This window comes from Aeribacillus sp. FSL k6-2211 (assembly GCF_037966125.1).
GTDB classification, from domain to species: domain Bacteria; phylum Bacillota; class Bacilli; order Bacillales; family Aeribacillaceae; genus Aeribacillus; species Aeribacillus composti.
Window position 1 is genome coordinate 3,937,057 of the sequence record NZ_CP150190.1, and the last position, 115,343, is coordinate 4,052,399.

Sequence of the window (115,343 nt, forward strand, 5' to 3'; positions counted from 1 at the left end):
TGTATTATGCTATTCGCTTTTTGTTCAGTTTTCCTAAAGGCTATTTAATTATTTCGGAAACAAACTTCGGTAAAGCGAATGCAGCTTTATGAATTTCTTTCGTATAATATTTAGAATCCAAGTCAAAGAAACGATCGTCACTTACCTCAATTGGATCATATTTCTTCGATCCGATCGTGAATGTCCACAGCCCGCTAGGATATGTCGGGATGTTTGCAGTATATAGCCTTGTAATCGGGAAAATCTCTTTCACATCATGATAGACATTTTTTATCAAATCTGCCTTAAACCAAGGATTATCCGTTTGCGCGACAAAAACGCCGTCCTCCTTCAAAGCTTTGGATATTCCTGCATAAAACCCTTTTGTAAAGAGGTTGACCGCAGGACCGACAGGCTCGGTTGAATCAACCATAATGCAGTCATATTGATTTTCGCTTTGTGCAATGTGCATAAAGCCGTCGCCAACTTTCACTTCAACGCGTGGATCATCTAGTTTTCCGGCAATTTCCGGCAAGTATTTTTTTGAATACTCGATCACTTTGCCGTCAATTTCTGCAAGTGTTACTTTTTTTACACTTGGATGCTTCAGCACTTCACGGATAACGCCTCCGTCTCCTCCTCCGACAACTAGCACATATTCTGGCTTCGGATGAGTAAACAACGGTACATGGGCCATCATTTCATGGTAGACAAATTCGTCTTTTTGCGATGTCATTACCATTCCATCCAAGAAAAGCATGTTGCCGAATTCTTCTGTCTCCACTACCTCCAATTTTTGGAATTCGGTCTGTTCTGTATGTAAAGTGCGTTTAATTTTCATCGTAATCCCGAAATGTTCTGTCTGTTTTTCTGTATACCAAAGTCCTCCCAAGATTTAATCTTCCTTTCATATGTTTTTCCAATATCTTTCCCTAATTTGAACAGACAACACGTAAACCTCAAAAAAAGTATAGTGGAATCTATCAAAATTGCAAAGAATAAATTTCATTTTTCATAGGTGGAAGTTTAAAAACTTGCGAATCACCTCATACTGAATAACAAAACGAACGGGCTTAAGAGGTGATGGAAATGGAAGCGATGACGCCAAAAGGCATTCGTCTTACCATCAAAACAATCCGGGCATTATTTTTTATTCATTTTTTTGTTTTTGCTGCGGCAGCTATTTGTATTGCGGTTGTTTTGATTGCGGCTAAAGTACAAGGCGCTCCTTCCATTGTTGTGCCGCAATCAACTGTATTGTACGCAAGCAACGGAACGAAAATCGGTGAGGAGCATCACGGCGGCCGCCGTTTTTGGGTGGAGCTTGATGAAATTTCACCCTATTTAATCAATGCGACAATCGCTATTGAGGACAAAAATTTTTATGATCATCACGGTTTTGATTTTAAACGAATAGCAGGTGCTGCCGTTGCCGATCTCAAAGCGATGGCAAAGGTGCAGGGAGCCAGCACAATCACCCAGCAATACGCAAGAAATTTATATCTTGGATTTGAAAAAACGTGGGCTCGGAAAATGACAGAAGCTTTTTATACCATTCGACTCGAGATGAACTACTCGAAAGAAAAAATTTTAGAAGGCTATTTAAATACAATATATTATGGACACGGAGCCTACGGGGTCGAGGCGGCCTCCCGTTATTACTTCGGCAAAAAGGCAAAGGACTTGACGCTAGCCGAAGCCGCTCTACTTGCCGGCATTCCGAAAGGACCGTACTCCTATTCACCGATGGTGAACTATGATTTATCAAAAAAAAGACAAGAGATGATTTTGCAGACAATGGTCAAACAAGGGTTAATTACAAAAAAAGAAAGTGAACTGGCTGCAAAGGAAAAATTAACGTTCAAAACGAACGAAAACACCAAAACAGAAAAGTTCGCCCCCTATTTTCAAGATGAGGTTATGAAAGAAGTAAAAGAAATATTGCAGGACCACCAATTAATTGAAACAGCCGGTCTGAAAATTTTTACTACTCTTGATCCAAATCTGCAAAAAATTGCTGAATCGACCGTAGAAAAAGTCATGAGGAAAGACTCGGATATCCAAGTTGCCTTCTCGGCAATCGATCCGAAAACAGGCGAGGTAAAAGCTCTAATCGGCGGACGGAATTATAAAGAGAGCCCTTTTAACCGCATGACTCAGGCAAAACGTCAGCCTGGTTCAACGATTAAGCCGTTTCTATATTATGCAGCCTTGGAAAATGGATTTACGCCGTCCACAACGCTGAAAAGCGAGCCGACAACGTTCCATTTTCAAAATGGAACAAACACGTATTCCCCGGGCAACTACAATGGCTACTACGCAAATGATGAAATTACATTAATAGAAGCCCTTGCTTTGTCCGACAATATTTATGCTGTTAAAACCCATATGTTTATCGGTATGGATCAATTAATAAAAATGGGAAAGCTTTTTGGAATCGGAGAAAATTTTAAAATGGTTCCGTCGCTAGCTTTAGGAACTTCTCCCGTAAGGCCGCTCGATCTCATGAACGCTTACGGCATTTTAGCGAACGGCGGTCAAAAAATAAAACCGATATTTGTCCGTAAAATCATTGATAAAAATGGAAAAGTCTTATATGAGGCAAATGTTGAAAAGGAGCAAATTCTAAATGAACAAACAGCCTTTATCACCGCACATTTAATGACCGGCATGTTTGATCGAAAGCTAAACAGTTATACAACTGTTACAGGGGAAAACATTATCGATCAACTATCAAGGCCTTTTGCTGGGAAATCCGGGACGACAAAGACTGACAGCTGGATGATCGGATTTGCCCCGCAGCTCGTAGCAGGTGTATGGACAGGTTATGACAAAGGAAAGACGATTGACATGGTCGAGGAACGAGCCTATTCGAAAAAAATTTGGGCCGGCTTTATGGAAGAAGCGTTGAAACATGAACCTGTAAAACAATTTAAGCCGCCTGAAGGAGTTGTCGGTGTTTATGTCAATCCGGAAAACGGGCTTTTAGCGACGAAAGAATGTCCCGTCTCCCGCCTTGCGTATTATGTGAAAGGCACGGAACCAACAAAATATTGCATGGAGCACCTCGACAATATGGAAGAGCCGAAAAACAGCGGGCGGAAAAAAAAGGATGAACCATTATGGAGAAGGCTTATGCCGTGGTTTTAGACATATAGGCAAAATAAGGGTTTGCGCATAGTCTTGACGCAAGCCCTTATTTATTTTTCAAAGAAGATGCAGCTCCTATGATATACTATAAAAAAGGACGATATATATTCAGATGTCATAACAAGAGGCCAGTCTTTGTAGAAATCGACCGATTACATGTATGCTACAGCTCTTATATTTTTCGAAAGCTTCAGCGAAGAATCTGAGGAAAAATAAACGAAATAGCCGATTTCTACTATCCTTTTCATGCTTAAAAACACACGACTGAAAGGATTATCACAGCAATGAACGAATTATTAAAACAGCCGGAATGGAGAATCATCGATCATTCAAGCTTAGGACTCTTTTTTGATGCCAAGCAATCATTCGCTTACGATGATACGTTGTGCACGACAGTCGGGAGCGGCATGTCCCCCGCGACAGTCCGCACTTGGGTGCATCATGATACGATTGTTCTCGGCATTCAAGATACAAGAGCCCCGTTTTTAAAAGATGGAGTAGATTTTTTAAAAAAACAAGGATATAAAGTCATCGTTCGAAATTCCGGCGGGTTGGCTGTTGTTTTGGATGAAGGGATTTTAAACGTATCGATCATTTTACCGGAAAAGGAAAAAGGAATTGACATTAACCGTGGTTATGATGCAATGAAGGATTTAATCTGTTTCATCTTGAAACCGTATGGTGCAGAAGTCGAAGCAGGAGAAATTGTCGGTTCATATTGTCCCGGGAGCTACGACCTCAGCATTCACGGCAAAAAATTTGCCGGCATTTCTCAGCGCCGTCTTAAGAGAGGCGTAGCGGTTCAAATTTATTTATGCATCACAGGAAGCGGAGCAGCGCGCGCAAACGTGATTAAACAGTTTTATGACAAGGCAACAAAAGGAGAAGCCGAACATTTCAAGTACCCAAACGTAAATCCGAGCACGATGGCGTCTTTACATGAATTATTAAAGGTGAAGTTAACCGTCCAGGATGTGGTGCACGACCTTTTTGCAGCCTTACAACATTTGAGCGGCCGCATTTATTCCTCCAATTTAACCGACTTTGAACTGGAATTGTATGAAGCAAACTTCATAAGAATGATAGAGCGGAATGAAAAATTTTTGCCTAATATGTAAATCGGGAAGGGAGAAAGTTATGTTTAAAAAAGTAGCTTCTGATGTTTTAGGATTAAGTGATATCGGCACGGTGATCAAGCCGGAGGATTATGATAAAGTGGACGCGGATGATTATGTCATGCATGAGGATGGGGAAAAAATCTACTTCCTCATTAAGTCGAAAACCGACGAGTATTGTTTCACAAACAAAGCGTTAATCCACGTTGACGGCACAAGCGCTGTCAGCAAAAAACGCACTTTAAAGCGGTATGACTACTATGCCCACCGCGTTTCAAACGTTGTGCTTGAAACGGCAGGGACTATTGATTTAGATGTAGAAATCAAATTCCAAATTGGAAACACGCCTTTTTCCATTGATGTTCATAAAAAACATTTAGAAGAGCTAAAAGATTTGTATAAAGCGTTGATTAAAATAGAAGAAATTTCAAACGATCATGACAATTATATGGAGTATGCAAAACAAAGCCTGCAAATGGCCGCCTCTGTATTCACCAACAACCGCATAAATGAAAGCAATATTTCCGAGCAATTTAAAGAAATTAACGATATTGCGTTCAATTGGCTGATGAATGCGAAAAAGCAATACAATTTAAAAGATTACGGGTTTGTGTTTGACCTTTTTATCCAGCAATAAACACTAAATAAATGCTAAAAAATAAATCAAGCAGAGAAAAACAAACCGTTTCTCTACTTGATTTCGTATGTTTGTTTGAAGTAGCTGGCGAATGCCTGCTACTTTCGGACGTTGCGGCTAATGCCGCAATCCCTTTTTATTTTTTGTATGGCTATTATTCAAAATATTGAATAAGATCAGGCTGCCGCTCTTTGTCCTTTAAAAGACGCAGGCGGAGCGTCTTCCGCTATTCCGCCATTTTTTCCAGATTGCCGTTTCGATCCATTTTAAACGTTGTTGTCGGACGTTCTTCTTCCTCAAAGAGAACTAGCTTTCGAGCGCGGTTCATAATCTTCATAAGTGTTTCATAGTCTTCTTGAACTGTTTTCGATTCTTCCTCAAGCTTGGCAACCTTCTTCTCCAACTCTTCGTTTTTCTTAATCAGTTCTTCATTTTCTTTTTTCAAACGCTCGTTTTCTTGCTGCAAAGCCTCGATATGTTCGCTGTTCCCTTGGTAAGTTCTTAAAAATTCAATTACACTATCCATTGTCAGCTCCACTTTTGAATTGGCTGCGAGCTCTGGATGATTATAATTCTTTGAATTTTGCACCGCATTTACTTCAGTAAAATCACCAGGCGACGCTTCAGGCGGCGTATAAAGCAATCGCTTCTTTGCAGTCTGGCCTTTCCCAAGCGCTCTCATTTTCTGCTTTCTCTGTTTTTTTGCAAGCTGCAAAGCTTTTTCATACTTATGGCGCACAACGGCGTTCCAGCGGAAGCCACAGGCGGCCGACGTGCGGTTCAGCTTATCACCAACTTCTTCAAAAGCGTTTAATTGCGTGCTTCCTTCACGGACATGCCGCAAAACGGTTTCTGCTAATAGCAGATCGTTTTCTTCTGTCCAAGCATCCTGTCTTGTTTTCATTCACTCTCAACTCCCTTATTCTTGAATAATACTATTTGTTCTAGCATCATTTTTCCCAAAAGATTAAAAATATATACAAGGATAGTAGATTTTTACAGAAAAGCGCTGTACTTGATTTCAAAAAAAAGACAAGGTATACTACCCGATAGTGCTTATTCATGAAGAAAGGATTGTTCAAAAGGATGGCAAATGAGTTCCGTGTATGCGACGATTGTAAAGCGCCAAATTTAAAATCGCTTATTCCGAAATTAAAGAATTTGGATCCCGATTGCAAAATTGAAATCGGCTGCCAATCGTACTGCGGGCCCGGAAGAAAGAAAACGTTTGTATTTGTGAACAACCGTCCGGTCGCTGCGTTAACGGAAGAAGAGTTAATAGAAAAAGTGAAAGCAAAGCTTAAAAAATAAGAAACCGCCTTTTAAGGAATGAATGCTTCCTGAGGCGGTTTTTTATTTAAGGTTGTTGAACGACATGGACCCGATTTTCCTTTGTGTCTGTTTAGAATCGCACTTTAAAAAACGAGGTGTTCACCTGAATTTAAACAAGTTATAATATAATCATGTCAAAACGGAAGAGGGAAGAAAATGACCTATGCAAGTGAAAAGCTGCCAGAAGAAAAAGTTTTTAAAGACCCGGTTCACCGTTACATCCACGTTCGCGATAAAATCATTTGGGATTTGATCGGGACAAAAGAGTTTCAACGGCTGCGCCGCATCCGCCAGCTCGGGACAACTTTTTTAACTTTTCACGGTGCGGAGCATAGCCGATTCAACCACTCATTAGGCGTTTATGAGATCGTCCGCCGAATTGTTGATGACGTATTTCGCGGGAGACCGGAATGGAACGAAGATGAGAGGCTGCTAAGTTTATGCGCTGCCCTTTTGCACGATGTCGGACACGGTCCCTTTTCTCATTCGTTTGAAAAGGTCTTCCATCTGGATCACGAAGATTTTACCCAAGCCATTATTTTAGGAAATACAGAAATAAACCGTGTTCTCTCAAATGCAGGGGCGGAATTCCCGAAAAAAGTGGCAGAGGTCATTGCGAAAACATACAAAAATAAGCAGGTTATCAGCTTAATTTCCAGCCAAATTGACGCCGACCGAATGGATTATTTGCAACGAGATGCTTTTTACACAGGCGTTCAGTACGGCCATTTTGACATGGAACGCATTTTGCGTGTGATGAGGCCGAGAGAGGATCAAGTCGTCATTAAATACAGCGGCATGCATGCTGTCGAAGATTATATTATGAGCCGATATCAAATGTACTGGCAAGTATATTTTCATCCAGTAACGAGAAGCGCTGAAGTCATTTTGTCCAAAATTCTCCATCGAGCAAAAGCTCTGTATGAAAATAATTATTCATTCCAAGCAGATCCAGTCCATTTTTATTCGATTTTCAAAGGAGATGTTACAGTCGAAGATTATTTAAAATTAGACGAATCCATCATCCTTTATTATTTCCAAGAATGGCAAGAGGAAAAGGATCCGATTTTAAGCGATCTGTGCAACAGATTTATAAACAGGCGCCTGTTTAAATATGTGGAGTTTCAACCGTCCAATGAACAATTGATGAAGCTGATTGAACTAACGAATTTGTTCAAAAAAGCAGGCATTGATCCGGAATATTATCTTGTTGTCGACTCGTCTTCAGATCTTCCGTACGATTTTTACCGACCGGGCGAGGAAGAAGAACGGCTGCCGATCCATTTGCTCATGCCAAACGGGGAAATACGGGAGCTTTCAAGAGAGTCGGAAATTGTGGACGCCATTACCGGAAAGCGGAGAACGGATCATAAATTATATTTTCCTCTTGATTTTTTAAAAGATTTCTCGGAGAAACGAAACTTGAAAAAACAAATTTTAGAAATTTTGCAGCTAACTGACAAAGATGGATTTATTCTGTAGGTGAGGAGATGAAGGGTGTGTTAACCGAACACGCAAAATTAATGAAAGTGCTGTCCGCTTCGAAAGAGATCATCGGACGAAAAAAACTGCAAAAAATTATATTTATAGCAAAAAAACTTAATTATCCCTTTTATGAAAAATACGAATTCCATTTTTACGGGCCGTATTCAGAAGAGTTGACGCTTCGCATTGAAGAGCTTTGCAACATGGGCTTTATCAATGAAGTAAAAGAAAAAAAAGGCGGCTATTATCAATACAAATATTCCCTTACAAAGTCGGGGCAGGAATTTTTAAGCCATTACGATTTGGACATGCCCGAACTGCAGAATTGCATAAATGAATTAAACGCCCAATCAGCACGTTTTTTAGAACTTGTATCAACCATTTTATATTTTGATCATTTGGACAAGGAAGAAGTGAAGGAAAAAGTATTCACGCTCAAAAAAAAGCAGCGTTATACGGATGAGGAAGTGGAGGAAGCTTATCAATTTATTCAACGATTGCAAGATCACAAATTCAGTGCAAAAATCAGCTGAATTTTCCCCTAAAAAAAAAATGAAGAAAATCCTTTTTATGTATTTCAACCTTTTTATAGTATACTGTAAGCAAAGGAAATTGTTAGAATAGGAGGGCGCATTTTTGCCGTTTTTATATTACGATTTAGAAGTTATACCGTTTGTCATTATTGCTTTGATCGTCGGCTTCACTATCCATGAATTTTCACATGCATTTGTTGCCTATAAGTTCGGAGATCCGACAGCGAAAAATCAAGGGAGGCTGACCCTTAATCCGATCTCCCATTTAGATCCGATCGGTACTCTTTTAATATTTTTGGCAGGGTTTGGTTGGGCAAAACCCGTTCCGGTGAATCGTTTCTATTTTAAAAATCCCCGCTTATCCGGGGTATTAGTATCTGTTGCTGGTCCATTGAGCAATTTATTCATTGCCTTTCTCGCTTTTTTGCTGCTGAACTTTTTCTTTTCGTTTGGATTATTTGCCAGCTTATCTTATGATGGAGCCAGAATGGTTGAACAATTTTTTAATATTCTTATATCATTAAATATTATGTTGTTTATCTTTAATTTATTGCCGTTTCCGCCGCTTGACGGTTATCGCATCATTGAAGATTTAGCCCCGCCGGACATCCGCGCCAAGCTTACTCAATATGAAAATTACGGAGTGCTTATTTTTTTAATTATTGTTATCACCCCTTTGGATCAATATATTATTCATCCGATATTTAATTGGGGAAGCCGAGCCGTTATCACTCTTTTTCATTTCGTTTTACAACCGTTCTTTTAAAGGAGGGATGTTTACATGACAGAAAAAAAGAAAAAGGTCGAGTTCCAAATTATTAAAAACGATCCAACTGACGGCCATCGCGGCTTTGGAGCAGGCACCCTTAGCCTGGAAAATGTTTCCCCTGTCTTCATTGACATCGAGGAAAAAACGGCATTTGTAGATATCGGCGCAATGCATGCAAGAAGCCAGGTAGAACGCGGCATTAAATTTACTCATGTGAAAGAAGACGTTCCGAACGGAAAACCGTATTGGCTTGTATGGGTAACAATTGACAGAAAAGAAGATGGGCCATATTATGCCGGGGTTGCTGCCTGTTATATGACTGTTGATCGCGAGGCAAGACGAGGTTATAAATCATTGCCTGAACACGTAAACCGCATGGATAAATCGCTAAAACGGAACATTATTGTCGACCACATGGATGAAAGCTCGAAAAAAGTTCTTTCCGATTTTCTTCGAAACCATGATGAAGGCATGTGGGAGCGCTCAAGCGATGAATTAAAGCAAAGCCTTTCTGTTTAGAAGCGGAAGGTGTTGTTGATTCAGCAAAAAATGTGAAAAGCAGGGAATTTTTGATGGAAAATTCCCTGCTTTTTGTTTATGCAAGCGCCTGAAGGGCTGTGATTATCGCTAATTTATATACATCTTCAGCGTTGCAGCCGCGAGATAGATCGTTCACTGGAGCATTCAATCCTTGGAGAATCGGTCCGATCGCTTCAAAGTTTCCAAGTCTCTGTGCAATTTTATAGCCGATGTTTCCAGCTTCAAGGCTCGGGAATATAAATACATTGGCATCGCCTTTAATTACAGATCCCGGCGCTTTCTTTTCCGCAACAGACGGCACGAAAGCTGCATCAAATTGAAACTCTCCGTCCAATATTAAGTCCGGAGCCATTTCTTTTGCCAATTCAACTGCTTTTGCCACTTTTTCTGTTTCCTGGGATGTTGCTGAACCTTTTGTCGAGAAGCTGAGCATAGCAACGCGAGGGTCGATATCAAACATTTTTGCCGTTTTCGCGCTTTCAATAGCGATCTCTGCTAACTCCTGACTGGTTGGAGCGATGTTGATCGCGCAATCAGCAAATATATATTTTTCCTCACCACGAACCATGACGAATACGCCTGATGTTTTTTTCACGTTTTGTTTCGTTTTAATGATTTGAAGAGCCGGCCGCACTGTATCTGCGGTTGAATGTGCCGCACCGCTCACAAGCCCGTCCGCTTCCCCTTTATAAACAAGCATCGTGCCAAAATAATTTTCATCCAAAAGAAGCTTCCGTGCTTCTTCTTCTGTCACCTTTCCATTACGGCGTTCAACAAAGCTTTGAACAAGCTCTTCTATTCCACTGTAATTGGCAGGATTATATATTTTTGCACCTGCAACAGAAATATTTAAACTCTTTGCTTTTTCTTCAATTTCTGTTTCATCCCCAATTAAAATGGGCTGTAACAAATTTTCCTCTGTTAATCGGGAAACTGCTGTTAAAATTCGCTCATCCAATCCTTCAGGAAAAACAATTTTAATATTTTTTCCCGATATTTTATTTTTCAATGCTGCAAAAATGTCTGCCAAAACAAAGTCAGCCTCCTTAATCTTAAAACATTCTTTTAACATGAATTGTTCCATTCACTTTTAGCATACCCCACCTGCTCTTAAATTTAAAATGAAAAATTTCATCATAGCGCTTTCAACAGCACTTTTTTCTGTCACATAATTGTCATACTGTTTTACCCGGATATTCTCCCCTAAACTGTGGTATAGTAAACTTGTACATAGCCAATATGAGAGGTGACGAAAATGAGTGAAGAAGTTCGTTCAAATGAAGCCGTTGAAACGCTCGATGGTTGGTATTGTTTGCACGATTTCCGCTCGATCGATTGGAGCGCTTGGAAAACTTTATCTAGCGATGAACGCCAGGAAGCTATTCATGAATTTCTGAATTTGTTAGAAAAATGGAGTGCAGTGGAAAAAGACCAACAAGGCAGCCACGCTTTATATACGATCGTTGGACAAAAAGCAGATTTGATGATCATGATTCTCCGGCCAACGATGGAAGAATTGAATGAAATTGAAACGGAATTTAATAAAACAAAACTGGCTGAATATACAAGCCCTGCCTATTCATATGTTTCCGTTGTGGAATTGAGCAGCTACGTAGGCGGCGGAAATGATGAAGATCCGTATCAAAATCCATATATCCGATCTAGACTATATCCTATTTTGCCGAAATCAAAATATGTTTGCTTCTATCCGATGGATAAACGCCGTCAAGGCAATGACAATTGGTATATGCTGCCGATGGAAGAGCGCCGGAGCCTCATGAGAAGCCACGGACTTATCGGCCGCAAGTACGGAGATAAAGTAAAACAAATTATTACCGGTTCTGTCGGATTTGATGACTGGGAATGGGGCGTCACGCTCTTCTCTGATGATGTTTTGCAGTTTAAAAAGCTCGTATATGAAATGCGTTTTGATGAAGTAAGCGCCAGATACGGCGAATTTGGCTCTTTCTTTGTCGGCAACATTTTGCATCCTGAAAAAATTGCAGCATTTTTACATGTATAAACCAGTACTGCTTTCAGTACTGGTTTTTTCTGCTGAAGGGCGCCCATAGTGAGTAAGAAATCCTAGCTGACATGCTTAATGTGTACGGAAAAAGGTCATGTTGTGCAGGAAGTGTAACAAATCACGATTTATCTCTTTCTTACGTGCAACAAAATAAAAGTACGGGGAGATTTGAAGAAAAATTTCAATGGAAAGAATGGGCGAGAGGGTGACTTTTCCCAACACCATGCACCATGCCAAGCGCCATGGATGAATACATATATGCCACTTCTCAAAATATGGGGCTGTCCAGTCAAAATCCACTGAAAATAAAACATCATAAGCATTGATATATCAGTGTTTCTAAAACATTAAAGGGGCGTCTATAAGCCGGAAAATCGACTTATTAGACAGCCCCTCATACTTTATAAGCTTCTTTTTTTCTTTTATACAGAACAAAGATGTCGGAATGGGAATTTTTCCGAATGTCATAAAAAAGGTTTCATCGTCATACATTGGAATGAAAGATTACTATTTAGGCAATGTCTTTTTAAAGAAAAAGGCAGGTGAAAAAATGGCTGTAATTCCCACATACTGAAGAAGATGTAAAGCTATTGGCCAGATTGATGAGAGCTGAAGCAGAAGGAGACGGAGATTTAGGCATGCTTCTTGTAGGCAATGTCGGTGTCAACCGTGTCCTTGCAGATTGTTTAGACTTTAAGGATATACGCACCGTTCGCAGTATGGTGTTTCAAAGCCCCGGAGGCTTCGAAGCCACACAGAAAGGATATTTTTATCAGGCTGCAAGGCAAAATGAAATAGACTTAGCAAGAAAAGTTTTGAAAGGAAACCGCTACAGTCCTGCAGAAACTGCTTTGTGGTTTTTTAAGCCATATGGCGATTGCCCTGCTACATGGTATAACCAATATAACTCAGGACGATATAAATCCCATTGTTTTTATTTTCCTGCACAATCTGCTTGCCCAAGCGTATACAGATTTTAGGAGGTTGAACATGAGCAACAAAAAACAGAACCAACGGCAGCAGCAGGGGTATCCAGTTCCTGCAGTTACTCCTGTACAGCCAACCTATCCGTACGGATTTTACGCGCCCAGCGGGTCTGTTATCGGCGCCCCTCCCTCAGCTCAACCAAGCGGCACCAGCGGTCAAGCTGTACCCGGAATGCTTCCGCTTGAAGAATCCTATGTCGAAAACATTTTGCGCTTAAATAAAGGGAAATTGGCCACCGTATACATGACCTTTGAAAACAATCCTGAATGGCCGGCGAAAGTATTTCGCGGCGTCATTGAAGCTGCCGGAAGAGATCATCTCATTTTAAGCGACCCGCAAACAGGAAGGCGATATTTATTGCTGATGGTTTTTTTGAATTACGTCACTTTCGATGAGGAAATCGTATATACATCCCCTCAAAGTCTCGCTTCTTATCCACCAAGATAAGAAAAACGCTAGACAGAGAGAGGCCGGTAGGAATGCTGCAAGACGCTTACAATTTCTTGATCAATACCCTGCCCTCTTGTCTAGTTCTTGTCAAATAGACAAAAGTCTAAGCATCCTTGCTTCTTTAATGAAGCAAGGTTGTTCAGCTTTTCTATGAGCTTTTATTTTCATTTTGATCTTAACTAGAAAACTTTCAAAAACGACCAATTAAGCTTTTTTATTTTCCCTTCGACTTAAAACGTATAATCGAGATTCTGAAAAAAGCTCCGATTACCTCCCCCATTTCATCTAGGGCATTTTCCGCATCCATAGCAATAATCGAGTAGGAGGGAGCGATTAACTCCCGTCCTCTCACACCACCGTACATACGGTTCCGTATACGGCGGTTCAATTAAGATAATTGACGCAAGTTTTCATAACTTCCGTGAATAGCTGTTCTCTTTATGCCAGTGGTCACTCCACCCTCCAAGAGGTCTCCCACGGGATTCACCGCTTCCTCCCTCAAGTGAGGTACTACGTTTTCTGTGTTCATCATGACTCACTGAATGCCAAGGGCTATTCTCTCTTAATTGTTCGGTCCTTCTTAGTTGTTCTAGACCAACTAATACTATGACCTCTGCTGACTTCTGACGGTTCAGCTACTTATCACTAAGTAGGTTATGAAGCGTACTTCACATATCCACCAGACCTCCCCGGGTAAGTACATGCACTTTCACACCATCTATCCGCCTCATTTACTCGATATGACCTTCGACAGAAAGAGCTTTGTTTTGTTTTGCAAACTCACTCAATCATACCTAGCCTTATATGAGGTTCGTGTTCCTCGGACCGGTGTTTTGCCTCCAGCTTCCTTCAGATTCCGCGTCACCACGGACACCCTTGCGTTAGGCTAACCACTACTTCTGCCTTCGTGGCTCGGGACTTTCACCCTAGAGATTACACCCATGCCGGGCGCACATAAAAAAAACCGGGCGTGAAAATTCAACGCCCAGTTTCTTCTACCAGAATTTAAATCCCGGTGAACTTGGTGCATTTTCAATGATATCGATGACCGGTACTGTATAAGCGATTACAATTAGCACAACAGACAGACCGATCCAAATTTTCCAATTTTCTAGAAGCAATGGTGTTTTTTCCGCATCTTCATGAACTTCACCAACTGGAAATTCTTCCGTTCCTTTTGGAGCAGCCACTGCCAAATTTATAACAATATAAAGAATCATCAAAATGGCAACGAATAAGATGGCTCCGCCAACCGCCATGATAGTTTGATAAGACATCCATTCCAACGCCTGCGGATGGTCTCCATATGTTGTATAAGCGGTCCGCCGAGGAGCTCCAAACAAACCAACTGTATGCATGGCTCCTGACATTAGGAACATACCGATGCACCAGAAAACGGTTTGAATGATCCCTAATTTATTTAATCGCGGTGTTAACGTTCTGCCTGTTAAATGAGGAACCAACCAATAGGAAATACCAAAAAACGTCAACGCTACAGTGGTGGCCACTGTTAAATGGAAATGTCCTGTTACCCATAAAGTGTTATGAACGACTTGGTTCATTTGGTTACTTGCATTAATGATTCCGCCTGCTCCGCCAGGAATAAAAACGAGCATTCCCATAAACGGTGCAAAAAAGCGAACATCTGTCCACGGAAGTTTTTTCACCCAGCCAAACAGTCCGCTGGCCCCTTTTTCTCTTCCGCTTATTTCAAATGTTGCAAACAAAGCGAAAGCTGTCATTAAAGATGGAACAATGACCATAAACGTCAACACAATTTGCAAAAACTTCCAAAACGGAGTGATCCCAGACTCTAGTATTTGATGATGGAAGCCGACTGGGATGGAAAAAAGAACAAACAGTACAAACGCCAGTCTTGCAAGCGAATCGCTGAAAATTTTCCCGCCTATTATTTTTGGAATGATGACGTACCAGCACATATAGGCAGGCAATAACCAGAAATACACTAATGGATGGCCAAAATACCAAAAAAGTGTTCTGCTTAACAGCACATTGATTTTATCGACTAACCCGAAGGACCAAGGAATAAACTGGAATAATACCGTTACTGCTACGCCCAATGTTGCTATGATCCATAAAATCATTGTGGCAACTGCCATAAAGCTTAATAGAGGAGACGGTTTTCCTTCATTTTTCTTTTTCCAGACAGCGTATTGGCTAAACATGCCAGCTCCGCTTACCCAGCTGCCGACTACAACAAGCGTCAGACCGATATAAAACCATGGCGATGCTTTAAGTGGTGCATAAAAAGTGTATAGAACGGTCGCTTTATTTAATAAGATCATAACCGTTGTAATCGCTGTTCCAATCGTCATAAGCCAAAAGCCGATCCAACCCGCCTTTTTGGCAAACGGAGTTAAATCACCTGTCGTCCGACTCATGGAAGCATATAAAAAACCAATGATAAAAAATGTTGTAAAAACAAGTGCCAACAAAACGCCATGAGCAGTCAAAAGCTGATAATACCCGATCCCTGCCGGAAGCTCAAGCGTTCCGCTTCTAACAAAAGCCTGCAATAACCCGGCAATCGCTCCTAAAAACAATGCAATATAACCAACTGCAATATGGGCGAGCGCCAGCTTTCCATCGTTTGGGTGAAGCGCTGTATTTTTCATGCTTTTGTCACCTCAATTTTCGTGCTCATCATTTGGTGCCCAGTACCGCAATATTCGTTGCAAATTATTAAATAGCTGCCGGGTTTATGGAATGTATGTGTAAGCGAATTCACATGTCCCGGGGTCACCATCATGTTGACATTTGTGCCAACGATTTCAAGGCCATGAACAACATCTTTGCTTGTCACGATAATATGAACTTTTGCTCCCTCCGGTATTTTTATGTCATTCGGCATAAAGGCAAAAGCTTGAGAAACTATAACAAGTTCGTATTCGTTGTCTCCAATTTTCTTTAAGCCTGGTTGATTAAACGGCTCTGTCGTATCGACTTTTTGCGGATCCAATGTGGTCAGATCACTCGGCGGATGATGACCTTGTGCAAATGCACTGATGCCCACGATTGTTAAAAACATCACAAGCGTACCTATACCTATTAATAGCCAAACCTTTTCAAGTTTGTGCAAATGCAAGATGATCCCCCTCCTTTATAATCGTTGAATAAATAAGTAGTAAACTCCAAACCAAGAAAGTATTAAAAAAAGAGCCAGCATAAGAACAGATAAAAAAGTGCCAAATAACGAATATTCTTTCTTTTGAGCAATTTCCTGCTCTTTTTTATCGGAGATGAATTCTTTTGCCACCCATAACACCACCTTTTCTTCTTTTAAAAAAATTGTAGTTTAGCTTACGTTAGTCAATCTGTGAAAAAAATCACATTTTCCATAGTACTTTTTGACAGTATGTTGAACAAAAAACATTGCATTCACACTGAATCTTCTATCATTAGGAAGCTAGGAGCCAAAATGAACGGGACACATTTTTGGATGAAGCTCTGGCTATGACCTTTGAATCGGTTAAGAAGGTCACCCTTTCATTTCTTTGCACAAAAAAACGCCTGTCCCGATATAGTAGACAGACGTTTATATTTACATATATTTAACTGCAGCAACAGCAAGAAGAACCCATGCAATTAAAAATGAAATGCCTCCAAGCGGCGTAATTGCACCTAACACTTTGATCTGCGTCACACTTAATATATACAGGCTTCCGGAAAACAGGAGAATACCGATGAGCATCAGCCACCCGGCCCAATTTGCATAGCCTGCCTGCGGATGCTGCTGCAAAAACAGAGCCGTGACAAAAAGGCCTATCGAATGGAACATTTGATATTGTACACCTGTTTGCCATGTCTCCAAATATTTTTGCGGAATTTTCCCTTCCAAACCATGGGCGCCGAATGCTCCTAAAGCTACAGACAAAAAAGCACCGACGGCTCCAAGAATGAAAAATATTTTCATCATCTTCACCCCTTTTTCCCTTCATCTTACCTTATCGTCCGTTTTTTTTAAATGAAGATTTTACAGATGACAAGATTTTGTTAGAAATCAAAAATAGATTCTCCATTTGCATCGTCTTCGACCAACAAACGTTCTTTCATTGTCAGCGTTTTGCTGTTTGCATTTCCGATCATTTTTTCCAGCTCTAATGGAGTTATTTCACTTTCGCTTTTTGGCTCTTGACTAGCTGAAAAATCATAATTTTCCTCTTGTTGATCCAAAATAACATCACATAAAGAACGGATGACAAGAAGCCGGGCTTTTAGATCATGAGGTGTTCCTGCTGCCTTTGCCTTTTTCAGTTCCTCCTCCATTTTTCCTATTATGCTTGAGACCGGTATATTCAACTCCTATCGCTCCTTATTGAAAGATAATGATCTTGCTTTTTTTATCATATTTGATTTTTTCCTTATTGACAAACTTGTCTGCTTCATTCACTTTTCATAACAAACTTGTTACAATAAGTAAGGAATTTTTGAGCACAAGGAGGGCCTGCAGATGGACAATCAATATTTGCAAACAATAAACGGCGATTTATGGTTAACAGAAGATGAAAGAGAAAATTTAAAAATCAGCTATAGAATCAAAGAAGTGCTTTTTTCAAAGCAATCCCCTTTTCAACATGTTATGGTATTGGATTCATATGATTTTGGCCGCATGCTAGTGCTAGATGGAGTTGTGCAAACCACTTCTATTGATGGGCATATATATAATGAAATGATTTCCCATGTCCCGCTCAATCTCCACCCAAATCCGGAAAAAGTGCTGATCATCGGCGGCGGAGACTGCGGTGTTGCCAGAGAAGTGTGCAAATATGATTCAGTGAAGGAAATCGATATGGTGGAAATTGACGAGCTTGTCGTTTCCGCATGCAAGGAGCATCTGCCTGAAGTGTCAGGAAACTTAAGCGATCCGCGCGTAAATTTCTTATTTATTGACGGCGTGAAATATGTAGAAAACAAACAAAATGAATACGATGTGATCATTGTTGACTCTTCTGACCCGATTGGACCGGCAGAACAGCTGTTTTCAAAAGATTTTTATACCAACCTATATAAAGCGTTAAAAGACGATGGCCTCATGGTATGCCAAAGTCAATCGCCTGTTTTCCACTTGGATGTTTTAAAACGGTCTTATAGCCATATTCAATCTTTATTCCCGATTACAAAACTATACACAGCTGTTGTTCCTACATATCCGGGAGGACTATGGAGCTTTACAATCGGATCGAAAAAATATGAAGATGTAAAGTCGGACAATTTTTCGAAAGATACAAAATATGTAAATCAAGCTATTCTCGAAGGGTGCTTTAAGCTTCCTGAGTTTTTGCAGCAAGCATTGAAATAATGGAGCTGGCCCAAAAGTCATTGAAAGTTGGCTTTTTGGGCCTCTATTTGTTTTGACAAAAAAACATACTTTCTAGTAAAAATGCAAGCGTCAAACGAACAATTAAGAAAGAACTGTGTGCTGCAAAATAAAGTACATAATATTGCAATCAGACAAAGACGAGAATTTGCTTAAAGAAACGCAAAAAGTGAGAGGCGATGGTAAAGCACCTCTCATTTAGATAAAATCTCTTTTGCAACTGGGAATTCGCCTATTTGCTCATATTTTTGAAGCAGTTGTTTTGAGATTTGAATTGGATATTCTGCTTTTTCATTTTGGGTAACGCCTAATACCTCAATCAATCTGGAATGAAATTCTTCTAGACTAGGCACTTTACCTTCTTGCATATACTCTTTTTGAATTTTGAGAAGGAAAAATGCGATCTCTGCCCGCTCCTCACCATTTAAATCTTTTTTCAGAGCAACGTAATCAATATTAATAATAAGTCAGGAGATATCTTTTGATTACCAATAATCTTTATTAATAGATTTTTAAAAGCTCTACCTAATAATTTAAGTTATAAATTTCTTTATCTAACCTTTCTACCTGATTCTAAAAAATTTCAATCATTCCGAGCTATTTCTATCATCCATACTCGATCTCCTCCTGTTCTTTTCTTTCAACTGGACGAAAGATCAGAATCACTTCTACAATGGCTTTAGCTCCAATTCTTATAGCTGTGGCTCCAAGCGGCTTCTTCATAGCATCGTATCCGAAAAAAGAGCCTTTTGTCCGACGAGGGTGCACAAATCTATTCTTGAAGAAAAACCGAGGCAGAAAGTGCGCCCCGTCATATTAAAGGCAATCGGTCGTTCCGCAGATTTTCTTTTCAGGGGCTCGACAAGGTACATGTTGAGTTTGGGGTTATAGCTTTATCTCCAACATGTTAAAAATTGCTGGTATTCGCCAGCTACTTTCAAAAATACAAAAGCCAATGAAGAAAAACGAGCTGTTTTCTCCACTTACTTCATTTAGCGACTTTATCAGAAAGTCTAAAATATGATATGTTGCTTATTTTTCAAACAGTTTACAAATAAATGGGATGCCAATCATCAAATGGTATTTTGATAACTTGATGAAACTATTTGTGAAATATACTCACCTACTAAAACAACTAATCCCGCAAAAACTGCGGAAAAAACGGCTTGTTTCATAATAATCATTTCTCCCCCAATTGGGGCAAGATTATAGAATATTTACTATATTTATACTTTCTATACTGGGACGCCAGTTACATATTCAGATAAAATAGCCCCCTACGATAGCTCCTGCAACTGCTCCACCAATTCCACCAAACAAAGAACATAAGTATGTCGCTCCATTTGAAATTCACCTTTAATTATTGCTCGGAAATCAGTTTTAGTTAACCAGAATTCGACTCGGACGAGTGTGCTCTTTTATTATTTTGTTGAAAGAATCTTTTTGCATACTGGAAAAAGGTTATCTTCATCTTTTGCAAATTTTTTTAATAGGTTTTCAGTAACTTCAATTGGAAAACTTTGTTTGTCTTCATCAGTGAGAGAAAGTGTTTCAATGACATACTGATGAAACTCCTGAAGATTTGGAAATTCACCAGTTTTTCTATACATTCTTTCTGTTTTACTGACTAATAAGGTTAATTTATGATACTTAGTTGCATCAATATTTAATTTTAAAAGAACATAGTCTATATCATTTTTATCAATATGTTTGTTTGTTTCAACAAGTTCAACCAATAGTTTCATTACTTTACCCAGTTTTTGTGTTAATTGATATGTTTCTTTATCAAGTCTGTTAATTTGTTCAATTTCTTCTTCAATATGTTTAATTCTATCCTCTAATTCTTTCATTCATACTTCCCCTCCCTACCTATGTGTCTTACACTGGAGCCAAAAATTCAATAGCTTCTCTAATTACGGAGGCTACAATTCTAGCTGTGGTTTTTCCTAGAGGTTTTTTTAATGCTTGATAAACAGCATCTTCTATCTTACCATAGGTTAAATTTTCCACACTTTCTAATTTTCTTAAAGCAGGTTTAACGTAAGTATGCATTAAATTTCCTACTTTAACAGTTGCGTCTTTCCCTAAAGTTTTACCTACAAAATTAGTTATGGTAGTAGTGTTACTAATCGCCCATTTTAAAGCTTTTTTAACTGCATAGCTAGGAACAGAGTTTGTTTGAACGCCGCTAAGTCTAACTGGGTCAGTTACTGTAATAGAACCTGGTCTATCTAATTGATAATTTTTAGCAAAACTATTATAGTCGAGAACTAACTCTTTTTTCTCATTATTTAAAGCATCATAATCATTTTCAGTTGGTAATACAGTAGTTGATTCATTTGTCGCAGCACTTGTTTTATTACCTTCAAATCCTACGAATGTTGTTAATAGTATTGCTGTTTAAGATTAAGATACCTTTTTTTAACATATTTTTCCTCCTTGTAATAAATAAAATTGTTAGGAATGATCGTACTTTGTCAAATCCTCTACTCCGCAAAGAACAAAGCGATGCTTTTGTAGTCTTGAGATATTGGTCATTTGCTTCGAACCTCCTTTCTATTTGAAAGACGTTTTACAAGTCTATATTGCTTCAATATTTCCTAAAAAATCCTTTCATGCGCAAATATGACAGATTCCAATGCAATGACGAGGGTGCACAAATCTATTCTTGAAGAAAAACCGAGGCAGAAAGTGCGCCCCGTCATATTAAGGCAATCGGTCGTTCCGCAGATTTTCTTTTCGAGGGCTTTCGAAAGTCCAAACGGAGTTGGAATTGTGGCCATGGAACACAATCTATTGAAAGCGTCCGGAAAATCATTCACTTTCAACAGAATCTCCAAAAAAAAAGACGGATGAAGAAAAACTTTATGATGTTTCTTCATCCGTTTTATTTTTGGATAGTCCCTTTTTCATGTTTCCACTTATCACGCAAACGGCAGGCAGCAATTAAATGTCATTATCGCTGATGCACCAGTCAATTTCTTCTGATCCGATGGACTTTAAAAATTGATTTGCTTTAGAAAAAGGCCTGCTGCCAAAAAAGCCTCTGTTTGCCGAAAATGGCGATGGATGCGGCGACTCAATGACAAAATGCTTATTCATGTTAATCATTTCTTTTTTCGCCTGTGCATGCCTTCCCCATAAAATAAAGACGACTGGACGCTCTCGCTCGTTTAAACAGCTAATCACTCGATCGGTAAATTGTTCCCATCCTTTTCCTTTATGAGAATTGGCTAGTCCCTGCCTTACCGTCAGCACAGTGTTCAATAATAGAACACCTTGCTTCGCCCATTTGACAAGATGACCGTGGTTTGGAGGCTTGCAGCCGAGATCGTTCTCAAGCTCGATGAAAATATTTTTCAGAGACGGCGGCTGAGCAATCCCCGGCTTTACGGAAAAGCTTAATCCATGTGCTTGATTTGGTCCATGATACGGATCTTGGCCTAAAATGACAACCTTTACTTCTTCATAAGGCGTGTAATGCAAAGCATTAAAAATGTCGTACATATCCGGATAAATCGTATGATGGGCATATTCCTGCTTCAAAAATTCCCGCAGCTCTTTGTAGTATGGCTTTTCAAACTCTTCTTTCAACAGTCCCCACCAATCATTTTTTAAAATCTGCTTCAACGTTTGCCACCCTCTTAGCTTCTACTGATCTATCACTATTTTTAATGTTATGATGATTCGGCTTTTTTTGTCAAAGGGTGACAGCTGTCGCTAATATTTTGCAAAATGTTCCACATGAAACATTAAGGCTTTCGACAGAAGCAAGAGGGCAAAAATCGCAGTAAAGACTGAAATATCAACTTTTTTGCCGTTCCCATTATAAAGTGAGAAGCTTGGTGCCCTAAATGTACGAAAAACATTTGATGCATTTTTATCACGTTTAAACAAGCCGTAATGCTCCAAGATAACGCAAATGTTCTGACGATTCTATTGATTTTCGTCTGTTAGAAACTCGCAGGTAAACGGAATATCCATTCATTTTTAACTATTACCGAATAGCCAAATGAGACAAAGCTCGTCATTGAAAAAATGCTGAAACAGACGGACAAGGCCTACGACATCAAATATGCTGCCCCTCTCGATGCTTTAATGTGGCAGACGCCCATAAGGAAGGCATTTTAGGCGAGGGTCATGATCCTGAGGCACACCTCATCCCAATCATTTGCTAGAAGAGGTTTCTAGCTTGATGTCGATACACACGACGGAAATAATTTTTTTGCTTACTCCTTTATTCAAGTTCACAAAAAAATTATTTATGTTTCTTTTTGATTACAAATTTTTTCGTAATTGCAGCTTTTTTTGAATAGTTCTTTGCATAAGCACATAATTTTATAAAGAGAATGAACAGAAAGGACAGGTTTAAAAACATATGAGCATAAAGAAAATCTATATAGGTATCGCATTTATTTCTTGTTTCTTTTTTATTCTTTCATCACCAGTTGCAGCTGAACAAAAGATTGATGGTCAGCTGATCATAATAAACAAGAGCGTAAATAAACTGGCATTTTTTGAAGACGGAATTCTTCAAAGAGTATTTCATGTCGCAACAGGAAAATATGCTCAGCTAACTCCAGAAGGCATTTTCCCCATTGTCACAAAAATTAAAAACCGCCCTTATTTTAAAGAAAAGATTCCAGGAGGAGACCCGAGAAATCCATTGGGTGATCGCTGGCTTGGTCTTGATGCTTTAGGATATTATGGAAACAATTTTGCCATTCACGGCAATAATAATCCAAGATCGATTGGAACGTATGCAAGCAGCGGATGTGTCCGCATGCATAACGCCGAAATTCGCTGGCTCTTTGAAAAAGTTGAGCTGCATACGCCAGTCATTATTCTAAAATCCAATAAAAGCTTTGACGTTATTGCAAAAGAGCATGGATATTATACTGAACAAGGGGTTCCTGTCACTATTCGGAATGGAAGAGTGCTGTTTGCAAGGGAACAGTTAACGAAATCACCCGAAAATATGTATTCACCGCAGGGAGCTTTTGCTAAACAATAAACCATGGGGCGGAGACGGAGCAAGCAGCTGAATTACTCCGTTCCACTCAAAAGGTTTGCTGAATTAGACGAAATCGGGAAAGTATTGAGCATTTAGTCTCTCCGTTCCATGCGAAGCCAGTTGCAACATCGGGAGTGATCACGCTTCTTCTTGATGTTTCATAAAATCAACAGTTGCGATGATGCCTTGTTCGTAAGGAGTTTTTGGCAGCGGCCCGATTCTTTTTTCAAATTTTTCACCCGATAATACGACAGGCTCTTCGACTAAGTACATCATTTCAACCATTTCCTTCATCATCGGGCTGAATAACCCTAAAAAATAAATCATCGATTTCGTGACAACACTTACTTTCTTTTCATATTGAAGCTTTTCCCTCAAGATTTGAATAATTTCCCGTCCGGAAATAACTCCCGCCCCCGGTATATTCCAGTGCTCATGATAGGTATCGTCCCTTAATGCAAGCTCAACTAAAGCTTTGGCACCGTCCGGCAAAAAAATATATTCCCTCGGTATATTTAAATCCCCGATAAATTGAGATCGTTTATTTTGGACAACTTTTTTTAACGTATGATGCAACAATGTTTTTTCCCCACATGGACCGTAAAAATCGGGGAAGTGAGCGATCAAGTAGTCTACTCCGCTCTTTTCCACCATTTCAGCAAGCCGCAATCGTATTTTTCCTTTTTTAGTATGAGGATTTTTCGGATCAGTCTCGGACATTGTTTTTCCATTTGACCGTCCATATGCATAAATATTATCAACGACAACAAGCTTAGCTTTTTCTTTTTTTGCTGCCGCCAGCACATTTTCCATGATGATCAGTAGATCTCTCTCCCACTGCGGATACGGTATGTTAATGGCATGGAAAATCCATTCCGCACCTTCGCATGCTTGCAAGATGCTGGATCGATGGAGGGCATCTCCAGCGACAATGCTGATGCGACTGTTCAAACGGTGAAACATTTTTTTCATTTTTTCTGTATTGCGGGCTACGGCGACAACCTCAATATTCTCTCTATTCAGCAATTCATGAACTAAATTGTAGCCCATTCCGCCTGATGCACCTAAAATAACCGCTTTTTTCATCCTTTTTACCTCCGATCTTAAAATTAACCATTGGTCAATAATATGCAAAAAAGTAAATAAGCTTAAGTGCTTATTACTTTTTTTAATTTAAAAATCCTTTGATTAAAAAAGCAACATATTGTTCAGCAAGTCCTTCCATATCTTTATACTCAGCATCGGTCTGTACATATTTCGTTACAAAACCGCTTACTGCAAGAAACAAACACCAAATGACTGTTGGATTTGCTTTATCTGGAGCAAACTGAAAAATAGCCTGCGCAAAACGTTCATATGACTTATTCGGCTCTTGCTCCATCAGCATATCAAGCTCGAGATTTTGTGTTAAAAACATCAGCTTATAATGACTTTTATATGTCAGCCCGAATTCAATAAACTTTAACAAGATCGTTTTTACAGCTTCTTCTTTAGAAGAATACGAGGCTTGCAGCACTTTTTCTAACAGCCCGTCTAAAAATTGAAAATCCGTCTGCACAATTTTATAAAAAAGCTCTGCTTTATTTTGAAAATGATAATAAAGCGCTCCATGTGTGCAGTGCAATTCTTTGGCGATTTCTCGCATGGAAACATGTTCATATCCTTTTATGACAAAAAGCTCTCTAGCAGCATTCATAATTGCCTCTTTTGTTAATTCAGTGTCTTTTTTTCTAGGAGCCAATTGTTCCATTCCTTTCTTAACAACAACAAGCGTGCCTCTGATTTTGGCGTGTTGGCATTTAGCTGCATTCTTATTTATTAACCGATGGTTAATTATATTTTAATCCTTTTTTTGTTTTTAAGCAAATGTTTTTCTCTTCTTATGGTACAAACTGCTATAATGTTGTTATAAAATCTTTACAGCTGGATGGAGGTAACAAAATGACAATGAAAAAAGCCTTGACGATCGCAGGTTCCGATTCCAGCGGTGGAGCAGGTTTACAAGCGGACTTAAAAACGTTCCAAGAATACGGAGTTTATGGAATGACTGCGGTCACTACAATTGTAGCAATGGATCCTCATAACGGATGGCAGCATCAAGTATTCCCTATTGAAATCGATACCATAAAGGCCCAGCTCGCAACGATTATAGAGGGAGTCGGTGTAGATGCCATGAAAACCGGAATGCTCCCGACAGCAGAAATTGTCGAGCTGGCAGCAGATACAATTAAAAAATATAATTTAAAAAACACGGTCATCGATCCTGTCATGGTATGCAAAGGGGCAGATGAAGTGCTTTATCCCGACCATGCGGAAGCGATTCGCAATTCTCTGACAAAAGTCGCGACGGTTATTACTCCAAATCTCTTTGAAGCAGGGCAATTGAGCGGGTTAGGTACTATTCAAACGGTCGATCAAATGAAAGAAGCAGCTGCCATTATTCATGATCTTGGTGCAAAATATGTTTTGGTGAAAGGCGGCGGAAAGCTTGAACATAAATATGCTGTTGATGTTTTATATGACGGAAAGGATTTTGAAATCCTAGAAGGCGAACGAATCGACACAACCTATACACATGGTGCTGGGTGCACATATTCAAGCGCGATTACAGCTGAACTAGCAAATGGCAAAACGGTTAAAGAAGCCGTTTATTCCGCCAAAAAGTTTATTACAGCAGCCATCCGCCATTCCTTTCCTTTAAATCAATATGTCGGCCCAACTTGTCATGCCGCATTAAGATTATACGAATAAATAATAGAGCCGAATCGATTAGCTCACGACCATTGTGGCTGTTCGTTCGGCTCTTTTCATGTTAATAATCCATATTTTTAACTTTTTGCTTTACTTCCTCAATATTTCTCATTTTATTTTCCCAGCACAATTCGCTCAGATCAACAGGGTATTCGGCAGGATTTAAAATGCGTTTATATTCATCCCATAACAGCTCCAAATTTTCTTTTACATATGACCGGATTTCTTCCAATGAAGGACATTCATACGTAAGCTCGCCATCAACAAAAATATCGTGATGCAAATCCTTTGCCGTAAAATCGGTTACATATTTTTTGATAAATGTATGGACAGGATGGAACATTTTCAGCCGCTTTTCTTTTTGCGGCTGTTCAAAATGTAATGTAATATAATCTCCTTCAGCCCTCTTATCCTTGTTGTTGATAATTCGATATACATTTTTCAAGCCTGGTGTTGTCACTTTTTCCGGATTTGATGAAATTTTTATTGTATCGACTAATTTGCCGTCGTCCCCTTCAATGGCAACCAATTTGTACACAGCTCCCAATGCAGGCTGGTCGTAGGCGGTAATCAGCTTCGTTCCAATTCCCCACACATCGATTTTCGCTCCTTCAGCTTTTAAATTTACAATCGTATGTTCATCAAGATCGCTCGAAGCTATAATTTTTGCGTTATGGAAACCAGCATCATCAAGCATTTTTCTCGCTTTTTTGGATAGATAAGCCAAATCCCCGCTGTCAAGGCGAATACCGATAAAATTAATTTTATCGCCAAATTCTTTTGCAACCCGAATGGCATTCGGAACACCGGAGCGAAGCGTATCATATGTATCCACCAAAAAAACGCAGTCTTTATGAGTACTTGCATATTTACAAAATGCAACATATTCATCACGATACGTTTGAACAAATGCATGTGCGTGGGTTCCGGAAACAGGAATTCCGAAAATCTTCCCTGCTCGGACATTGCTTGTCCCATCAAAGCCGGCAATATAAGCTGCACGGGTTCCCCAAATAGCTGCATCCATCTCATGGGCTCTTCTTGTTCCAAATTCAAGCGCTGATTCATTTCCAATAATTTGTTTAATTCTTGAAGCCTTTGTTGCGATAAGCGTTTGATAGTTCACAATATTTAAAAGAGCTGTTTCAATAAGCTGCGCTTCCCCTAGAGGGGCTTCCACACGCAAAATCGGTTCATTTCCAAATACAAGCTCTCCTTCTTTCATGGACCGAATCGTGCCGGTAAAACGAAGGTTCTCCAAGTAACGGATAAAATCTTCTTTGTAATTCAGCTCTTCCCTTAAATAAGCAAGGTCCTCTTCTGTGAAGCGGAAATTTTGTATATAATCAATAATTCGTTCCAGGCCGGCAAAAACAGCGTAACCGCTCCCAAAAGGAAGTCTTCTAAAAAACAACTCAAAAACTGCCTTTTTTTGGTGGATGTCATCCCTCCAATACGATTCGACCATGTTGATTTGGTATAAATCGGTATGGAGCATCAAACTATCATCATTATACATTTTCATCATCATGAAACCCCCATAATATTTAATCGCTGTCTGTTCCATACGGAATGTTGAAATGTCCAAGAGGCCCATTTGTGTCTAGCGGCGATGATAGATGGATGAAGCCTGTTCAGCAAAAATTTGAAACCTTTCAGAGCAGGCATCCCCTTCAAGCTTCCTTGCAATCTATCAGATCTTTCTAACGGGCTTAATCGTTGAAACAAATCTCAAGGACGAATCTCCATTATATTATGAAAGCACTAACCGTATTGTACTCCTTTCTATACCGTCATTCAATATTTGCCAAAATTAGTGTCCATTTTAAAAGCCGAAATTACCTAATCCTGCTTCTTTTACTATGAGAGGGTGATTTTGGCAAATTTGTCAAATAATCGGGATAATCCGTAATAATTCCATCGACATTCATGGCCATCAAATGTTGAATATCGTGTATATCTCTAGCTGTATAAGGCATAATTTTCATGCCGCTCTGATGAATCATATAAACTAATTTAGGGGTTACAAGCGCTTTATTCGGATTGATATATGTCGCAAATGCTGCATATTGCTGTAAATGCTCCTCCGTAATAGCGCCATGTCTATATCCGATGAGCACTCCAAGAGAAATCGACGGCAAGACACTGTGGAATTCCTGTAAAAAAGCGGTATCAAAGGATTGAACGACCACATTCAGTTGCTGATCCCCTTTTTCGATCAGTTCTTTTGCCAACCTCTCTACAATGCCGAACTGCTTTTTCGGTTCTTTAACTTCTATTAAAAAATTGATCTTCCCCCTGTATTTCTTAAGGACATCGCATAAAAGGGGTATTTTTTCTCCGGAAAATTTTCGATGAAACCAGGCTCCAGCATCAAATTGTTTTAGTTCTTCATATGTGAAATTTTTAACTAAACCTGACCCGTTTGTTGTACGATCAATCGTTTCATCATGAATAACGGCGAGCAACCCGTCTTTCGTCATCCGTACATCCAATTCTAAATAATCCGCCTTCATGTCAATAGCGAGATCAAAGGCTGCAAATGTGTTTTCCGGAGCATATCCAGATGCTCCCCGGTGTGCGACGGCAATTGTTTTGTTGGGCTCTTTTTGAAAATGAAATATTTTATAAAAAAAGCGGTGAACATAATAACGAACATAATCAAGCATGCATAACCATCCCCGTTTTTTTAGATTTATACTAAATAATAATCACTTACATTAATTTATAACATTTTTTTTACAATTTTATTTTTCTTTTGCAGGATATTTCGTTTTGGAATAGAATAGTATTTAGAATATAAAAAAATTTTTAATTAACGCATCTTACAACACACCATTGTTTCCAGCCTGCACCTCATGATGAGAAGTTTTGGCCAAATCTCCTCTTCATAACACCCATTTCGCTTTTGTCCCGGATTATGCCCTATGCAAAAAATCTTAAGTTCAAGGAGAGTGATGGGATGATTAGAAAAGACGTGATGACAAAAACATGGGGAAATAAAGAAATTGTGACAAGTCCGTTTTATGGTGTCATAAAAAAAATTATGACCGAAGCAAAAAACCGGATTTATGAATGGGAACCGTTGTTTACCATTCAAACGGATGAGGGTACTCTTGTCCAAATCAGCGTCGGTATTGGAGGAATCATTGACAAGCTGTTCGTCAAAGAGGGAGATCGGGTTATTCCTGGAGCAGTCTTAGCATATATTGATGAAGATTTAATAGTCACTGGCAGCGATTAAGAATTAGGACCCCTAAGAAGAAAAAAGGGGTCCAGTAATAGCTACTTGTATTGAGCAACAATTTTTCTCAACCGGTTATTTAACGATTTAAGCATCCAATCCCGAAAGATCTCCTGTTTTTCTTCCAATGTTAAATAATACTCGGCGCCAGCTCTCCCCTTTGCAAGATCCGTTATATGTTTAATTGACAAGGCAGCAGCAACGGAAATGTTTAAGCTTTGCACAAATCCTTTCATAGGAATTACAAACGTTCTGTCAGCCATGTCAACCGCCTCTTTTGAAACACCGCTATGTTCATTTCCAAAAACAAGGACAGTCGGTCTGCTTACATCAAGCTTTTCAAGAGGAACAGCCTGTTCACTCAAATGGCTAACATATATTTGATATCCTTTCTTTTTTAATTGACTGATGGCTGCACTAATATCTGATTGATAATCAATTGTCAGCCATTTGTCTGCACTTTTCGTCACCAATTCATTAGGGGCAAAAGGCGCTCTTCCGGTGACAACCGTTACATTCTGCACGCCAAAAGCTTCGGCAGAACGAAGAACAGCCGCTTGATTATGGCCGTCATCCACCGCTTCCAACAATATGGATACGTAACGAGTCCGTTCCTTCAATACCTCATATAAACGATTCAGCCTTTCCGGCACAATCATATCAAGAATTTGGCGATCCTCATCATTTACAATCTTCTCTTTCAGCAATAATTCCACAATATTATTTTCTTTATTAACATTCACATCCCTTTACCTCCTTGAAAGCACGTGCGGGCAAGAAGATCGAACGTTCTCATTTATTATACGTCTTCTCCAAAAAAAATCTACCTCCTATAGCTGGAAACGTTATAGATCAGGTTAAATATAAACAGTTTATCCACATTATCTTTGTACTGTTTCGTTCGTACTCATTGGGCAAAAACAACAAAGTATCAAAATTTGTTTTTTTAAAAGAAGAGAATTTCCGCAAAGCTTCTTTGTATATATCAACGGATATTCACAGGAAATCCCCCTAATATAAACAGCTTTTACACATATTTTATCCACATATCCACATTAGCTATCCACATTTCGTATTGGCACATTTGTTCCCTACTACATATATGATTAAATAATTCACATTTGTTGATAAACTTATCCACTTATGCACAGCTTACAAACGGAAAACACTCAATTGCTTGTTTTGAACAAAAAAATCCCGAAAAGAGGTTTCGTAACCTTTTTTCGGGACGCTTATGTTAATAGTGATGTTGATGGCCTAAGGACATAACCCATATAGACCCTGCAACAATGACAATTGCGATATAGATCCCGTAATAAATCATTGTTGCCTGCCAAGAACCGCTCTCTCCTTCTTTCATATGCATGAACAGCAAAAGCTGAATAAACGCTTGGCAAAATGCTAAAACGACAATTAATGTAATAATCGTATTTGTCGGCAGATCGGTTGAAAATGTAATCCACACCGCCAATAACGTCAATATTATGGACAACAAAAACCCGAAGACATGCTTCCAAGGAAATCCTTTTTCGTTTTGTGCCAAGTTAACTCACCATCCCTGTCAAATAGACGAGTGTGAAGAGGAAAATCCAAACGACATCAAGGAAATGCCAATATAGACTTGAAATAAACACTTTTCTTGCCGTATCCGCGTTAAGGCCTCTTTTCAGCACCTGCAAAATGATAATCAAAATCCAAAATATCCCGATCGTAACATGAAGCCCGTGCGTTCCAACAAGAGCGAAGAAGGATGAAAGGAACGCGCTTGTTTGCATTGTTGCACCTTCATGAACAGCATACAAAATGAACTCTTCTATTTCAAAGTACAAAAAACCGATTCCCAACAATATCGTAACAATCAGCCAGCCGATCATACCGGCTTGCTTGCCTCTTCGCATTTCATAAACGGCAAGACCGCAAGTGAAGCTGCTTGTAAGCAGAAGAAAAGTTTCAATCAAAACTGTTTTCAATTCATACAATTCCTCGGGACCTGGTCCGCCCGCTGTTCTGGAGACGAGCACAAGATACGTAGCAAAGAGGGTGGCAAACAGGGCAAGCTCTGCCCCGAGAAAAATCCAAAAACCTAAAATATTTAATTGATTTTGTTTCGTTGAATACTCAAGTGGAAGATTCGATTGTTTTGGAGCAATTTCCGACATGTTACTCCCTCCCTGCTTCCGTCTGTTTAATTTCTTCGACCGGCACATAGTATCCATCATCATATTCAAAAGAGCGCAAAATCATGCAGATGATAACGCCGATCAATCCGATGATCGCAACCGGCATCCATTCGAAAACTAAACCGAAGCCGGCTATAAAGAAGAAGATCGACATGATGAAAGGCCGCCCCGAATTTGATGGCATATGGATTGGTTTATATTCCGGCTCCTCTTCTTCTTTTCCTTCTTTCCGTTCCTTCTTCATCATCCACCAAGCGTCAAGACCTTTTACCTGCGGTGTTACGGCAAAGTTGTAATGCGGTGCAGGCGACGGAATAGACCATTCCAGCGTCCGGCCATCCCAAGGATCTCCCGTGAGGTCACGCTCGCCTTTAAAGTACGTGTACACAACATTAATACACAGGAAGATAAAGCCGATTCCCATCATAACTGCGCCAATAGTCGAAATGACGTTTAATTCCGTCCAGCCGGCATCTGCCGGATATGTGTAAATTCTTCTTGGCATGCCCATAAATCCTAAAACATATTGCGGCAAGAAACATACATTAAAGCCAAGGACGAAAAACCAGAACGTAATTTTGCCGAGCTTTTCATTTAAAATGACGCCAAACATTTTCGGATACCAATAATGAAGCGCTGCAAAGACAGCAAAGACCGTACCGCAAATTAACGTATTATGGAAATGGGCTACAAGGAAATACGTATTATGATATTGGTAATCGGCCGCAGCCATCGAAAGCATCACACCTGTAACCCCGCCGATGACGAAAGTTGGAATAAACGCCAAAGACCATAGCATCGCAGATGTGAATTTGATTCGACCTTTATATAAAGTGAAGAGCCAGTTAAAGATTTTTACCCCTGTCGGTATGGCTATCGCCATCGTCGATACAGAGAAAAATGCATTAACCGGGGCTCCTGAACCCATTGTGAAAAAGTGGTGCACCCAAACGAGCATACTTAATACAGAAATCGCCACCATGGACCAAACCATGGCTGTATAACCGAAAAGACGTTTTCTTGCAAACGTTGAGACAACTTCCGAAAAAACCCCAAACGCTGGCAAAATGGCAATATACACTTCCGGGTGCCCCCAAATCCAGAACAGGTTCGCCCAATGCATTGGCACTCCATCGCCTGAAAGCGTAAAAAAGTGAGTGCCAAATATTCTGTCCAACGTCATTAATGCTAAAGCAACCGTCAATACCGGAAAAGCGAAAACAACCAATATAGACGTAATAAGTGTTGCCCATGTAAACATCGGCATGCGCATTAAAGTCATTCCAGGAGCTCTCATTTTTAGAATCGTTACAATGAAATTAATACCGGAGATTAATGAACCGATCCCTGAAATTTGCAATCCTAATAAATAATAATTTTGGCCCGGCCCCGGGCTGAGTTCATTTCCAGCAAGAGGCATGTATGCCGTCCACCCTGCATCCGGTGAGCCGCCGATCACAAATGAAATGTTGAACAGCAAGGCGCCAAAGAAAAACGTCCAGAAGCTGAGTGCATTCAAATACGGGAACGCCACATCTCTAGCTCCAATTTGGAGAGGAACTGCAATGTTCATGATCCCGAATATGAACGGCATTGCCATAAATAAAATCATAATGGTTCCATGTGTAGTGAAAATTTCATTATAATGCTGTGAATCTAAAAACGTATTATTTGGCACTGTCAATTGGGCGCGCATTAAAAGTGCGTCTACGCCCCCTCGGAATAGCATTAATACGGCGGAAATAATATACATAATCCCTATTTTTTTATGGTCAACAGTCGTTAGCCACTCTTTCCACAGCCATTTCCATTTTTTAAAATAGGTTAATACAAAAACGATACCAATAATTGTTAATACAATGGCTGCATCCGCCATATATATAAGGGGTTCGCCGGTAACGAAAAATTCATCCCATTTCACAGCACGTTCCTCCTTCCTTCCGATTAATGTCCTTCGTGCTGATGGCTTTCATGTTCACGATTATCATGATGATCAGATTCAACTTCCTCCAATTTTATGGTACCGTGCTTTTCTTTTGCAGGGATATTGTCTAAATGCTCACCTGGTTTCGCAAAATCAACCCACGCCAAGTGTGTTCCAGAAAAAGTCAATTTATCTTTTAAAACTCCGACTTGGATGATTTCGTTAAATTGTTTTTTCGTCAGCAATGGAGCTGATGCTTGTGTTTCTTTCACCCATTTATAAAAATCTTCTTTTTCCATTGCGTTCACATCAAATGTTTGATGGGCAAATCCTTCTCCTGTAAAATTTGAATTCCGCCCTTTAAACGTACCGACATGATCAGCCTGCAAATAAAGAGTCATTCCCATTCCAGCCATATTATATTTTTGTCCGCCCAACTCTGGAATCCATAAAGCGCTCATCCCGCCGACAGCTGTCAATTTAAATTCAACTGGAACATCTTTTGGAATGTTGACATAATTGACTGTTTCAATATTTTCCTCCGGATAGCTGAAAATCCATTTCCAATCGGCTGCTGTCGCATGAATGACAATTGGTTCAACTCCTCTAGATTCCTTCGGCGGTTTTTCAAGCTCAAAAGTCGCCTTAACCGTTGGTATCGCCAAAGCAATGACAATCAACACAGGAATCGCCGTCCAAACAATTTCAAGCACTGTATTCCCATGCTGTTCGGGCGGTTCATAATCCATATTGTCAGGTCTTTCCCTGTATTTCCACAAAATAATCGCAAACAATGAAAAAATGACGACAATAATCAAAAGCATAAATCCAACAGACCAAAGGATTAAATCTTTTTGAACAGCCGCTACCGGCCCCTTTGGATTTAATAAGACAAACCGTTCGCTGCATCCTGATAGCAGGAGCAAAACGGATAATGGCAAAACTTTCATAACCAACTTCAGCCAACTTGGTTTGGCCGGCATTGTGATCCCCCCTAGGATTTTCAAAAATGTGCCAAAAAACGTCAACCATTCACTTTGAAACAAAAATCATCTGTTGTAAGTGAACTTTATCACAAATTTATGTAAAAAAACTTGAATTCAATAAACAGTCAATAAAAGATTAAAATTTTGTAAAAAAATCGCCATCAATCCGACACAAAACAGGAAATCATGTGAATCGAAAGGAATGATTGCCTCTATTGCTAATAGACGCATAAGAAAAACCGGGCGAAAAACATCAACGCCCGGTTTTTCTATTCGCACACATCGGTCTTTTTGTTTTCTACATACTATACGATCGGAAAATCAGCTAATTTCTAAATCTATCCATTTTTAACAAAAGCGGATAATCTCATTGTTTCCATGTTCCCAAAATTGATTTCCATTTATTTCATCAAACAATTTGTCCATACCGCAACAGAGACAACTTGGCAAGAAACTGTTCATATTATTTTAAGTTATAGCCTTTTCTTTCCACAAATTGTTTCATATACATTCTCACCGGATTTGAAAGAGCGCGAGCCATTTGCCCTGTCCAAGTATCTTTGCGGACACCATTTGTACGTTTTTCATAATATTTGGATACTATTTGATTATATTCAAGAAGCCCCTGTTTATATATTTCTTCGTTTTGCTCATATTCTTCCTCATGATAAACATGATGTAAAGGCAATCGGGGTTTTTTTCCGGTATCAACGGCCGGATAGCCGACCGTTATGGCAAAAAGCGGGATGACCCGATCAGGAACTTTTAGCAGCGCCGAAACATCCTCTAAATTGTTGCGAATTCCGCCAATATAACAAATGCCAAGCCCCATGGACTCAGCGGCTAATGCAGCATTTTGCGCGGCCAATGCCGCATCAATAAGCGCAACCATAAATTTTTCTGTGCTTTCCAAGGATACCGTCACGTCTTTATCTTCCATTTCGCCTATTAGTTCGTGCCGGTGCAGATCTGCGCAAAAAACAAATAAATGGCCGCTTTTTTCCACATAGTCTTGGTTCCCCGCCAGTTCCGCAAGTTTTTTTTTCGTTTCCGGATTTTTCACCCCAATGATTGAGTAAGCTTGTATGTAACTTGAAGTCGAGGCCGATTGGGCACATTCCACAATTAAGCGTATTTGTTCATCCGTAAGCGGCCGATCTTCAAATTTTCGAACGGATCGATGGTTTAAAATGGTTTCGATCACTTTATTCATCATCATCATCCTTTCTTTTATATTCTTTTCTCAAAGTTTAACTTTTTTAGACGCCCATTTCATCGATTTTGTTTTTCGGCCAAGCAAAATGTGAAACGTAAGGATTTGGCCGTAATCGAGAGCATTTATAAGGATTTCTTATAAAAAATAAAATAAATTGAATAAAAAAGCTTATTACGACAAATTAATCTGAAAAATTAAACTTTCTATCAATTTTGTTTAAAGATATAATAAAATGTAATCTTTTTTAAAGGGGGATTTGATGAAGAATCGAAACATTATGGATTGGCCGACCTTTATCGGGGCGCTGCTTTTGCTGTTAATTGTAGCCGCTCCATTAGCAGTATTCCCTGAACAAGGCGAAGCCATTGTATTAGCTGCCAGCAGCTTTTTAACACAAAAATTTGGAATATTGTATTTAATCATGGGTGCAGCAGTATTGATTTTTATTCTTTATGTTTCTTTTAGCCGATACGGAAAAATCAAACTGGGGGATCCTTTAGAAAAGGCTGAGTTTCCGACATTATCTTGGGCAGCTATGCTTTTTTGCGCTGGAATTGGATCAAGTGTTCTTTATTGGGGAACGATTGAATGGGCTTACTACTATACGGGACCTCCATTTGGCATCGAACCTAGATCAAAAGAAGCCGTTGAATGGGCGGCCGCATATGGAATTTTTCATTGGGGACCGACGGCATGGGCCATCTATTGCCTCCCTGCCCTGCCAATCAGCTATTTCTATTATGTAAAGAAAAAACCGGTGTTAAAAGTAAGCGAAGCGTGCCGGCCTCTCATTGGCAAAAAAGCAGATGGACCAATAGGCAAAATCATTGATGTCTTGTTTATGTTTGGTTTGCTGGGCGGAGCTGGAACGACACTCGCTTTAGGGACGCCGCTCATTACAGAAGGAATTCATGAACTTTCCGGCATCGAACCTTCGATGACACTCCAAACAGTGGTTTTGCTTATTTGTACATTGATCTTCGCAGCAAGCGCTTACTCCGGTTTGCGGAAAGGCATTAAAATTTTGAGCGACATCAACCTATGGCTTGCCGTATTATTGTTGGTGTTTGTCTTCCTTGCCGGCCCGACCGTCTTTCTGGCGGAAACGGCCGTCAACAGCATCGGCATCATGCTTGATCATTACATGCGGATGTCTTTATGGACTGAACCTTTTAACAGTTTAGGACCGTTTGAACGAACAGGCTTTCCGGAATCATGGACGGTATTTTATTGGGCTTGGTGGCTCGTGTACGCTCCATTTGTCGGCTTGTTCGTCGCTAAAATTTCAAAAGGACGCACTGTCCGCGAAATGACGCTCGGAACAGTAGTATATGGAACGCTCGGCTGCATTCTCTTTTTTGGGATTTTAGGAAACTTTGGATTATTTTTAGAACTGACAGGCCAATACCATGTAACAGCTACATTAGATGAACATGGCGGATCAGCAGCCATTATCGGAATATTGAAACAATTGCCGTTAAGCAACATTGTGATTGCCGTATTTACTGTGCTTGCCGTGATCTTTTTAGCAACAACGTTTGATTCAAGCTCTTATATTTTAGCATCTGTTGTCCAAAAAGAAGTTGCCGATGAACCTTTGCGATGGAACCGTTTATTTTGGGCTTTTGCTCTTTCCGTTTTGCCGCTTATTTTAATGTACCTCGGCGGATTGTCCACATTGCAGACTGTTAGCATTATTGGCGGTTTCCCTTTGTTGTTTATTTTTGTCCTTTTAGCCGGTTCTTTTATCAAAGCGGCAAACCAAGATTTTTATTCCAGTAAATCTCAATTATTTAAAATGTATCCTAAAAAGAAAGGCGTGAAAAGAAACCTTCTCTCGAAATAACTGTTTTCCGGAAAAATCCCAACCGCTGTAAAGACCCGCAGAAAACCTTTATGTTCTGGCGGGTTTTTGTCATGTAAAGCGGAAGAAATCGCAAGCCATCTACTTTCCTAAAAAATTTTTCTTTTTAATTGCAAATGTGGTGTTGAAAAATAAAAAAAAATCCTCTATTCTGATAATTATAGTTTCATATGTGTACCAGCAACAGGTGCGTCATATTGCAGCCGCAATATGCGCTTAAAAGGGAAGTTTGGTGAAATTCCAACACGGTCGCGCCACTGTGATGGGGAGCTTTTGATCATCAGCCACTGTTTCTGCCAGAGAAATGGGAAGGAGATCAAAAGCGTTGAACCTAAGTCAGGAGACCTGCCTGTTGTATGCACTACGACCTACGCGTCATAGGGAGGAGTGAGAAGCCATGTTCATGTTGAAACCATTTGGGTGCCTCAACACGAGCTAGGATATCCAGTCCCTCTTTTATTAGCGTAAAGAGGGCTTTTTTATTGTGTTGAGCAAAAATCAAATGGGAGGTTTTCGTAATGGCAGCCATTAGTTCAAATCTTGGCTATCCGCGAATTGGCGAACGCCGGGAATGGAAAAAAGCTTTGGAATTATTTTGGAATGGAGACATTTCTGAAAGCAGCTTACTGGAAACGTTGAAAAAGATCCGTCTTTCCAACTTAAAGAAACAGCATGAAAGCGGAATTGAGCTGATTCCCATAGGAGATTTTTCGTTTTATGACCACGTTCTCGATACTGCTTTCATGTTTGGATATATTCCTTCGAGGTTCCAGCATATGGATCCCCGTTCCATCAAAACATATTTCGCAATGGCAAGGGGATCCGAAGAAGCCGAGGCTTTAGAAATGACAAAATGGTTTGATACAAATTATCATTATATCGTTCCGGAACTGGAAAATAAGCCGCCTGCTTTTTTGGAAAACCGTCTGCTCAAGCTTTACAATGAAGCAAAAGACGAACTAAATATTGAGACAAAACCTGTTGTTTTAGGGCCGATTACTTTTTTAATGCTGGCGAAAAAATATGAAAAACGAGATTTTTATAAGCATTTATCTGCTTTCATCCCAGTTTATATTCAATTGTTGACAGAGTTGCATCAAGCAGGCGCAAAGTGGGTGCAAATCGATGAGCCTGTTCTCGTTCAGGAAATTGATGAGTCATTGATTCCGTTGTTTAAAGAAGTGTATGAAGCTTTTCACGAAGCGAATCCATCTTTGAACATACTGTTGCAAACTTATTTTGAAAGTCTTTCTCACTATCAACATATCGTTTCATTGCCTGTTGCTGCTATCGGTCTTGATTTTGTACATGATGGGGGAGCCAACAGTGCAAACATCCAAAAATTCGGGTTTCCAAAAGACAAAATATTGGCTGCCGGTTTAATCAGCGGCCGCAACATATGGAGGGCATCATTAGAAGAAAAAGCAAGCAAAATTGATTTTCTCGCTCAGCATGTTGATGTTGATCGATTGATCATTCAACCTTCCTGCAGCTTGCTCCATGTGCCGGTTACCGTAAAAAATGAACACGAATTGCCGGAAATTTTAAAAAATGCTCTCTCCTTTGCAGACGAAAAATTAAGTGAAGTCCATCAGCTGACACAATATGCAAAAGGTGAATTAAGTATAAGCGATTTACGATACGATGACCGTTATTACACGCAATTTATGAATTCTGATTTTCGGACAAACCGAAACGTGCAAGAGGCAGCCGCCAAGATTGAATCCTACCCGACGAACCGTGTGGACTTTTCTGTTCGGCGCAAGCTGCATAAAAATAGATGGAACTTGCCAATTCTACCGACAACAACGATCGGCAGCTTTCCGCAAACGAAAGAAATCCGCCAAACCCGTTTAAAATGGCGGAAAGGCGAATACACAAACGAGCAATATGAGTCTATTATCAAAGATGAAATCAAAAAATGGATTGATATTCAGGAACAGCTTGAACTTGATGTATTGGTCCACGGGGAATTTGAACGAACGGACATGGTGGAATATTTCGGAGAAAAACTAAAAGGAATTGCTGTTACCAAAAACGGCTGGGTGCAATCTTACGGTTCACGCTGCGTCAGACCGCCGATCATTTATGGCGACGTTGCCTTTGATCAGCCGATGACCGTCAAAGAAAGCGTCTATGCCCAATCATTGACGGACAAACCTGTAAAAGGAATGCTGACTGGACCTGTCACCATCTTAAACTGGTCTTTTGTCCGTGATGACATTAGCTATGCGGACGTTCTTCGCCAGATTGCCCTTGCCATCCGCGAAGAAGTATTAGCTCTGGAGAAAAACGGCATAGGAATGATTCAAGTTGATGAACCTGCTATCCGTGAAGGGCTGCCGTTAAAAAGATCGAAGCAAAATCAATACATCGAAAACGCCGTCGAAGCTTTCAAACTTGCCACCAGCTCCGTCAAACCGGAAACACAAATTCATACTCATATGTGCTATTCCCAGTTTGAAGATATGATGGAAGCGATCGATAAGCTTGATGCAGACGTTATCTCGATTGAATCGTCCCGCAGCCACGGAGAACTTGTTCATGCTTTTGAAAAGTACCAATATAAACGGGAAATCGGTTTGGGCGTTTATGACATCCACAGCCCGCGTATACCTTCCGTCCAAGAAATAACCGAAAATATCGACCGTGCATTAAAAGTACTCGATGTACATCAGTTCTGGGTGAATCCTGATTGTGGTTTAAAAACAAGAGCGGTCACCGAAACTGTCAATGCACTCAAAATCATGGTGGAAGCGACAAAAGCGTATCGGCAAGCCATCGCCGCAAAACAAATTTGATCCTATTAAGCAAAAGGTACATTTGCTGACACCGTTTCAGATGTTCCTTAGAAAGGATAAAGACCGCACAATTCAACGATGACTTTCGCTGTATGAAAAATAGCGCAACCATCATTGAACACAGTTTTCTCCAAACATAAACAAAAGGCGCCCGGATTAAGGCGCCTCTTTTGATTTTGCACGCCATTTGCGAATGATTGTTCCTAAAAAAATGATTCTACAGTCTGTTTCAATTTTGCCGCACTCTTCTTGACATCGTCCGCATAACTTATGGCGGATATGACGGCGACGCCGTCGGCTCCGTTTGCAACGACTTGTCCGGCATTTTCACTGTTGATGCCGCCGATGCCGACGATCGGAATCGCAATGCCTTGGTTGCGCATGCTGGAAATGATTTGCGGACCTTGCGCTTTTTTGGCGTCTTCTTTCGTCTTCGTCGAAAAAATGGGGCCGACGCCGATATAGTCTGCGCCTTGCGCAATGGCTCTTTCCGCTTCCTCAAACGTATGAGCCGACACTCCTAAAATTTTATCGCCAATTTTTTGGCGGACAATTTCGGCTGATTCATCCTCCTGACCGATATGAACGCCATCCGCATCAAGTTTCAAAGCCAGATCAACATCATCGTTTACAATAAAAGGAATTTGATGTTTTTGGCATATTTTTTGCAGTTCTTTTCCGAGCTTTAGCTTGTCCTCGCCCGTTAATGCGCCTGTTCCTTTTTCGCGGTACTGGAAGATGGTAATCCCCCCCGCTATCGCTTCTTCAAGCACATCAAGAGGATTTTTCTTGCAATTTACACTGCCCATAATAAAATACACTTTTAAAAGCTTTCGCAGTTCATCTGCTGTCACTTTCGGCATAATCCATCACCTGCGTATTGAGATTTTCCAAAAAAATTGCTGAAAACATTGGCCCCTTATTTTCGGCAAAATGAACCCCTTTTCTTCAAGTCGTCGCTTGTCACTTTTTCCAATTGATTCAAAAACTCGATTTGAAAGCTTCCCGGTCCCCTGCCTTCTGTCACACTGTATGCTATTTCCGCCGCCACACCATAAGAGACAAGGCTTGCCACTGAGGCAACGAGCAAATCTTGTTCAACTGCGGAAAAAGCGCCGATAATGGATGATAACAGACAGCCTGTGCCCGTTACTTTTGTTAAAATCGGATGTCCGTTCTGGACTTGATATGTCGTTTGGCCATCTGTCGCCACGTCTTCTTTCCCGGTTATGACGACAACAGCGTTTAACTGCTTTGCCGCTTTCTCAGCCAATAAAACTGGATCGGCAGCTGAACCAACGGCATCCACTCCTTTCATTTGGAGCTTTTCGCCGATAACATTGGCAATTTCAGGCGCATTTCCGCGAACGATGGAAACACGAACCTCTTTTAATATTTGTTGGGCAGCTTCTGTCCGGTAAGGTGTGGCGCCAGCGCCAACAGGGTCTAAAATGACCGGTACGCCGTTTTCGTTTGCCGATTTTCCCGCAAGTATCATCGCTTCCACGACATCACTTGTTAACGTCCCGATATTTAAGACGAGTGCGCCGGCTATTTTCGCCATATCCGCCACTTCTTCCTTTGCATATGCCATTACCGGTGAAGCCCCAATCGCCAACAAACCATTTGCTGTAAAATTGGTGACAACGACATTTGTAATATTATGAACAAGAGGATTTTGGCTGCGCACCTTCTCCAGTGCGGAACCTAACATTTCAATATTCATCATCTCACTCCTTCCAACATCGGAAAAAAAACGCTTATTTGCAGCATTTTTCCCGAAAGCAAAACGCTGTTAAGGACATTATATCAGATGCAAAACTTTTATCGGCACGCTGCAGTTTCGGTGGTTAAATTATGTTATAATACTATATTATCAAAATGGATTGTAAATCATTTCATATAAAAAATGTGTATGAATCATTATCCAAATTGTTGAAAGAATATACATGTTCATTTATAATGTTTCAGAATAAAGTTGAAAGGATCTTCAAAAATTTGTTTTCTATATTTTTTTTAGGAGGTACAACATGAATCAATATTTGAGAAAAATAATAGCCTTTGCGGCTATGGCAACTTTGCTGTTTATGCTTTCCGCTTGCGGATCGAACAATTCCGGCAAAAACGATGCAGCCGGCAATGATGAGAAAAAAACATTGAAAGTAGTGACAAACGCGGCATACGCACCGTTTGAATATATGGACAAAGGTGAAGTTGTCGGCTTTGATATCGATTTTATCAACGCAGTGGCGAAAGAGGCCGGATATGATGTAGACATCAAGCATACCGGATGGGATCCAATGTTTGCAGAAGTTCAAGGCAAACAAGCCGACTTGGCAGCTTCTTCTGTGTCCATTACAGAAGACCGCAAACAAACATACGATTTTTCGGTTCCATATTTTGAATCTACACTTATGATTTTAATTCCCGAAGACAGCGATATTCAAAATGCGCTTGATCTGAAAGGAAAAACGGTTGCCGTCCAAAATGGCACAACCGGCCAGACCGCTGCCGAAAAAATACTTGGCGGCGATGGAACGGTTAAAAAATTTGAAGACAACGTCCTCGCGATCATGGAACTTCTGAACGGAGGCGCAGACGCAGTTGTGGCCGATAACGCGGTTGTCAACGAATATATTAAAAACAATCCTGACAAAAAATTAAAAGCCATTAAAGATCCGGAAAACTTTGATTCGGAATATTACGGTTTGATGTTCCCGAAAGGAAGCAAATTGAAAGCAGAGCTTGACAAAGCGATCAATTCAATATTGGAAAACGGAACGTACAGTGAAATTTACCAAAAATGGTTTGGTGTAGAACCAGATATCGATATATTAAAAAATCAGCAATAATTTTTAGCATTTCGCCGGCATTTTGCTTGTCCGGCAATGCATGCGGGGAGATATATGTATGAATTTTCGTTTTGATCTGATAGCTGAATATGCGCCCTTTTTCTTCCAGGGAATGCTCGTCACAATTGGGCTTTCTCTTGCGGCGATCGCCATCGGCACTGTTTTAGGTCTTTTCATCGGCATCGGGAAAATTGCTCAAAATAAATTTATTCGCCTGCCCTTTTCATGGTACGTTACATTTTTCCGAGGGACGCCTCTTTTTGTGCAAATGCTGCTTGTCCACTTTGGCCTCGTACCGCTGATAATCGGCGATACAAATGGAGTTATTGCTGCCATTGTTGCACTTTCCTTAAATTCCGCCGCCTATATAGCGGAAATTTTTCGGGCAGGCATTCAATCGATTGACAAAGGTCAGATGGAAGCGGCAAGATCGCTTGGCATGAGCCATAAACAGGCGATGCGCTACGTTATTTTGCCGCAGGCGACAAAACGGATGATTCCGCCGCTTGGCAACGAATTTGTCGTCCTTATTAAAGAATCGTCGATTGCAGCGATTATTGCCACTCCAGAACTGATGTATTGGGGACGGGCAATGCAAGGGCAATATTATATTGTATGGGAGCCATACCTCACCGTTGCGCTCATCTATCTTGTTCTGACATTGTCCTTAAGCAAATTATTAAGCTTTGTTGAAAGGAGAACAAAATCCGGATGATTCAGGTGAAGCATTTAAAAAAGAACTTTGGAAAAATAGAAGTATTGAAAGATATCAGCGTCGACATTAAAGAAAAAGAAGTTGTCTGCGTTATCGGCCCTTCCGGTTCAGGGAAGAGTACGTTTCTCCGCTGTTTAAACAAGCTCGAGGACATTACTTCAGGACAAGTTATCATCGACGGACAAGATATTACCGATCCACACGTGGACATGAATAAAGTGCGCCAAGAGGTTGGCATGGTATTCCAGCAGTTTAACTTATTTCCCCACAAAACAGTAATTGAGAATATTATATTGGCACCTGTCAAAGTAAAGGGAGTTTCTGAAAAGGAAGCAATTGAAAGAGGGATTTCACTGCTAAAAAAAGTCGGGCTCAGTGAAAAAGCCGACAGCTACCCTGACGAATTATCAGGCGGGCAAAAACAGAGGGTGGCCATCGCCAGAGCGTTGGCGATGAATCCAAAAGTCATGCTTTTTGACGAACCAACTTCCGCCCTTGATCCGGAAATGGTCGGTGAAGTGCTGAATGTCATGAAAGAATTGGCAAACGAAGGAATGACAATGATTGTCGTAACACACGAAATCGGATTTGCCAAAGAAGTTAGCGATCGAGTGATTTTCATGGACGGCGGATATATTGTAGAGGAAAACACACCTAGCGAGCTTTTTAACAATCCTAAACACGAACGAACAAAAGCTTTTTTAAGCAAAGTGCTGTGAATAAGGCAAGTATCCGGCATGCGGGTTGACTTAAACTCCTTTTCAATCAAATCTCATACGAATTCATTTCGGACAAGCCGAAAAGCTTGTCCTTTATCTTTTTCTCAATGGAGCTTCTCCCCTCTTACGCACTACGCACTCGTTCTTCATATATTATTTGCCATCAGCATCCAAAAGTGTTTGGACGGTAAGCCTTTCGTATATTTCCCAGCCTGAAGTTCCTGCTTGGAAGTACTATTTGAATTGTCGTAGCATCGCGGCTTGTACCAAAGTTGTTCAGCTTTTGAAGACTGACATTTCTCATCTTGGATTAGAAAGCAGAAGGCACAGATGCCGATAACACATCCAATTTTTTTAGGTCAGTAACTTTTTTTCTAAAAAAAAACAGGGTCTAAGACCCTGTAAGCAAAAAAACTTTAAATTTCATATTTATACTCGCGGTATGCATCGATCAAGAGGAAAATTGCCGTTATGATATGCATCACCATTCCAACAATCGGAATCCATGCAATGCAGGAAGTAATAATTCCTAAAATGCTGCCATGCTTGTTTTTATTTGTTATAATGGCAAAAATCAACGTCACAAGGTGCAGTACAAACATAAACGCCAAAGGCGTCCATAGGAAAGATAATATAATCGTTCCACCTATAACTGGAATTCCGAAAAATGCTTCAAGACCCCCGCTTACCCATTTTAAAATGTTGACTACTGACATATAAATCCACCTCTGTATCCGTTTTTTCAATATACGAATTGGCGAATTGAAATGTTTCAAATATTCTTCAGCCCGGCACAAAAACTATTTTTGCAAGACAATTCATCTTGTTAGAGTTTTCACAATTTTTATTTTATGATAAAATCTTACAACAAAATAATTTTTAACGGGAGTTTATGGAGATGACATATAAACTTTTATTTTTGGACATAGACGGAACAATTTTGACACCGGATGATCAAATTCAAGAATCTACGAAAAGAGCTGTAGCTGCAGTTCAGAAACAAGGTGTAGAGGTCTTTCTGGCAACAGGGAGACCTTTGCATGAAATTTCGCATATCGGCAAAGAGCTGAACGTTCAATCGTTTATTGGCTATAACGGCGCATTTACGGTTTATAGGGGCCGCGAGATTTTAAAAGAGCCGATGAATCCAGATATTGTTCAAAACTTTGTGCATACCGCCAAACACCATGGACATGAGCTCGTCATGTATACAAGAGAAAAAAATGTCCTTAGCTCGTTTGATTCCCCTGCCATAAAAGATTTCATTCAAAAATTTCATTTACAAAAAAATGAGTTGTTTTCGTATGATATCATCGATCAAGTTTTAGGAATGACGATATTAAATTTAGCTGATCGCGATGTTTCTCTTTATGAAAAAGACGATCTTATATACTTATCCCAAGTGAATATCGAAGGCCTGGCCCAATGCTACGATGTCATTAGGGAAAAGGTCAATAAGGGCAAAGCTGTCAAAGCAATATTAAATTATCTTGGCGTGCCAAAAGAAAGCGCCATTGCCTTTGGCGATGCCATGAATGATAAAGAGATGCTCTCAATAGTCGGCGAAGGTTTTGCAATGGGGAACGCAGATCCAAACCTTTTGCCATATGCGAAGCACCAAACAACAGACGTAACAAATTCCGGTGTCTATCACGGTTTGAAAAAGCTTGGTCTCGTTGAATAAGTAAGTAGACTGTGTAATAGTCTTTTCCCTGCCAAATAGACAGTTGTAAAAAAAGATTATGCAAAACTGTGTTTCGGTATTCAGCTGGAGCACAATGCAAAAATTGTTCATGATGTTGTTTTACAGTAAGAAAAATACAACATTTCTATTTTCAGGTAAAAAAGAACTCGATGCAACGTGATCCAGGCAGCTGTCTTTGCCAAAACGGCTGCCATGTGACCGAGTCCTTCTATTCTGCTTAGACGAATACCAGAAAATAGAAAACTGGTCTTCCTTCATCTTCAAAACGAAGTGAGTCATCTTTGTTCACATTGGAAAGAAAAAACGGGCGATGAAGGTTTTGCGGCAGGGAGAGGACCGAATTAATTTATTTGACGAAATAAACTGAAAGGTCAGGAAATGTGCTCCTAATTATGAGCGTGAACCGATACAATATATATTCCTTTATCCGCATAAAAAGAAACTATTAGACTATTATTGAAATCATGAGCAATCGATTGGTGTTCAGAATTACTGGAACATACTGAGTTAACTTTATTGCATATAGTTTATGAAGGTGTATTTATTTTATCCTCATGAGTGGAAAGGAGAAAAAGCTTTGATAAAAGCAATTATTTTTGATTTCGACGGTTTAATTATAGACACAGAGACTCCCTGGTTTGAGGCTTATAAAGAAACTTTAGGTTATTATAATGTTGATTTGCCCCTTGAACATTATGTAAAAAGCGTTGGGTCAGATAATACAGTACTTTACGAGTTTTTCAAACAACAATTGGGAGAAAGCTGTAATATTGAGGAAATTGATACCAAAGCAGAAAGCATTTATAAAGAAAAGATGAAAACACCTCAGGCACGTGAAGGTGTAAAGGATTATTTGCAAGAAGCAAACGATTTAGGATATAAAATTGCTATTGCTTCAAGCTCCACAAGGGAGTGGGTAACTCATTATTTAGATGAACTTGGGGTGTTAAACTATTTTAATACTATTATCACACAGGATGATGTTGAGAAGGTAAAACCGGCACCTGATTTGTATTTAAAAGCAGTTGATGCCTTAAATATCAGCTCAAATGAAGCATTAGCATTTGAAGATTCTTTAAATGGGCTCCAAGCAGCTCTAGCTGCTGGACTGAAATGCGTAATTGTGCCAAATCCAGTAACGAAGTCTTTACCTTTCGAAAATTATGATTTACGACTTCAATCCATGGCAGAAAAAAGTTTAAGTGATGTCATAAAACTTATTGAACAATAAAGAATTAAAATCTCGTATTAATGCTAAAGCTCTATCAAATAATATTTGATAATCCCGCTAGATAAAGAACCCCCAAGGAGGTCCTTTATCTAGCTGCTTCCTCAATGAACACCACCTGCAAATGTTTTCGTGAAATCATTTACGTGTGCACTCATTTCTTTATAACGAGTCCAATGAAGATAATGATTTCCTTCTAAAGTAACTATTTTACTTGAAAAACTGCGGCTTAATTGCGTTTGATAAAACGTTACCATTGGATTTCCCATCTTCGTTCACTCGATCTTCTTTCGAAGTAAAAATCAAGACAAAGGATACAACAAGAAGCAAATGAAATAAAAAATATATTGAGCAAACAGTCAATTTAACTTTCCCGCCTGATATGCCTAGAAATGGCTTTGGTCATTGTTAAATTCTCTTCGGAATAAGTACCTTTTTCAGCTACTAGGAAGGAAATCATCAGGAATGATATATAATGCCAATCGTGCAATTCCAGTTGGTGAAAACATACTTCATATATTCGGACATTGTTGGAGCTGACTCGCCGAAATACTCTAAAACCTGCGGCAAGGTGAAATCAATCCCTATAACTGCTTTCACTTCATCTGGATATGCATTAGCATAATACATGCTGTATATGCCAGAAATAGAGTGCGGCATCAATATGTATGGACCTTCTATATTTGATTTTTTTAGAGTGGTTCTAATTTCCTCCACTATATTTTCCACTGTTCGTTCCTTATTCGTTACGTTGCTCCATCCATATCCAAAGCTCTCTACTACGACCACTTTATGATTCTTTGCCAATTCATTTACTAAGGGTTCGAAATCTAACACGGGAGCTGCTGTGCCTAAACCGCTTAATAACACAATCGTGTTTTCTCCATCACCTTTTGTATAAACGTGCATATTCTTTCCATCTACTTCAACTAATTGTCCTAATGGTGGATATTTTGCTTATACACTGTCATGATGTGATGGAAAACGCCTCAATCAGAGCCGCTGTAATCATAAACAAAAAAATATTTTTTGGAATTATCCAAAATCAAGATTTCTTTTTACTGTTCATTCTTTCACTTCTCTCTATAAAACATTCTATTGATCGGCTATGCCAACGCCATTCGAACCATCTCTCCCGCCCTGATTCCTTTGCAATAGGCCAATTGCTTGCAGAGGTTAAACAAAAATAAAAAACGCGAATTTTCTAAAGGGTGCTTTTCGTCAATAAGGAAGCAGAGCCTTTTTCTTAATAATGACGAAATATTTGCTCTTTTCGTTTCAAAAAAATCCCCTCTAAGTATATGGGCCTTGTCCACTGTCTTCTTAAAGAATATCTTATCAAAATTGGTTCTTTTTTCTTTTACCTTGTCAAAAAATATTTATATAAAAATATTTGAATTCGAGATATTTTTCGGTTATGATAATATCAAAACAAAAGGAGGAAAATAAAAAATGGCAAATTTTCAATTAGATAAGGTGCACAGCTCTATTTCTTTCCAAGTAAAACACTTAATGGTTTCCAAAGCAAAGGGAGAATTCACACAATTTGATGTAGAAGTTGACGGCGATGTCGATCAGCTCGAATCTGCAAAAGTAAAAGTAACAATTCAAGCTTCTTCTATTGACACAAAAAATGAAGACAGAGACAACCATCTTCGTTCCGGGGATTTTTTTGATGTCGAAAACTATCCGGTCATCACGTTTGTCAGCGAATCTATTAAAAAGGTTTCCGACGATGACTATGAAGTAACAGGAAAATTGACAATTAGAAATGTTACTAGAACCGAAACGTTCAAAGTAGAATTCAACGGTCAATCGAAAAACCCGTTGGACGGAAGCATTGTCGCAGGATTTGATGTAGAAGGAAAAATCAATCGCGAAGACTATGGTTTAACATGGAACGCTGCTCTTGAAACAGGAGGATTCCTCATCGGCAAAGATGTAAAATTATTCGGCAGCTTCGAATTTGTCATTAGCTAATCTTTCGCAGGCAAGTGATTTGCCCTTGGCCGCACATGGCGGCTGAGGGCTTTTATTTTATGAAAATTTATCAAAAAATGTCATTCATACCTCTCTAATGAAAAATCCCCCTGCTTATAAAGTTTACTTTTCTTTCATTTTTTGTTATTATTCATAATATTTCAACCGGAGAAGGAGGAAAACAGCATATGTCCCATCAATCATTGCAACGCCACTTGCCGCCTTACCGAGCAGATCATGTAGGCAGTCTGTTGAGAACAGACCGAATTAAACAAGCCCGATTGAAAAAAGCAAATGGGGAAATAACAGCTGAGCAATTAAGAGAGGTGGAAAACGAAGAAATCACACGCATCGTCGAAAAACAAAAGGAAATTGGCCTCAAAGCGGTGACAGACGGCGAATTCCGAAGAGCTTGGTGGCACTTTGACTTCCTTGAAAATTTAGTAGGTGTTGAAGGATACGACACAGAGACCGGAATCCAATTCCATAAAAAACAAACAAAATCTCATTCTATTAAAGTTGTTGACAAACTAGATTTCAATGGCCATCCGATGCTTGAAGATTTCAAGTTTCTAAACAGCATCGCTTCCGGCCATACAGCCAAAATGACTATCCCGAGCCCGAGCATGCTTCATTTCAGAGGGACGATTGAAAAAAGCGCTTATGAAGATCAAGACGAGTTTTTCCACGATTTAGCCCAAACGTATAAAAAAGCAATTCAAGCATTTTACGATGCTGGATGCCGTTATTTGCAGCTGGATGATACATCATGGGCATATCTTTGTTCAGAAGAGCAAAAGGAGCAAATGCGGGCCCGCGGCTTAAATCCGGATACGTTAGGACAATTGTATGCGAAAACAATTAATGAAGCTGTTGCCAATCGTCCTGATGATATGAGAATTACGATGCACATATGCCGAGGCAATTTCCGTTCCACTTGGATTTCATCCGGCGGCTATGAGCCAGTGGCGGAAATATTGTTTGAAGGCGTAAATGTGGACGGCTTCTTTTTGGAATACGACAGCGAAAGAGCCGGCGGCTTTGAACCCCTTCGCTTCGTAAACCGGTCAAATTTATCCATCGTTCTCGGCTTGATCACGTCAAAATTTGGAGAATTAGAAAATAAGGATGAAATTAAACGGCGCATTGATGAAGCATCCCGATTTGTTGATCTCAATCAGCTTTGCTTAAGCCCTCAGTGCGGTTTTGCATCAACTGAGGAAGGAAACTTGCTCACAGAAGACGAGCAATGGGCAAAACTGCGCCATGTCGTAGAAATTGCCGAAGAGGTTTGGAAATAATCGTTTACTAAAGAAATACTTACATAAGTGTGTAATGTTAAGAGCCTGTCGAACGTGAATTTCGTGCAATGAACTATCGATTAAGCGAGGCTTGCGGACAGAATGTGGCGGAATTTCGATAAAGGGCAGCAGCTTGCTTTACCTATATTGATTGGTTTCATCGTTCATTCCGAAGCAATTGCAGCATGTAAGAGTTCCAAATTGAACCTTTTTCTGCTTTGCGAAAGCTCTATTCGGGTTATGCATCAAGAATCAATATTTCTAGAAATGATACCCGTAAATTGCAGCAGCTCTGTTTTTCTTTTGGAAAATTTGATTGCAAATCGCCGACAATTTATTTTTGCAAAATAAGGTGCTGCCCGCTCATCAGTTTATTTAGGAAAATCACCGTAATGACCTGTTTCTTCCGTTCTATTATTCTGGAAAATATGTAAAAAAGGGGGGCTAATAAGTCGATTTTACGGCTTATTAGCCCCCATTAATTTTAGAAACGTTGTTATATCGGTGTTTATGATTTTTTGTTTTCAATGGCGATTTGACTTTCTAAGAGCCCCTTTTTCTTTTTGACAGCATCATCATCAGATGTTTCTGAACAATTTACGAACTTAACAGCAAATATTTATGCTTTACAGCAGAGCTTAATTCGTCGGGAGAGCCTTCAAACACGATCGAGCCTTTGTTTAAAATATATATGCGGTCTGCAAGCTCAAGCGCCATCGATAAATTTTGTTCAACTAAAAGCATTGTAAGACCTTGCTTCTTTAATTCACGAATAATCCGTTTCACTTCCTGAACCATCAATGGGGACAATCCTTCTGACGGCTCGTCAAGCAGCAGTAATTTAGGATTCGTTAACAAAGCGCGTCCAATTGAGAGCATTTGCTGCTCTCCCCCGCTCAAAGCCCCTCCCATCGATGCTTCTCTTTCTTTCAGCCTTGGAAACGTGTCATAAATTTGTTCTAATGTCCAGCCATTTTCGGCAGGCCTATAAGTGGTCATTAAATTCTCCTTTACAGTCAAATTCGGAAATATTCTTCTCCCTTGCGGAACAAGAGCAACGCCTAATTTCGAAACCTGGAAGCTCGTCTTTGATTGAATTTCCTGTTCTTCAAACACAATTTTTCCTTTTTTTGATTGAATGATTCCCATGATAGAATGAATCGTTGTTGTTTTCCCCATTCCGTTTCTTCCCAGCAGGACGGTTACCTTGCCTTGTTCAACCGTTAACGAAACATTATGGAGGACGTGGCTGTCGCCGTAAAATGTATTTAAATCTGAAACTTTAAGCATGTGCTGCCGCTTCCTCCTTTCCAATATATATTTCGTTCACCCTCCTGTCGTTTCTCACTTCATTTGGATCGCCGTCAATGAGAATTCCTCCGTCATATAAAACGACCATTCTATCCGCCAGTCCAAATACGACCTCCAAATCATGCTCAATAATTAAAACGGTCAAGTCCTTCGGCAAATTGTGCAGCAAATCGACAATATAATCCGTTTCCGCCTGCGACATGCCGGCAGTCGGCTCATCTAATAATAAAACTTGCGGATTGATCGCAATGCCAAGCAAAATTTCGATTTGCCGCTGTTCGCCGTATGACAGCTTTTTCACTATTTCATTTGCGCGCTTTTCCAATCCCCAAGTTTTGATCAATTGGTTTGCTTCCTCGAAAAGCTTCGGGTATTTTTTTTCGTTTCTCTTTTTAAACCACACGTTTTGCAAATGATGTTTCCGCTGTAAAACTAATAATAAATTGTCAAGCACCGTCAGTTCGTTCAACAAATTGTTTCGTTGAAAGGTGCGGACGATTCCGGCGTTTGTCCGTTTAAAGTTGGCAACATTCGTTATATTTTCTCCTTTATAATAAATAGACCCGCTGCTCGGCTTCAGGTCGCCGGTTAAAATGTTGAAAAAGGTCGTTTTCCCGGCTCCATTCGGACCGATAATGCCTATCCGCTCACCTTTTTTCACTTCCAATGAAACATCCTTAAGAATTTCAAGACCGCCAAAATGCATGCCGACGCGATCAATCTTCAAGATTACAGGATTCTCCATGCCCCATCCCTCAATTCTTCACATCATTGTTATACAACGCATTGGATTTTTTTCCGGAAATAGCTGACAGCTTGTTGGATTTTGAAAATGACTGAAAGAGCAATTTTCCAAGCCCGACAATTCCTTTTGGGAAAAATACGACAAACAAGATAAAGATAATCCCGATAATCATCATCCACATGGTCGTATAAGAGCTGACAATCGTTTCTAAAATGACGATAAATGCTGCTCCCAAAACGGGCCCGATCATTGTTCCGGAACCGCCGATAAGAACCATAATTAAAACAGAGCCAGACATCGTCCAATATACATCGCTAGGCGAAATGAAGCTGTTAAAGCTTGTATATAACGATCCTGCTACTCCGCCGAGCCCGCCGGCTAAAACAAATGCGGCAAGCTTATATAGTGTTGTATGATAGCCCATCGATTTCAATCTTGTTTCGTTTTCGCGAATCCCTATTAATACTTGCCCAAAAGGGGAGTGTACGATGAGGCTTAAACCGCCATAGATCAATATAAACAAAAGCAATATCAAATAATAAAAGTAAACCGGGTTTGAAAAATCAAGTGATCCAATTAAAGGGCTTGGAATGCCTGATAATCCGTTTGAACCGCCCGTGATAGTCGTTGACTGGTGGACAAATGAATAAATCATTTGCGAAAAAGCCAATGTTAACATAAGAAAATAAAAGCCGCTCACCTTTACGCAAAAAATTCCGATGATGGCGGATGCAATGATTGCAGCCGCAAGCGAGGCGAAAAGAGTAAGGAAAAAGTTTGGAGATATCTCCCTTGCAAGAATGGCGGACATATAAGCCCCGACTCCAAAAAACGCCGCGTGGCCAAGCGAAACCAGCCCGGTATATCCGACCAAAATATTTAAACTAAGAGCGAAAATAGCTAAAATTAAAATTTCAGTTACCAAATTTAAATAAAACAAAGAAAAGATAAAGGGGGAAAAGATGAGCAACATAACTGCGGCAATAAGAACGAAACCTTTTTTGTTCAATGCTTAACCACCTGCCTTCCGAGCAATCCGTTCGGTTTGACGATTAAGACGACCGCCATTAATCCGAAAACAACGAACAAGCTTAACTCAGGAACTAAAAATCGGCAAAAAGTCTCAACAATCCCAATCGTTAAGCTGGCCACAAACGTTCCAGCGATCGACCCTAAACCCCCTATAACGAGAACAACTAATGCCAAAATAAGCGTTTGGAATTCCATGCTTGGATAAAGCCCGAGGATCGGCGCAGCAATGACTCCGCCAAAACCTGCTAAATATCCCCCTATGAAAAACACGACGGTAAAAACTAGTTGAATATTTACACCTAAAGCACATATCATCTCTTTATCGCTCAGTCCAGCGCGAATGATCGCCCCCCAGCGCGTTTTTTCTTGAATGAACCACAACAGCCCCGCTAAAATTAAACCTATTGCAATTACAGCTAAACGATAGACAGGAAAGGCTTGATTAAATAAGGTTACCGTACCTGATAAACTTTGAGGCAAAGGGATCGATAAAACATCCGATCCCCATATCGCCGCTGTCATATCATGAATGACATACGCAAGCCCAAATGTTAACAATACTTGTGACAGGTGCCCTAGCTGATAAGTCGGCCGCAATAAGATCATTTCAATAATGAGAGAGCAAACAGCTACTGCTAAAGGTGCAATGATTAAGGCAAGCCAAAAATTTTGTCCAGAATGGACGGTAATCGAATATGAGACATAAGCTCCTATCATATACAACGATCCATGCGCCAAGTTCAATACTCCTAAAATGCCAAAGACGAGCGACAATCCGCATGTAATGACGAAGAGCAAAAGCCCGTATGAAATGCTGTTTACTAGCTGCGCCCCGATAATATCCATGATTATCACCTCTTTTTTTATCTATTTTCCTGGATCTCTCACCTCTTCAATAATTTCGATCACTTCGTTTTCCGTCTGTCCATTCACAAGCTTGGTTTCAATGATATACATGTTTTGAATAACGTGGTGGGTCTCCTTGTCAAACTTAATCGGGCCTCTCGGGCTTATGAATTCAACATTAGAAATCGCTTCTACCACTTTATCTGGATCTGAGGCGTCGCCGTCAAGCGTTGTCAGCGCTTCTGCAATAATTTTGGCAGCATCATAGCCTTCCAATGCTTCAATGGTCGGGCGTTCATTATATTTCTTTTCAAAAGCCTCTTTAAACTGTCTATTTTCTTCTGTTTTTATACTATAATCCCAGAAAATAGAGGAAATTGTTCCAACTCCTGCGTTTCCTTGTGATTTCCGCACGTCCTCTGAAACAAGCCAGCCGGAACCAATTAATTTCTTATCTTCTTTTAACCCGAATTGATCGTATTGCTGAACAAATCTCACCGCATCACTTCCTGCGAAAAATGCATATACTGCTTCAGCCTTTGCATTTTTAATCGTGGTCAAATAAGAGGAATAATCATTGTTTCCGAGAGGCGGGTAAACTTCACCGACAATTTTTCCTCCTGCGGCAGTATAAGCTTCTTTAAACGCTTCAGATACTTCCCGTCCAAACGCATAATCTGCTGCTGCAATGTACATTGTCTTTCCTACGTTATGAAACGCCCATTCTCCTAATGAATTGCCAATCTGCCACGAGGAAAAAGAAGAACGCCAAATATAGTCACTTCGTTTGCTTCTCGTTAAATCATTTCCTCCCGCATGCGAAACAAGGAACGGAATTTTTTTCTTATCCACTTCATCGCGAATGGCATAGGCTACCGCCGTGCTTACCGTTCCTGTTAAAATGTCCACTTTATCTTGATCAATCAATTTTCTCGCTTTCCTTAATGCTACTTGCGGATCAGCTTCACTGTCTTCTTTAATAATTTCGATTTTTTTGGATCCAATTTTCCAATCAATGCTGTCAAAATACAGCTCCATACCTTTGTGCAAATGCTTTCCAAGTGAAGCATAAACCCCCGAATCTGGAAGCAGCACACCAATTTTTATTGTTCCTCCGCTTTTGCTCCCGCCTTCTTCTTTTTTCGATGTTGACTGAATCGCGCTGTTGCCACAAGCCGATAAAACGGCTAAGAAAACAACTAGCATAATCAAAAATAACTTCTTTTTCATCAAAATCCCCCCGTACTTGTCAAGTAAAACGCTTTCAAAATTCGCCTCCCGTTTTTAAAACGCTTTCATTTTCCTGGGTATCTTTTCTCCTCCCTTTTCCTCCGGAACTAATATTTCAAATATTATAATATATCTGAATTTTTAAAATTTCAATATTTTTTATTCATTTCGTCAAAAAAACATATAGTTAATGAAATCTATGATCGTCGCAGAAAACGCTGGAAATTCTTGTTTTTCTCATCATTCAATCTTCATTTTTTCTTTAATAACGAAAATTTTATTATTTATTTTTTTTACACTCGTCATACAAACAAATGGCTTAATGAATAAATTTTATTCGTAATTGTTTAAGAAAGACAGATGATTATCCTAAGCTTTTATTTGCAGAGGACTTTCCGCAAAAAAATAAGCATTAAAAGTGATGCCCATCGTAACCCAAATAAAAAAACCTAGGGACTCTCAAAATTCCCTAGGGATTGCCTTTACAATGTGACTGTTATGCCCACCACATTTCAGCAACTTCTTCTTTAAAAAGAATTTGCTTTAATAAGCTTACTGCCTTTCCTAATCCTTCATCAATGGATGCCAGCATATCCTCATGTTCAATTGAAAGAACATAATCATATCCGGCAGCACGCAAGGCACTTACAATATCCTTCCACACTTTTTCACCTTGGCCATAGCCAACCGACCGAAATGTCCATGATCGGTCCAAAATTTTACTGTAATGCTTTGTATCTAAAACGCCATTCACTTGTATATTTGCTTGATCCAAATAAGTATCTTTAGCGTGTACATGAAATATGGCATTTTCACGTCCTAATTTTTTTATTGCTTCAACAGGATCAATGCCTTGCCAAATAAGATGGCTTGGATCAAAATTCGCTCCAATACTTGGCCCTACATTTTCTCTTAACTTTAATAAAGTTTCAGGATTGTAAACAATAAAACCTGGGTGCATTTCAAAAGCAATTTTATAAAATCCCGTTTGAACGTACAGCTCCCCCGCCGACAACTAGATGATTATAAAGCAATACTTTTTCTACTTTTTTAAAAATTAATTGTTTGTAAAACTTTATTAGCGGTTAAAAGGGAAAAAAAGGTTTTTAGAATAAAAAACAAATTGTTATATATTCCGAGGCGGCATTTTAAATGATTGACAAAGTCAATTCTTCAAACTACGCAACACATTGTATCCGATGGCAAATATTCCAATCACAGAAATAACTGCGCCAATGAGTGCCAATAGAAAAAAAACGGTCTAGTAATGGCTGCAAGCGTTGATATATTTATAACAGGTAATCCAATATTATGCATCCAGACAGTTTAGCAGACGCTTTTTTTTCAGCAAGATGCAGATGTAAAGTGTAAAATATACTGCCAATTGCAAGAGACATCCAGCATACATGCACGTGTACAGAAATGAAATAAAAAACATGAAATATTGACAAACAAAACTCGAACAACTCTCCGATCAAAAAATAGAAATTTTTATTTATGAATGCCCATTGGATCTTATTGTGAAATAATTTGAAATCGACATCGCCTTAATCTGCGATTAAAGCCCCAAATTTATCATTCAATTACCGCTCATTTAACTTCATTTAAATGCTAAATGAACAGTAACGGATAGACGGCTGAATGACTTTATTAAAACAAAAAAGAACCCTTGATGCTTTATAAGCAAGGGCTCGTTTTTCCACTGAATTATGCCGGTACCGCATAAATAATATATCGTTGTGGCGCATTTCCAATATAACCGAACGGATAGCATGTTGTTAACGTTAAAACTTCGTTTGGAGCAGTAGATCGGATCACTGTTCGATCATCGGCATCAACAATCTCTGTTTCTTGAATCAAATATGTGAAACGGCCATACTCCATTTCAACAATGAGTTCATCTCCAATTTTTAAATCGCCAACATTGCGAAAAACTGTATCCCGATGTCCTGATAAAACGATTTGGTCGTTTTGCCCAGAAAAAGCAGTTCCTCTGTAATGACCGACGCCTTTCTCCAATTCGTCTGCATCCGTCCCCTCAACGATCGGCAATTGTGCTTTAAGTTTCGGGATGTGCAAAATGCCAATCACCTCGTCCATTTTCGGTTGAAAGTCGCTTGGTACAACTTCGCTTCTCTCCTTTTTCTTTAGACCTTCTGCACCAACAAGCTGATGGGCTTCCTTCAACGCCTCATTTTGTGCGCTGTGCATTGACCATAACTTCCATCCGCCATATGCGACACAAAACAAACCACAGCCAATAAACAAAATGGGCAGCCATTTTTTCACATGCATCCTCTTCCTTTAATTGAGACTGTTGTTAATTATTTTACCATAAAAAGTCGAGAAGACATCCGCTTCATTTTGCGGAGAAAACCAAAAAATAAAATAATCGGACCCCAGCTACTGTTCTTAGGGAAACCTGTTAAAGCAGCCCATAAAAATGCTGGGCGTCGGTCTGTTTTCAATTGATCTGAAATAAGTAAAAAAGTAAGAACGTCTCAAGGGCAGAATTTAAAATTGTTGTGAAGGACAAAGGGGCTTGTCTATAAGACTTTTTCGGCTTATAGACGTGCCCCTTTAAAAACGTTGATATTTGATGTTTTTTGTTTTCAATGGAGATTTGACTGTCTGAACAGCCCCAATATTGTCTATATTTCTTCAAACCCACATTAATTGACAAAAATGAAATTTGGCTCGTTCAAATATTTTTTTAGCTCGTTCAATGCTTTTTGTGCCAACACTCCGTCCATTATCCGGTGGTCATAACTGAGCGATAACGCCATCATGGATGCAATTTCAATTGAATCATTGACCACAATAGGCTTTTTCTCGATCCGGCCGATGCCAAGAATACACGATTGCGGATGGTTGATAATCGGTGTAAACCATGCGCCATCAGCTGATCCAATATTCGATATCGTACATGTAGAGCCTGTCATTTCATCCGCTTGAATAGAACCATCTCTTGCCTTTAGGGAAAGCTCGTGAATTTCTTTAGCAATTTGAAATAATGTTTTTTGGTCTGCATGCCGTATGACCGGAACGACAAGACCGCGGTCTGTATCAGCCGCAAAACCGATATGGTATTGTTTCTTCAAAATGATTTCTTCACGTTCTTCATGAAAGGAAGCGTTTAATTGTGGATACTTTTTCAAAACGATCGTCAATGCTTTCACAACATAAGCTAAATAGGTGAGTTTGATTGCTTCCTCTTCCGCAAATGATTTTACGCTTTGCCGATGCTGAACAAGCTTTGTAACATTCACTTCATCAAAATGTGTTACATGCGGAATCGTCTTTTTCGAATGAACCATTGAACGTGCAATGAATTTGCGAATGTTTGAAAGCGGAATATATTCATCTTGTATCGAATTGATCTTTGTTTCTTCCTTCGGATTTTTTTGCGGACTTTCCATCTCATGCAGCTGATTTTTGCGCCTATTGATCACGGCCTCAATATCTTCTTTTAATATTTTGCCGTTTGGACCCGATGGAGTTACCTCTTCAAGATTCACTTGATGTTCTCTTGCAAATTTGCGCACGGATGGAGCGGCAACTATGAATGAAGAATTTGTTTGCTTCTCTTTTTCCCTTTTCTTGTGCTCGTTGCGAATATCCTCTTCCGTTACTTTCCCGTTTAAACCAGTCGGCTCCACAAGCCGCCAATCCACCCCTAGCTCTTTCGCTAATTTCTTCACGCGCGGCGTCGCCTTTTTCTCGACTTTTTGCTCCGTCGCTGCTTGTCCTTCCGATCTTTCTTGTTCTTTCAATCTTTCATTCGTTTCTTCTTGTTTGATGTCAGGCTGCCCGTCGCGTTCAGCTGTTTCAATTGTTGCAAGCACTTCGCCGACAGATGCTGTATCTCCTCTTTTTTTACGGATTTCCTTCACGATTCCGCTTGCAGGTGCATGCAGCTCCGATACCGCCTTTTCCGTTTGAACTTCAACAAGTATGTCATTTTGCTCCACCTCATCCCCTTCAGACACATGCCAAAATGCAATTAAGCTCTCATTATATTCTTCCGACAATTGCGGCAATTTAATTTCAATAATCATGTTGGCCTCCTGTGAAAGAAATGGTAGATTTATTCATTAACGAGTTTTATAGCTTCTTGATAAATTTTTTCTGCATTCGGTAAAACAAACTGTTCAAGCGGGCGGCTGAAAGGAATCGGCACATCTGGTACAGCCAATCGTTTGACCGGAGCTTCTAAGTCATACAAGCCTTCCTCTGCAGCTATGGCAGCAATCTCCGCCGTCATGCCGTATGATAAATAATCTTCATCTACTACAAGTAATCGATGAGTCTTTTTAATGGATTTCAGGATTGTTTCACGATCTAACGGGACAAGTGAACGCAAATCGATGACTTCTGCTTCAATTCCTTCTTGCTCCAGCTTTTTGGCAGCCTCAAGCGCATGATGAGTCGTCATTTGAATCCCTACAATTGTTATATCCTTCCCTTCCCTAACAACGTTTGCTTTTCCTAACGGCACCGTGTAGGCTTCTTCCGGAACATGACCGACTGATGCGTCTAATTGATCCATCCATCCTAAGCCTTGCAATGTTTTATGGAACATAAAGACTACTGGATTATCATCCCGAATGGCTGAAATCATCATCCCTTTTAAATCATATGGAGTGGATGGAGCCACCACTTTCATTCCCGGCAAATGCGCAAACGTTGCATACAAAGTTTGAGAGTGCTGAGCAGCATCACTGTACCCTCCGCCAACAGCGGTCATCAGCACGATCGGCAGCTTCACTCGGCCGCCCGACATATAAGGGATTTTTGCCATATGGTTATAAATTTGATCCATGCAAACGCCAAAGAAATCGACAAACATCAATTCAACGATCGGCCGCATTCCTTCGGCTGCTGCGCCAACGGCCGCTCCAATAAATGCAGTTTCAGATATCGGGGTATCAATCACTCGATCTGATCCAAATTGTTGAAATAATCCTTCTGTCGATCCGAAGATTCCCCCGTAAACCCCGACATCCTCCCCCATGACAAACACGTTTGGATCCCGCTCCATCTCCAATTTAATCGCTTCCGCCATGGCTTTATTTCCCGTTAATAAGCGCGTTTTTGTTCCTTGCACAGCTTATAACCCCTTTCCTGTTTATTTACGAAACGTATAAATCTTTTAAAGCATCTTCCGGATTCGGATAATTGCTGCTGCGTGCAAATTGATAAGCAGCGTCTACTTCCTGTTTTGCTTTATTTTCAATGATGTCAAGATCGTTTTCCGCTATGTTTTGTTCAGAGATTAATAGATTTCGAAGGCGGACGATCGGATCTTTATCCCGAAGAAGCGACACTTCATTTTTATCTCTATACAACTCCGGATCCCCTTGGAAATGTCCCAAGTAACGATATGTTTCAATTTCAATAATCGATGGACCTTCGCCTCGTCTGGCGCGTTCCACTGCTTCTTTTGATACTTCGTACATGCTGATCGGATCGTTGTCTTTGACGTAATATCCTTTAATGCCATATGCAGCTGCACGAACATCGTTAGATGCTACAGATGTCGATGCTGTTTTCGGAACAGAAATTCCGTACTGATTATTTTCAATCACCACAATAAGAGGTAAATTCCAAAGTGCTGCCATATTTAATGACTCATGGAAAGCTCCTTGATTGGCAGCTCCCTCTCCAATAAATGAAACCGCAACCCAGTCTTTCCCTTTTTTCTTAGCAGCTAAAGCTGCTCCAAGAGCGTGTGGGATTCCTGCTCCAACAATTCCTCCACAGGAAAACTTGACATCCGGATCAAACAAATGCATATGTCCTCCCTTGCCTTTGCCAAGCCCGGTTTCTTTTCCGAAAATTTCAGCCGTCATTTTATTTAGGTCAACGCCTTTCGCGATGGCATGATGATGAGGCCTGTGCGGCGACGTAACCGTATCTTCTTTTTTCAAATGAACACATATGCCGACGGCTGCCGGTTCTTGCCCTGTTGCCAAATGCATCTCGCCAGGAACAGGACCCGCCCCAATATTGAAAACCGGATTTTTCCCTTCAGTATAAGCTTCTGCCATTTTGTCTTCGTAATAACGGATTTTGTACATGTTTTCATACATCCATAAAAGATCATTTTTAGAAATTGCCAATGTATTCTCTCCCTTCTACCAAAATAGAAAACGGTTTTAAATAGTTAAATGCAAAAATTGTGCCAAACTACATTTTTTATGATTGATATATTTAGTTTCATTGAAAATGAATAAGATTTTTTATGCTACAAAAAAAACGTCCCGTTTTGGGACGCTTTTTAGAGACACAATGATACAATTTGATACGAAATGAAACAAAATGATATTAATAAGGGATTTGAAATCTTTGCATTTGCCGATAAAAAGTGCTTCGTGATATCCCTAAATATTGCGCAGCTTTTGTGATGTTGCCGTTATATAGACGTAAAGCTTGCAAGATCGACTGCTTTTTCATTTCATCTCGATGAATAAACACCGTTTCCGATTTTGGCTTGGAGTCCGTTTTTATAATTTCCTCAGGCAAATCTTTAATAGTTAAAACAGGCTTCGTCAATTTGTTTAAAGTTCTTTCTACTATATTTTGCAATTCTCTAATGTTTCCCGGCCAATGATAATGTATTAACGCTTGAAAAAAATCCGGTTTGATTTCAGGAAAAGGCTTATTTAACTTTTCACAATTTTTTTCAATAAAATGATGAACAAGGAGCGGTATGTCTTCTTTTCTTTCTCGCAATGACGGCAAAGTGATCGGCATGACATTAAGCCGGAAAAACAAATCCTCCCGAAAGCTGCCTTTTTCGACCTCTTCCCGAAGATTTTTGTTCGTCGCTGCGATGATGCGAACATCAACAGGCAAAACTTTATGCCCGCCGATTCGCACCACTTCCTTTTCTTGTATGACTCGTAAAAGCAATACTTGCATTTCCAAAGACATTTCTCCAATCTCATCTAAAAAAAGCGTACCGCCATCGGCAAGCTCAAATTTTCCTGCACTTCCCCCTTTTTTCGCTCCGGTAAAAGCACCGTCCGCATAACCAAACAGTTCGCTTCCTAATAAATCTCGAGGAATTCCGCCGCAATTGATGGCTATAAAAGGCTTATGCTTTCTGTCGCTTTCATTATGGATCGCTTGTGCAAACATTTCTTTTCCCGTACCGCTTTCTCCTAAAATTAATACATTTGAGTCCGTTTTTGCTGCTAGCTTCGCTTCGTTTACTTTTTGGAGAAACTGAGGATGCTTCCCGATCATATCAGAAAAAGTGATTTTCGCCTGATTGCCTGATAAATGATTAATAAATTGTCTTATCTTTTGAATCTCTTTTATAATCATCATTGAACCGATCCATTGGCTGTCTTTATAAATGGGGAGTTTATCAACTAGAACATGAAAAACTTTGTTTGACTGTTTTATTTTTAAGTGCAGTTCATGATTTTGAAGATGTCGAGGGCGATTGGAAATAATCGATTTGTTGCTAAAAACTTCGCTGATCTTTTTCCCTTCCAGGCAAGAATGATTCAATTGAAGCAGCTTTTTTAATTGATCATTCACTTTAATAATGAGCCCTTCCGTATCGAAAATGAGGATGCTCTCTTTCATATTATTGGTAGTCGCTTCAAGAAATCTTTGCATCATAATGTTTTTTTCTGTCTTTTCAATCAGCTCCAGCTGGTACTCAATCGCTTTCACTGCTGATACTACCATTCCTAAAGTATGTGGATGCACTTTTTCATATGGGCCTGAAACATTTAATACGCCGATTATCTTTCCTTTTGAATCGTGAATGGGCGCAGCCGAGCATGTCCATGCCTGGCAAATTTCCGAATAATGCTCCTCAGCATATATTTGTACAGGTTGATTGATCACAATCGAAGTTCCGATTGCATTCGTTCCCATTGCTTGTTCACTCCAATCAGCACCTTCCACAAATTGAATATCAGCTGCCATCTTTAACGTATCAGCGTCGCCAATTGATTTTAACAACTGTCCCTTTTCGTTGCAAAGAATCACTAAAAAACCCGAGCCCTTTACGATTGAATACAATCCTTCCATAAACGGAACCGAACATTCAATTAAAGGCTTGTAATGGTCTATTTTGATTTTTTTCATTTGACCGTATCGTTGAAAAGGATCAACATTCATTTCTTTGGAACGAATCCATGAATCCTTTACAATGGGAGATAATTTTTCGTCGAGCTTATTTTCAAAAATAAAGCGCTTCCAACATTGTTTGACATACTCTCTTTTCTTCATCATAAAACACCTCCTTCAATTGTTGATTAAAGCTTTTCGTCCAATTGCATCACATGCCAGCTTACAATGTTTATCGAATTTTTCTAATATTCTCCTATATTGTAGCATTACAAAAAAGCTGTGAGAACTAGCGATCCACTGAATGAAGCTCCTTTTATTTTTGAAACTTTTTAAACCAAAAATGCTGGAAACCCCTTTTACTTTTTCAATCATGAGAAATTGGGGCGCCCTTCTTTTGATATCCCGAAAATACAGAAATTTACAGTTGTCGATCGTACTGGACGCATCGACAAAATTGGTCATAAAAAAAACCGATTCCAAAAGATTGGAATCAGTCTTTCTTGCTGCTGCACGGAAGGCCAAATCATTCTCTTTTTTCCGTTATGCATGTGTTTGGAAATTTGTATTGCCAGTTATCAACTTGATCGGATGGTGATTTGGCAAAGCTCTGTTTTTTCTAAAAGAAACGGTTTCATGGCATTTAAACAGTAATTCCTAATGTTTAAAATCAGTGATTTTTTAATATGTTTCATAAAAAAAGACGAAACGACTTTCAAACGACTCCCCATTGTGAACAAATATTGATCAGTGTGATGATGTTTTCAAACGGCTTCCTTCATTACATAACAACTGAATTGAACTGATAAAAAAATATATACAATGGTAGGAATTTGGGCAGCTATAAAAGAATAAAGGTTTTGGCAATGGGAAAGAAGTATAATATATTGAAATAATAAAATGCTCTATATTCTGGGAGGATAACATAACGTTATAACGGGGGGAACGTGAATCGTATTAAAACGATCATAAAAATTATTGTAAAAAAAATTATCATCGGAGCTGTCCTATTCATTTATATTATGTTTTCTTTCTCCTTTTCTTTCGTTAATTGTTTTAATTTGTTGGACAGCTCCATAAACCAATTTTCATCTTTTGTTAACAAGGCCAAATCAATTAATGCTTTAATCTGTTCTTCATTTTCTATTGGAGATACGGGCAATTTTTTTACCCAATGATTTAATGTTTCAACTGTTTTACCAACGACGATTTCATTGTCGCAAGCCATAACTTTTACTCTTATAATCTTTTGTGATGAATCTATCGTTTCAACATAACCGTAAATAAATTCGCCGCTTTTTGTTTTTCCTTTTACCCAATCCCCTACTTTCACTGGCAACTGATTGATTCCTTCCATTTTATACACCACCACTTGCAGTATTATAGAGATCTGTTTTGAAATACTAAATATCTATGTTGTTAACAGAAATTATTACATGATAATAAGGGGAACGCAAACAATTTAACCTGGGAAATAATAAAAATTTTAAAATTCCATTAAATATATAACTCAACTTTCGCACACAGAAATATTTAAGCATTGCTTGATATAATTAGGTATAGTGGCCAACCATTTATTCATTTGATTTTTAAAGATGTCCATGTTCAAAGAAACCTCGGCTTCCGCCAAAGTTTGGAAAAGGTCAATAAGTGATTGAAGGGCAGTAATAAAATCTATGTCTTTTACATCTTCGCAAAGGATGTAAAAAAGGTTGCCAATCGTCTTAGGATCCTCCTCTTTTCGCATTTGCCAAGCAATGAGAATATATCGTGTAAAAACAATGGTTGTATGGCTAATTAACATGTCGTAGGAACGTCCCTGGAATTCTTTCTCTAAATTTAAAAGGGATTTATTGCATTTGAAGAAGACTTCAATGTCCCAACGCATGCCGTAAATACGAATGATCTCTTCATTTTCTAATGTTGTATCTGTGCTGAGAATGGCAAGCCATTCGCTCCGTTTATTACGGTTTCGTACAAATAGAATTTTTACTGGAATTCCATTGTCTAAAGTAGCATAAACGGATCCGCGAATGTCTTTTTTACCCATGTGAGGTTTTGCCAATTTGTAAAGTTGATTCAGTGTGAAACGTTCACCATTGTAAACGTATCGCTGCTTTAATTGCTTCACCAAGCCAATGACAAATAACCCTTTGTTCGTAATCTTCTCAATTAAAGGCGCTTGTGTAAACCAGGAATCCATGAGAACATAGTCAGCTATAATCCCTTTTTCAAGCGCATGATCAAGTAAAGCTGAAGCCACGTCCGGTTTTGATTTCAGAGCTTCCTGGCGACGCTTATAGCCAGATGTTCGTTTATCAATATTGGTATTGATTTCTTGCAGGCGATTTTCCTTTTTCGGTGAACTTAGAAGAGCAAAATCAACGGGAATAAAAGTAAAACTATCGGTCCAGCCAAGGGTAAGCATTTGAAACCCTTTCAAGTACTGATGGGTAGAGTGATCAAAAACCTTAGCCAACAGTTCAACCGACTTACTACGGTTTCTTGAAAAGACAGAATCATCAATCACAAAAGCTGTGACACGATCTTTTGAAGTTAATGGTTGAAGCAGACGGATCATTTCACTGCTTAATGAAAGCAGAAACTTTCTCCAATGATAGGTTGGTGTATTTAAAAAGCGATAGACTGTATCCTTTCCGGGCAGATCCTGAGATCGTTTACTCATAAAAGCACGAAACCAGTTCTTATATTGGAAGACTAAAAGAAAAATCAGTTTGAAAACAGTAAGACAAGAATACCCGGAAAGTTTCGTAATATTCGCTTTTCTTAAATGATATCCAATATTTAATTCGGAAAATCCTTGTTTAATTTCTTTTGGTAATTGCGCAAAGTAGTCTTTATTCGTTATCATAGTGGTGACACCTTTCTTTTGGATTTGGTTTCGTCACCAATATTTTACCAAAAGAATAGGTGTCTTTCTTTATGTTTTAAAAAATGTCAAATGATAATTTTGTACTTCCCAAAACCATTTACATCAAGCATTTAAACAAGATTTTGGACTGCGAAAGCTGAGTATATAACTTATATTAAATGTTTTCATATTTATTGCAATAGACAAACGTTCAGCACATTTGTTCCATGTGAAACATAAATCAGACAGTCTGCTCAAATTTTACCTTTTGTGCAGCAAATCGTTATTGAAGGAAGGTGCAACTTTCGGCTGTCCTTTCGTTTAAAGATGAAAAAATTCTACCCTTTGTGATCAGCTGAGCAATAGCGAGAAAAAAAGTTTTTTTAAAATAATTCTTCATGCAAATGAACCATTACATGCTCTTCCTGAAGCATGTACACAATCGACGAAGGAAGCCCGTTAATACATCTTTTCCAAAGCTGGCGCACGATCTATCCACAAGCAATTTCATACTGTATTTTCCATTTTAAAAAACAAAAATTTCTAATTAGCCGCTTCCCACTCTGTGATAAACAAAAACTATTGCATTTCTTCCGTCTTTTCCTTATTAAGGATCGCTATGAATCTACTAAAATGAACATTTAGCATTTATTGATTTAAATAACCTTTTTTGTAGTCGGTGATGTTGGAAAAGGCGGCACAAATTCACTTAATAAATATTCATAAATTGCTTTTTCAACTGATAAGCCACTTTTTGTGATGCCCATATTACCAAAAAGCACATTAAACTCGAGAATATAAAAATGCCCTCCGCTTACCAGCACATCAAAACCAGCATGATTAATGTTCAATTGTTTCGAGACATTCAACACAAGATCACAAGCTTCTTTCGGTATAAATTCAAAACAGAGGCTTCCGCCTTGGGCAACATTGTGGAGAAACTCCCCTTCCGCCCCAACCCGCCAATAGGCGGTGAAAATATCTTTTCCAATGACACAAATGCGTAAATCTTTTCCGTCGTTTTCTAAATATTCTTGTACGTACAAAACATCATTTTGATTGGCATATTGATAAAAATCATACTCATTTTTAATTAAAAAGGTTCCTTTTCCCATTGAATTCCGGACTTCCTTTGCAACAAATGGGAACGGGAACGTTTCTAATACTTTTTCGATATTGCTTGGGGTGCTCGCCAATATTTCCGTATATGGAACATGCTCAGGCGCCACCGTCCAAAGCGCTCTCGTCATTTCTACTTTGCTAAAGCCCAGCTGCAATGATTCAATGCTTGGGAAAATTTTTTTCTTTAATCCGTATACTAGAGCAGGGGCTTGCCACGTCTCAGGAAAAAGAACAATATCCGCTTGTCGAATGGTTTCTAATTCTTTAAACATATTGTCAGGCTTTATATAGTGTACACCTGGAATTCCGATGGTCCGGTATGCATTAAAGGAAACCATTTTCATAAATTCGTGACCACACTCCAAAACATATAACAATTTTCTAAATAAATAATAGAATCTTCATGAATTTTTCGCAAATAAAATTTTCAATAGTTTCCCCTTTCAAATGCCGTGAGAAATTTTTTACTTCATTATGGCATCTTGAAAGGACGTAGAACAGGCGGATGTTTTTTTGCTATTACTTCGACTCTGAAGCGGAAAAAGGGAATCCCCTTGTTTTTATTTATAGTGATCCCGCCAGTGCTGCCTGAGAAAGCGTATCACCATTGCTCCCGGGGCGCAGGCAATATTTTATGATCTGCCATTCCGTCATTACTAAGTATGTGAGAGAGGCGTAATCGCAGCAACGACTTGGGTGTCCTTCTGACAATTATGGACGAATCCAGTCAGTATTCGGAGCGTGATGTATGCGACCAATGTAATCGAACAGACGATCAAGGAGATTCGGAAACGTTTGAAGTCGATGTACAGTTTGAACTCAAAAGCTGAGGAAAACAATTCAGGATTTTAATGAGAAATAGCGGAGAGAAAGCTTCAAGAATTTGCCGAGGCTCATGAAGGGATAACCGTCATCCGCCAGCTGTTTTCTAAGAAAAATTGTAAACATATACAAAAGCCAGTATAGAAAAATGAGCTGTTTTTCTATACTGGCTTCATCTTATTAGGACTTATCGAACCGTCCCTATATTAACTAAATAATGTAAAAAGGGGCATATAAGGAACACCGCTTTTCCACACATAAGAGTAAATATTTAGTCTTATGTTTGGAGACAATCTCCTTCTTTCAGCTGAATAACATTTTAGTGATACCTTATCGAATGGGTAATGTAAACATAATTATTACCCCCGTTGCCGTTGCAAAATACTGTTCTAAAAACCTGATACACACTAACACATTTTCAATTTGTAATGGCTATCTCATAGTTACCTTCTGCGTGAGAACGTTATTGCCCGAACCTAGTCGCAGGCGAATATAGGCTTCATAAGCCGATACATTTGGATTGATGCGCATCATGATCGTTTTCTTTGCTTTTCCATTTTCATCTGCTGTCAGTTTGCCGATATTGAAATAACCGTAAGTGGTTGGTGTGCCATCCTCAAATTGGATTTGCGAAATGCTTTTGCCGCCTGACAAATATATTTGGATTTGTGCATTTGCTACTGTTTGGCCAGGTGTTAAACCATTCATCACCACTTCTACCGGAAATGGTATACCTCCGAGCGGAATGAATTTCGGTGTTAACAATTGATATTTTTCTTCACCGCCAGGCGGCGTCTCAACAATTGACTGACCGATATTGACTGTTTTGGTGAAGACGTTGTTTCCAGCCCCTATTCGAAGGCGAATATATCCTGTTGTTCCGTCTTGTACCGTTGGGTTAAGTCTCATTGTCAGTACTTTTTCCGCCACACCATGCTGATTGGCTTGAATGCTCCCAACACTTTGATAACCGTAAGTGGTAGGCCATGTTCCATTCGGAAGCCGAACTTGCGAAATTGATGTACCACCTTCTAAATATACTTGAATTTCCCCATTTTCAATGACTTGTCCCGGTTTCATATCTGTTAATTTGAGTGTTACTTGAAAAGGTTCTCCGCCAGTTGGCAAATATTCAGGGGTTTCAATGTTATATTTAATATCTTTTGGAGGATCCATTTCCGAGCCAAATGAACCGTCAGCAAATGTCGATTGATCATACCAAAGATAACCTTCATTCGGTGAACGCCAAGGCTCCGGCTTCAGCTCCTCAGAATGTTCTGGGGTCTCCATTTCTAATATTGGTGAAGGCTGATCAAGCGGTATACCAAGTTCAGAGAAGGTCAGATAACTTTCTTTATGAGACAGCCATTCGACAATTTTCAATAGCAATTGGCCATTATCTTTTTCAGTAAATCCGTCGTACGTTCTCTTGACTCCTCCGTGTTCTTCATTTCTATATTTAGGGGTGCTGTCTTCCACCACAGAAGAGTCGCCGATGAAAGCGGCCTTTCCTCTTTCCTTTTTTCCTATCGCTACAAAGGGCCCTTCATGAATTCCGCCGCCAAAATAAACCCCTTCGTCAACTGCATTGCTCCATTTGTTTTCTTCTACAGTAAGCCCATCAGGCAAATAAACAATCCCTTTAGCAATTTCAGGATTCATAATAGCCAGTGTAGAACCAGCATGAATCGAAATTTCATCAATGCCACTCGTTATACCAAAGGATTCATCAGATGGTATAATCACATTTGCTGTTGTGTTATCTATCGAGTTAAAACGAAATCTTACACCAAATTCTTCACTTAGCCAATCGGTGCTTTCAACACCAGCCATTGCAGCTTGTTCACCTTGATCCATTCCTTTTGTTGGATTATCAAAAGCCCCTCTGCGCCAACCATTCATAATTTCATTTGAATCCCAACGGTTAAAATTTCGGTCGGCATTATAGTGGTCGGCAATAAAAAATACGCCTCCCCCTTGTTCTGCAAACTCGGCAATAGCATCTTGTTCAGACTTCTTAAAAGGAATTTGTGCCTCTGGAATAATAAAAACATCATAACCTTCTAAATCCTCCAGAGTAAGTGGATCTAAACTCCGATGCTCCTTCACTGTATATCCCGCTTCAAGCAATGCATTGGCAAAATCGGAAAATGCACCATCAATCACCCAATCGGACTGTCCTGCTGTTTGCCCATGGCTGTTATCAAACAAAACTTTCTTGCCGTTCGGATCGCTAGGAACTAAGATTGGGGCCGGATCATTCGGACCTTCTGCACTTACAGTTACGTTTTCCAAAGCAAAAATAAAAAACGCCAATACTGCCACAAGGCCCTGCAACAGCATCTTTCTCATAATGACTCTACCTCCATAATTTATTAACTCAACGAGGCAAAAGCCTTTTATTGAGTTCAGCCGCTATTGCTGAAGCTTTCGATATACATTGCTGCCTTATGAGCATCTGCTAAACCACCTTCTTGCGCAAATAGCCGGAAATGATATCGACGATCGTAACCATGGCAATGATTCCTAATAAAATAATACCGACACGACTCCAGTCGCGAGACTGCATGGCAAATATAAGCGGTGTACCGATTCCGCCTGCACCGATGATTCCTAAAATGCTTGCGGAACGGAGGTTAATTTCAAAACGATATAAGGTGTAAGAGATAAACCCAGGAATGATTTGTGGAACAACGGCAAACCACAGCGTTTGCAAGCCGCTTGCTCCTGTTGCTTTCAAAGCTTCAATTGGTCCGAAATCAATATTTTCCACTTCTTCTGAAAACAATTTGCCAAGCATCCCGATGGAATGGAGTCCGAGCGCCAACACACCGGCAAAAGAGCCAGGGCCTACTACTTTAATAAATAACAACGCCATCACTAGTTCCGGAAATGTCCGGATAAAGCTTAAAATAAATTTTCCTGTTCCTGCCGCAATCTTCCCCTTCGTCATATTGTTAGCCGCCCAAAAAGCAAACGGTATACATAGAAAAGCTGAAATAAATGTGCCTAATATGGCAATCGCTAATGTATCTAATAGCCCTCGGAGCAGATCTTCGCCTTCGGGCAAGTAAACATATCCCCAATCAGGAGAAAGAATGCCGGATAAAATCGCTTTTGTAATTTGGCCGGCCGTTTCTTTAAATCCTTCTATTGGAATACCGGATAATGCCCATATATAAATAACAGCCAACAACACATATATACTCCAAAGCATGAACCGGTTCTTTTTTGGTTTAACTGGTCTTGCAACACTCTTCATAATAGTTTCTCCCGCAATTTAGTACTAATATGGTCGATCAACAAAACAACCATTAATGTAAAAATAATGATTGTACTCACTTTGTCGTATTCAAGAAAACCTAATGTTTTATCATAATATTCTCCGATTCCTCCTGCTCCCACTAGTCCTAATATAGCTGCAGCCCTTATATTAATTTCAAAGGTGTAAAGAACGAAAGAGACAAAGTAAGGGGACACTTGCGGAACGACAGAGTAGACGATCCATTGAATTTTATTGGCGCCAACTGCCGTCATCGCCTCCAATGGGCCTTTATCAATACTTTCCATCGCTTCATAAGTTAATTTCGCAATAATGCCCATTGAGAAAACAGCTAATGCAAATATTCCTGGTAATGGCCCCAATCCGAAAATCGCAACAAATATAGCGGCTAAAAGAAGTTCAGGAATGGTACGAATTAAATTTAAAATAAATCTGAACGGGTAATAAATCCAATTGCTGGCAGCGATGTTGCTTGCGCATAACAAAGCAAATGGAACCGCAAGCAAAGCTCCCATCGTTGTCCCAATAACCGCCATGCGGAATGTGTCAAGCATTGCCGGAACAATATCATCAAAATATGACCAGCTGGGAGGATACATTTGTACAAGCAAATCAAACATATTTGGAAACCCTTCAACAAAATCGATGAAAGAACTTTCCGTTTGATAGGCGCTCCAGCCGATCAGCAGCACAATCAACGCTGTTGTCAAGTAATGCTTTATTTTAGTAGGTGCTTTAGGAATTTCTTGTTTAGTTAATCGATTCATATTTAAACTCTCTATCCGCTTCATTTGTTCCCACCTCAAAAGGCTTTCCATATATTTCAGAAAACCGTTTATCTGTCGCTTCCCTAGCAGATCCGTCAAACACAATTTGTCCTGCTTTCAGGCCGATGATCCTTGTGGCATATTGTCTAGCTAAATCGACCGAGTGCAGGTTGACAACAAGCGTTATTCCTAACTCTTGATTGATCTTTTTTAAATCATCCATTACTTGTTTTGTTGTCAAAGGATCTAAAGATGCTACAGGCTCATCCGCTAAAATGATTTTAGCTTTTTGCGCCAAAGCTCTAGCAATCGACACTCTTTGCTGCTGTCCTCCTGAAAGTTGATCCGATCTGGTGTACGCTTTTTCAAGAATATTCATTCGTTCCAGAGCATTCATGGCCAAATCCACATCTTCTTTTGGAAACCATCCCAAAACGGTTCGGAGAGTAGAATGGTAGCCAACTCTTCCAGATAAAACATTTCGCAAAACAGTCGACCTTTTCACTAAATTAAAATTTTGGAAGATCATCCCAATGTCGCGACGGATGCGGCGGAGTTCCTTCCCCTTTGCTTTCGTGATGGATTTCCCGTCTATTGTTATTTCTCCGGAACTAATTTCATGCAATCTATTAATAGAACGTAGCAACGTTGATTTGCCAGCGCCAGATAAACCGACAATCACAACAAATTCCCCTTTTTCAATTTTCAAATCAATATTTTCCAATCCTACTACACCATTAGGATAAATTTTTGTAACACGATGAAATTCTATCACTCTGCATACCAACCTTTTTTAAATATTTATCTAAACATCCCGACGTTGCTTTATCTATTCATAGAGGATTAGCCAGTACGAACGATTCGCCTGGCTATATTTTATGAAAATACATTATTCAGTTTTCACTTTTTCAGCATACTCCCTGACGATATCGAAGTTACTGTCTTTCGATTCTATGTAGCCTTCATGCGTGTAAATGTCTTTTATAATCGCATGCCCTTCTTCGTCTTTTCCAATATCAATGAAAGCTTGCTTGATTTTTTCAACCCATTCTGAATTCATGTCGGAACGGACGGAAATCGTATCGTTCGGAATCGGTTCTGTAAACTCAATGACTTTCGTATCTTCGAAAACAGTTGGGTAATCTCCTGCTACGGTATTGCGGGCATCTTGGAAAACAACCGCACAATCGACATCACCGTTCAAAACAGAAATAATTGCTTGGTCGTGCCCTTTTACTGTTATTCCTTGTACATCTTTTAATGGATCAATCCCATTATCCATCAGCGTTGCGGCCGGCCAAACATAACCTGCAGATGAAGTGACATCTTGAAAAGCGATTTTCTTTCCTTTTAAATCTTTCACACTAGTAATACCAGAATCTTTTTTCACTACGAAAATTGATTTGTAATTGTCTACTAGTTCATCTGTTGGCTGCCCGGTCTCATCATCCACTCCGTAACGTTGCGCTTGAAGAATTACTTCAGCAGCTCCTCTTTCTTTCGCCAGCACATAAGCATTTGGCGGCAAAAATCCTACATCTACTTTTTTGGATTCCATTGCTTCAACAATGGTATTATAGTTCGTTGAAACACTTACCTCTACAGGTATACCCAAACGATCTCCCAATAACTTTTCAAGCGGCTTTGCTTTGGCCTCCAATGTATCTGCATTTTGAGAAGGTACAAATTGTACAGAAAGGGTTTCCGGAATATATCCATCTGATTCTTTGCTGCTATTAGTTTGTTGGGAATTGCTGGATTCCCCGCATCCGCTGATGACCACCGCTGTTAAAGCTAGTATTGTTCCAAAAGCTACTAATTTTTTAAACATATTAATTTCCCCCATATCTTTTTGAAAATCTAATTTCCATTTTAGCACCAAATTTTTAATTATTTGTAAATTTTGTTACAAAATATCACGAATATTTTATTAACTTTGTAAATTATTTCTTTTCATTTAATTATCTATTTTATTTTTACAACGATTTGTTATGATGAAAAAAAAGGAGGAGGAAAATAATGGAGAAAGAAACTGCGATTCATCTGCTTGTAACCAGCGATCTTCACGGCTACATTTACCCGACCAATTACAGAGACAAAGAAGAACAAAATTTCGGACTGGCTAAAATAGCCACGATTATAAAAGAAAAAAGAAAAAAAGGCAATGTACTTTTACTTGATAATGGAGACTTGATTCAAGGAAGCCCGTTGACTTATTACCATGCAAAAAACAGGCCCGACAGTGAAAATCCGATGATTCAAGTTATGAATGATCTCCAATATGATGCATGCGTATTGGGAAATCATGAATTTAATTATGGACGAAGTTATTTACAAAAGGCGATTGATCAATCAGCTTTTCCTTGGCTGTCCGCTAATATCTTGAAGCAAACAACAGGAGAGCCCGCTTTTGGAACACCTTATCTCGTCAAGGTATTGGACGGAGTCAAAATTGCTGTACTTGGTATAACCACTCATTTCATCCCTAATTGGGAAGAGCCGCGAAATATTGAGGGACTTGTTTTCAAAGATGCATTGCAAACGGCTAAATTATGGGTGAGCGATATTCGCCAAAAAGAAAAACCAGATGTGATGATCGTCTCATATCATGGGGGATTTGAAAGAGATCTACAAACTGGAGAGCCTATAGAACAGCTGACAGGAGAAAACCAAGCATACCAAATGTGCCAAGAACTAGAGGGTGTTGATATTTTAATCACAGGCCATCAGCACCGCCCACTCGCAGATAAACTAAACGGCATCACAATCATTCAGCCAAGCCATAAGGGGCAATTTTTGGGTGAAGTGACGATGAAAGTTAGACAGAAGGCAAATGGAAACAGCCCCGCAATCGTTAGTCATTTCAACTTAATCAAAATTGATGAAAAAATGGAAGCGAATCAAGATGTTTTGGCATTGATATCCGATATTGAACAAGAAACGCAAAAATGGCTGGATCAGCCGATCGGAACCGTTATTGGTGACATGACCGTATCTGATCCATTGAAGACCCGATTACAAGACAATCCTTTTATAGAATTTATCAATAAGGTGCAAATGGAAACAGCCAAAGTTGATATTTCTGCCACTGCCTTATTCAATAATGACTTGCCTGGATTCAAACAACATGTTACAATGCGCGATATTGTTTCCAATTATATTTATCCGAACACATTAACTGTCATCCGCATCAGCGGCCAAGATATTAAAGATGCTTTAGAGCAAAGCGCCAAGTATTTTACGGTTCAAAACGGAACAATCTCTGTCAATCCCGCTTTCTTATATCCTAAACCGCAGCATTACAATTATGATATGTGGGAAGGAATTGAATACGAATTAAAAATCTCTAATCCAGTTGGCCAACGAGTTGTGAAGCTAAATTATCACGGCAGCCCATTGGAGCTTGACAAAGAATATGATGTCGTCATGAACAGCTACCGCGCAGGTGGAACAGGCAATTTTGATATGTTTAAAGAAAAACCGATCGTTAAAAATATCCCCATCGACATGACCGAACTCATTGCCAACTACATATTAAAGCACAAAACTATCATCGCAGCTTGCAATCATAATTGGAGGGTAGTTTTATAGTAGTAAAAGCATTTTCCGATTTGCCCGCTTTTTATTTAAAACAAATGCCACTAATAGGTATCAAAGAATACTTGTCCAAATATCACAAAGGCTTACAGCAACAAAAAGTCATTAATAACAAATTTGATATCAACGATGATTATATAAAAATGATTTTTTCGTTATGAAAATGTGAAGCGTTTTATTCGCACACATCAAAAAAGAAGATTTAGGATTTTCCTAATCTTCTTTTTGCATGAAAGTATATTTCACCATTCCCCTGAACAGGACATGGATTATTTAAGCAGCTGTCTTAACTCTTCGGTCATTTGTTCAACCAATTCAGGTCTGCCATGAAACTGGGCTGGAGTATTTTGAAAAAGTTGAATACGCCAAATTCCTTCCGTTTTCACTGCAACAAGTGTATGATGAGTGTTCACATCAGGATTTAAATCGGACTGGCCGTGAGGAACCATACCGGCAATCGCTCGTAAAATAGCGATATCAGGAGCTAGAAACCGGACATTTTTCACTTTGCTGACAAATTTAGCTGTCTGGTGGTGTTCAAAGACGGACTGGAGATGTGCGAATATTTCATCGCGTCCAATCGACTGACTGCCATCGAAACCAATGCTTTCGCCATCCTTAGTAAACAGATCCGTCATTCCGCTAGCAGTTCGATTGTTCCACGCATTGATTAGTTGCTGGTACAGCTCTTGAACTTCATTTATTTGAGAATTTTCCATCGTTTATCACTCCGAAATGTAATTCTTTGTTCTATGATAGCCAATCAACTGAAAAATTATTTTTTATAAAATGTTGCCGATTTAATATTTACGTGCAGTTTTTTCTTTTGAAACCTCTGCTTTGAAACGCTGAGACGAATGATCAAAAGCATTTTTTATAGAAGCTTGACAGCGTATAATACTTCAAAATGAAAATTTTCTTCTTTTTTCACTTCAAACGACATTTATTTGATGTGCAATCACTTTAAAAGGGCATTATTTTTCCTTCTGTTATTGTAAGAATATGTTTGTTCTTCAATTAATCTGTTGGAGATGAATGCCTGAGACAGTCTGCAAATACCTTCCGATCCTCTAAAGCCACTACATAATCAGCAAACAATCATTCTTTCAATCATATTGCCATTCATTTACTGGGAGTGTTGCTACTGACGGCTCTTTTTTTCTATTTCCATACTGCTGCATATTTTTTTTGATATTTCGGATCTTCTTCCTTTTCAATTAAATCGAAGGCAAGCTGCTTGATCGCTTCATCCTGCACTTTATCATACAAGTTTCGCAGCCCTTGAATAATATCGAACCGAATAAGTGTCGCATGTTTTTCGTCAACACAGTTGTCAAACCGAGCTGCCAAATGACGGATAACCATCTCTTTTTGCTTTTCCCCAGCTAAACCAATCCTCCAAATAGCCTGCAAACTATGTCTGGCAGTTACAAACTTTTTATCATAGGTTACTTCCCAAACTTGAGGAAAATCCTCCAACATTCGCTGTTCGGGATCGCTGATCGCTAATCGGCTTAAAAACTGAGCAGCACGCGAGCGCTTATGAGGGTCTTTACTTGTCAGCTCTTCCTTCAGCTGATCCCATACTTCATACGCCCAATCGACTTCTTCTTCAGTGATCTTCATAATGCTGCTGTACGCTTCGTACTGCGCATTTTTATCACTTGACTGCAATTCCGCAAAATAATGCCTCGTTCGTTCATCCACTATTTATCGCCCCATTCATGCCTTATTTATGTTTGATTTTACCTTAGGCAAAAGTGAATAGGCAATGGCTGCAATATGTAAATGCCGAACGATCATATCGGAAGTACAGATCCAAAAAGCCGAAGTTTGATATGGAAACTGGCTCATATTCCATGTGAAAGCAAGTTTAAAATATTAGCAGAGAGCGAGCATGAAAAAAAAGCCGCTGTATCACCAATAATTGGCGTTCAAGCAGCTTTTTTCAATTACTTATTTAAACGGATTTTTCCATTCCATTAGAACAGCATAGTTACGGGATTCCTCATCCTCCAAATAATTAGCCACAATTCCAAGAGGCGTCCGTCCGCAACGGAGGAGAAATGAAATAACCGGGTCTTTTAAATCTCCGCTGACGACAGCATCGACATATTGTTCAGCTGACATCTCATCCGCATATTTATAATATCCCGGCATTCTGCCGCCGCCGAGCAAGCGATCCAATCCTTTATGGACAACTACTTCGTACATTGATTGCATAAGCCATTTTCCTAAATCCAGCTTTCTGTGGGACGGACGGATGCAAATATCCACAACATATAAAGTGTTGCCATTCGGATCATGGTTACGGATATAGCCGTTGTCCGTTATCTCTTCCCAAGTATGATCAGGATGGGCGGGATCAAAATTCACGATTAAAGATGTCATCGATCCTGCTAACGTTCCTTCTACCTCAACACATAAAGCGCCTTCCTGAAACAATGTCACGTGATTCGTTAATTGCTCTTTATTCCACCAAAGTTCTGATGGAAAAGGCGGCGGAAAGCTTTCCTTTTGAATTTCAATTAATTCATCAAAATCTGCTTCATTATAATTCCTTATCACCACTTCGACATTGCGGCCTTGATTATTCAGATAAAATCTCTTTCTGTAGCGGCTCATCTCCATTCCCCTTTCGTCCATGAACACTTAAATCAGGATACAAATCAAAGCGGCGGTCTCTCCAAGTGGTGACAGATCCGTTTTCTCTCACTTTGTATAAGAGAGATAAATCAAGATCCGCCGTAATAATCATATCGTGGTTTATTTCCCCCTCCATCAAGATCCCGTTTTTCGGAAATGGGATGTCGTTCGGAGTAATGACCGCTGCCTGGCCGAAATTTGCCCTCATAAAATCAACGGTAGGAAGCGAACCTACTGTCCCTGTTGTCACCACATAGATTTGATTTTCAATCGTTCTGGCGTGGCTTGTATACCGCACTCGTTGAAATCCGTGGCGGTCATCTGTACAAGACGGACAGAACACAACGTCAGCTCCCATTCCTCGTACAATTCGAACGATTTCTGGAAATTCGATATCATAACAAGTCAACATGGCAATTTTTCCTTTTTCGGTCTCAAATATTTGAACCGTTTCTCCGGGAGTCAGATGCCATTCTTTCACTTCCGTCGGCGTCAAGTGAAGCTTCGCTTGTTCAGCTATCCGGCCATCGGGATAAAATAAATGGGCTGTATTATACAATCGTCCCTCTTTTTCGATAATATGAGTGCCTCCAATAATATGCATGCCCGTTTCTTTAGCAAGCGATGTAAATAGTGAATAATATCGGTCCGTATAATGAGGTAAATTTTGAATCGTCTGCTTTTGATTCGGAATGGACAGCAATTGAGTCGTAAAAAATTCAGGAAAAAGAACAAAATCAGCGTCAAACTCTTCTGCGGTTTTCACATAATGCGTTACTTGGTTTGCAAAATCTTCAAAGCTCCCGATGGAATGAAGATGATATTGAACAGCAGATACACGTATTTTCATGTAGCCTCTTTCCCTTCATCATAATCTGTTCCCCGCTTATTACTGAACAAAGTATAACATAAAACCAGTTTATTTTAATTTAATTTGATTTTGTGTAAAGCATTTTGCTGGAACAAAAGAGAATACTTGAACTATTTATTTAGAAGTGAAATAATTCACTCAAAATTAACAGACAAAACGAAAACAAGCCGTTTGACTGCCGGTGATTTGGCGTTCAAGCGGCTTGTTTTATTCCATTTTTAAATGCTTTGCTCGTATTTGGCAATAAGTTCTTCGTTTTTTCCGACTAAACCGAGTTTAAATGCTTTTTGAATAATTTTTGCTACTTCTGCATTGAAAAATGGATCTCCACCATACCTCATCTTATCATCCAAAATTTTATTATGGAAATGAGACGTTTCTCTGGCTAAATCTTCATTTACAATTTTCCCTTCCTTTATTGCGTCCATAAATTCATAAAAATCCATTTTGCTGTTGTATTCTTCTCTTGTCTCGTTGCCATAAGGGCTGCCTGTTTCCAAATGTTTTTTGAACGGAGCTACAAGCGTCAATTGCGTATAAGCAGCAAAATATTGAGTTTCAGTAATATTCATATAAGATCACTCCCTAACAATTGTAAAATTTATGTGATCATAAAGTGTTTTATTTGAAAAATAATCTAACGCTGAAATGCTGATCGATTCTGTAGTCAATAGCCTCATAGGTATTTCATAATATTTGATCCACCCATACACAATTTTGTCAGATCCTGATAAAGGTTCATCCGCTAAAGGTTTACGAGTTTGAGAAGTAATATCCCTTCCACCATTATATATTCTAAGAAAGCCTGGACGCTCAGTACCTTCAACATAAATGGCAATTCTTATGTTTCTCCCTTTTAAAGGAGTGATTGCCGACAATTGATTTGTGAAATGATTTCCCATTCATTATCGTTTCCATCCGACGTAATACCAATTATCTGTAAATCCGTTAATGGTGGTGCGGATGCAGCTGAAGTTTTTGCAGGAAAGAATGCAAATACGAACGAAAATGATAGAACAGCCAGCGTAAAAATAACTCCGACAATTTTTTTCATAATAACCTCCTCCATATTTTATAAAATTTCCATTTTTTATATCGGTATAAACTGGAATATTTTTAATATAAAAACAAAATTTAACAAGAAGTATTCTGACCTCACATCCGCCTTTAATAAACCTTTAAAACTCTTAAACGAGTTGAAAAACGGCTCATCGCAACATTAAACCGTTTCAATTACCTTGTAAAATCAATTATAATAAGGGCAAAGATCATTTTTTTCCCTCGGGAACAGCAATCTTCAGAAAGCCGGAAAATGATTTATACAATCAATTATAGAAAAATCGCAAAAAAACACCGCTATCCGCTCAATCATGCACAATATAGGACAGCGGGAAAGTCTAACAAACATAAGTGAAAAAAGTGTGGTGAAAGCATTGTTTAAAATTTTGCTCATTGAAGATGACACCACCCTGTTTCATGAAATAAAAGAACGGTTATTACAATGGTCTTATGATGTATACGGCATTACTGACTTTGGAAAAGTGATTGAAGAATTTACAGCCATCAAGCCTGATTTGGTCATCATTGATATTCAGCTGCCAAAGTTTGATGGATTTCATTGGTGCCGAATGATCCGCTCCCATTCCAACGTTCCGATTATTTTTTTATCATCGCGGGATCACCCGACCGATATGGTGATGTCAATGCAGCTTGGAGCGGATGATTTTATACAAAAGCCGTTTCATTTCGAGGTGCTTATCGCAAAAATACAAGCAATTCTCCGCCGAGTATACAACTATAATACAGAACAAATGAAGCTGAAGGCATGGTGCGGGGCGACGGTCGATTATGAGAACAATACGGTCACAAATGATAAAGGAACAATTGAACTAACTAAAAATGAACTATTGATATTAAAGCATTTGCTTGAGAAGAAAAACAAAATCGTCAGCCGGACAGAATTAATCAAAAGCCTGTGGGAGGATGAGCGCTTTGTCAGCGATAATACATTAACGGTCAATGTCAATCGTTTGCGAAAAAAATTGGATGAGCTCGGGTTGGGACGCTTTATTGAAACGAAAGTCGGCCAAGGCTACATGGCAAAGGAAGAGGCAGCCGTATATGATTAAAAAATATATTATTGAAAGAAAGAGCTGGATCCTTCTCTTTTTATTCATGCAGCTGTTTATCCTTTTTATTTCTTATCTTGATTCAACCATTTCATTAAAGTCCGTTCTCTATATTGTCTTTTTATTGATGATTATTTTTTTCATTTTTGTCATCATCCGCTACAATAAAGAAACAAAGTTTTATAAAAGCTTGGAAGGATGGGAAAACAGCCTTGATTTAACAAGTATAGCGAATGCTGAAAGCCCTTTTGAAAAAATGATTGAACAGCGGATAATAAACCAAACGAAGCTTTTGAAACAAGAGGCTTCGCAAAATCGAATTGCGCTCGAGCAGGAAAAAGATGAATTGCTGTCATGGATTCATGAAGTTAAAACACCGCTGACAGCGATGCATTTAATCATTGAACGATTAGATGATGAAGTTATCAAAGCACAATTGACATATGAATGGCTGCGCATTCATCTGCTGCTTGACCAGCAGCTTCATCAAAAACGGATTCCTTTCATGGAAAATGATTTATATATTGAAAATGTTGCACTGGAACCACTCATTTTCAAAGAGATAAAAGCTTTGCAATCATGGTGTATGCAAAAAGGAATTGGGTTTGAGGTCGAGCTAGAGGCTGCCGAAGTGCTAAGCGATGCGAAATGGCTCGCCTTTATCATGAGACAGCTGTTAACAAATGCGGTAAAATACAGCGATTCATCCGATATCATCATTCAAAGCTATCGGCAAAATGATCAAACAATGATCAAAGTGAAGGATTTTGGCCGTGGCATTGACCCGAAGGATCTGCCGCGCATTTTTGACAAAGGCTTCACATCCACGACCGCACATCAGGACAATGCCTCAACAGGCATGGGATTATACTTGGCGAAAAAAGCCGCCGAAACATTGCTGATAGATATTAAAGTAGAGTCAAAGCTTGGAGAAGGAACGACTGTTACCTTAACCTTTCCAAAGAAAAATGAATTTGTCCGCATTACAAGCATGTGACAATTTTGTCACATGCTTTTTCATTTTGTTCGCTGAATCGAAGGAAAAATACAAGAAGGACGATTATGATAAAAATATCAAGGAGGGACGCGATATGTATATTTTAGAGGCAACAAAAATTTACAAAAGCTATGGAAACAAATTTAATAAACAAGAAGTGTTAAAGGGATTGGACATTCGTGTAGAAAAGGGAGAATTCGTCAGCATCATGGGGCCATCCGGCTCAGGGAAAACGACATTGCTCAATGTTCTATCCTCAATTGATCAAGTCAGCCAAGGAACGATCAAAATAGAAGGAACAGACATTGTCGGCATGAAAGAAAAACAGCTGGCGGAATTCCGCAAAAGACATTTAGGATTCATCTTTCAAGAATACAATTTGCTCGATACACTGACAGTGAAGGAAAACGTCCTGCTGCCTTTATCCATTACAAAAACAGCAAAAAAAGAAGCGGAACAAAAATTCAATGAACTGGCAACAGAACTGGGCATTTATGAAATAAAGGATAAATATCCAAACGAAATTTCCGGCGGCCAAAAACAGCGCACCTCAGCAGCAAGGGCATTTATTCACGAGCCGAGCATTATCTTTGCCGACGAGCCAACAGGCGCCCTTGATTCAAAATCGGCATCTGATCTGTTAAACAAGCTGCAAGAATTAAATCAAAAACGAAAAGCCACCATTGTCATGGTCACCCACGATCCGGTCGCAGCCAGTTTCTCAAGCAGGGTCATTTTCATAAAAGACGGGCAAATTTATACCCAATTAAATAGAGGGGAAGAAACAAGACAAACGTTCTTCCAACATATTATGAAAACCCAAGGGGTATTAGGCGGGGTGCAACATGAACGTTAAGCAGCTGATATTCCGTAATTTGAAAAAAAATCTGAAAAACTACTATTTATATGTATTTGCCTTAATGTTTACAGTAGCCCTTTATTTCGCGTTTGTCACATTGCAATATGATCCGTCAATGGATGCAACAAAAGGGTCGATTAAAGGGGCTGCTGCCATTCGAACAGCATCCGTATTATTGATTGTCATTGTGACTGTCTTTCTCTTGTATGCCAATAACATCTTCATTAAACGGCGCAGTAAAGAAATTGGCTTGCTTCAATTAATCGGCATGACAAAAGGGAAAATATTCCGCATTCTTACGGCTGAGAATTTTATCATTTATTTCAGCTCATTATTCATTGGAGTCTTTATTGGATTTGCCAGCTCCAAATTATTCATTATGATTTTGTTTAAAATTACCGGCGTCAATGCCATTGCAACGCTTACTTTTTCACCTAATGCTTTGATCCAAACAGTGATCGTTTTTAGTGCGATTTATCTTTGTATCATGTTGTTGAATTACGTATTTATTAAAAAGCAGAACATTTTATCTTTATTTAAAGTTGCTTCCACTACAGAAGTAAAAAAAGTATCCCTGTTGGAAATGATTATCGGGATTCTCGGCATATTCTTCATCATTATAGGCTACTATATTTCGTCTAAGTTATTTGGCGGCGATTTTACTACGATGAATGAGCTATTCCTTGCGATGATCTTTATACTAGGATCTGTCATTATCGGAACCTATTTATTTTATAAAGGGTCTGTCAGCTTTATTTTTTATCTCATTAGAAAAAAGAAGGATGGTTATTTAAATATTCATGAGGTACTATCTCTTTCATCGATTATGTTCCGAATGAAGTCAAATGCTTTATTATTAACGATCATTACAACCGTCTCTGCTCTTGCCATCGGATTGTTATCTTTAAGTTATATTTCCTACTATTCATCGGAAAAATCCGCTGAAAATTATGTCGCCGCCGATTTTGCTCTGACGAATGCGGAAGATGCAAAGCATTTTAAAGAAGCATTACATGCGCATCACATTCCATACAGTGAAAAAATGATTGATGTGATCCACGCAAACATCAATATGGAGAAAATATTAGATACAAAGCTGAAGGAATTGAAAGTTGACCCGGCATCCATGCCTCTCCCAATCATTAGTGACGACGATGTAGAAAAGATCAATCTGTCTCCAGATGAAACTCTTTTTGCAGGGTATAACGATATGATGCAGAAGTTTATGCCGCTGAAAAGTTCCGGTCAAATCGAATTAAAAGGCCGGCACGAAGTCATACCGCAAAAATATTTAGGTTTACAAAAGGAATACTACATTTCCTATTTTTTCACAGGCGGCGGCCTGCCTGTTGCCATTGTCGACGAAACGATATTTGACCGTTTACAAAAGGACATGGACATGAAACCGTCTGTTCATATAGGAATTGATATTCAAGATGAAGCTAAAATACAGGAAGCTAATGAAATCTTTCAAAAAACGACGTTTAGCGGCAATCATGATTCACGGCTCGCCATGAGCAGTAATCAAAAACGATCTATGGGGCTCAGCATGTTTATTGTCGGCTTTTTAGGTTTAACTTTTCTGATTACATCCGGCTGCATTCTTTATTTCAAACAAATGGATGAGAGCGAAGATGAAAAGCTAAATTATACCATTTTAAGAAAACTCGGCTTCACACAAGGCGACTTGCTCAAAGGAGTTCAAGCCAAACAAGCTTTTAATTTTGGGATTCCTTTGATCATCGGGCTTTTCCACAGCTACTTTGCCGTTCAATCAGGATGGTTTTTATTCGGCACAGAGCTCTGGACGCCAATGATTCTCGTCATGCTGCTATATACAGCTTTGTATTCGATTTTCGGCTTTCTCTCCGTACTTTATTATAAAAAAGTAATAAAAGCGGCTCTTTAATATTAAGGAACTGTCCAAAAAGTCAGTATAAGTTGACTTTTGGGAACCCCCTCTTTATTTTTAAAAAAACCGCCCGTGTGAAAAACGGGTAGTTTGTTCAACTTTATAGAAAAATATAAGCCTCAGCTCCCCACAGGGTGTCTGAGGCTTATATTTCATTATATGAATAACCCCCGAAATCCTCCCAAATCTCAAGCCGTAAAAAAATAAGAAAATCTGCACCGCTCGGCAATCAAGCTTTTATTTGGATACGACGGAAAAACGTTTATTAATGTGCTTACGGTTTTCAATTTCATCTACAAGTGCTATCGCATAGTCTCTATAACTGATGTAGCTTTGGCCTTCAGAGTTGACAGCAAGCACATCGCCTGAAACTTTATATTCACCTGTGCGCGGACCTTGCGGATCAAAAAATGCAGCTGGGCTAATATAAGTCCATTGAATCCCTTCAGAGTTTTCAAGATCTTGCAAATTTTGAGCTGAGCTTTTCGCTACCGGCAAATATTCTTTCGGAAAATCCGGTGTGTCAAAGAGGCGGGTTGTTTTCGCTTCATCGACAAACAGGCTGCCCGCTCCGCCTACAACAATAAGCCGCGTATTAGGCGCTCCTTTCAAGGCATTGATTAATACTTTTCCTGCCTCCACATGTTTATGCTCTTCACCAGGTGCAGTGCCAAATGCATTTACAACAACATCAAAATCTTTTATATCCTCTGATGTAATATCGAAAATATCCTTTTCAACAGCTGGTACATCAGTCACTTTAGAAGCATTGCGGACAATAGCCGTAACATCATGTCCTCGTTCCTTTGCTTCCTTTACTATTAAACTTCCTGCTTTTCCCGTTGCACCAATAACGGCAATTTTCATTAACAATTTTCCTCCCTTTATGTAACTAATTCAGTTACAAATTATATGTAACTATTATAGTTACAAATATAAATCCCTGTCAACTTATTGATTGAAGCTGTCATCCGGAAATCATTGCCTGCCAACCTGTTTGACAAAATTTCAAATTTGTCACTAAAATAGTGACAAATGGTGGTGGAAACTTATGATTAACAGCCGTTTAGCAGTGGCGATTCATATTATGATCTTAATAGCATCAAATCCCCTTGAGCATGTGTCTTCAGAATTTATTGCCAAAAGCGTCAACACGAATCCTGTGGTGATCCGGCGAATTACAAGCATGCTCAAGAAAGCGGGACTATTAACTTCCCATGCCGGCAGAACCGGAGCAAAATTAACAAAAAACCCTGAAGACATAACACTTTTGGATATTTTTAAAGCGGTCGAACCGAAAGACGAATTATTCGCCATTCACGAAAATCCGAACCCCAATTGTCCCGTTGGAAAAAACATTCAATCCGCCCTGGACAGCACATTTACGCGCGTTCAAAAAGCGATGGAAGACGAGCTGGCCAGCCAATCCCTAAAAGACGTAATGGGCCATTTCTTACAATAAGAATGGCCCATAAAAAATGAAGTGGTAGTTATTTCCTCTTTTTCGGCACTTATGACCGTTTCGCTGTTTTGAATAAGGTGAATGATTCATTTTTACTTTCATAAGTTTGCACGCATGCAGGGAATCTTTGAAATCGATTTTATTCCTCCATCAAGTGCTTGATTTCAAAATAAAAAGCATGGATAAATTTTTTCGTATTGATTCGTATAGACGATGCAGCTGCAGGCCGATCGGCTTTTAATTCCTCCATTTTTTGACGAACAGCAGTGAAATCAAAAAATTTGGATGAGTAATTTTCAAACTTTGGATGGATGAAGTCTGTGAGCCCAAGTGACGCTAAGTTGTTCAAGGAATGATAGATCGCCCTCCGCACACGTTGTTCAGACGCTTTAATTTCCCTTTTCAGCTCCTCTTCACTGGCTGCTTCTCCAAGCTTCTTCAACGCAATATTTCTAAATATCTCCTTTAATGAAGGAAATCCGCCGGCAAATGTTTTCTCTTGTTCGTAATCATATAAAAACTGCATGATTTCAATGAGATCTTTACTGCCGCTTTCTCCGGCAATGCCTAGTTCTGAAAGGAGGAATCGTGCACTGGCAGAAAGAGAATTTTCTTTATAAGGATTTACATTTTGCTTTAGAAGATGATCAACGTTCATAACACTATATAAAGAGTGATGGATATCCTGAATGGTTTTTTCCAAACGTATATGACCCATCACCTTCTTTAAGATTGACAATACTTCAATTTTATTAATCGGCTTCGTTATATAGTTTTCGATTCCGTATTCATAAGCTTGGCCGATCATATCCTTTGATTCCACCTGCGATATCATAACAATTTTTCCTTTAAAAATCGGCTTGATTTTCTTAATCGTTTCAATGCCGTCCTGAACGGGCATTAACAGGTCAACTAATAAAATATCGACTTTCTTCAAATTTAAAAATTCACCGCTAACATCAGCACCGTCTGCTGCTTCGCCGACGATCTCACCAAGTTCCTCGTCTTCAATGATATGCCATAGCATAGTACGAATTGACTCATCGTCATCTATTATAAAAAACCTCATAAAATCACCTTTTTTGGGTTAAATTTCCAATTGGCAGACGAACGATAAATGTTGCCCCTTTGCTATCTTCCTGATGCTCAATCATTACTTCCCCGTTAAGCTTTTCTGCCAATTCTTTCACATATGAAAGCCCAATACCTGTTGATGAATTGCCCGTGCTGTCGAATTTCAAGGTGAATCCTGGTTTAAAAATAATATCTTTATATTGATCGGGAATTCCGGGACCATCATCATGAACGCGTATTTGGAGCCAATCATTTTCCCGCTCCACTGCAATCTCAATGCTGCCAGTTCCTTTGATGGCCTCCACTGCGTTAGCGACAAGGTTATTCACAATGGAAATAAACGTATACACATGATACTCAGGATGTGACCCATTATATGCAATACTGAATTCAATGTTTTTCCCCAACAGCTCAGCATACTTCTCATGTGTTCGAACAATGATTGATAAAAGTGATCGGACATCTAAATAATCAAGGGAGCTTTCTTCTGAAATTACTTTTGAAAGTCCAGACAAAATGCGTTGATTATCTTTTTTGATCTCATGAACCTCGCCGGCAATCCTCAAGGCATGCCGTGAAAGCTCCTCCAGCGACAGCCTTTTCTTCCCTTTCCTGATCTCCTGCAATTTTTGATACAGGTTGTAAGATTGCCTCGTAATTTCCTCAGCATCTTGAACGGATTTTTTTAATAGCACCGACTCTTCGTAAAGGTTCGATACAAGCATGATCATATGTTCATTGCGTTTTTGAATTTCCGCTTCCCTTAGCTTAGATTCATGCAATTTTATCATACTAAATAAACCGATCACAAAAAAACTTCGGAATATGGCAATAATCATAATTTTATTAAAGGCATCTAAAGTCATAACCGTTCCAATCATAATATTTTCAGCGAGTAGCTCGACAATCCCGGCTGCCAATTCTATCACAATCCCCAAAAGGCCGATCACCCATGGTCGATTGTAAAATCGGTGAATTCTTAAAACAGAAAAAACAAGCGCATACGTGAAGTAATAGAAAAAATAAGGGGAATTTGTATGAATGGAAGCCATCCAATCAACAGATGTAAGGGATATCAAATCGAGAAGAACCCGAAATGTCACAATTGATAAGCCTGCAAGAACACCACATATAACAGCTGGTACCTTTCTCAGCCACAATAAAAAAATAAACAATGTTGGAGGTCCAAAACTCACCCGATAAACTTCATTAAATGGATAAAATTTAATTTCGCCAGCGAGCGGAACCAAAATGATCATTGCAACCAATAATTGAAGTTCTTTTTTTTCAAGAGAGTGCAAGTTCAATATTACCACAACCTTGTTATAATGGTTCCTCTTAAAAAATTGAATAAAAGTTAGAATTTTAAAAACGAAGTAAATAATCAATTTGTAGAATTTTGTAGATTTATCGTCTGATCTTGTAGTTTCAATTTTAAATTAGATGAGATAACTCGTAAGCGCTCTCGCAAACAACTCTACTAATTATTATAGCTTATTATTTCGACGAGTAATCATTTAAAAGATAATGATAATCAATTTTGTCATCCATTCGTTTTGGAGGCAATTATAAAAGAAAAGAGGTGCTATGATGAAAAGAATAAGCTTGGCTTGGCAAATTTTAATAGGTCTTGTACTAGGTATTGTTGTTGGTACTATTTTTTATGGTAACCCAGATGTTGCGAAATTTTTGCAGCCAATTGGGGATATATTTTTACGATTAATTAAAATGATCGTCATTCCAATTGTTATTTCCAGCTTAATTGTCGGTATTGCAAGTGTAGGTGATACAAAAAAGCTCGGAAAGCTTGGCGGAAAAACAATTTTGTATTTTGAAATTATTACAACTGTCGCCATTATTGTCGGACTTTTAGCAGCTAACATTTTTCAGCCTGGTTCCGGCGTCGATATGAGCTCATTAGAGAAAACAGATATTCATAGTTATGTCGATACGGCAGAAGCAGTTGAAAGCCACGGAATAGCTGATACATTTGTCAACATTGTTCCACCAAACATTTTCCAGGCATTTGTTGAAGGAAATATGCTGGCGATCATTTTCTTCTCTGTATTTTTCGGACTTGGAGTCACAGCCATCGGAGAGCGTGGAAAACCGATCATTGCCTTTTTCCAAGGTACAGCTGAAACGATGTTCTGGGTGACGAACCAAGTGATGAAATTTGCACCATTTGGTGTGTTTGCCCTTATCGGTGTGACTGTGTCTAAATTCGGTATCGAATCATTGGTGCCGTTGGGTAAATTAGTAATTGTCGGCTATGGAACAATGTTATTCTTCGTTGTCGTCGTTCTTGGATTTGTTGCAAAATTAGTCGGTCTAAACATTTTTCACATCATCCGTTTACTTAAAGAAGAGCTTATCCTTGCCTATTCAACCTCAAGCTCAGAAACAGTTATGCCAAGAATAATGGAGAAAATGGAGAAATTTGGATGCCCAAAATCCATTACAGCATTTGTCATTCCAACAGGTTATTCCTTTAACTTAGATGGTTCAACCCTATACCAAGCATTAGCAGCACTGTTTATAGCACAAATGTATGGCATTGATTTGTCCATCGCTGATCAAATTTCATTGGTGCTAGTATTAATGTTGACCTCAAAAGGAATTGCAGGCGTTCCAGGCGTTTCATTTGTTGTATTGTTGGCTACGCTGGGAGCAGTAGGCATCCCGCCTGAAGGTCTTGCATTTATCGCAGGTATTGACCGTATTCTCGATATGGCTAGAACAGTGGTCAATGTCATTGGAAATTCATTAGCCGCTGTCGTTATGTCTAAATGGGAAGGTCAGTTCGATGTTGAAAAAGCTATTTCATATATCAATTCTTTTAAAAATAATAAGCAATCCGCAGCTTAATATAACCGATATAATTCCAAAAACTTTGCAATCAAAAAGCCGGAGTGGTTATGATACCATTCCGGCTTTTGCTATAGATTGAAGATAATGATTTCAACAGCTTTGTTAGATTCATTCGTAAAAGATGATACTTCTGATCTTGATCGTTTTCTACATAGTTAAACGTTAAGAAAAAACAGAGCGTATTTTCCATCATTTCTGTCATTTCCTATTATTTCTTTATCTTTGTTTGTTCCAAAGTGCAATTCTTTCCCAAAAAGCTTTTCGCATGTAGAATGATTTTTCACAGGAATAAGCAGACAGCTCAAACTCGAAAAAAAGGTGTCACCTATAATGATTATTAAATAAAACTTGAAACTGTTTCCAAATTCAAGTATTATATAGAAAGACTTAGAAATAGGCACGTTTGAAAAAGTGAAAATTAATAATTTTATAGTGGACGGATGTTTATTTTCTTGTTGTCTTCAACACAAAATCACAATAGCCGAATCTGAAATAATTGGTGTATCGCTTAATTTTGCAAAATTACCATAAAACAACTTCTTCGTTTATTAGAGAGATAGAAACTTAAAAAACTTTGAACATATTTTTAAAAAGATAAATCAGGAGTTCCATTGCTTTCAATTCATTTCAGATTAGAAAAACCGTAAATTAAATTTATGGTATCTTAGGCTATTTAACTTATATAAGTTAGGGCCTTTGTTTAATCTAATTTTGAATAGTGGACGTGGTGAGCCGTCCGCGATTGCAAAAGTGAGCATTGCCTTATTTGCGCCATTTGCAAAAACACCACGTCCACAAAAGTTAAATCTCAAGGGAGTACTGTTTTCATATCTCTAATCTCCTAATGATTATTTTTCTTTTTAATACTAATATCTATAAAATTGTTGATAACGTTTGCAAGCAAGGAATCTCCAATTACACAAAACCATTTGTTTACCTTTTCCCTAATTCATCAATTAATTTTAATAAATTAGGATCTTCTATATAATTTTCTATAGTGATAATTCTTTTGTTTTTATGAGATAATCTTGCTCTTTCTAATAAATCTTTATGAACGACGATAATGTCAGTGTCTTCTGGAACATCCTCTATTCTATAATGTTTTACTTCAATACCGTCAATATTTGCTTTTTGCAGTCTTTTTCTAAATGTGGTTGCACCTAATGCACTGCTGCCGGCACCTGCATCGCAAGCAAATGAAATTTTACTTATTTTTGTATTAGACAGTTCATTAGATGGATTTAAAATTTGTTTCCCTTCAGATTTCATTGCTTTTGACTTTTCGATTGAACTTGTAAAATCTTCTTCATCTGTTTTTTTATCAAACTTTAATATTATTGCAGTAACGATGAAGGATACTACCGCAGCTACGATTACACCTGAAATGATTCCTAGGAAATTACCTTTAGGGGTTAAAGCTAAATAAGATATTATGGATCCCGGACTAGGTCCAGCTACAAGACCCGCATCGAAAAGATAAAAAGTTGTAATACCTGACATCCCGCCGGCAATCATTGCTAAAATTGTTAATGGTTTCATTAATACATATGGGAAGTATAACTCATGAATGCCTCCGAAGAAATGAATTATTATAGCACCCGGAGCAGTCCGCTTAGCAGCCTTTTTGCCGAAAAAGCTAAAAGCTAATAATAATCCAAGACCAGGTCCTGGGTTTGACGCAACGGTAAAGTAAATTGATTTTCCTGCTTCAAGCGTTTCTTGCATACCTAAAGGATAATATATTCCTTGATCAATGACGTTATTTAAAAACAATACTTTAGCTGGCTCATTAATAAGAGATAATAATGGTAAGTACCCTGTATCCACTAGAGATTTAATAGCGGATGAAACAACATTATTTGCCGCTTCAATAACCGGTCCTATAAAATAAAAGGAGAAAATCATTAGAAAGAAGCCTAAAATACCAATTGAAAAGTTATTAACAATCATTTCAAATCCTGCAGGTATTTTACCATCTATCAATTTATCAAATTTCTTTATAAGCCAGCCTCCCAAAGGACCAATAATCATCGCGCCTAAAAACATTGGTATATCGGATCCAACTATTAGCCCTATGGCTCCGATGGTACCCATTACAGCGCCCCTTTGGCCGGCAACCATTCTCCCTCCTGTGCTTGCTAAAAGCAAAGGCAATAAATACTTGATTGCCGGATCAACTATACTAGCAAGATTCTCATTTGGAAACCAGCCAGAAGGTATAAACAAAGCTGTTAATAACCCCCATGCAATAAAAGCTCCAATATTCGGCAAAACCATATTGGTCAAGAATCCTCCAACAGCTTGGATGCGTGCACGAAAAGATGGGGTTTTGGCTTTAATTACATTTTCCATGTATAACACCCTTTCTTCATATCAATATTTATAGAAGAAATTTCTATACTTTTTTGAAAAAAAAGATGTTTAAATTTTAAATTTAATCAAAAAAACATTTTTTATTCTACCATTTTAATAACATTCATTATTTCTTCTTCATTGCTTGAATTTCTAAACTTATTTACAACATCTTCATCAATTAGTATAGAAGATAAGTCGGATAGCAAACCTAAATGACTTGAATTGTCTTCAGCCGCTAAGACGATAATAATATTCACTTCTTTTCCCTCTGGGAACTGCACGTTGTTTTGTAATTTCAAAAAAGAAATGCCTGTTTTGATTACTCCTCCTTCGTTTCTTGCATGCGGCATGGCAATTCCCGGAACAATTACTATATATGGACCATTTTTATTGACATTATCAATCATATCTTGAATATATTTAGGAGTAATATTACCTTTTTTTAATAAAGGATCGGAAGCAACTCTTATAGATTCCTCCCATGAAGATACTCTATTCAAGAAATTTATATTACCTTTTAAATATTCACTTAACACACCGTTTCACCTTTCTTCATGATTCTATTTACACTACCATTTCTGTATTTTTAGTTGATAATAAATTTCTTTAATTTTTTCTCTAATTGTTTTATTTTCTAACTCTGTAAAATGTAAAATGGCTTGTTCGATCCCATTTTCACAAATGTAGTTTTGCAAAATTACAGACTCTTCATCATCAGGGTTATCGAATAAAAATGCAGCAGCAACGGCAACTGATAAATATTCTATTGAAAGTCCTAAATCAAAAAGTTCTCTAGTGGGTTTAATTAATCGTTCATTATAGCCCAGTTTGCGAATCGGCGATCTTCCTACTCGCAAAATCGAGTCGCTAATATTTTTGTTTTTAAAGCGCTTTATAATTCTTTCAATAAAATCACTCATATCTTTTGGGTCCATATTAAATTTCCTTAAAATATATTGGGAAGCTTCATTTAGCGTTTCCCGTACAAGATGTTCAATTTTTGCATTTCTCAAAGCGCTCTGTATTGTAGATTCTCCTGCTAAAAACCCAATATAAGCAGTTGCCGCATGACCCATATTCACTAAATATAATTTTCTTTCAATATAAGGCTGTAAATCTTCAACATAGATTGCGTTTTTTATAATAGGCGAATCTGCATTAACGATTTCTGATTTGTTAATGATCCATTCATAGAACGGTTCTACAAGAACACTCTCACCCCCTTCGCTATGTTTTGATAAAGCTAGGCGATCAATAGCTGAATTAGGAAAGCCAACAAAAGTACATATATTTTCCATTTCTTTATTTGAAACATATCTCTTTATCTCACGTTTCAAACTGGAAGAAGCGTTAATTGCATTTTCATTTGCGATAATGTCGATCTTCTTTTTATTTTCTTTTGCTCTTTTCAAAAGGCCTTGAGATAATATATTAGCTATTTTAGGTATGTTATTGATGCCGACAGATGTTGTAATTAAATCTGCATTCACAATAGCATTGATCACTTCTTCTTCTTGTGTTACACTGTTTAATGCTGAAACCGGAGAGATAGTCTCTATCGTATGATTATCATCTAATATCTCAACCTGATAACTATTGTAATTGTTAAATTTATCAACCGTTTTTTGATTTATATCCACGAAACAAACTTCATACCCAGTTTTGTTTAATAAGTAACCAATTAAACCTTTCCCTATATTCCCTGCACCAAAATGCAACGCTAGCATAATATTATCTCCCTTTACAATACTTAAAACTCTTTATCAAAGAATATCCAATCCAGCGAAGCTATTAACTTTTTACTCTAAATTCGCGTGATATTGCCAAAGACTAGACATATCAATATTTTGCTCTCTAATCATCATTAAGGCTAACGCGTCGCCTAATAACAATAAGCTTTGTTCAAATAAGCTTGTCATTGGTTGTACAGATTTCACTTCATTTGGCAGCTGTAGTTTTGTACCTACTGGTATCCTTACGAAACAATCTGAATACTCATTCATTGAGCTATTTGGATTTGCACCTATATGAGCAACTTTTGCTTTAAATTGCTTTGCCTTCTTTGCAATGATTAATGGAAAAGCCGTTTCTCCGCTTCCCGATCCCACTATCAACAAGTCTTTTTCAGTTATTGCAGGCTCAGTGATTTGGCCGACAATATAAGTTTTAATACCAAGATGAGCTAATCGTTTAGCGATAGCTTTCAAAGATAATAGAACTCTTCCAACCCCGACAAAAAATACTTTATCTGCTTTTTTTATCTCGATTAACAATTTATTGACTTCATTCATATCAATTTGGTTTAAAGTAGTGGTGAGTTCGTTTGTAATTTCCTTTACAATATCATAGTAATTAACCATTATTTCCCCTCTTTTCACAATAAACCTTCTATGATGCATTTTTCCATCGCTTTTTTATTCTCAGCTAAACTTTTGTCTCGAATAAATAAGCTTGTACTCCCGGCAACTAGTATGTCGGCCCCAGCTTTTACTAAGCTTGGTATTGTGTCTAAAGATACTCTGCCATCAACCTCAATATTTGTATCCAATTCTTTTTCTTTTATTAATCGCGCCAAATCTTCTACTTTTTTTATTGCATAAGAAACTTGCTTTTCATTTTCATCAGTTGCAAAGCCTGGATTGATTAACATTAACAAAATGGTATCGCACTGCGGCAAAATATAATCCAGGACAGACAGGGGAGTTGCTGGGTTGAGTGCTAAACCTGCTTTAATTCCATTGTTTTTTATTAAGTTAATGTATCGATCAATATGAGTGCTCGTTTCATAGTGAAATGATATTTGTTGTACATCAATTTTGATCATCTCTTGTATAAAAAATTCATTATTATTGGACATAATGTGGACATCAAAATTCATATCAGTTATTTTTCGTAATTGCTTAATAGTATCTATTCCCAATGGCATACTAGGGCTAAAGTGTCCATCTATAATATCAATATGTAAAGTATCCAGTCCTTCTTTCTCAATTTCTTTTACACTTTTTTCTAAATTACATAAGTCAGCACACATTATAGAAGGTGCAATCGTTATTTTTTTATTGTTTTGCATGTTTGTGCCTCCATTTGCATGTGTTTGCATGTTTTCCTTTATTATAAAACGCATATAATGAAAAGTAAAGCATGTTTTTGCGTTTTTGTGCCATTATTTGCTCGAATGCGTTTTGATCAATTGTTGAAATTATGATAAACTATAAGAAAGACTTAAAGGAGTAAAGTCACTATGCTAAAGGAAGAACGTCAACAAAAAATCTTGCAGATTTTAAATGAAGAACATAAAGTTATTGCAAGCGATTTAAGTAAACGCCTGTCAGTTTCGGAGGATACAATTCGAAGAGATTTAAAGGAGCTTGATAACCGCGGACTTATTAAAAGGGTTCATAGCGGAGCTTTGAGGATAGGGCCTCCTGTTGTTGATTTTTCAACAAGGCAGCACATGTTTAATGAAGTTAAAATTAAATTAGCTAAAAAAGCTTTATCCTTTATAAAAGAAGACATGGTTTTATTAATTGATGGAGGAACGACTAATTTACATCTAGTAAACCAATTACCTTTAACATTAAAAGCCACCGTCATTACAAACAGCCCGCCAATCGCTATGGCTCTGACTAATCATCAACATATTGATGTTATTATGATCGGCGGAACTTTATTCAAACAATCAATGGTTAATTTAGGAATAGACACTGTCGAATCTTTAAGTAATATGAGAGCAGATTTATATATCATGGGAATTTACAAAATTGATCCTTATATAGGAATCAGCGTCCCAAGCTTATCAGAAGCATTAGTAAAGCGGAAAATGGCTTCCATCTCTTCTGAAATATTAGGGATGGCAACATCTGATAAATTAAGCACTGTTTCCAATCACATTGTATGTCCTACTAAAGATTTAACATACTTAATAACAGAAAATATTAGTCCCAACATTAAAAAGATATATGGAAGCCAACAAGTAGTGGTGGTTGATTGATAATGCATTAACAAATTTGATAATCAGCAGTTTGATGAGAAAAAAACGAGGGTAAATGAAATCAGATTCAACAAGCCGCTGGTATTGCTAATATATACCATATTGCTAAATTTCGAAGACCGCTTGGTTAATTCCAATTTAATTAAAAGAGGATAGTCTTCCTTCAGGGCAGACTATCCTGCAAAAAATCATGTATCTTTGATGATTGATTAAGCCGTCAAATCCCCTTTAACCCGTTTCGAATAAATTGGACCGTGTATTCCATTTCTTTCTCGTCATCCCATGGATAATCCGGCATGACCAAAAAGCGGGTAATGAAAAACCCAACGATCGCGTTAATCGTTAAACGAATGACAGTCTCGGTGGGAAAATCACCTATTTGCCCATTTTGTTTAAAATGGTTGACAACTTTTATAAACTGAGGCAAAACTTTTTCAGTAAAAACCGCGCTAAATTTTTCTTGAATTTCTGCATGGAACGCCATTTCCTGAAAAAAAATTTTTAACAATGGGACATTGTTTTTGACAAATTGATAGCGGTTGCGGATGATTTTCCTTAACAGATCTTCAAAATCATCAAGTCGTTGATCCTGGAAAACTTCATTGATAAACCTTTCAGCAAATAAGGGGACGGCAAATTCTATAATGATCGGTGAAACGATGGATATCAGCAAATCTTTTTTTGTTTTATAATGGCGAAAAATCGTTCCTTCCGCTACCCCGGCTCTTTTCGCAATTTCGCTCGTGGATGTCGCAGCATACCCTTTTTCGGCGAAAATTTCGACTGCCGCTTGAAGAATTTTTGCCTGCTTTGGCGTTAAATCTTGATTCGCTGCCTTCATGAACTCGTCCATAAAATTTTTCTGGTCCATACACTTTCCTCCTTATTTCTCTCTTTTATTGTTATAACCTGCGATGTTTTTTCAATGCAAATATATTTAAGACATAGAAAAGCAGCACAAAGCCGAACAATATTAGCAAATCCTGCCAAAGATCGACCAAGTCTTTTCCTTTAATCATGATTTCTTGAATGGCGTCCGCTCCGTAAGTAAGCGGCATAAATTTACTCAACACTTGCAACCACTCTGCCAATGTCTCCAAGTTAAAGATTCCCGAAAAAAATGCTTGTGGAATGATGACAATCGGAATAAACTGCATGATTTGCAGCTCATTATTTGCAAAGGCTGATAAAAGGGTAGCAAGCGCCAGCGCAGTGATGGCTAATAAAAATGTAACTACTAACAGCTGCCAAAAATCCCCTGCCATCCAAATATCAAGTACATATACGCAATACGTGACAATAACGAACGATTGAATAATCGTGAATAAGCCAAATCCTAGCAAATAGCCTGTTACAATCTCCCATCTTTTAATCGGCGTCGACAGCAATTTTTCTAATGTTCCTTGTGTTCTTTCCCGCAAAAATGAAATACCGCCTAGCACAAAAACAAAGAAAAAGACAAAAAAACCGATTAGTACTGAACCCGTCTGATCAAAAAGATTGATTTTGTCAGAGCCATAATAATATTCGACATCAGGCTGAATATTTTTTTGGTCTGACAGGGAGCTGAAGGCGGTTTGAATCACCTTCATAACCGCTGAATTGGCTGTCGGGTCGCTTCCTTCCAGCAAAACATACGGAACATGATTTTTTATCGTTATAAATGCATCTAAATCCTCTTTTTGAAAAGCCTCCTTCGCTTCACTTTCGGACATTTGAACAACATCTTTCTCCAATTCATTTTGCAATACTTGCTCAAGCGGCGCCGGTATATTTTCTGCTGCTATTTTCGGTTCGTATGGGTCGCCGTCTAATACAAGCCATACAAGAGTGATAACTAAAAGCGGCGCAAAGATCAATAAAGCAATCGACCGTTTATCCCTTAACAGCTGTCTTATAATTCGGATGACAACAGCTCCTACTCTCATTTCTCATTCCTCCCGTATGCTAAAAATGCTTCTTCAAGTGAATCGACCTTTTGGTTTTCCTTTAGCTTTTCCGGCGTGTCACAAGCAATGATATAACCGTCTCTTAGCATGGCCAGACGATCACACTTTTCCGCTTCATCCATGACATGTGTCGTAACTAAAATGGTCATCCCGTTGTTTTTTAGTTTTCTTAATTCACTCCATATCGATTGGCGAAGCACTGGATCGATTCCAACCGTCGGTTCGTCTAAAATTAATAGATCCGGTTTATGCATGAGCGAAGCAGCTAGAGACAACCGCCTTTTCATCCCACCTGAAAAGTCCTTGACAACTTTATCCATATGATCAGTTAAATCGACAATTTCCAAAACTTCCTGAATCGCTTTCTTCCGTTCTTGGCGTTTTAGCCCGTAAATAGCGGCTATAAATTCCAGGTTTTCTTTCGCGGTCAACTCCTGATAAAGAGCATCCGATTGCGCCATATAACCGATTGATTTCATTAGCTCGAGTGAAGGAACCTTTTGATCTTTGATAAAAATTTCTCCTTGATCTCCCTCTAAAATTCCTGTGATCATTTTGACCAACGTCGTTTTCCCGGAGCCGGATGGACCAAGAAGCCCGAAAATCTCTCCCTCATTTACGTCCAAATCAATATTTTTTAGCACTTTTTCCTTCCCAAATGAAATCGCAGCTTTACGGACAATAATCATTGAGGCCATTTTTTCCCATCCTTTCGTATAAAATGAGTGAGTACTCACATACATTATAGTTGTGCAAACGAATTTTGTGAAGTGAGTAATCACTCATTTTTTTGCGAATGATAGGAAAATTTTTTTAACAGATTCGGCTTTAATAGTTATCGTCTTAAAAAAGCTGACCGCTGCGGATTTATACAAAAAGCAACAATAAGCATTTGAACTAGAAAAAACATCCACACAAATTGACTGAGGAATGAACATCAGAAGATGCGCTTTTTTGCACAAATTATGCCCATTTATTAATAGGCAGGAGAAATCGGGGCAATCGGTTAGCTATTGGCTCATTAGGAGTGTTTTACAGGAACGACTAGATGAAGATAGCTTTGGTATTCGTTCCTTAGAGGAAATTAAACAAGCATTTTTAGTTATTTTACATAATGATTAAAGGAGATTTTAGATACAATACACATTCAATAAAAATGGTTGAAGTGATACTATATGGGCAAGTGGTACTGTAAAACAATAATGATTGATTCAATATAATAATTCTTCTCATGCGGATTTCTGTTTACGGATAAGGCTGACATATGTGACTTTCAAATTCTTACAGTTGAAAGAAGTGAAAAAAGATGAGCTTAGAGGCATTAAACAAACAAGTGAAAACCGATCTTTCCTATCTCGCCTTCGGAGGTCCAAGCTGGGTGCGAACGCTAAAAAAACCTGAAGGGCATGTCTACGATGTCGTGATCGTCGGCGGCGGCCAAAGCGGCTTAGGTGCGGCTTTCGGTCTTCTACGCGAACGGATATCCAACATTCTTGTCATTGATGAAAACCGAGAGGGCTGGGAAGGACCGTGGGAAACCTACGCCCGTATGGTGACCTTGCGAACACCTAAACATTTGACCTCCATCGACCTTGGGATTCCTTCCCTAACCTTCCGCGCTTGGTGGGAAGCACAATTCGGACCGGAAGGCTGGGAAGCGCTAGACAAAATTCCTCGGGGAGATTGGATGAATTATTTGCGCTGGTTTCGGAAAGTTCTCAATCTGCCCGTCATCAATGAAGTAAAGTTGAAGTTGATAGAGCCGACTGATGAAGGGATTCATCGGCTTCATATTGAAGGAACGGGTGCACCATCTGACATATTGCTCGCACGAAAGGTTATTTTAGCCACGGGAATTCAAGGCGGCGGCGAATGGCATGTTCCTCCTTTCATTGCTGAAAAATTGCCGCATCATCTCTATGCCCACTCCTCAGAAGCAATTGATTTTACAGCACTACAAGGGAAAAAGATCGGAATTTTGGGCGGCGGCGCATCTGCCTTTGATAATGCCAATTTTGCCTTATCAGAGGGTGCTGCCGAAGTTCATGTCTTTGTCCGCCGCAAGAAATTGCAGCGTATCAATCCGATCCGCTATATGGAAGTTTCCGGTCTAATTGAACGTTTCCAAGCTCTATCGGACGCTGATAAATATGCAATCATCGCTCATTTCTTTAAATATAATCAGCCGCCGACCAACGATACCTTCGGACGCGCAGCCTCATGGCCCGGTTTTCACCTGCACTTAGGAGCACCATGGCTTGATGTTGAAGCTGCAGATCAAGGTGCAGTAGTGACCACACCTCAGGGCAAGTTCACCTTCGATTTTCTGATCATCTGCACCGGACTCGTCACTGATCCTGCTTTGCGTCCGGAGCTGAGACTTGTCGAAAGCCACATTGCTCGTTGGGGAGACCGCTATCATCCCCCGAAGGAGCTGGCCAATCCAATGCTTGATGCCCATCCTTATCTCAGCCCTGGTTTCGCTTTTATAAGCCGCGATGAAAAGGGCAAAAAGCTTCTGTACGGAATTTTCGCTTTCAACTATTCGGGTTTGATCAGCTGCGGCATTACAGCAGCTGCTCTTTCCGGCTTGAAATACGGGATACGCAGGCTCGTATCTGAAGTAGCGGATCAGCTTTTCTTAGATGATCGTGAAAAGATATTGAAAGACTTCTTTTCCTATAACGAAATCGAATTTGTCGGGGAATGGACTAAAAAGGAGTAAGGCTTTAGAATAACCGTTGGTGGTGTGGGGGCTGTCTCAAGTTGATTTTTCAGCTAAGAGGCGCCCCTTTTTTCAAGCAACATTTTTTCGGACAGCTGTTTGCATGGAATTTATGACCGGAGAAAGCAGCCTTTTAACACTCTTTAAAAATAAATAAGGTGAATCGAATCAAAGTTCGATCCACCCAATTAAATTTTTTCAGTTCCCTTCGAGCAATTAATGGACCACAGCTGGACCAATTAATGCTGCTGGTTTTTCCCCTAAAGCCAGCTTGCTAATGTTTGTATAGCTAATATGTTTATATGATTGCAGCAATTGTTTTAATTCCGGAAATCTTTTATCTTTTTTTAGTTTTTCGATTTCCTGATGATAGATAGACAGCACATAATCATCCTGAAATTTCGGTTGGAATTTACCTGGGTTTTCATCCATTAGTAAAGAACCCATATATTGATATCCATACTGTAATTGACGAGTCAAATGGATGATATTTAAAAATTTCCGATAAATAGATGGTGTTGTCGCCTTTAAGTTTTCGATAGCGGTTTGTGCATTTTTCAACTCATCGTAACTAGAGTCTATTATCACACTATATCATTCCTTTGTTCCGTATTAATCCCACGGTTTATTCAGTGAAAGTCTGGACACGAGTTCTTTATTTTGTTGTCTTTTTAACTTACGAATCTTTTCACGTTCTTTTCCTGTTTCATAAAGATATTTTTCTTCCTCTGTTTCTGGAATAACTGGCGGTACTTCCAACGGCCTTTTATTTTCATCTAGAGGAACAAAAGTGAAAAATGCTGTAGCTGCAATTCTTCGTTTTCCAGTTTCTAGATCTTCTGCAATCACTTTACAGAAAATCTCCATGGATCTTTTACCTGTATAGCTAACAAACGATTCAATACAAACCGAATCACTTACCCGGATCGGTTCAAGGAAATTAACGGAGTCGGTCGACGCTGTAACACATTCCTTTACCCTTGTATGTCTGCGGGCAGAAAGCGTCGCACATGCATCCATCTTCTTCATTAAAACTCCGCCAAATAATGTATGATAATTGTTCAAATCATTAATGAGCACTTGATCGGTTTGAACAACACGTGTTTCTTTCATTTTTTTTGCTTCCATTATGATCACCTTGCAAATAAAAATACTTTTGAAGCGTACGCTTCATCCGCATTTAGAATTTTTACAAAGAGAATTATAATATAGTTGGTTTGCAAAGATACAATGCCAATCCTATATACAATTCATTACAAAATAGTATGGAAGCGCTCTTTAAACTGAACAAAATAAAAAAAGCTTCCCTTTCATAAAAGGAAGCCTTCTTATAGTTGACTCAATCGGATTTAGAATCCTGTCCGGGATTAGCTGTCGACAGCTTTTCTTTTGCAAATCGTACAAATTCCTGCGCAATCTGTGATAAGCTTGCATCCTTTCTCCAAATCATTGCCAGATTCCATTCAATTTCCGGATTAGTGACGGTGATCGTTTTAAAATCATCTGTTAGTTCTATACACGTACTTTCAGGCAGCAAAGTAATACCTATATTGTAGGCAACCAATTCTTGAATAAACTCCAGTTGTGATGTTTCCGAAATAATTTTCGGTTGAAAACCGGCTTCTCTACAAGAATTGATGACAAGATTTCTTAGCACAAAATCCCGGTCGAACATAATAAAGTCCTCTTTTTTTAGCTCCTGCAAAGACACTTCCTGTTTTCCCGCCAGACGATGAGACGAAGAAACAACTAGTTTTAATTTCTCATTCACAAATATAATACTGTCAAGACTTTCATTTTCCTCAGAAAGAACAACGACCCCAAAATCCAATAAATTATTGAGAACCTTCTCTTCAACTGGTTTGGAACCATCCTCTTCTAGTAGGAAAATCACCTCTGGATATTCTTCATGAAACGATGCAATCAATTTTGAGAAGAAAATGGAATTCGTAATCGTAGGTAGCCCGATGCGAATTTGTCGTTTTCTTTGCATAAACATTTTATCAAGTTCTGCATCCAATTGCTGCAGCTGATTTTCAATTTTTAAAGCATGTTTTTTTAAAATACGGCCTGCATCCGTCAATATCAGCTTTTTTCTAGTACGTATGAAAAGCGGTGCTCCAATTTCATCCTCCAATGATTTGATAATTCTGCTGAGAGCAGGCTGCGTAATGAACAGATTCTCAGATGCAGTGGTAAAATTGCCGGTACGTGTAACCTCAAGAAAACACTTCAATTGTTTAATTTCCAATTGAATCAATCACCCTATTACATTTTAATGATAATAAAGTTTACCACACTTTTCACTTTAGCGCTTTAAATTTGTTTCATCAAATAGGCGAAGCATAAAACCTTGATGTTAGACTAAAAAAATGGATACGGAGAACAGAGAGAAATAAACATAATTGGTTAATCGCATTTAAGAAACAAGAGTTTGTATATTTTATTGCAAATTCACTATTACATGGAGAGGCTTGTTCGTCTTGCAAATTCTTATCACTTGCTTTCGCAAAAACTCATACCGTTAGAGGCTCACAGTCAAGCATATAGAAATGAAAAAAAGTGAATGTTCTGATTTGCCACTAGCTGTTCTAGGAGGCGCCATCTTTTCTCCTTAAGCCGAGATATTTTTAAAATCGATTTTCATTTCGTATTTGGACTTTTTTGGCAGGTAATGGTCATTTCTATTATTGCCACATTACTTTGATTTTATTTACTAAAGAAATCCCTCCGTTAAAGCAAAAAAATTTTTTTTCTAACACTCATTTTCGGATATGCATGCAACATTTCTCAATGAAACAATAACCATTTTAACATGTTATAGGTACTCTAATTTGTTACGATTCAAAACAACATCATTACTTTCTCGTATTGCTGTTTTCTAAAGTGCTTTTTTAGGTTTGTTTTGAAATATGCAACTTAAAAGCCCTCTCATACCTGCATTCTAAAAATAAAACGGTAAATATAAAAAAATCTTGTTTACCAGTTCCATAATAGCAATAACAGGTAGCGGCAAAATGGAAAGAACATAAAACCTAAATTATTAAAGCATTTATCCACTATTAATACTACGGCTATCTTTACTAGAAAAACATTCTTCATTTAAAACTTGTCAACATTTTTTTCAGCAATCCGCTTGGAGTTGCTTCACTATTTGAAAGACAGCCTATCTCACCAAAAACTAGAAAACTATCTTTTGCTCTTGAAACCGCCACATTCAACAAACTTTTTTTTGCATCAATAAAATAACATCCATCATCCTTACCATATACAGTGGACATAATAATCACATTTCGTTCTCCGCCTTGGAATGTATGCACAGTTCCAACATCAACCACTTTTTTAAGCTCTTCTGGCAAAATTTTCTTAATCTCTGCAACCTGCATTTTAAAAGGGGTTATAATACCTAGAATATTTTTGGGGTTTAACGTTGGGAACTCAGCTTTGTATGCAGCTTTTATTTGTTCAAAATTCTTCATTATCCAATTTACAATTTCTCTGGCTTCCTTTTCATTATATCTACTACCCGCTCGTTTACTAGATTTCTGACTATCTACTTGATAATGCCCAAAATGAGGAATTGACAGTTTCCTTAATGGACATTTTTCATCATTTCTACCATAGCCCCTTTTTGGTTCTAAATTCCCTTTATAGACTAGATAATTACAGTATTCAATAATATCATTATAGCAACGACGATGCTCGCTTAAAAACAACCCTCTTTCACCAAACTTTTCGTATTGACAGCTTTTGCAAGCAACTTTCATCACACTAGACTCTGAAGTGTTTAAGCCTAAAGTTCTTAATTTTTCAAACTCGTCTTTATTTTGGATCACTTTGGCTGCTATAGCTAATGAAATATCTAATGATTTATTAATATTCCAAACAGGTTCAATTTGATATATATCTCCTACTACAACTGCCCGTTTAGCTAATGAAAACGAACATGCAGCAATTTCAGGAGTCACTTGTCCTGCCTCATCGACTATTAATAAATCAATTTTATTATATAAGTACTGTTCTACTCCATCATACGCAAGAAAAAGCTTTGGTAATTGGTAAAATGTCATCACATAGCAGGGTGTAAGCATACTTAAGTTTTCATAAAACAGCTCTAAAACATTTTTGAAATTTTTTCCCCTTTGTTCAGCACTTAATTTCTTTGCTTTTAACCATTTACATTCATAATAATGGACCGATAGCCAAAAGGAAGTATACCTTAAGCAGGTGTCTAATAATTTATTCAAATCATCTATTTTTGATTTACTTGAGATCTTAAAGTCTTCTCTGTTTATCAATTTTAGGTTTATTAAATTATCAATAACGGACTGTATAGATGATTTTAATGCTTTTACTTTTTTTGAAACTTCTTCCTTCTCCCTGAGATTTGTTCTGACTTCTTTAGCTATCGAACTGTATTTATCAAAAATTTCATCTATGTCCATCGATTCTTTTAAAAAATCTTCCTCTGGACTAATAAAGATACTTAATCTGTTCAAAATTTTCTGTTTGAAAGTTGGTATAAATTTTAGCCATCGATAATAAAATGGAATTCTTCTATATTCATTTTGCCATTCATTTTTCCGATGGTTTATATAATCTAATTTTTCTCTATCAGCTGCTATTTCTTTTTCAATCGCTTGAATAAAAGCATTTATACTTTTCTCACCATTACAAATTTCAAAAAATTCATGGAATAACTGTAAAATATCATCAGTATATTTTTTTATTTCCTTTAACCGTTGCCAAATTATATCTTCACATTCGTTTAAAGTGTTTATTTTTGTATTAAAATAATGAGAGCATTCCCGTAAAAATTTTTCTTTGGAAGCTTGAATGTTTTCGTCGCTTTCCACTCTCTCAAAGAAGTTTTCACCTTTTTGATTCGTATGTTGAAAACCTTTTTTTTCCGCTTCATTCACTTTTCTTGTGGATGGAAAATAGACCGCAAAACTATTAACACCTTCTATCCATCTATTTTCTAAATTACTATGCTTCCACTTTTTTGTAATTTTCCCGAATGATTCTATAATATTTGTAACGGCTTGATTATTTGTAGATGAAGCTACAATTAAAGGAGGTTTTTCTTTTTTTAAAGCTCTCTCGACATATAAATTGGCAACCAAAGATTGCAATAACGTCGTTTTTCCCGTACCAGGAGGTCCATTTACGGCCAAAATATCACCATCCTCCATATTATTGAAATGTATCAAACACTCCCTCTGAGAAGGAGACAGCTTATGAATCCCATTCATTTGACCGATGTGCTTTTTTGACTCCTCTATTGAATTTTTTATTAGCGGCTTTATAGGACTAAATTCTTGTTTTATAAAGTTTAAATATAATTTGGATTTTAAATAATCTCCTTCTTGTAAAAAATCATATAGCTTTAAAATACTTCTTGTCGAAACAATAGAATTATCTTTCAGCAAATAGATTTTATCTTCAAGCTCTATCCCATTCACTGATTGATCTGTTATCTTACTTCCTGTGACGGCTTCATACATTTCTTTGCATAAATTAAAATAAGTTTTCCAATCCGTGCTATTTTTTAGTTCGTTGTGATGGTTAGTCATAAAATCATCAAAAGCTTCTAAATGGCCTACTGCTAATGTAGTATCGACTATAGGATATAGATATTCTCTTGGTATCCACGGAGATTTATTTTCTGAAGGATAAAGTTCCCCATTTTCATCTAATAATGCGGGAATAAAAAATATGCCAGATAACGTATCATTATTGTTATTAACCCCTTCTTGCACTGTAAAAATCCTTTTAATCGTTTTCGCTACAATTATTACTTCAAGTTTATTTCCACTTTTTTCTTTAAATATTTTTTGTAAGTTGTTTTCTGATATCTTACCTAGTTCAACTTCTTCCAAAGATACAATTTCATATTCACTGTTTTTAAAATCAATCGGGAGTTTTGCGGCAATACTATCTCTGAAATACTTCGTCATTCGTAAATTGCTGTCCATAAACTCACTCCATTGAAGTTGTTTATTATATTATAATATATTTCGAAAGATAGTTATTTTCTAAAATTTTTGACCAAATTAAAAAGACATTGATCATTCAATCAGTTCTTTATGTGTCCCTTGTTCTATAATTCCTTCTTTCGTGATAACTAGAATTCGATCGGCATTTTTAATTGTAGCTAAACGATGAGTTCCTTTTATCATAGCTATTTTAAGAACTTTTATAAAACAAAAAACAGCCTAACTAATTTAGTTAGACTGTTTATATGACAAGATCCAAAAACTCATTCACTTATGGTACGTTTTTGCAAACTTTATGAGATGGTAAAACTTTATCTGAGGAAACCAAAACGTTATCTCCTTTATATCTATATCCTTCCGGTTCTCTTACATTCGAATTTTTTTAATTAATGGCCTTACAGTAACTTTTTTCATCATCGCTTACGATTTTAAAAAATCTATTAAATTCTTAAGAGTATTAATTAATGTATCCTTGTTTATAATATCAGCGGTAGTGGTTAATACATTGAAAAAATTGAGAAATTATGATAAATTAGATTAGAAACACATTTTTGTTTAAATTAAAAAATATTTACCCTATTATAATTTTACAACATAAAGTTCCTTCAGTCAACCCCTATTTCTCATTATTTTTAAAGTCCTGCGGTAATATGTCAAGGTGAAAAATCATAGAAATTGGAAATTCCCTTGTCCGATGATCCGAAAAAAGGCAATACTGAAGAAACCCAGTATTGGTACATGTAATAAACTGGGTCTAAAGGTTGATATTGGTATACCAGATCGATCCTCTTATCGATCTTCCCCCTTTCTTGGCGTGTAGATTTGACCGTTGCGTAGCAGCGCATCGATCACACGCACGAGTTTTCTAGCGGTGAGGACGAGGGCTCGTTTATGTTGGTGTTTGGGCACTTCCTCATACTTCTTCCGGTAGTACGCACGAAACGTCGCATCATGCCGTTGTACCGAGTTGGCAGCCTCCACTAGGTAGTAACGGAGATAGCGATTGCCGGAACGAATGAGGGAGGTGTCCTCGGCTTGAAAACGGCCCGATTGGTGCTTGGACCATGTCAAGCCGGCATATTTTGCCAAGGCGGCCTGATTGTGAAACCGCTCGATTTGCCCGATTTCGGCCAGGATGCCTGCGGTATAAACCGGTCCGATGCCTGGGATGGTTTGCAGTGTGTTCGGAATGCCTTCAAGATGGCGGGTAATGGCTTTATCGAGCTCTTTGAGCTGCGATTGCAGGCTGCGGATTGATTGAATCGACAGCCCTAACAGCAAGTCGATGGAATCCTCGACACACTTGGACAACCGATACGACGAACGGGCCGCCTTTTGAATCGACTAAAATGAAATTTTTTCAGATTGTGGTGGGCTGGCCCACCACGATCTGAACTAGCTCCCATGAAGTTATCAAAGAACAAAAATCTAACTGGAAAATACCTCAAAAGAGGATTCTAAAAATACTATACGAGGAGTGCTTAATATGAATACAGAACTTCGGCAGGAGCAAGAACGATTAGACAGCATAATGGCGATCATTGTGGAGCAAATCGGCATGCTGGAAAACGAAACCTCCCAGCGTCGAAAAGAAGTGATTGATTTCCGCAAACATTTTTGGGATGACGTCAAGGTGAATACTGATACGTTCGACGATTATCTTGAGACGATCATCGCCTTGAGACAACAGGCGCAGAACCTGTCCGTGAGCCAAAGCACCCACAGACAAGCCTTCAAGAGGTTGTCCACCCTGCGCCGCATGCAGGAGGTGCCTTATTTCGGTCGAATCGATTTCATTGAGGAAGGGTCTTCAACTGCTGAACGAATCTATATCGGTATCTCCACGCTCACGGATACAAGCGGAGAGAACATCCTGATCTACGACTGGAGGGCGCCGGTCTCGAGTGTCTACTACGATTACGCGCCCGGCCCGGCCGAATATACTACTCCCGGAGGCACAGTCCGCGGCATGCTGGAGAAAAAGTGGCAATATATCATCCGCGGCGGCGTTATCAAGTCGATGTTCGATACGAGTCTCACCATTGGAGACGACATTTTACAGCAGGTGCTTGGCAGAGTGACAGACAAACATATGCACAACATCGTGGCCACCATTCAACGGGAACAAAACCAGATCATCCGTCATGATCGCGGGCGGCTGCTCATCGTGCAAGGACCCGCCGGCAGCGGCAAGACATCGGCCGCCCTGCAGCGGATCGCTTACTTGCTCTACAAGTATCGGGATAAGCTGAGAGCCGATCAAATCATTTTATTTTCACCTAATTCGATGTTTAACAGCTACGTATCCAATGTGCTGCCCGAACTAGGCGAAGAGAATATGCAGCAGGCCACCTTCCAGGAATATTTGGAATATCGGCTGAGCAAAGAATTTCAAATCGAGGGTCCATACGAGCAATTGGAATATGTGTTGACTGAAGCGGATGACTCTTTATACCGGACTAGAACTGCGAGCATCCGATTCAAGGCATCAACCCGTTTCTTCGAGACGATTAAAACATACTGTAAGTCGCTGGAATTATCCGGCATGCTATTCAAAGATATTCTATTTAGAGGAAAACCGATCATCACCGCCAAACAAATCACAGAAAGGTTTTATAGCAGCGACACCTCGCTCCGTTTTCACAGCAGACTTGAAAAGCTGGCAGATTGGCTAAACAAGCAAATCGATGAAGCGGAGAAGCTTGAACGGACTAAGCCATGGGTGCAGGAAGAAATCGAGCTGCTTAGCAACGAGGATTATCATAAAGCTCATACTCTCTTACGGAAAAAACGCGGCTTTAAAGCAGAAACGTTGAACAACTATGAGAACGAGATCGAAGCGCTGGGCCAATTGATCGTTCGCAAGAAGCTGAAACCGTTGCGCAAACGGATCCGAACGCTTCGTTTCATCGACATGAAGGGAGTATACAAGCAGCTTTTCGCCGATCCAACGCGGGTCAAACAGTGGATGGAAGTGGAAACACCCGAGGAGTGGGAGGATATTTGCCGATTGACTGTAAAAACGCTAGACGAAGGCAAACTGTTTTACGAAGATGCAACTCCGTATTTATTTTTGAAAGAGCTGATTCAAGGCTTTCAGACGAACGTCTCGATCAAACACGTGCTTGTAGACGAAGCGCAAGATTATTCTCCGTTTCAATTCGAATTTTTGAAGCGTTTGTTTCCTTCGGCGAGGATGACTGTGCTCGGCGACTTTAACCAAGCGATATTCGCTCATGCCAGTGAAACGGTCGATTTCCACACGCTTACCAGCCTATACGGACCGGATAAAACGGATTCGATCACCTTGACCCGCAGTTACAGATCCACAAGACAGATCATTGAATTTACGCGCGGACTCGTGCCCGATGGCGAACGGATCACTGCTTTTGAACGCGACGGCGATAAGCCTGTGTTGACGAGAGTGTCCGATCAAGCTGAACTGCACCGCTGCATTGCTTCCAAAGTCGTGGACTTGCGGAAACGGGGATATAATACGATCGCGATTATATGTAAATCTGCTGCGGAAAGCACCGCCGCATACGAAGCACTGAAAAGCGTTGAAGATATAAAACTTGTGAAGAGCGGCTCTACCGAATATGAACAAGGTGTTGTCGTTATACCGGCGTATTTGGCGAAGGGCATCGAATTCGACGCCGTCATCATTTATAACGCTTCATCGCACGTATACGGCGTTGAGAGCCTGCGCAGATTGTTCTACACCGCCTGCACCCGGGCTATGCATTACTTGCAGCTTTACAGTGTAGGCGAACCTAGCCCCTTTTTACAGAACGTTGCGCCGGGTAGTTTCCTTCAGATCCCGGGTTAACACGGGACTGGTCTGGTATCTGAAATGTATCACTGTCATTAAACGGCCATATATGATATAAAAAACCACTTGCCAGCATCCCTTCAATACCATACCCCGAGTTGGGCAACTTGTTTAATGGAAGGTAATGAAGGGATGTCAGCAGTGGCTGAAATAAATTATATCAGACATGTGAAATTCTATATGATGTGTTAAAAGTTCTGTAAGCAGCAAGGTTCCGTAATTTTTCGGTAAAAGCTTTTTTACTAGGATATCGCGAACAGATCAATACACAATATCCAATTTATGCCCGGCGCATATATACACGGACGGTGATGGGCGCAAAGATTGCTACGATGGATGCAGCCCCGATGAGAGAGACGGCGAAATCTGAGCCAATAGTTCCATCATTGATCAGATCACGGACGGCAGTAATAATATGCGAGATCGGATTGATCTTCGCAAACCATTGGAGCCAATCGGGCATCGTCTTGACTGGCACAAAAGCATTGGAAAGAAACGTAAGTTGAGCTTTTCATCCTAACAAGCCTCGCAGCAGTTTGTAATCGGGAATTGGTTTTCCCAATCCTTGTTTCCTAAACGTTCCCGGTACAATGGTCACTATAGAGCATGTCGCTTTGCCATCAAGTGGATTAAATGACAGATTTCATCGTATCTTTTAGCACTGAAACGGAATAATTAAATTGTTCTTGTTCCTTTTCGTTCAGTTCAATTTCGATTATTTCGTGCACGCCGTTACGATTAAGCTTGGCTGGTACTCCAATATATACATCATTTTGTCCATATTCACCTTCTAGATAGGAAGATACTGTCAGGATACTATTTTCATTTTTAAGAATTGCTTTTGTAATTCGGACAAGGGACATTCCTATTCCATAGTATGTCGCCCCTTTTCGCTCAATGATATGATAAGCAGCGTCACGGACGTTTACGAAGATCTCCTCTAAACATTCTTTCTTTAAATCTTTCTTTCGCTCTAAAACATCATCAAGATTCTCTATTCCGATCTTGGCATGGCTCCAAACCGGAAGCTCGGTATCTCCATGTTCCCCTATGATAATTGCATGAATATTTCTTGTATCCACATTGAAATACTTCCCTAATTCAAATCTTAGACGTGCAGAATCTAAGACTGTTCCTGAGCCAATGACGCGTTCCTTTGGCAGTCCTGACTCCTTCCAAGTGACATAAGTTAAGATATCTACTGGATTTGTTGCCACTAAAAATATGCCATTAAATCCACTTTTCATAATCTCTTTTATAATTTGTTTAAATATTCGCGTATTTTTCTCAACTAACTGCAATCGGGTTTCACCTGGTTTTTGTGCCAATCCCGCAGTGATAACAACTAAGTCCGCATTGGCGCAATCTTGATAAGAACCGCTCCATACCTTTATTGGCGAAGGTGCAAACGGCACTCCATGATTAAGATCCATCACCTCGCCTTCAGCTTTTGCTTCATTTATATCAATTAAAACTAATTCCTCAACGACCCCCTGATTAATTAGTGAATAGGCATAACTGCAGCCTACAGCACCTGTTCCAACGATTACAACACGATTTACTTTTTCTTTATTCATGGTTATACATCCCCCTTAAAATGTTATATGATTAAAATAGGAACCAGCTAACTAATCCAATTACAGCAAGCAAACATAAGCTATATTTAATTGTCACTTTAAATAAATCACTTTCTTTTCCTGCAAATCCAACTGCCGCAGCTGCAACTGCAATTGATTGAGGTGAAATCATTTTAGCCATTGTACCACCCATTACATTGACAGCAACCATCGTTTCGGGTGCTATTCCAATTTGTGAAGCAGTGACAGCTTGAAGTGGAGCAAATAAGGAACCGCTGTTTACAACAGAGCTGGACTAAATCCAAGCCCCACTAAAATGGCTGCTGTTATGGCAACGGGTGCTCCAAATCCTGCAGCTCCTTCTAAAAATGCCCCAAATGAGAATGCCCCAATAAGAACTTGCAATTCTTTGATCCTCTGTAATAAAAGAAATACTAATGGCAAATTTTCCGGTTTTTACTGATATTTTATAAAGGAAAATAGCAGCAAATACGATTGATGCTACTGGCCATAAACCGACTAAAATTCCATATATCGCAGACATCAAAACTAAGATTGCAGGCATTTTATAAATAAAGACGGCAAAAATGCCTGCAGCAATTATGCTGAAAAGCCCTGCTATATATCCTTTTAATTTAAATACTGTCAGCAGAACAATAAAAACGATGATAGGAACGGCAGCTATAATAGCTGAAAGCCATATATTTTCCAATGGATTATAAACTTGCTCCCATACATGCATCTTGTTCAGCCCCTATACTTTAAAATCGACGAAATGATTTTGTGATATATTTCACAATATGTATTACATCCTCCCCCTAAATTATTTATTTTGCTTACAAAGTTAGTATAACATCTGTTTGTGAAATTTTTCACAATATATATGAAAAAAATATGAACTTTTGAGACATGTTGAGTAAAGTAATGATAAAAAGGAGAAAATCATTTATGAAGGAATAAGAGGGTTAGATAATCTTTAAAATTTAATATAAAAATATAATAATTAACTAGATGAAAAGTGATGAGGACGACTAAACTTACTATTTTATAAAATAAAAATTTTACGTAAATTTTTTTACATGTCTATTTTCTTGACATAATACCAAGACGAATATAGTAAAAAAGGGCTGTTCAGAATGAGGCATCCAAGTTTTTTGATGGAAGATCTACACACTAGGAATAAGTAAACTAAAATTCATTTTACCCATAATAACAAAATGCAACTGTTCGTAAATTCACCGGTCTAATCAACTTAGAACTCCGGAATCTTCTTGATCGTCAGCAATTCACCATGATGTAGAGCGAGTTGTTTAGGATTCGATAATTGATTCAATAAGAGTTTTCTCCGTTCTACAATTTTTAAAGGGTGTCGGTGTGTATTTAAAATGTGAGCAATTTGAATGGTACATGTCTTATAGTAACTGCATACGTCGAGAATATATTTATGAAGCAATGGCAATCCAAAATCATCATATGCTTCTAAAGTTTCAGGATCACACAAACCATAAACGATTTCAATTTGCACGGGATAATCGAATCCATCTACTTTTTCATC

General features: G+C 38.8%; 105 protein-coding genes, 4 pseudogenes and 1 riboswitch (1 of these 110 running past the window's edge). Of the genes and pseudogenes, 35 read left to right on the forward strand and 74 right to left on the reverse strand.

From position 1 onward, the window contains the following. Positions 1 to 40 precede the first annotated feature (40 nt). Positions 41 to 871 (reverse strand): polyamine aminopropyltransferase, encoded by an 831-nt coding sequence (gene speE, locus NSU19_RS18885; protein ID WP_082829608.1) that lies wholly within the window; start codon positions 869 to 871, stop codon positions 41 to 43. A 197-nt stretch (positions 872 to 1,068) separates the two neighbouring features. Between speE (NSU19_RS18885) and NSU19_RS18890 the strand changes: the two genes are divergently transcribed. The 3 genes from NSU19_RS18890 (at position 1,069) to NSU19_RS18900 (ending at position 4,881) form a co-directional block, all read left to right on the forward strand. Further along, positions 1,069 to 3,129 carry a PBP1A family penicillin-binding protein gene (locus NSU19_RS18890; protein ID WP_339198032.1) on the forward strand — a complete coding sequence of 687 codons (2,061 nt, stop codon included), beginning with the start codon at positions 1,069 to 1,071 and terminating at the stop codon, positions 3,127 to 3,129. Positions 3,130 to 3,413: 284 nt separating this feature from the next. Further along, the gene (locus NSU19_RS18895) at positions 3,414 to 4,247 is read left to right on the forward strand and encodes a lipoate--protein ligase family protein (RefSeq protein WP_339198035.1); all 834 of its coding nucleotides are present in this window, start codon (positions 3,414 to 3,416) and stop codon (positions 4,245 to 4,247) included. Between the two features lie 19 nt (positions 4,248 to 4,266). After that, positions 4,267 to 4,881: a PH domain-containing protein gene (locus NSU19_RS18900; protein WP_063389052.1), complete on the forward strand. Its 615-nt coding sequence runs from the start codon at positions 4,267 to 4,269 to the stop codon at positions 4,879 to 4,881. Between the two features lie 226 nt (positions 4,882 to 5,107). Here the strand turns inward: NSU19_RS18900 and NSU19_RS18905 are convergent, their stop codons facing one another. Next, complete coding sequence (locus tag NSU19_RS18905; RefSeq protein WP_066251351.1) at positions 5,108 to 5,785, reverse strand: RsfA family transcriptional regulator; 678 nt, start codon at positions 5,783 to 5,785, stop codon at positions 5,108 to 5,110. A 182-nt stretch (positions 5,786 to 5,967) separates the two neighbouring features. On the opposite strand from NSU19_RS18905, the gene NSU19_RS18910 reads away from it, so the two are divergent. The 5 genes from NSU19_RS18910 to NSU19_RS18930 all read left to right on the forward strand — a co-directional run bounded on the left by NSU19_RS18910 (position 5,968) and on the right by NSU19_RS18930 (position 9,519). After that, positions 5,968 to 6,192 carry a DUF1450 domain-containing protein gene (locus tag NSU19_RS18910; RefSeq protein ID WP_094244732.1) on the forward strand — a complete coding sequence of 75 codons (225 nt, stop codon included), beginning with the start codon at positions 5,968 to 5,970 and terminating at the stop codon, positions 6,190 to 6,192. A gap of 177 nt (positions 6,193 to 6,369) precedes the next feature. Beyond that, a complete protein-coding gene (locus NSU19_RS18915) occupies positions 6,370 to 7,695 on the forward strand; it encodes an HD domain-containing protein (protein ID WP_339198039.1) in 1,326 nt (441 codons plus the stop codon). A 17-nt stretch (positions 7,696 to 7,712) separates the two neighbouring features. Continuing rightward, positions 7,713 to 8,231 (forward strand): YwgA family protein, encoded by a 519-nt coding sequence (locus NSU19_RS18920; protein WP_063389056.1) that lies wholly within the window; start codon positions 7,713 to 7,715, stop codon positions 8,229 to 8,231. 103 nt (positions 8,232 to 8,334) lie between these two features. Beyond that, positions 8,335 to 8,997: a site-2 protease family protein gene (locus tag NSU19_RS18925; RefSeq protein ID WP_339198042.1), complete on the forward strand. Its 663-nt coding sequence runs from the start codon at positions 8,335 to 8,337 to the stop codon at positions 8,995 to 8,997. 15 nt (positions 8,998 to 9,012) lie between these two features. Then, positions 9,013 to 9,519 carry a YwhD family protein gene (locus NSU19_RS18930; RefSeq protein ID WP_063389058.1) on the forward strand — a complete coding sequence of 169 codons (507 nt, stop codon included), beginning with the start codon at positions 9,013 to 9,015 and terminating at the stop codon, positions 9,517 to 9,519. A 76-nt stretch (positions 9,520 to 9,595) separates the two neighbouring features. Here the strand turns inward: NSU19_RS18930 and pta are convergent, their stop codons facing one another. Further along, the gene (gene pta, locus NSU19_RS18935; RefSeq protein ID WP_063389129.1) at positions 9,596 to 10,570 is read right to left on the reverse strand and encodes a phosphate acetyltransferase; all 975 of its coding nucleotides are present in this window, start codon (positions 10,568 to 10,570) and stop codon (positions 9,596 to 9,598) included. A gap of 225 nt (positions 10,571 to 10,795) precedes the next feature. Between pta and hemQ the strand changes: the two genes are divergently transcribed. From hemQ to gerQ, 3 genes are all read left to right on the forward strand, one after another. Continuing rightward, entirely contained in the window at positions 10,796 to 11,563 is a 768-nt protein-coding gene (gene hemQ, locus NSU19_RS18940) for a hydrogen peroxide-dependent heme synthase (protein ID WP_063389059.1), read from the forward strand. 605 nt (positions 11,564 to 12,168) lie between these two features. Then, positions 12,169 to 12,546 (forward strand): cell wall hydrolase, encoded by a 378-nt coding sequence (locus tag NSU19_RS18945; protein WP_144597646.1) that lies wholly within the window; start codon positions 12,169 to 12,171, stop codon positions 12,544 to 12,546. A 10-nt stretch (positions 12,547 to 12,556) separates the two neighbouring features. After that, the gene (gerQ, locus tag NSU19_RS18950) at positions 12,557 to 13,000 is read left to right on the forward strand and encodes a spore coat protein GerQ (protein ID WP_063389060.1); all 444 of its coding nucleotides are present in this window, start codon (positions 12,557 to 12,559) and stop codon (positions 12,998 to 13,000) included. A 998-nt stretch (positions 13,001 to 13,998) separates the two neighbouring features. On the opposite strand, the gene NSU19_RS18955 is transcribed toward gerQ, so the two are convergent. From NSU19_RS18955 to NSU19_RS18975, 5 genes are all read right to left on the reverse strand, one after another. Continuing rightward, entirely contained in the window at positions 13,999 to 15,639 is a 1,641-nt protein-coding gene (locus NSU19_RS18955) for a b(o/a)3-type cytochrome-c oxidase subunit 1 (protein WP_094244736.1), read from the reverse strand. After that, complete coding sequence (locus NSU19_RS18960; protein WP_094244737.1) at positions 15,636 to 16,109, reverse strand: cytochrome c oxidase subunit II; 474 nt, start codon at positions 16,107 to 16,109, stop codon at positions 15,636 to 15,638. The genes NSU19_RS18955 and NSU19_RS18960 overlap by 4 nt, the downstream gene beginning before the upstream one ends. A gap of 15 nt (positions 16,110 to 16,124) precedes the next feature. Next, positions 16,125 to 16,241, reverse strand: a complete 117-nt coding sequence (locus NSU19_RS18965; protein ID WP_232515720.1) for a cytochrome c oxidase subunit 2A — start codon at positions 16,239 to 16,241, stop codon at positions 16,125 to 16,127. A 324-nt stretch (positions 16,242 to 16,565) separates the two neighbouring features. After that, a complete protein-coding gene (locus NSU19_RS18970) occupies positions 16,566 to 16,937 on the reverse strand; it encodes a DUF423 domain-containing protein (protein ID WP_063389063.1) in 372 nt (123 codons plus the stop codon). Between the two features lie 80 nt (positions 16,938 to 17,017). After that, positions 17,018 to 17,323, reverse strand: a complete 306-nt coding sequence (locus NSU19_RS18975) for a YwdI family protein (RefSeq protein ID WP_144597606.1) — start codon at positions 17,321 to 17,323, stop codon at positions 17,018 to 17,020. Between the two features lie 151 nt (positions 17,324 to 17,474). On the opposite strand from NSU19_RS18975, the gene speE (NSU19_RS18980) reads away from it, so the two are divergent. Then, positions 17,475 to 18,323: a polyamine aminopropyltransferase gene (speE, locus tag NSU19_RS18980; protein ID WP_094244739.1), complete on the forward strand. Its 849-nt coding sequence runs from the start codon at positions 17,475 to 17,477 to the stop codon at positions 18,321 to 18,323. A 212-nt stretch (positions 18,324 to 18,535) separates the two neighbouring features. Here speE (NSU19_RS18980) and NSU19_RS18985 read toward each other — a convergent pair whose 3' ends face one another. From NSU19_RS18985 to NSU19_RS19000, 4 genes are all read right to left on the reverse strand, one after another. After that, positions 18,536 to 18,709, reverse strand: coding sequence for a hypothetical protein (locus NSU19_RS18985; protein WP_235600485.1), 174 nt, complete (start codon positions 18,707 to 18,709; stop codon positions 18,536 to 18,538). A 1,053-nt stretch (positions 18,710 to 19,762) separates the two neighbouring features. Continuing rightward, positions 19,763 to 20,191 carry a hypothetical protein gene (locus NSU19_RS18990; protein ID WP_063389066.1) on the reverse strand — a complete coding sequence of 143 codons (429 nt, stop codon included), beginning with the start codon at positions 20,189 to 20,191 and terminating at the stop codon, positions 19,763 to 19,765. A gap of 28 nt (positions 20,192 to 20,219) precedes the next feature. Continuing rightward, positions 20,220 to 20,393: a hypothetical protein gene (locus NSU19_RS18995; RefSeq protein WP_161939832.1), complete on the reverse strand. Its 174-nt coding sequence runs from the start codon at positions 20,391 to 20,393 to the stop codon at positions 20,220 to 20,222. 894 nt (positions 20,394 to 21,287) lie between these two features. Beyond that, positions 21,288 to 21,971, reverse strand: coding sequence for a uracil-DNA glycosylase (locus tag NSU19_RS19000; protein ID WP_063389069.1), 684 nt, complete (start codon positions 21,969 to 21,971; stop codon positions 21,288 to 21,290). A gap of 384 nt (positions 21,972 to 22,355) precedes the next feature. Between NSU19_RS19000 and NSU19_RS19005 the strand changes: the two are divergent. Beyond that, a pseudogene (locus NSU19_RS19005) lies at positions 22,356 to 22,513 on the forward strand (UDP-glucose 4-epimerase GalE); the annotation flags it as partial. A 206-nt stretch (positions 22,514 to 22,719) separates the two neighbouring features. Then, on the forward strand, positions 22,720 to 23,355 hold the full coding sequence (locus NSU19_RS19010) for a L,D-transpeptidase (RefSeq protein WP_339198048.1): 636 nt from the start codon (positions 22,720 to 22,722) through the stop codon (positions 23,353 to 23,355). Between the two features lie 138 nt (positions 23,356 to 23,493). On the opposite strand, the gene NSU19_RS19015 is transcribed toward NSU19_RS19010, so the two are convergent. Both NSU19_RS19015 and NSU19_RS19020 read right to left on the reverse strand, forming a co-directional pair. Continuing rightward, positions 23,494 to 24,441, reverse strand: a complete 948-nt coding sequence (locus NSU19_RS19015; RefSeq protein WP_066251363.1) for an SDR family NAD(P)-dependent oxidoreductase — start codon at positions 24,439 to 24,441, stop codon at positions 23,494 to 23,496. A gap of 82 nt (positions 24,442 to 24,523) precedes the next feature. Continuing rightward, a complete protein-coding gene (locus tag NSU19_RS19020; RefSeq protein ID WP_066251367.1) occupies positions 24,524 to 25,096 on the reverse strand; it encodes a TetR/AcrR family transcriptional regulator in 573 nt (190 codons plus the stop codon). Between the two features lie 200 nt (positions 25,097 to 25,296). Here NSU19_RS19020 and NSU19_RS19025 point away from each other — a divergent pair, with 200 nt between their 5' ends. After that, complete coding sequence (locus NSU19_RS19025; RefSeq protein WP_066251370.1) at positions 25,297 to 26,106, forward strand: bifunctional hydroxymethylpyrimidine kinase/phosphomethylpyrimidine kinase; 810 nt, start codon at positions 25,297 to 25,299, stop codon at positions 26,104 to 26,106. A gap of 61 nt (positions 26,107 to 26,167) precedes the next feature. Here NSU19_RS19025 and NSU19_RS19030 read toward each other — a convergent pair whose 3' ends face one another. Both NSU19_RS19030 and NSU19_RS19035 read right to left on the reverse strand, forming a co-directional pair. Further along, on the reverse strand, positions 26,168 to 27,634 hold the full coding sequence (locus NSU19_RS19030) for a nicotinate phosphoribosyltransferase (protein ID WP_066251373.1): 1,467 nt from the start codon (positions 27,632 to 27,634) through the stop codon (positions 26,168 to 26,170). A gap of 310 nt (positions 27,635 to 27,944) precedes the next feature. Continuing rightward, a complete protein-coding gene (locus tag NSU19_RS19035) occupies positions 27,945 to 28,775 on the reverse strand; it encodes a glycerophosphodiester phosphodiesterase family protein (RefSeq protein ID WP_339198053.1) in 831 nt (276 codons plus the stop codon). 293 nt (positions 28,776 to 29,068) lie between these two features. Between NSU19_RS19035 and NSU19_RS19040 the strand changes: the two genes are divergently transcribed. Continuing rightward, positions 29,069 to 29,350, forward strand: coding sequence for a biotin/lipoyl-binding protein (locus tag NSU19_RS19040; RefSeq protein WP_235600486.1), 282 nt, complete (start codon positions 29,069 to 29,071; stop codon positions 29,348 to 29,350). A gap of 41 nt (positions 29,351 to 29,391) precedes the next feature. Here the strand turns inward: NSU19_RS19040 and NSU19_RS19045 are convergent, their stop codons facing one another. The 6 genes from NSU19_RS19045 to nfsA all read right to left on the reverse strand — a co-directional run bounded on the left by NSU19_RS19045 (position 29,392) and on the right by nfsA (position 35,653). Further along, positions 29,392 to 30,093: an RNA methyltransferase gene (locus tag NSU19_RS19045; RefSeq protein ID WP_327856162.1), complete on the reverse strand. Its 702-nt coding sequence runs from the start codon at positions 30,091 to 30,093 to the stop codon at positions 29,392 to 29,394. A gap of 494 nt (positions 30,094 to 30,587) precedes the next feature. Continuing rightward, on the reverse strand, positions 30,588 to 30,893 hold the full coding sequence (gene qoxD, locus NSU19_RS19050) for a cytochrome aa3 quinol oxidase subunit IV (protein ID WP_063389077.1): 306 nt from the start codon (positions 30,891 to 30,893) through the stop codon (positions 30,588 to 30,590). A gap of 1 nt (position 30,894) precedes the next feature. Beyond that, positions 30,895 to 31,509: a cytochrome aa3 quinol oxidase subunit III gene (qoxC, locus tag NSU19_RS19055; protein ID WP_063389078.1), complete on the reverse strand. Its 615-nt coding sequence runs from the start codon at positions 31,507 to 31,509 to the stop codon at positions 30,895 to 30,897. A gap of 1 nt (position 31,510) precedes the next feature. After that, the gene (gene qoxB / locus NSU19_RS19060) at positions 31,511 to 33,406 is read right to left on the reverse strand and encodes a cytochrome aa3 quinol oxidase subunit I (RefSeq protein WP_232515722.1); all 1,896 of its coding nucleotides are present in this window, start codon (positions 33,404 to 33,406) and stop codon (positions 31,511 to 31,513) included. Between the two features lie 68 nt (positions 33,407 to 33,474). Beyond that, a complete protein-coding gene (gene qoxA / locus NSU19_RS19065) occupies positions 33,475 to 34,437 on the reverse strand; it encodes a cytochrome aa3 quinol oxidase subunit II (RefSeq protein ID WP_339198058.1) in 963 nt (320 codons plus the stop codon). A 466-nt stretch (positions 34,438 to 34,903) separates the two neighbouring features. After that, the gene (gene nfsA, locus NSU19_RS19070) at positions 34,904 to 35,653 is read right to left on the reverse strand and encodes an oxygen-insensitive NADPH nitroreductase (RefSeq protein ID WP_339193629.1); all 750 of its coding nucleotides are present in this window, start codon (positions 35,651 to 35,653) and stop codon (positions 34,904 to 34,906) included. 262 nt (positions 35,654 to 35,915) lie between these two features. On the opposite strand from nfsA, the gene NSU19_RS19075 reads away from it, so the two are divergent. Together NSU19_RS19075 and metE are read left to right on the forward strand one after the other, a co-directional pair. After that, on the forward strand, positions 35,916 to 37,502 hold the full coding sequence (locus NSU19_RS19075) for a BCCT family transporter (RefSeq protein WP_339193631.1): 1,587 nt from the start codon (positions 35,916 to 35,918) through the stop codon (positions 37,500 to 37,502). Positions 37,503 to 37,688: 186 nt separating this feature from the next. Next, a riboswitch (cobalamin riboswitch) is annotated at positions 37,689 to 37,888 on the forward strand. A 150-nt stretch (positions 37,889 to 38,038) separates the two neighbouring features. Then, positions 38,039 to 40,321 (forward strand): 5-methyltetrahydropteroyltriglutamate--homocysteine S-methyltransferase, encoded by a 2,283-nt coding sequence (gene metE / locus NSU19_RS19080; RefSeq protein WP_339198061.1) that lies wholly within the window; start codon positions 38,039 to 38,041, stop codon positions 40,319 to 40,321. Between the two features lie 203 nt (positions 40,322 to 40,524). On the opposite strand, the gene thiE is transcribed toward metE, so the two are convergent. Beyond that, positions 40,525 to 41,184, reverse strand: a complete 660-nt coding sequence (thiE, locus tag NSU19_RS19085) for a thiamine phosphate synthase (RefSeq protein ID WP_339198064.1) — start codon at positions 41,182 to 41,184, stop codon at positions 40,525 to 40,527. 56 nt (positions 41,185 to 41,240) lie between these two features. After that, entirely contained in the window at positions 41,241 to 42,047 is an 807-nt protein-coding gene (gene thiM / locus NSU19_RS19090) for a hydroxyethylthiazole kinase (RefSeq protein WP_339198067.1), read from the reverse strand. Positions 42,048 to 42,351: 304 nt separating this feature from the next. On the opposite strand from thiM, the gene NSU19_RS19095 reads away from it, so the two are divergent. The 3 genes from NSU19_RS19095 to NSU19_RS19105 are packed head-to-tail and all read left to right on the forward strand — an operon-like array spanning position 42,352 to position 44,607. Continuing rightward, a complete protein-coding gene (locus NSU19_RS19095; RefSeq protein ID WP_339198070.1) occupies positions 42,352 to 43,173 on the forward strand; it encodes a basic amino acid ABC transporter substrate-binding protein in 822 nt (273 codons plus the stop codon). Positions 43,174 to 43,231: 58 nt separating this feature from the next. Further along, positions 43,232 to 43,888 (forward strand): amino acid ABC transporter permease, encoded by a 657-nt coding sequence (locus NSU19_RS19100; protein WP_339198073.1) that lies wholly within the window; start codon positions 43,232 to 43,234, stop codon positions 43,886 to 43,888. Beyond that, entirely contained in the window at positions 43,879 to 44,607 is a 729-nt protein-coding gene (locus NSU19_RS19105) for an amino acid ABC transporter ATP-binding protein (protein ID WP_339200059.1), read from the forward strand. The genes NSU19_RS19100 and NSU19_RS19105 overlap by 10 nt, the downstream gene beginning before the upstream one ends. Before the next feature lie 416 nt (positions 44,608 to 45,023). Here the strand turns inward: NSU19_RS19105 and NSU19_RS19110 are convergent, their stop codons facing one another. After that, positions 45,024 to 45,323 (reverse strand): hypothetical protein, encoded by a 300-nt coding sequence (locus NSU19_RS19110; RefSeq protein WP_094244754.1) that lies wholly within the window; start codon positions 45,321 to 45,323, stop codon positions 45,024 to 45,026. 182 nt (positions 45,324 to 45,505) lie between these two features. Here NSU19_RS19110 and NSU19_RS19115 point away from each other — a divergent pair, with 182 nt between their 5' ends. After that, a complete protein-coding gene (locus tag NSU19_RS19115; RefSeq protein ID WP_094244755.1) occupies positions 45,506 to 46,291 on the forward strand; it encodes an HAD family hydrolase in 786 nt (261 codons plus the stop codon). 601 nt (positions 46,292 to 46,892) lie between these two features. After that, positions 46,893 to 47,543, forward strand: a complete 651-nt coding sequence (locus NSU19_RS19120; protein ID WP_339195854.1) for an HAD family hydrolase — start codon at positions 46,893 to 46,895, stop codon at positions 47,541 to 47,543. A 101-nt stretch (positions 47,544 to 47,644) separates the two neighbouring features. On the opposite strand, the gene NSU19_RS19125 is transcribed toward NSU19_RS19120, so the two are convergent. Together NSU19_RS19125 and NSU19_RS19130 are read right to left on the reverse strand one after the other, a co-directional pair. After that, positions 47,645 to 47,809, reverse strand: a complete 165-nt coding sequence (locus NSU19_RS19125; protein ID WP_339198076.1) for a hypothetical protein — start codon at positions 47,807 to 47,809, stop codon at positions 47,645 to 47,647. Between the two features lie 190 nt (positions 47,810 to 47,999). Continuing rightward, a complete protein-coding gene (locus tag NSU19_RS19130; RefSeq protein WP_117016880.1) occupies positions 48,000 to 48,449 on the reverse strand; it encodes an alpha/beta hydrolase in 450 nt (149 codons plus the stop codon). A gap of 543 nt (positions 48,450 to 48,992) precedes the next feature. Here NSU19_RS19130 and NSU19_RS19135 point away from each other — a divergent pair. Further along, positions 48,993 to 49,520 (forward strand): YceI family protein, encoded by a 528-nt coding sequence (locus NSU19_RS19135; protein ID WP_066251402.1) that lies wholly within the window; start codon positions 48,993 to 48,995, stop codon positions 49,518 to 49,520. A gap of 188 nt (positions 49,521 to 49,708) precedes the next feature. Next, the gene (locus NSU19_RS19140) at positions 49,709 to 50,821 is read left to right on the forward strand and encodes a cobalamin-independent methionine synthase II family protein (RefSeq protein WP_339198079.1); all 1,113 of its coding nucleotides are present in this window, start codon (positions 49,709 to 49,711) and stop codon (positions 50,819 to 50,821) included. Positions 50,822 to 51,418: 597 nt separating this feature from the next. Here the strand turns inward: NSU19_RS19140 and NSU19_RS19145 are convergent. The 19 genes and pseudogenes from NSU19_RS19145 to NSU19_RS19235 all read right to left on the reverse strand — a co-directional run bounded on the left by NSU19_RS19145 (position 51,419) and on the right by NSU19_RS19235 (position 74,773). Further along, a complete protein-coding gene (locus NSU19_RS19145; protein WP_066251407.1) occupies positions 51,419 to 52,111 on the reverse strand; it encodes an ABC transporter ATP-binding protein in 693 nt (230 codons plus the stop codon). Continuing rightward, on the reverse strand, positions 52,104 to 52,877 hold the full coding sequence (locus NSU19_RS19150) for an ABC transporter ATP-binding protein (protein ID WP_117016884.1): 774 nt from the start codon (positions 52,875 to 52,877) through the stop codon (positions 52,104 to 52,106). The genes NSU19_RS19145 and NSU19_RS19150 overlap by 8 nt, the downstream gene beginning before the upstream one ends. A 10-nt stretch (positions 52,878 to 52,887) precedes the next feature. Next, positions 52,888 to 53,886 (reverse strand): branched-chain amino acid ABC transporter permease, encoded by a 999-nt coding sequence (locus tag NSU19_RS19155; RefSeq protein ID WP_327856166.1) that lies wholly within the window; start codon positions 53,884 to 53,886, stop codon positions 52,888 to 52,890. Beyond that, complete coding sequence (locus NSU19_RS19160; RefSeq protein ID WP_063389096.1) at positions 53,883 to 54,755, reverse strand: branched-chain amino acid ABC transporter permease; 873 nt, start codon at positions 54,753 to 54,755, stop codon at positions 53,883 to 53,885. Before NSU19_RS19160 ends, NSU19_RS19155 begins: the two co-directional genes overlap by 4 nt. A 21-nt stretch (positions 54,756 to 54,776) precedes the next feature. Next, positions 54,777 to 55,985 (reverse strand): ABC transporter substrate-binding protein, encoded by a 1,209-nt coding sequence (locus NSU19_RS19165; protein ID WP_063389097.1) that lies wholly within the window; start codon positions 55,983 to 55,985, stop codon positions 54,777 to 54,779. Positions 55,986 to 56,481: 496 nt separating this feature from the next. After that, positions 56,482 to 56,961, reverse strand: a pseudogene (locus NSU19_RS19170) (sugar phosphate isomerase/epimerase); the annotation flags it as partial. Between the two features lie 731 nt (positions 56,962 to 57,692). Further along, positions 57,693 to 58,274, reverse strand: coding sequence for a class D sortase (locus tag NSU19_RS19175; protein ID WP_339198083.1), 582 nt, complete (start codon positions 58,272 to 58,274; stop codon positions 57,693 to 57,695). A 383-nt stretch (positions 58,275 to 58,657) separates the two neighbouring features. Continuing rightward, positions 58,658 to 60,043, reverse strand: a complete 1,386-nt coding sequence (locus tag NSU19_RS19180; RefSeq protein WP_339198086.1) for a 2-oxo acid dehydrogenase subunit E2 — start codon at positions 60,041 to 60,043, stop codon at positions 58,658 to 58,660. Between the two features lie 29 nt (positions 60,044 to 60,072). Then, the gene (locus NSU19_RS19185; protein ID WP_063389107.1) at positions 60,073 to 61,092 is read right to left on the reverse strand and encodes an alpha-ketoacid dehydrogenase subunit beta; all 1,020 of its coding nucleotides are present in this window, start codon (positions 61,090 to 61,092) and stop codon (positions 60,073 to 60,075) included. Between the two features lie 25 nt (positions 61,093 to 61,117). Further along, complete coding sequence (locus tag NSU19_RS19190; RefSeq protein WP_066251437.1) at positions 61,118 to 62,107, reverse strand: thiamine pyrophosphate-dependent dehydrogenase E1 component subunit alpha; 990 nt, start codon at positions 62,105 to 62,107, stop codon at positions 61,118 to 61,120. A gap of 205 nt (positions 62,108 to 62,312) precedes the next feature. Then, the gene (locus NSU19_RS19195) at positions 62,313 to 64,241 is read right to left on the reverse strand and encodes a sigma-54-dependent Fis family transcriptional regulator (protein WP_339198090.1); all 1,929 of its coding nucleotides are present in this window, start codon (positions 64,239 to 64,241) and stop codon (positions 62,313 to 62,315) included. Between the two features lie 850 nt (positions 64,242 to 65,091). Beyond that, positions 65,092 to 65,433 carry an IDEAL domain-containing protein gene (locus NSU19_RS19200; protein WP_063389111.1) on the reverse strand — a complete coding sequence of 114 codons (342 nt, stop codon included), beginning with the start codon at positions 65,431 to 65,433 and terminating at the stop codon, positions 65,092 to 65,094. Between the two features lie 153 nt (positions 65,434 to 65,586). After that, entirely contained in the window at positions 65,587 to 66,948 is a 1,362-nt protein-coding gene (locus tag NSU19_RS19205; protein WP_087960047.1) for a transposase, read from the reverse strand. A 656-nt stretch (positions 66,949 to 67,604) separates the two neighbouring features. Then, a complete protein-coding gene (locus tag NSU19_RS19210; protein WP_339198093.1) occupies positions 67,605 to 68,414 on the reverse strand; it encodes a hypothetical protein in 810 nt (269 codons plus the stop codon). A 910-nt stretch (positions 68,415 to 69,324) separates the two neighbouring features. Next, positions 69,325 to 71,244: a DNA-binding protein gene (locus NSU19_RS19215; protein ID WP_339198096.1), complete on the reverse strand. Its 1,920-nt coding sequence runs from the start codon at positions 71,242 to 71,244 to the stop codon at positions 69,325 to 69,327. 109 nt (positions 71,245 to 71,353) lie between these two features. Continuing rightward, positions 71,354 to 72,154 carry a phosphonate ABC transporter, permease protein PhnE gene (gene phnE / locus NSU19_RS19220; RefSeq protein WP_108897361.1) on the reverse strand — a complete coding sequence of 267 codons (801 nt, stop codon included), beginning with the start codon at positions 72,152 to 72,154 and terminating at the stop codon, positions 71,354 to 71,356. Then, on the reverse strand, positions 72,151 to 72,942 hold the full coding sequence (gene phnE, locus NSU19_RS19225) for a phosphonate ABC transporter, permease protein PhnE (RefSeq protein WP_339200060.1): 792 nt from the start codon (positions 72,940 to 72,942) through the stop codon (positions 72,151 to 72,153). Before phnE (NSU19_RS19225) ends, phnE (NSU19_RS19220) begins: the two co-directional genes overlap by 4 nt. Beyond that, on the reverse strand, positions 72,926 to 73,717 hold the full coding sequence (phnC, locus tag NSU19_RS19230) for a phosphonate ABC transporter ATP-binding protein (RefSeq protein WP_063389115.1): 792 nt from the start codon (positions 73,715 to 73,717) through the stop codon (positions 72,926 to 72,928). Before phnC ends, phnE (NSU19_RS19225) begins: the two co-directional genes overlap by 17 nt. Before the next feature lie 114 nt (positions 73,718 to 73,831). Next, positions 73,832 to 74,773 (reverse strand): phosphate/phosphite/phosphonate ABC transporter substrate-binding protein, encoded by a 942-nt coding sequence (locus NSU19_RS19235; RefSeq protein WP_082830382.1) that lies wholly within the window; start codon positions 74,771 to 74,773, stop codon positions 73,832 to 73,834. Positions 74,774 to 74,961: 188 nt separating this feature from the next. On the opposite strand from NSU19_RS19235, the gene NSU19_RS19240 reads away from it, so the two are divergent. Beyond that, a complete protein-coding gene (locus NSU19_RS19240; protein WP_339193662.1) occupies positions 74,962 to 76,533 on the forward strand; it encodes a bifunctional UDP-sugar hydrolase/5'-nucleotidase in 1,572 nt (523 codons plus the stop codon). 275 nt (positions 76,534 to 76,808) lie between these two features. On the opposite strand, the gene NSU19_RS19245 is transcribed toward NSU19_RS19240, so the two are convergent. The 7 genes from NSU19_RS19245 to NSU19_RS19275 all read right to left on the reverse strand — a co-directional run bounded on the left by NSU19_RS19245 (position 76,809) and on the right by NSU19_RS19275 (position 81,110). Then, a complete protein-coding gene (locus tag NSU19_RS19245; RefSeq protein ID WP_063389118.1) occupies positions 76,809 to 77,258 on the reverse strand; it encodes an SgcJ/EcaC family oxidoreductase in 450 nt (149 codons plus the stop codon). Between the two features lie 442 nt (positions 77,259 to 77,700). Next, complete coding sequence (locus tag NSU19_RS19250) at positions 77,701 to 78,246, reverse strand: hypothetical protein (RefSeq protein WP_094244772.1); 546 nt, start codon at positions 78,244 to 78,246, stop codon at positions 77,701 to 77,703. A gap of 249 nt (positions 78,247 to 78,495) precedes the next feature. Beyond that, positions 78,496 to 79,164: a GNAT family N-acetyltransferase gene (locus NSU19_RS19255; protein WP_232515623.1), complete on the reverse strand. Its 669-nt coding sequence runs from the start codon at positions 79,162 to 79,164 to the stop codon at positions 78,496 to 78,498. Then, a complete protein-coding gene (locus NSU19_RS19260) occupies positions 79,130 to 80,035 on the reverse strand; it encodes a carbon-nitrogen hydrolase family protein (RefSeq protein ID WP_063389120.1) in 906 nt (301 codons plus the stop codon). Before NSU19_RS19260 ends, NSU19_RS19255 begins: the two co-directional genes overlap by 35 nt. Before the next feature lie 239 nt (positions 80,036 to 80,274). Continuing rightward, complete coding sequence (locus NSU19_RS19265) at positions 80,275 to 80,628, reverse strand: hypothetical protein (protein ID WP_066251453.1); 354 nt, start codon at positions 80,626 to 80,628, stop codon at positions 80,275 to 80,277. Positions 80,629 to 80,634: 6 nt separating this feature from the next. After that, positions 80,635 to 80,958, reverse strand: a complete 324-nt coding sequence (locus NSU19_RS19270) for a hypothetical protein (RefSeq protein WP_327873542.1) — start codon at positions 80,956 to 80,958, stop codon at positions 80,635 to 80,637. Beyond that, on the reverse strand, positions 80,913 to 81,110 hold the full coding sequence (locus NSU19_RS19275) for a hypothetical protein (protein WP_327873541.1): 198 nt from the start codon (positions 81,108 to 81,110) through the stop codon (positions 80,913 to 80,915). The genes NSU19_RS19270 and NSU19_RS19275 overlap by 46 nt, the downstream gene beginning before the upstream one ends. 379 nt (positions 81,111 to 81,489) lie before the next feature. On the opposite strand from NSU19_RS19275, the gene NSU19_RS19280 reads away from it, so the two are divergent. The 4 genes from NSU19_RS19280 (at position 81,490) to NSU19_RS19295 (ending at position 85,950) form a co-directional block, all read left to right on the forward strand. Continuing rightward, positions 81,490 to 82,185 carry a response regulator transcription factor gene (locus tag NSU19_RS19280; protein WP_144598308.1) on the forward strand — a complete coding sequence of 232 codons (696 nt, stop codon included), beginning with the start codon at positions 81,490 to 81,492 and terminating at the stop codon, positions 82,183 to 82,185. Then, positions 82,178 to 83,182 carry a sensor histidine kinase gene (locus tag NSU19_RS19285; protein WP_063389122.1) on the forward strand — a complete coding sequence of 335 codons (1,005 nt, stop codon included), beginning with the start codon at positions 82,178 to 82,180 and terminating at the stop codon, positions 83,180 to 83,182. Before NSU19_RS19280 ends, NSU19_RS19285 begins: the two co-directional genes overlap by 8 nt. A gap of 94 nt (positions 83,183 to 83,276) precedes the next feature. Beyond that, entirely contained in the window at positions 83,277 to 84,038 is a 762-nt protein-coding gene (locus NSU19_RS19290) for an ABC transporter ATP-binding protein (RefSeq protein WP_339193663.1), read from the forward strand. Next, a complete protein-coding gene (locus NSU19_RS19295) occupies positions 84,028 to 85,950 on the forward strand; it encodes an ABC transporter permease (protein WP_339198103.1) in 1,923 nt (640 codons plus the stop codon). Before NSU19_RS19290 ends, NSU19_RS19295 begins: the two co-directional genes overlap by 11 nt. 240 nt (positions 85,951 to 86,190) lie before the next feature. Here NSU19_RS19295 and NSU19_RS19300 read toward each other — a convergent pair whose 3' ends face one another. Next, positions 86,191 to 86,820, reverse strand: coding sequence for an NAD(P)-dependent oxidoreductase (locus tag NSU19_RS19300; protein ID WP_094244775.1), 630 nt, complete (start codon positions 86,818 to 86,820; stop codon positions 86,191 to 86,193). Between the two features lie 184 nt (positions 86,821 to 87,004). On the opposite strand from NSU19_RS19300, the gene NSU19_RS19305 reads away from it, so the two are divergent. Beyond that, complete coding sequence (locus tag NSU19_RS19305) at positions 87,005 to 87,415, forward strand: Rrf2 family transcriptional regulator (RefSeq protein WP_327873539.1); 411 nt, start codon at positions 87,005 to 87,007, stop codon at positions 87,413 to 87,415. 139 nt (positions 87,416 to 87,554) lie between these two features. On the opposite strand, the gene NSU19_RS19310 is transcribed toward NSU19_RS19305, so the two are convergent. Then, a complete protein-coding gene (locus NSU19_RS19310) occupies positions 87,555 to 88,484 on the reverse strand; it encodes a response regulator (RefSeq protein WP_339198105.1) in 930 nt (309 codons plus the stop codon). Between the two features lie 4 nt (positions 88,485 to 88,488). After that, positions 88,489 to 89,796, reverse strand: coding sequence for a sensor histidine kinase (locus tag NSU19_RS19315; RefSeq protein WP_339198108.1), 1,308 nt, complete (start codon positions 89,794 to 89,796; stop codon positions 88,489 to 88,491). Positions 89,797 to 90,079: 283 nt separating this feature from the next. Here NSU19_RS19315 and NSU19_RS19320 point away from each other — a divergent pair, with 283 nt between their 5' ends. Continuing rightward, entirely contained in the window at positions 90,080 to 91,357 is a 1,278-nt protein-coding gene (locus NSU19_RS19320) for a cation:dicarboxylase symporter family transporter (RefSeq protein ID WP_066251467.1), read from the forward strand. A gap of 936 nt (positions 91,358 to 92,293) precedes the next feature. Here the strand turns inward: NSU19_RS19320 and NSU19_RS19325 are convergent. From NSU19_RS19325 to NSU19_RS19345, 5 genes are all read right to left on the reverse strand, one after another. Continuing rightward, positions 92,294 to 93,712 (reverse strand): PTS mannitol transporter subunit IICB, encoded by a 1,419-nt coding sequence (locus NSU19_RS19325; protein ID WP_066251470.1) that lies wholly within the window; start codon positions 93,710 to 93,712, stop codon positions 92,294 to 92,296. 101 nt (positions 93,713 to 93,813) lie between these two features. Then, the gene (locus tag NSU19_RS19330; RefSeq protein ID WP_066251473.1) at positions 93,814 to 94,251 is read right to left on the reverse strand and encodes a PTS sugar transporter subunit IIA; all 438 of its coding nucleotides are present in this window, start codon (positions 94,249 to 94,251) and stop codon (positions 93,814 to 93,816) included. A gap of 33 nt (positions 94,252 to 94,284) precedes the next feature. Continuing rightward, positions 94,285 to 95,442, reverse strand: coding sequence for a mannitol-1-phosphate 5-dehydrogenase (locus tag NSU19_RS19335; protein WP_117016899.1), 1,158 nt, complete (start codon positions 95,440 to 95,442; stop codon positions 94,285 to 94,287). 72 nt (positions 95,443 to 95,514) lie between these two features. Then, positions 95,515 to 96,075 carry a 6-phospho-3-hexuloisomerase gene (hxlB, locus tag NSU19_RS19340; protein WP_066251479.1) on the reverse strand — a complete coding sequence of 187 codons (561 nt, stop codon included), beginning with the start codon at positions 96,073 to 96,075 and terminating at the stop codon, positions 95,515 to 95,517. 14 nt (positions 96,076 to 96,089) lie between these two features. Beyond that, positions 96,090 to 96,785, reverse strand: a complete 696-nt coding sequence (locus tag NSU19_RS19345) for a ribulose-phosphate 3-epimerase (RefSeq protein ID WP_066251481.1) — start codon at positions 96,783 to 96,785, stop codon at positions 96,090 to 96,092. Positions 96,786 to 96,956: 171 nt separating this feature from the next. On the opposite strand from NSU19_RS19345, the gene NSU19_RS19350 reads away from it, so the two are divergent. Continuing rightward, positions 96,957 to 97,706 carry a DeoR/GlpR family DNA-binding transcription regulator gene (locus NSU19_RS19350; RefSeq protein WP_066251483.1) on the forward strand — a complete coding sequence of 250 codons (750 nt, stop codon included), beginning with the start codon at positions 96,957 to 96,959 and terminating at the stop codon, positions 97,704 to 97,706. A 217-nt stretch (positions 97,707 to 97,923) separates the two neighbouring features. Here NSU19_RS19350 and NSU19_RS19355 read toward each other — a convergent pair whose 3' ends face one another. Genes NSU19_RS19355 through NSU19_RS19365 form a run of 3 tightly spaced genes read right to left on the reverse strand, consistent with a single transcriptional unit; the run spans position 97,924 to position 100,353 of the window. Next, positions 97,924 to 98,577 (reverse strand): TetR/AcrR family transcriptional regulator, encoded by a 654-nt coding sequence (locus NSU19_RS19355; RefSeq protein WP_066251486.1) that lies wholly within the window; start codon positions 98,575 to 98,577, stop codon positions 97,924 to 97,926. Positions 98,578 to 98,608: 31 nt separating this feature from the next. Then, the gene (locus tag NSU19_RS19360) at positions 98,609 to 99,634 is read right to left on the reverse strand and encodes an ABC transporter permease (RefSeq protein ID WP_311066690.1); all 1,026 of its coding nucleotides are present in this window, start codon (positions 99,632 to 99,634) and stop codon (positions 98,609 to 98,611) included. Continuing rightward, positions 99,631 to 100,353: an ABC transporter ATP-binding protein gene (locus NSU19_RS19365; RefSeq protein ID WP_144598303.1), complete on the reverse strand. Its 723-nt coding sequence runs from the start codon at positions 100,351 to 100,353 to the stop codon at positions 99,631 to 99,633. Before NSU19_RS19365 ends, NSU19_RS19360 begins: the two co-directional genes overlap by 4 nt. Before the next feature lie 608 nt (positions 100,354 to 100,961). On the opposite strand from NSU19_RS19365, the gene NSU19_RS19370 reads away from it, so the two are divergent. Continuing rightward, positions 100,962 to 102,380, forward strand: a complete 1,419-nt coding sequence (locus tag NSU19_RS19370) for an NAD(P)/FAD-dependent oxidoreductase (RefSeq protein WP_339198115.1) — start codon at positions 100,962 to 100,964, stop codon at positions 102,378 to 102,380. 216 nt (positions 102,381 to 102,596) lie between these two features. Here the strand turns inward: NSU19_RS19370 and NSU19_RS19375 are convergent, their stop codons facing one another. The 5 genes and pseudogenes from NSU19_RS19375 to NSU19_RS19395 form a co-directional block, all read right to left on the reverse strand. Beyond that, positions 102,597 to 102,968, reverse strand: coding sequence for a hypothetical protein (locus tag NSU19_RS19375; protein WP_339198118.1), 372 nt, complete (start codon positions 102,966 to 102,968; stop codon positions 102,597 to 102,599). A 24-nt stretch (positions 102,969 to 102,992) separates the two neighbouring features. Next, positions 102,993 to 103,508 carry an acyl-CoA thioesterase gene (locus NSU19_RS19380; RefSeq protein ID WP_327863964.1) on the reverse strand — a complete coding sequence of 172 codons (516 nt, stop codon included), beginning with the start codon at positions 103,506 to 103,508 and terminating at the stop codon, positions 102,993 to 102,995. 211 nt (positions 103,509 to 103,719) lie between these two features. After that, complete coding sequence (locus NSU19_RS19385) at positions 103,720 to 104,631, reverse strand: LysR family transcriptional regulator (RefSeq protein WP_063388274.1); 912 nt, start codon at positions 104,629 to 104,631, stop codon at positions 103,720 to 103,722. Between the two features lie 847 nt (positions 104,632 to 105,478). Beyond that, positions 105,479 to 108,358 (reverse strand): AAA domain-containing protein, encoded by a 2,880-nt coding sequence (locus tag NSU19_RS19390; protein ID WP_339198123.1) that lies wholly within the window; start codon positions 108,356 to 108,358, stop codon positions 105,479 to 105,481. Between the two features lie 810 nt (positions 108,359 to 109,168). Beyond that, positions 109,169 to 109,723, reverse strand: a pseudogene (locus NSU19_RS19395) (IS110 family transposase); the annotation flags it as partial. Between the two features lie 142 nt (positions 109,724 to 109,865). Here NSU19_RS19395 and helD point away from each other — a divergent pair. Further along, a complete protein-coding gene (helD, locus tag NSU19_RS19400) occupies positions 109,866 to 112,208 on the forward strand; it encodes an RNA polymerase recycling motor HelD (protein WP_339198126.1) in 2,343 nt (780 codons plus the stop codon). 283 nt (positions 112,209 to 112,491) lie between these two features. On the opposite strand, the pseudogene NSU19_RS19405 reads toward helD, so the two are convergent. From NSU19_RS19405 to NSU19_RS19425, 5 genes and pseudogenes are all read right to left on the reverse strand, one after another. Continuing rightward, positions 112,492 to 112,707, reverse strand: a pseudogene (locus NSU19_RS19405) (ABC transporter permease); the annotation flags it as partial. Between the two features lie 133 nt (positions 112,708 to 112,840). Continuing rightward, positions 112,841 to 113,788, reverse strand: coding sequence for an L-lactate dehydrogenase (locus tag NSU19_RS19410; protein WP_339198129.1), 948 nt, complete (start codon positions 113,786 to 113,788; stop codon positions 112,841 to 112,843). Positions 113,789 to 113,819: 31 nt separating this feature from the next. Next, positions 113,820 to 114,020 (reverse strand): L-lactate permease, encoded by a 201-nt coding sequence (locus NSU19_RS19415; protein WP_235600454.1) that lies wholly within the window; start codon positions 114,018 to 114,020, stop codon positions 113,820 to 113,822. A 63-nt stretch (positions 114,021 to 114,083) separates the two neighbouring features. Further along, complete coding sequence (locus tag NSU19_RS19420; RefSeq protein WP_339198133.1) at positions 114,084 to 114,530, reverse strand: L-lactate permease; 447 nt, start codon at positions 114,528 to 114,530, stop codon at positions 114,084 to 114,086. Between the two features lie 510 nt (positions 114,531 to 115,040). Continuing rightward, on the reverse strand, positions 115,041 to 115,343 hold the 3' portion of the coding sequence (locus NSU19_RS19425) for a hypothetical protein (protein ID WP_339193689.1). The gene runs 126 nt beyond the window's last position; only the last 303 of its 429 coding nucleotides appear in the window; its start codon lies off the right edge, out of view — the gene reads right to left on this strand; the stop codon is at positions 115,041 to 115,043.

What these genes read in the sequence shown, in the direction of transcription:
- NSU19_RS19300 (WP_094244775.1), bottom strand. Translation starts at nt 86,820, where the DNA reads ATGAAAATTGCCGTTATTGGTGCAACGGGAAAAGCAGGAAGTTTAATA.
- NSU19_RS18955 (WP_094244736.1), bottom strand. Translation starts at nt 15,639, where the DNA reads ATGAAAAATACAGCGCTTCACCCAAACGATGGAAAGCTGGCGCTCGCC.
- NSU19_RS19360 (WP_311066690.1), bottom strand. Translation starts at nt 99,634, where the DNA reads ATGAGAGTAGGAGCTGTTGTCATCCGAATTATAAGACAGCTGTTAAGG.
- NSU19_RS19180 (WP_339198086.1), bottom strand. Translation starts at nt 60,043, where the DNA reads ATGATTATTGAAATTAAATTGCCGCAATTGTCGGAAGAATATAATGAG.
- NSU19_RS19160 (WP_063389096.1), bottom strand. Translation starts at nt 54,755, where the DNA reads ATGGATATTATCGGGGCGCAGCTAGTAAACAGCATTTCATACGGGCTT.
- NSU19_RS19140 (WP_339198079.1), top strand. Translation starts at nt 49,709, where the DNA reads ATGTCCCATCAATCATTGCAACGCCACTTGCCGCCTTACCGAGCAGAT.
- NSU19_RS18910 (WP_094244732.1), top strand. Translation starts at nt 5,968, where the DNA reads ATGGCAAATGAGTTCCGTGTATGCGACGATTGTAAAGCGCCAAATTTA.
- NSU19_RS19200 (WP_063389111.1), bottom strand. Translation starts at nt 65,433, where the DNA reads ATGGAAGGAATCAATCAGTTGCCAGTGAAAGTAGGGGATTGGGTAAAA.
- qoxC (WP_063389078.1), bottom strand. Translation starts at nt 31,509, where the DNA reads ATGTCGGAAATTGCTCCAAAACAATCGAATCTTCCACTTGAGTATTCA.
- NSU19_RS19370 (WP_339198115.1), top strand. Translation starts at nt 100,962, where the DNA reads ATGAGCTTAGAGGCATTAAACAAACAAGTGAAAACCGATCTTTCCTAT.
- NSU19_RS19235 (WP_082830382.1), bottom strand. Translation starts at nt 74,773, where the DNA reads ATGTTTAAAAAATTAGTAGCTTTTGGAACAATACTAGCTTTAACAGCG.
- NSU19_RS19100 (WP_339198073.1), top strand. Translation starts at nt 43,232, where the DNA reads ATGAATTTTCGTTTTGATCTGATAGCTGAATATGCGCCCTTTTTCTTC.
- gerQ (WP_063389060.1), top strand. Translation starts at nt 12,557, where the DNA reads ATGAGCAACAAAAAACAGAACCAACGGCAGCAGCAGGGGTATCCAGTT.
- NSU19_RS19145 (WP_066251407.1), bottom strand. Translation starts at nt 52,111, where the DNA reads ATGCTTAAAGTTTCAGATTTAAATACATTTTACGGCGACAGCCACGTC.
- NSU19_RS19265 (WP_066251453.1), bottom strand. Translation starts at nt 80,628, where the DNA reads ATGAATATTACTGAAACTCAATATTTTGCTGCTTATACGCAATTGACG.
- NSU19_RS19275 (WP_327873541.1), bottom strand. Translation starts at nt 81,110, where the DNA reads ATGAAAAAAATTGTCGGAGTTATTTTTACGCTGGCTGTTCTATCATTT.
- phnE (WP_339200060.1), bottom strand. Translation starts at nt 72,942, where the DNA reads ATGAATCGATTAACTAAACAAGAAATTCCTAAAGCACCTACTAAAATA.
- NSU19_RS19285 (WP_063389122.1), top strand. Translation starts at nt 82,178, where the DNA reads ATGATTAAAAAATATATTATTGAAAGAAAGAGCTGGATCCTTCTCTTT.
- NSU19_RS19420 (WP_339198133.1), bottom strand. Translation starts at nt 114,530, where the DNA reads ATGCATGTATGGGAGCAAGTTTATAATCCATTGGAAAATATATGGCTT.
- NSU19_RS19295 (WP_339198103.1), top strand. Translation starts at nt 84,028, where the DNA reads ATGAACGTTAAGCAGCTGATATTCCGTAATTTGAAAAAAAATCTGAAA.
- NSU19_RS18930 (WP_063389058.1), top strand. Translation starts at nt 9,013, where the DNA reads ATGACAGAAAAAAAGAAAAAGGTCGAGTTCCAAATTATTAAAAACGAT.
- NSU19_RS19290 (WP_339193663.1), top strand. Translation starts at nt 83,277, where the DNA reads ATGTATATTTTAGAGGCAACAAAAATTTACAAAAGCTATGGAAACAAA.
- thiE (WP_339198064.1), bottom strand. Translation starts at nt 41,184, where the DNA reads ATGCCGAAAGTGACAGCAGATGAACTGCGAAAGCTTTTAAAAGTGTAT.
- NSU19_RS19380 (WP_327863964.1), bottom strand. Translation starts at nt 103,508, where the DNA reads ATGGAAGCAAAAAAAATGAAAGAAACACGTGTTGTTCAAACCGATCAA.
- phnE (WP_108897361.1), bottom strand. Translation starts at nt 72,154, where the DNA reads ATGAAGAGTGTTGCAAGACCAGTTAAACCAAAAAAGAACCGGTTCATG.
- NSU19_RS19325 (WP_066251470.1), bottom strand. Translation starts at nt 93,712, where the DNA reads ATGGAAAATGTAATTAAAGCCAAAACCCCATCTTTTCGTGCACGCATC.
- NSU19_RS19075 (WP_339193631.1), top strand. Translation starts at nt 35,916, where the DNA reads ATGAAGAATCGAAACATTATGGATTGGCCGACCTTTATCGGGGCGCTG.
- helD (WP_339198126.1), top strand. Translation starts at nt 109,866, where the DNA reads ATGAATACAGAACTTCGGCAGGAGCAAGAACGATTAGACAGCATAATG.
- NSU19_RS19130 (WP_117016880.1), bottom strand. Translation starts at nt 48,449, where the DNA reads ATGCACGTTTATACAAAAGGTGATGGAGAAAACACGATTGTGTTATTA.
- NSU19_RS19030 (WP_066251373.1), bottom strand. Translation starts at nt 27,634, where the DNA reads ATGATGAAAATGTATAATGATGATAGTTTGATGCTCCATACCGATTTA.
- NSU19_RS19335 (WP_117016899.1), bottom strand. Translation starts at nt 95,442, where the DNA reads ATGCTAGCGTTGCATTTTGGTGCAGGGAATATAGGGAAAGGTTTAATT.
- NSU19_RS19255 (WP_232515623.1), bottom strand. Translation starts at nt 79,164, where the DNA reads ATGAGCCGCTACAGAAAGAGATTTTATCTGAATAATCAAGGCCGCAAT.
- NSU19_RS19270 (WP_327873542.1), bottom strand. Translation starts at nt 80,958, where the DNA reads ATGGGAAATCATTTCACAAATCAATTGTCGGCAATCACTCCTTTAAAA.
- NSU19_RS19195 (WP_339198090.1), bottom strand. Translation starts at nt 64,241, where the DNA reads ATGATGAAGAAAAGAGAGTATGTCAAACAATGTTGGAAGCGCTTTATT.
- NSU19_RS19010 (WP_339198048.1), top strand. Translation starts at nt 22,720, where the DNA reads ATGAGCATAAAGAAAATCTATATAGGTATCGCATTTATTTCTTGTTTC.
- NSU19_RS19115 (WP_094244755.1), top strand. Translation starts at nt 45,506, where the DNA reads ATGACATATAAACTTTTATTTTTGGACATAGACGGAACAATTTTGACA.
- NSU19_RS19260 (WP_063389120.1), bottom strand. Translation starts at nt 80,035, where the DNA reads ATGAAAATACGTGTATCTGCTGTTCAATATCATCTTCATTCCATCGGG.
- qoxB (WP_232515722.1), bottom strand. Translation starts at nt 33,406, where the DNA reads ATGGCGGATGCAGCCATTGTATTAACAATTATTGGTATCGTTTTTGTA.
- thiM (WP_339198067.1), bottom strand. Translation starts at nt 42,047, where the DNA reads ATGAATATTGAAATGTTAGGTTCCGCACTGGAGAAGGTGCGCAGCCAA.
- NSU19_RS18990 (WP_063389066.1), bottom strand. Translation starts at nt 20,191, where the DNA reads ATGAAAGAATTAGAGGATAGAATTAAACATATTGAAGAAGAAATTGAA.
- NSU19_RS19215 (WP_339198096.1), bottom strand. Translation starts at nt 71,244, where the DNA reads ATGAGAAAGATGCTGTTGCAGGGCCTTGTGGCAGTATTGGCGTTTTTT.
- NSU19_RS19410 (WP_339198129.1), bottom strand. Translation starts at nt 113,788, where the DNA reads ATGAATAAAGAAAAAGTAAATCGTGTTGTAATCGTTGGAACAGGTGCT.
- NSU19_RS19305 (WP_327873539.1), top strand. Translation starts at nt 87,005, where the DNA reads ATGATTAACAGCCGTTTAGCAGTGGCGATTCATATTATGATCTTAATA.
- qoxA (WP_339198058.1), bottom strand. Translation starts at nt 34,437, where the DNA reads ATGCCGGCCAAACCAAGTTGGCTGAAGTTGGTTATGAAAGTTTTGCCA.
- NSU19_RS19165 (WP_063389097.1), bottom strand. Translation starts at nt 55,985, where the DNA reads ATGAAAAAGAAGTTATTTTTGATTATGCTAGTTGTTTTCTTAGCCGTT.
- NSU19_RS18995 (WP_161939832.1), bottom strand. Translation starts at nt 20,393, where the DNA reads ATGCATACTTACGTTAAACCTGCTTTAAGAAAATTAGAAAGTGTGGAA.
- hxlB (WP_066251479.1), bottom strand. Translation starts at nt 96,075, where the DNA reads ATGGTTAATTACTATGATATTGTAAAGGAAATTACAAACGAACTCACC.
- NSU19_RS19035 (WP_339198053.1), bottom strand. Translation starts at nt 28,775, where the DNA reads ATGCTTGATTATGTTCGTTATTATGTTCACCGCTTTTTTTATAAAATA.
- NSU19_RS19310 (WP_339198105.1), bottom strand. Translation starts at nt 88,484, where the DNA reads ATGAGGTTTTTTATAATAGATGACGATGAGTCAATTCGTACTATGCTA.
- NSU19_RS19210 (WP_339198093.1), bottom strand. Translation starts at nt 68,414, where the DNA reads ATGAAAATGGTTTCCTTTAATGCATACCGGACCATCGGAATTCCAGGT.
- hemQ (WP_063389059.1), top strand. Translation starts at nt 10,796, where the DNA reads ATGAGTGAAGAAGTTCGTTCAAATGAAGCCGTTGAAACGCTCGATGGT.
- NSU19_RS19015 (WP_066251363.1), bottom strand. Translation starts at nt 24,441, where the DNA reads ATGAAAAAAGCGGTTATTTTAGGTGCATCAGGCGGAATGGGCTACAAT.
- NSU19_RS18905 (WP_066251351.1), bottom strand. Translation starts at nt 5,785, where the DNA reads ATGAAAACAAGACAGGATGCTTGGACAGAAGAAAACGATCTGCTATTA.
- NSU19_RS19040 (WP_235600486.1), top strand. Translation starts at nt 29,069, where the DNA reads ATGATTAGAAAAGACGTGATGACAAAAACATGGGGAAATAAAGAAATT.
- NSU19_RS18945 (WP_144597646.1), top strand. Translation starts at nt 12,169, where the DNA reads ATGAGAGCTGAAGCAGAAGGAGACGGAGATTTAGGCATGCTTCTTGTA.
- metE (WP_339198061.1), top strand. Translation starts at nt 38,039, where the DNA reads ATGGCAGCCATTAGTTCAAATCTTGGCTATCCGCGAATTGGCGAACGC.
- NSU19_RS19390 (WP_339198123.1), bottom strand. Translation starts at nt 108,358, where the DNA reads ATGGACAGCAATTTACGAATGACGAAGTATTTCAGAGATAGTATTGCC.
- speE (WP_094244739.1), top strand. Translation starts at nt 17,475, where the DNA reads ATGGACAATCAATATTTGCAAACAATAAACGGCGATTTATGGTTAACA.
- NSU19_RS19350 (WP_066251483.1), top strand. Translation starts at nt 96,957, where the DNA reads ATGCTAAAGGAAGAACGTCAACAAAAAATCTTGCAGATTTTAAATGAA.
- NSU19_RS19110 (WP_094244754.1), bottom strand. Translation starts at nt 45,323, where the DNA reads ATGTCAGTAGTCAACATTTTAAAATGGGTAAGCGGGGGTCTTGAAGCA.
- nfsA (WP_339193629.1), bottom strand. Translation starts at nt 35,653, where the DNA reads ATGAATAAAGTGATCGAAACCATTTTAAACCATCGATCCGTTCGAAAA.
- NSU19_RS19025 (WP_066251370.1), top strand. Translation starts at nt 25,297, where the DNA reads ATGACAATGAAAAAAGCCTTGACGATCGCAGGTTCCGATTCCAGCGGT.
- NSU19_RS18890 (WP_339198032.1), top strand. Translation starts at nt 1,069, where the DNA reads ATGGAAGCGATGACGCCAAAAGGCATTCGTCTTACCATCAAAACAATC.
- NSU19_RS18915 (WP_339198039.1), top strand. Translation starts at nt 6,370, where the DNA reads ATGACCTATGCAAGTGAAAAGCTGCCAGAAGAAAAAGTTTTTAAAGAC.
- NSU19_RS19240 (WP_339193662.1), top strand. Translation starts at nt 74,962, where the DNA reads ATGGAGAAAGAAACTGCGATTCATCTGCTTGTAACCAGCGATCTTCAC.
- NSU19_RS18970 (WP_063389063.1), bottom strand. Translation starts at nt 16,937, where the DNA reads ATGAAAATATTTTTCATTCTTGGAGCCGTCGGTGCTTTTTTGTCTGTA.
- NSU19_RS18895 (WP_339198035.1), top strand. Translation starts at nt 3,414, where the DNA reads ATGAACGAATTATTAAAACAGCCGGAATGGAGAATCATCGATCATTCA.
- NSU19_RS19125 (WP_339198076.1), bottom strand. Translation starts at nt 47,809, where the DNA reads ATGGGAAATCCAATGGTAACGTTTTATCAAACGCAATTAAGCCGCAGT.
- NSU19_RS19205 (WP_087960047.1), bottom strand. Translation starts at nt 66,948, where the DNA reads ATGATAACGAATAAAGACTACTTTGCGCAATTACCAAAAGAAATTAAA.
- NSU19_RS19150 (WP_117016884.1), bottom strand. Translation starts at nt 52,877, where the DNA reads ATGGAGAATCCTGTAATCTTGAAGATTGATCGCGTCGGCATGCATTTT.
- NSU19_RS19245 (WP_063389118.1), bottom strand. Translation starts at nt 77,258, where the DNA reads ATGGAAAATTCTCAAATAAATGAAGTTCAAGAGCTGTACCAGCAACTA.
- NSU19_RS18900 (WP_063389052.1), top strand. Translation starts at nt 4,267, where the DNA reads ATGTTTAAAAAAGTAGCTTCTGATGTTTTAGGATTAAGTGATATCGGC.
- NSU19_RS18985 (WP_235600485.1), bottom strand. Translation starts at nt 18,709, where the DNA reads ATGCAAGAAGGTAAAGTGCCTAGTCTAGAAGAATTTCATTCCAGATTG.
- NSU19_RS19095 (WP_339198070.1), top strand. Translation starts at nt 42,352, where the DNA reads ATGAATCAATATTTGAGAAAAATAATAGCCTTTGCGGCTATGGCAACT.
- NSU19_RS19135 (WP_066251402.1), top strand. Translation starts at nt 48,993, where the DNA reads ATGGCAAATTTTCAATTAGATAAGGTGCACAGCTCTATTTCTTTCCAA.
- NSU19_RS19320 (WP_066251467.1), top strand. Translation starts at nt 90,080, where the DNA reads ATGAAAAGAATAAGCTTGGCTTGGCAAATTTTAATAGGTCTTGTACTA.
- NSU19_RS19365 (WP_144598303.1), bottom strand. Translation starts at nt 100,353, where the DNA reads ATGGCCTCAATGATTATTGTCCGTAAAGCTGCGATTTCATTTGGGAAG.
- NSU19_RS19355 (WP_066251486.1), bottom strand. Translation starts at nt 98,577, where the DNA reads ATGGACCAGAAAAATTTTATGGACGAGTTCATGAAGGCAGCGAATCAA.
- NSU19_RS19345 (WP_066251481.1), bottom strand. Translation starts at nt 96,785, where the DNA reads ATGCAAAACAATAAAAAAATAACGATTGCACCTTCTATAATGTGTGCT.